Source organism: Pseudomonas asiatica (genome assembly GCF_040214835.1).
Lineage (GTDB): Bacteria > Pseudomonadota > Gammaproteobacteria > Pseudomonadales > Pseudomonadaceae > Aquipseudomonas > Aquipseudomonas putida_Z.
The window spans coordinates 4,892,986-5,004,693 of the sequence record NZ_CP157874.1; the positions used below are offsets into that span (position 1 = coordinate 4,892,986).

General features: G+C 64.3%; 105 protein-coding genes and 1 pseudogene (2 of these 106 cut by a window edge). 54 read left to right on the forward strand and 52 right to left on the reverse strand.

What is annotated here, in order from left to right; genetic code table 11:
* Window positions 1-928 carry the 3' portion of an ATP-dependent RNA helicase RhlB gene (gene rhlB, locus ABNP31_RS21830; RefSeq protein ID WP_025340574.1) on the forward strand. 536 nt of this gene lie to the left of the window's left edge, so the window shows 928 of its 1,464 coding nt (coding positions 537-1,464); its start codon lies off the left edge, out of view; it ends in the stop codon at window positions 926-928.
* Window positions 929-1,056: 128 nt separating this feature from the next.
* Here rhlB and moaE read toward each other — a convergent pair whose 3' ends face one another.
* From moaE to ABNP31_RS21855, 5 genes are all read right to left on the reverse strand, one after another.
* Window positions 1,057-1,503: a molybdopterin synthase catalytic subunit MoaE gene (gene moaE, locus ABNP31_RS21835; protein ID WP_025340575.1), complete on the reverse strand. Its 447-nt coding sequence runs from the start codon at window positions 1,501-1,503 to the stop codon at window positions 1,057-1,059.
* Window positions 1,504-1,505: 2 nt separating this feature from the next.
* Complete coding sequence (locus ABNP31_RS21840) at window positions 1,506-1,751, reverse strand: MoaD/ThiS family protein (protein WP_238067647.1); 246 nt, start codon at window positions 1,749-1,751, stop codon at window positions 1,506-1,508.
* Entirely contained in the window at window positions 1,751-2,221 is a 471-nt protein-coding gene (gene moaC / locus ABNP31_RS21845) for a cyclic pyranopterin monophosphate synthase MoaC (protein WP_003251775.1), read from the reverse strand. The genes ABNP31_RS21840 and moaC overlap by 1 nt, the downstream gene beginning before the upstream one ends.
* 116 nt (window positions 2,222-2,337) lie before the next feature.
* Entirely contained in the window at window positions 2,338-3,732 is a 1,395-nt protein-coding gene (locus ABNP31_RS21850; protein ID WP_013974146.1) for a PhoH family protein, read from the reverse strand.
* A gap of 391 nt (window positions 3,733-4,123) precedes the next feature.
* Window positions 4,124-5,251: a polysaccharide deacetylase family protein gene (locus tag ABNP31_RS21855; protein ID WP_085664417.1), complete on the reverse strand. Its 1,128-nt coding sequence runs from the start codon at window positions 5,249-5,251 to the stop codon at window positions 4,124-4,126.
* 137 nt (window positions 5,252-5,388) lie between these two features.
* Between ABNP31_RS21855 and yaaA the strand changes: the two genes are divergently transcribed.
* From yaaA to ABNP31_RS21930, 15 genes are all read left to right on the forward strand, one after another.
* Complete coding sequence (yaaA, locus tag ABNP31_RS21860; protein WP_350012751.1) at window positions 5,389-6,168, forward strand: peroxide stress protein YaaA; 780 nt, start codon at window positions 5,389-5,391, stop codon at window positions 6,166-6,168.
* Window positions 6,169-7,072: 904 nt separating this feature from the next.
* Window positions 7,073-8,389, forward strand: coding sequence for a nucleotide sugar dehydrogenase (locus ABNP31_RS21865; RefSeq protein ID WP_085592165.1), 1,317 nt, complete (start codon window positions 7,073-7,075; stop codon window positions 8,387-8,389).
* 73 nt (window positions 8,390-8,462) lie between these two features.
* Entirely contained in the window at window positions 8,463-9,944 is a 1,482-nt protein-coding gene (locus ABNP31_RS21870) for a glycosyltransferase family 2 protein (RefSeq protein ID WP_003257137.1), read from the forward strand.
* A gap of 36 nt (window positions 9,945-9,980) precedes the next feature.
* Window positions 9,981-11,147, forward strand: a complete 1,167-nt coding sequence (locus tag ABNP31_RS21875; RefSeq protein WP_025340581.1) for an alginate biosynthesis protein Alg44 — start codon at window positions 9,981-9,983, stop codon at window positions 11,145-11,147.
* Window positions 11,148-11,312: 165 nt separating this feature from the next.
* On the forward strand, window positions 11,313-12,692 hold the full coding sequence (algK, locus tag ABNP31_RS21880; protein ID WP_085664419.1) for an alginate biosynthesis TPR repeat lipoprotein AlgK: 1,380 nt from the start codon (window positions 11,313-11,315) through the stop codon (window positions 12,690-12,692).
* A complete protein-coding gene (locus ABNP31_RS21885) occupies window positions 12,689-14,167 on the forward strand; it encodes an alginate export family protein (protein ID WP_013974153.1) in 1,479 nt (492 codons plus the stop codon). Before algK ends, ABNP31_RS21885 begins: the two co-directional genes overlap by 4 nt.
* A 22-nt stretch (window positions 14,168-14,189) precedes the next feature.
* Entirely contained in the window at window positions 14,190-15,749 is a 1,560-nt protein-coding gene (gene algG / locus ABNP31_RS21890; RefSeq protein WP_350012752.1) for a mannuronan 5-epimerase AlgG, read from the forward strand.
* A gap of 13 nt (window positions 15,750-15,762) precedes the next feature.
* Window positions 15,763-17,205, forward strand: coding sequence for an alginate O-acetyltransferase (locus tag ABNP31_RS21895; RefSeq protein WP_025340584.1), 1,443 nt, complete (start codon window positions 15,763-15,765; stop codon window positions 17,203-17,205).
* A gap of 7 nt (window positions 17,206-17,212) precedes the next feature.
* On the forward strand, window positions 17,213-18,316 hold the full coding sequence (locus tag ABNP31_RS21900; RefSeq protein ID WP_075046288.1) for a mannuronate-specific alginate lyase: 1,104 nt from the start codon (window positions 17,213-17,215) through the stop codon (window positions 18,314-18,316).
* Window positions 18,317-18,511: 195 nt separating this feature from the next.
* The gene (locus ABNP31_RS21905; RefSeq protein ID WP_013974157.1) at window positions 18,512-19,969 is read left to right on the forward strand and encodes an MBOAT family O-acyltransferase; all 1,458 of its coding nucleotides are present in this window, start codon (window positions 18,512-18,514) and stop codon (window positions 19,967-19,969) included.
* A gap of 10 nt (window positions 19,970-19,979) precedes the next feature.
* Complete coding sequence (locus ABNP31_RS21910) at window positions 19,980-21,137, forward strand: alginate O-acetyltransferase (protein WP_025340586.1); 1,158 nt, start codon at window positions 19,980-19,982, stop codon at window positions 21,135-21,137.
* Between the two features lie 16 nt (window positions 21,138-21,153).
* Entirely contained in the window at window positions 21,154-21,801 is a 648-nt protein-coding gene (locus tag ABNP31_RS21915; protein ID WP_075046290.1) for an alginate O-acetyltransferase AlgF, read from the forward strand.
* Between the two features lie 35 nt (window positions 21,802-21,836).
* Window positions 21,837-23,291: a mannose-1-phosphate guanylyltransferase/mannose-6-phosphate isomerase gene (locus tag ABNP31_RS21920; RefSeq protein ID WP_025340588.1), complete on the forward strand. Its 1,455-nt coding sequence runs from the start codon at window positions 21,837-21,839 to the stop codon at window positions 23,289-23,291.
* A 98-nt stretch (window positions 23,292-23,389) separates the two neighbouring features.
* Window positions 23,390-23,854, forward strand: a complete 465-nt coding sequence (locus tag ABNP31_RS21925; protein WP_085664421.1) for a multidrug transporter — start codon at window positions 23,390-23,392, stop codon at window positions 23,852-23,854.
* Between the two features lie 151 nt (window positions 23,855-24,005).
* Entirely contained in the window at window positions 24,006-24,818 is an 813-nt protein-coding gene (locus ABNP31_RS21930; RefSeq protein ID WP_061552458.1) for an SDR family oxidoreductase, read from the forward strand.
* A gap of 131 nt (window positions 24,819-24,949) precedes the next feature.
* On the opposite strand, the gene ABNP31_RS21935 is transcribed toward ABNP31_RS21930, so the two are convergent.
* The 5 genes from ABNP31_RS21935 to ABNP31_RS21955 all read right to left on the reverse strand — a co-directional run bounded on the left by ABNP31_RS21935 (window position 24,950) and on the right by ABNP31_RS21955 (window position 31,099).
* Window positions 24,950-25,744, reverse strand: a complete 795-nt coding sequence (locus tag ABNP31_RS21935) for an SDR family NAD(P)-dependent oxidoreductase (protein ID WP_350012753.1) — start codon at window positions 25,742-25,744, stop codon at window positions 24,950-24,952.
* Window positions 25,745-25,884: 140 nt separating this feature from the next.
* Window positions 25,885-27,336: an efflux transporter outer membrane subunit gene (locus tag ABNP31_RS21940; protein ID WP_085664422.1), complete on the reverse strand. Its 1,452-nt coding sequence runs from the start codon at window positions 27,334-27,336 to the stop codon at window positions 25,885-25,887.
* The gene (locus tag ABNP31_RS21945) at window positions 27,333-28,394 is read right to left on the reverse strand and encodes an HlyD family secretion protein (RefSeq protein ID WP_075046296.1); all 1,062 of its coding nucleotides are present in this window, start codon (window positions 28,392-28,394) and stop codon (window positions 27,333-27,335) included. Before ABNP31_RS21945 ends, ABNP31_RS21940 begins: the two co-directional genes overlap by 4 nt.
* 28 nt (window positions 28,395-28,422) lie before the next feature.
* Complete coding sequence (locus tag ABNP31_RS21950; RefSeq protein ID WP_085664423.1) at window positions 28,423-29,964, reverse strand: MFS transporter; 1,542 nt, start codon at window positions 29,962-29,964, stop codon at window positions 28,423-28,425.
* A 226-nt stretch (window positions 29,965-30,190) separates the two neighbouring features.
* Window positions 30,191-31,099 carry a LysR family transcriptional regulator gene (locus ABNP31_RS21955; protein WP_015271755.1) on the reverse strand — a complete coding sequence of 303 codons (909 nt, stop codon included), beginning with the start codon at window positions 31,097-31,099 and terminating at the stop codon, window positions 30,191-30,193.
* A 271-nt stretch (window positions 31,100-31,370) separates the two neighbouring features.
* On the opposite strand from ABNP31_RS21955, the gene ABNP31_RS21960 reads away from it, so the two are divergent.
* The gene (locus ABNP31_RS21960) at window positions 31,371-31,820 is read left to right on the forward strand and encodes a universal stress protein (protein WP_085664424.1); all 450 of its coding nucleotides are present in this window, start codon (window positions 31,371-31,373) and stop codon (window positions 31,818-31,820) included.
* Window positions 31,821-31,925: 105 nt separating this feature from the next.
* Here the strand turns inward: ABNP31_RS21960 and ABNP31_RS21965 are convergent, their stop codons facing one another.
* Genes ABNP31_RS21965 through ABNP31_RS21980 form a run of 4 tightly spaced genes read right to left on the reverse strand, consistent with a single transcriptional unit; the run spans window position 31,926 to window position 36,705 of the window.
* Window positions 31,926-32,786, reverse strand: coding sequence for an efflux RND transporter periplasmic adaptor subunit (locus ABNP31_RS21965; RefSeq protein WP_025340596.1), 861 nt, complete (start codon window positions 32,784-32,786; stop codon window positions 31,926-31,928).
* Window positions 32,787-32,796: 10 nt separating this feature from the next.
* Entirely contained in the window at window positions 32,797-32,997 is a 201-nt protein-coding gene (locus ABNP31_RS21970) for a DUF1656 domain-containing protein (RefSeq protein ID WP_008097766.1), read from the reverse strand.
* Window positions 32,998-33,001: 4 nt separating this feature from the next.
* The gene (locus ABNP31_RS21975) at window positions 33,002-35,179 is read right to left on the reverse strand and encodes an FUSC family protein (RefSeq protein WP_025340597.1); all 2,178 of its coding nucleotides are present in this window, start codon (window positions 35,177-35,179) and stop codon (window positions 33,002-33,004) included.
* The gene (locus ABNP31_RS21980) at window positions 35,176-36,705 is read right to left on the reverse strand and encodes an efflux transporter outer membrane subunit (RefSeq protein ID WP_085664425.1); all 1,530 of its coding nucleotides are present in this window, start codon (window positions 36,703-36,705) and stop codon (window positions 35,176-35,178) included. The genes ABNP31_RS21975 and ABNP31_RS21980 overlap by 4 nt, the downstream gene beginning before the upstream one ends.
* Before the next feature lie 191 nt (window positions 36,706-36,896).
* On the opposite strand from ABNP31_RS21980, the gene ABNP31_RS21985 reads away from it, so the two are divergent.
* Window positions 36,897-37,844, forward strand: a complete 948-nt coding sequence (locus tag ABNP31_RS21985) for a LysR family transcriptional regulator (RefSeq protein ID WP_013974172.1) — start codon at window positions 36,897-36,899, stop codon at window positions 37,842-37,844.
* A 179-nt stretch (window positions 37,845-38,023) separates the two neighbouring features.
* Window positions 38,024-38,998, forward strand: coding sequence for a 2-hydroxyacid dehydrogenase (locus ABNP31_RS21990; protein ID WP_085664426.1), 975 nt, complete (start codon window positions 38,024-38,026; stop codon window positions 38,996-38,998).
* 134 nt (window positions 38,999-39,132) lie between these two features.
* Here ABNP31_RS21990 and ABNP31_RS21995 read toward each other — a convergent pair whose 3' ends face one another.
* Entirely contained in the window at window positions 39,133-40,035 is a 903-nt protein-coding gene (locus ABNP31_RS21995) for a DMT family transporter (RefSeq protein WP_350012754.1), read from the reverse strand.
* 264 nt (window positions 40,036-40,299) lie between these two features.
* Between ABNP31_RS21995 and ABNP31_RS22000 the strand changes: the two genes are divergently transcribed.
* Window positions 40,300-41,175, forward strand: coding sequence for a helix-turn-helix domain-containing protein (locus ABNP31_RS22000; protein WP_075046302.1), 876 nt, complete (start codon window positions 40,300-40,302; stop codon window positions 41,173-41,175).
* 90 nt (window positions 41,176-41,265) lie between these two features.
* Here the strand turns inward: ABNP31_RS22000 and ABNP31_RS22005 are convergent, their stop codons facing one another.
* The 6 genes from ABNP31_RS22005 to ABNP31_RS22030 form a co-directional block, all read right to left on the reverse strand.
* Window positions 41,266-43,656 (reverse strand): TonB-dependent siderophore receptor, encoded by a 2,391-nt coding sequence (locus ABNP31_RS22005; protein ID WP_350012755.1) that lies wholly within the window; start codon window positions 43,654-43,656, stop codon window positions 41,266-41,268.
* 218 nt (window positions 43,657-43,874) lie between these two features.
* Entirely contained in the window at window positions 43,875-44,858 is a 984-nt protein-coding gene (locus ABNP31_RS22010; protein WP_238066914.1) for a FecR family protein, read from the reverse strand.
* Complete coding sequence (locus ABNP31_RS22015) at window positions 44,855-45,412, reverse strand: RNA polymerase sigma factor (RefSeq protein WP_176240884.1); 558 nt, start codon at window positions 45,410-45,412, stop codon at window positions 44,855-44,857. Before ABNP31_RS22015 ends, ABNP31_RS22010 begins: the two co-directional genes overlap by 4 nt.
* A 22-nt stretch (window positions 45,413-45,434) precedes the next feature.
* Entirely contained in the window at window positions 45,435-45,761 is a 327-nt protein-coding gene (locus ABNP31_RS22020; protein ID WP_350012756.1) for a DUF3325 domain-containing protein, read from the reverse strand.
* Entirely contained in the window at window positions 45,761-47,338 is a 1,578-nt protein-coding gene (locus ABNP31_RS22025) for a PepSY-associated TM helix domain-containing protein (protein WP_085664430.1), read from the reverse strand. Before ABNP31_RS22025 ends, ABNP31_RS22020 begins: the two co-directional genes overlap by 1 nt.
* Entirely contained in the window at window positions 47,335-47,640 is a 306-nt protein-coding gene (locus ABNP31_RS22030) for a DUF3649 domain-containing protein (protein WP_085664431.1), read from the reverse strand. Before ABNP31_RS22030 ends, ABNP31_RS22025 begins: the two co-directional genes overlap by 4 nt.
* A 232-nt stretch (window positions 47,641-47,872) precedes the next feature.
* On the opposite strand from ABNP31_RS22030, the gene ABNP31_RS22035 reads away from it, so the two are divergent.
* A complete protein-coding gene (locus ABNP31_RS22035; protein ID WP_003260689.1) occupies window positions 47,873-48,220 on the forward strand; it encodes an HPF/RaiA family ribosome-associated protein in 348 nt (115 codons plus the stop codon).
* 120 nt (window positions 48,221-48,340) lie between these two features.
* Window positions 48,341-48,631 carry a DUF3509 domain-containing protein gene (locus tag ABNP31_RS22040; protein ID WP_025340607.1) on the forward strand — a complete coding sequence of 97 codons (291 nt, stop codon included), beginning with the start codon at window positions 48,341-48,343 and terminating at the stop codon, window positions 48,629-48,631.
* A gap of 3 nt (window positions 48,632-48,634) precedes the next feature.
* Here the strand turns inward: ABNP31_RS22040 and ABNP31_RS22045 are convergent, their stop codons facing one another.
* Window positions 48,635-49,105: a phosphate-starvation-inducible protein PsiE gene (locus tag ABNP31_RS22045; protein WP_085614327.1), complete on the reverse strand. Its 471-nt coding sequence runs from the start codon at window positions 49,103-49,105 to the stop codon at window positions 48,635-48,637.
* 585 nt (window positions 49,106-49,690) lie between these two features.
* Between ABNP31_RS22045 and ABNP31_RS22050 the strand changes: the two genes are divergently transcribed.
* Window positions 49,691-49,954 carry a YebG family protein gene (locus ABNP31_RS22050; RefSeq protein WP_085664434.1) on the forward strand — a complete coding sequence of 88 codons (264 nt, stop codon included), beginning with the start codon at window positions 49,691-49,693 and terminating at the stop codon, window positions 49,952-49,954.
* A 273-nt stretch (window positions 49,955-50,227) separates the two neighbouring features.
* Here the strand turns inward: ABNP31_RS22050 and ABNP31_RS22055 are convergent, their stop codons facing one another.
* On the reverse strand, window positions 50,228-51,247 hold the full coding sequence (locus ABNP31_RS22055) for a Leu/Phe/Val dehydrogenase (RefSeq protein ID WP_085593042.1): 1,020 nt from the start codon (window positions 51,245-51,247) through the stop codon (window positions 50,228-50,230).
* Between the two features lie 124 nt (window positions 51,248-51,371).
* Between ABNP31_RS22055 and ABNP31_RS22060 the strand changes: the two genes are divergently transcribed.
* Window positions 51,372-52,178, forward strand: a complete 807-nt coding sequence (locus ABNP31_RS22060; protein ID WP_085593040.1) for a SirB1 family protein — start codon at window positions 51,372-51,374, stop codon at window positions 52,176-52,178.
* On the opposite strand, the gene maiA is transcribed toward ABNP31_RS22060, so the two are convergent.
* The 3 genes from maiA to hmgA are packed head-to-tail and all read right to left on the reverse strand — an operon-like array spanning window position 52,172 to window position 55,414.
* Window positions 52,172-52,804, reverse strand: a complete 633-nt coding sequence (gene maiA / locus ABNP31_RS22065) for a maleylacetoacetate isomerase (protein WP_085664435.1) — start codon at window positions 52,802-52,804, stop codon at window positions 52,172-52,174. The genes ABNP31_RS22060 and maiA overlap by 7 nt on opposite strands.
* A 12-nt stretch (window positions 52,805-52,816) precedes the next feature.
* Window positions 52,817-54,109, reverse strand: coding sequence for a fumarylacetoacetase (fahA, locus tag ABNP31_RS22070; RefSeq protein WP_350012757.1), 1,293 nt, complete (start codon window positions 54,107-54,109; stop codon window positions 52,817-52,819).
* 3 nt (window positions 54,110-54,112) lie between these two features.
* The gene (gene hmgA / locus ABNP31_RS22075; RefSeq protein ID WP_238066919.1) at window positions 54,113-55,414 is read right to left on the reverse strand and encodes a homogentisate 1,2-dioxygenase; all 1,302 of its coding nucleotides are present in this window, start codon (window positions 55,412-55,414) and stop codon (window positions 54,113-54,115) included.
* Window positions 55,415-55,588: 174 nt separating this feature from the next.
* Here hmgA and ABNP31_RS22080 point away from each other — a divergent pair, with 174 nt between their 5' ends.
* Complete coding sequence (locus tag ABNP31_RS22080; protein ID WP_063913376.1) at window positions 55,589-56,371, forward strand: IclR family transcriptional regulator; 783 nt, start codon at window positions 55,589-55,591, stop codon at window positions 56,369-56,371.
* 350 nt (window positions 56,372-56,721) lie between these two features.
* On the opposite strand, the gene ABNP31_RS22085 is transcribed toward ABNP31_RS22080, so the two are convergent.
* The 4 genes from ABNP31_RS22085 to ABNP31_RS22100 form a co-directional block, all read right to left on the reverse strand.
* Window positions 56,722-57,636, reverse strand: a complete 915-nt coding sequence (locus ABNP31_RS22085) for an SDR family oxidoreductase (RefSeq protein ID WP_085664438.1) — start codon at window positions 57,634-57,636, stop codon at window positions 56,722-56,724.
* Window positions 57,637-57,856: 220 nt separating this feature from the next.
* Window positions 57,857-58,762, reverse strand: a complete 906-nt coding sequence (locus tag ABNP31_RS22090; protein WP_350012758.1) for an alpha/beta fold hydrolase — start codon at window positions 58,760-58,762, stop codon at window positions 57,857-57,859.
* Window positions 58,763-58,938: 176 nt separating this feature from the next.
* On the reverse strand, window positions 58,939-59,625 hold the full coding sequence (locus ABNP31_RS22095; protein WP_024087732.1) for an LrgB family protein: 687 nt from the start codon (window positions 59,623-59,625) through the stop codon (window positions 58,939-58,941).
* A complete protein-coding gene (locus ABNP31_RS22100; RefSeq protein ID WP_075046354.1) occupies window positions 59,615-60,001 on the reverse strand; it encodes a CidA/LrgA family protein in 387 nt (128 codons plus the stop codon). The genes ABNP31_RS22095 and ABNP31_RS22100 overlap by 11 nt, the downstream gene beginning before the upstream one ends.
* A gap of 96 nt (window positions 60,002-60,097) precedes the next feature.
* On the opposite strand from ABNP31_RS22100, the gene ABNP31_RS22105 reads away from it, so the two are divergent.
* Window positions 60,098-60,979: a LysR family transcriptional regulator gene (locus ABNP31_RS22105; protein WP_350012759.1), complete on the forward strand. Its 882-nt coding sequence runs from the start codon at window positions 60,098-60,100 to the stop codon at window positions 60,977-60,979.
* Window positions 60,980-61,126: 147 nt separating this feature from the next.
* Here ABNP31_RS22105 and ABNP31_RS22110 read toward each other — a convergent pair whose 3' ends face one another.
* On the reverse strand, window positions 61,127-61,582 hold the full coding sequence (locus tag ABNP31_RS22110) for a flavodoxin (RefSeq protein ID WP_350012760.1): 456 nt from the start codon (window positions 61,580-61,582) through the stop codon (window positions 61,127-61,129).
* Window positions 61,583-61,710: 128 nt separating this feature from the next.
* On the opposite strand from ABNP31_RS22110, the gene ABNP31_RS22115 reads away from it, so the two are divergent.
* A complete protein-coding gene (locus tag ABNP31_RS22115) occupies window positions 61,711-62,139 on the forward strand; it encodes a PAS domain S-box protein (protein ID WP_085664444.1) in 429 nt (142 codons plus the stop codon).
* Between the two features lie 56 nt (window positions 62,140-62,195).
* On the forward strand, window positions 62,196-62,813 hold the full coding sequence (locus ABNP31_RS22120; RefSeq protein ID WP_085664445.1) for a hypothetical protein: 618 nt from the start codon (window positions 62,196-62,198) through the stop codon (window positions 62,811-62,813).
* Here ABNP31_RS22120 and ABNP31_RS22125 read toward each other — a convergent pair.
* On the reverse strand, window positions 62,798-63,733 hold the full coding sequence (locus ABNP31_RS22125; RefSeq protein ID WP_085614339.1) for a MerR family transcriptional regulator: 936 nt from the start codon (window positions 63,731-63,733) through the stop codon (window positions 62,798-62,800). The genes ABNP31_RS22120 and ABNP31_RS22125 overlap by 16 nt on opposite strands.
* A gap of 198 nt (window positions 63,734-63,931) precedes the next feature.
* Between ABNP31_RS22125 and ABNP31_RS22130 the strand changes: the two genes are divergently transcribed.
* Genes ABNP31_RS22130 through ABNP31_RS22145 form a run of 4 tightly spaced genes read left to right on the forward strand, consistent with a single transcriptional unit; the run spans window position 63,932 to window position 65,903 of the window.
* Window positions 63,932-64,492, forward strand: coding sequence for a hypothetical protein (locus ABNP31_RS22130; RefSeq protein WP_015271784.1), 561 nt, complete (start codon window positions 63,932-63,934; stop codon window positions 64,490-64,492).
* A gap of 33 nt (window positions 64,493-64,525) precedes the next feature.
* A complete protein-coding gene (gene folM, locus ABNP31_RS22135; RefSeq protein ID WP_075046361.1) occupies window positions 64,526-65,263 on the forward strand; it encodes a dihydromonapterin reductase in 738 nt (245 codons plus the stop codon).
* Window positions 65,264-65,272: 9 nt separating this feature from the next.
* Entirely contained in the window at window positions 65,273-65,569 is a 297-nt protein-coding gene (locus tag ABNP31_RS22140) for a DUF1244 domain-containing protein (RefSeq protein WP_238066921.1), read from the forward strand.
* Window positions 65,562-65,903: a HopJ type III effector protein gene (locus ABNP31_RS22145; protein ID WP_238066922.1), complete on the forward strand. Its 342-nt coding sequence runs from the start codon at window positions 65,562-65,564 to the stop codon at window positions 65,901-65,903. The genes ABNP31_RS22140 and ABNP31_RS22145 overlap by 8 nt, the downstream gene beginning before the upstream one ends.
* Before the next feature lie 128 nt (window positions 65,904-66,031).
* Here the strand turns inward: ABNP31_RS22145 and ABNP31_RS22150 are convergent, their stop codons facing one another.
* The 3 genes from ABNP31_RS22150 to ABNP31_RS22160 form a co-directional block, all read right to left on the reverse strand.
* Window positions 66,032-66,940, reverse strand: coding sequence for an alpha/beta hydrolase family protein (locus tag ABNP31_RS22150; protein WP_085614340.1), 909 nt, complete (start codon window positions 66,938-66,940; stop codon window positions 66,032-66,034).
* A 167-nt stretch (window positions 66,941-67,107) separates the two neighbouring features.
* Entirely contained in the window at window positions 67,108-68,319 is a 1,212-nt protein-coding gene (gene fabV, locus ABNP31_RS22155) for an enoyl-ACP reductase FabV (RefSeq protein WP_075046363.1), read from the reverse strand.
* A 251-nt stretch (window positions 68,320-68,570) separates the two neighbouring features.
* Complete coding sequence (locus ABNP31_RS22160) at window positions 68,571-69,431, reverse strand: LysR substrate-binding domain-containing protein (protein WP_025340627.1); 861 nt, start codon at window positions 69,429-69,431, stop codon at window positions 68,571-68,573.
* A gap of 135 nt (window positions 69,432-69,566) precedes the next feature.
* Here ABNP31_RS22160 and ABNP31_RS22165 point away from each other — a divergent pair, with 135 nt between their 5' ends.
* The 4 genes from ABNP31_RS22165 to ABNP31_RS22180 are packed head-to-tail and all read left to right on the forward strand — an operon-like array spanning window position 69,567 to window position 73,701.
* On the forward strand, window positions 69,567-70,607 hold the full coding sequence (locus tag ABNP31_RS22165; RefSeq protein WP_350012761.1) for an agmatine deiminase family protein: 1,041 nt from the start codon (window positions 69,567-69,569) through the stop codon (window positions 70,605-70,607).
* Window positions 70,604-71,500 (forward strand): N-carbamoylputrescine amidase, encoded by an 897-nt coding sequence (aguB, locus tag ABNP31_RS22170; protein WP_025340629.1) that lies wholly within the window; start codon window positions 70,604-70,606, stop codon window positions 71,498-71,500. Before ABNP31_RS22165 ends, aguB begins: the two co-directional genes overlap by 4 nt.
* A 2-nt stretch (window positions 71,501-71,502) precedes the next feature.
* Entirely contained in the window at window positions 71,503-72,588 is a 1,086-nt protein-coding gene (locus tag ABNP31_RS22175; RefSeq protein ID WP_085664449.1) for an extracellular solute-binding protein, read from the forward strand.
* 3 nt (window positions 72,589-72,591) lie between these two features.
* The gene (locus ABNP31_RS22180) at window positions 72,592-73,701 is read left to right on the forward strand and encodes an agmatine deiminase family protein (RefSeq protein WP_085664450.1); all 1,110 of its coding nucleotides are present in this window, start codon (window positions 72,592-72,594) and stop codon (window positions 73,699-73,701) included.
* A gap of 117 nt (window positions 73,702-73,818) precedes the next feature.
* On the opposite strand, the gene ABNP31_RS22185 is transcribed toward ABNP31_RS22180, so the two are convergent.
* Window positions 73,819-74,352, reverse strand: coding sequence for a cytochrome b/b6 domain-containing protein (locus tag ABNP31_RS22185; RefSeq protein WP_025340632.1), 534 nt, complete (start codon window positions 74,350-74,352; stop codon window positions 73,819-73,821).
* Window positions 74,349-74,615, reverse strand: a complete 267-nt coding sequence (locus ABNP31_RS22190) for a PepSY domain-containing protein (RefSeq protein ID WP_085664497.1) — start codon at window positions 74,613-74,615, stop codon at window positions 74,349-74,351. Before ABNP31_RS22190 ends, ABNP31_RS22185 begins: the two co-directional genes overlap by 4 nt.
* Window positions 74,616-74,791: 176 nt before the next feature.
* Here ABNP31_RS22190 and ABNP31_RS22195 point away from each other — a divergent pair, with 176 nt between their 5' ends.
* Window positions 74,792-75,970: an acetyl-CoA C-acetyltransferase gene (locus ABNP31_RS22195; RefSeq protein WP_350012762.1), complete on the forward strand. Its 1,179-nt coding sequence runs from the start codon at window positions 74,792-74,794 to the stop codon at window positions 75,968-75,970.
* A gap of 136 nt (window positions 75,971-76,106) precedes the next feature.
* Here ABNP31_RS22195 and metE read toward each other — a convergent pair whose 3' ends face one another.
* Complete coding sequence (metE, locus tag ABNP31_RS22200; protein WP_350012763.1) at window positions 76,107-78,398, reverse strand: 5-methyltetrahydropteroyltriglutamate--homocysteine S-methyltransferase; 2,292 nt, start codon at window positions 78,396-78,398, stop codon at window positions 76,107-76,109.
* 334 nt (window positions 78,399-78,732) lie between these two features.
* On the opposite strand from metE, the gene ABNP31_RS22205 reads away from it, so the two are divergent.
* Entirely contained in the window at window positions 78,733-80,220 is a 1,488-nt protein-coding gene (locus ABNP31_RS22205) for a methylenetetrahydrofolate reductase C-terminal domain-containing protein (protein ID WP_350012764.1), read from the forward strand.
* Here the strand turns inward: ABNP31_RS22205 and yjiA are convergent.
* The 3 genes from yjiA to ABNP31_RS22220 all read right to left on the reverse strand — a co-directional run bounded on the left by yjiA (window position 80,180) and on the right by ABNP31_RS22220 (window position 83,620).
* Window positions 80,180-81,157 carry a GTPase gene (gene yjiA / locus ABNP31_RS22210; RefSeq protein ID WP_015271793.1) on the reverse strand — a complete coding sequence of 326 codons (978 nt, stop codon included), beginning with the start codon at window positions 81,155-81,157 and terminating at the stop codon, window positions 80,180-80,182. The two genes, ABNP31_RS22205 and yjiA, sit on opposite strands and share 41 nt — an antisense overlap.
* A 185-nt stretch (window positions 81,158-81,342) precedes the next feature.
* Window positions 81,343-81,540, reverse strand: coding sequence for a YbdD/YjiX family protein (locus ABNP31_RS22215; protein ID WP_013974210.1), 198 nt, complete (start codon window positions 81,538-81,540; stop codon window positions 81,343-81,345).
* 13 nt (window positions 81,541-81,553) lie between these two features.
* The gene (locus ABNP31_RS22220; protein WP_024087740.1) at window positions 81,554-83,620 is read right to left on the reverse strand and encodes a carbon starvation CstA family protein; all 2,067 of its coding nucleotides are present in this window, start codon (window positions 83,618-83,620) and stop codon (window positions 81,554-81,556) included.
* A gap of 178 nt (window positions 83,621-83,798) precedes the next feature.
* Between ABNP31_RS22220 and ABNP31_RS22225 the strand changes: the two genes are divergently transcribed.
* Window positions 83,799-84,164, forward strand: a complete 366-nt coding sequence (locus ABNP31_RS22225; RefSeq protein WP_238066928.1) for a PilZ domain-containing protein — start codon at window positions 83,799-83,801, stop codon at window positions 84,162-84,164.
* Between the two features lie 263 nt (window positions 84,165-84,427).
* A complete protein-coding gene (locus ABNP31_RS22230; RefSeq protein ID WP_085614349.1) occupies window positions 84,428-85,945 on the forward strand; it encodes a nucleobase:cation symporter-2 family protein in 1,518 nt (505 codons plus the stop codon).
* Between the two features lie 176 nt (window positions 85,946-86,121).
* On the opposite strand, the gene radA is transcribed toward ABNP31_RS22230, so the two are convergent.
* Window positions 86,122-87,492, reverse strand: a complete 1,371-nt coding sequence (radA, locus tag ABNP31_RS22235) for a DNA repair protein RadA (protein WP_003251626.1) — start codon at window positions 87,490-87,492, stop codon at window positions 86,122-86,124.
* Window positions 87,493-87,669: 177 nt separating this feature from the next.
* On the opposite strand from radA, the gene mscL reads away from it, so the two are divergent.
* Entirely contained in the window at window positions 87,670-88,089 is a 420-nt protein-coding gene (gene mscL, locus ABNP31_RS22240) for a large-conductance mechanosensitive channel protein MscL (protein WP_063913403.1), read from the forward strand.
* A gap of 135 nt (window positions 88,090-88,224) precedes the next feature.
* Here mscL and ABNP31_RS22245 read toward each other — a convergent pair whose 3' ends face one another.
* Complete coding sequence (locus ABNP31_RS22245; RefSeq protein WP_025340641.1) at window positions 88,225-89,001, reverse strand: ferredoxin--NADP reductase; 777 nt, start codon at window positions 88,999-89,001, stop codon at window positions 88,225-88,227.
* Between the two features lie 212 nt (window positions 89,002-89,213).
* Between ABNP31_RS22245 and ABNP31_RS22250 the strand changes: the two genes are divergently transcribed.
* The gene (locus ABNP31_RS22250; RefSeq protein WP_350012765.1) at window positions 89,214-89,921 is read left to right on the forward strand and encodes an autoinducer binding domain-containing protein; all 708 of its coding nucleotides are present in this window, start codon (window positions 89,214-89,216) and stop codon (window positions 89,919-89,921) included.
* A gap of 96 nt (window positions 89,922-90,017) precedes the next feature.
* On the forward strand, window positions 90,018-91,142 hold the full coding sequence (locus ABNP31_RS22255; RefSeq protein WP_350012766.1) for a methyltransferase: 1,125 nt from the start codon (window positions 90,018-90,020) through the stop codon (window positions 91,140-91,142).
* Window positions 91,143-91,274: 132 nt separating this feature from the next.
* Here the strand turns inward: ABNP31_RS22255 and ABNP31_RS22260 are convergent, their stop codons facing one another.
* Genes ABNP31_RS22260 through ABNP31_RS22270 form a run of 3 tightly spaced genes read right to left on the reverse strand, consistent with a single transcriptional unit; the run spans window position 91,275 to window position 93,887 of the window.
* Complete coding sequence (locus ABNP31_RS22260; protein ID WP_008094148.1) at window positions 91,275-91,430, reverse strand: DUF2474 domain-containing protein; 156 nt, start codon at window positions 91,428-91,430, stop codon at window positions 91,275-91,277.
* Window positions 91,431-91,439: 9 nt separating this feature from the next.
* On the reverse strand, window positions 91,440-92,447 hold the full coding sequence (cydB, locus tag ABNP31_RS22265) for a cytochrome d ubiquinol oxidase subunit II (RefSeq protein ID WP_350012767.1): 1,008 nt from the start codon (window positions 92,445-92,447) through the stop codon (window positions 91,440-91,442).
* Between the two features lie 3 nt (window positions 92,448-92,450).
* Complete coding sequence (locus ABNP31_RS22270; RefSeq protein ID WP_075046379.1) at window positions 92,451-93,887, reverse strand: cytochrome ubiquinol oxidase subunit I; 1,437 nt, start codon at window positions 93,885-93,887, stop codon at window positions 92,451-92,453.
* Between the two features lie 344 nt (window positions 93,888-94,231).
* On the opposite strand from ABNP31_RS22270, the gene ABNP31_RS22275 reads away from it, so the two are divergent.
* From ABNP31_RS22275 to trmA, 3 genes are all read left to right on the forward strand, one after another.
* Window positions 94,232-95,452: an MFS transporter gene (locus ABNP31_RS22275; protein WP_025340646.1), complete on the forward strand. Its 1,221-nt coding sequence runs from the start codon at window positions 94,232-94,234 to the stop codon at window positions 95,450-95,452.
* 280 nt (window positions 95,453-95,732) lie between these two features.
* Window positions 95,733-97,028, forward strand: a complete 1,296-nt coding sequence (locus ABNP31_RS22280) for an NCS2 family permease (protein WP_015271803.1) — start codon at window positions 95,733-95,735, stop codon at window positions 97,026-97,028.
* The gene (gene trmA / locus ABNP31_RS22285) at window positions 97,025-98,110 is read left to right on the forward strand and encodes a tRNA (uridine(54)-C5)-methyltransferase TrmA (RefSeq protein WP_350012768.1); all 1,086 of its coding nucleotides are present in this window, start codon (window positions 97,025-97,027) and stop codon (window positions 98,108-98,110) included. The genes ABNP31_RS22280 and trmA overlap by 4 nt, the downstream gene beginning before the upstream one ends.
* Before the next feature lie 127 nt (window positions 98,111-98,237).
* Here the strand turns inward: trmA and pcaG are convergent, their stop codons facing one another.
* Window positions 98,238-98,843 (reverse strand): protocatechuate 3,4-dioxygenase subunit alpha, encoded by a 606-nt coding sequence (gene pcaG, locus ABNP31_RS22290; protein ID WP_350012769.1) that lies wholly within the window; start codon window positions 98,841-98,843, stop codon window positions 98,238-98,240.
* A 10-nt stretch (window positions 98,844-98,853) separates the two neighbouring features.
* Window positions 98,854-99,573 carry a protocatechuate 3,4-dioxygenase subunit beta gene (pcaH, locus tag ABNP31_RS22295; RefSeq protein WP_003251597.1) on the reverse strand — a complete coding sequence of 240 codons (720 nt, stop codon included), beginning with the start codon at window positions 99,571-99,573 and terminating at the stop codon, window positions 98,854-98,856.
* 226 nt (window positions 99,574-99,799) lie between these two features.
* Here pcaH and ypfJ point away from each other — a divergent pair, with 226 nt between their 5' ends.
* From ypfJ to ABNP31_RS26285, 3 genes and pseudogenes are all read left to right on the forward strand, one after another.
* On the forward strand, window positions 99,800-100,687 hold the full coding sequence (gene ypfJ / locus ABNP31_RS22300) for a KPN_02809 family neutral zinc metallopeptidase (RefSeq protein ID WP_025340648.1): 888 nt from the start codon (window positions 99,800-99,802) through the stop codon (window positions 100,685-100,687).
* 407 nt (window positions 100,688-101,094) lie between these two features.
* Window positions 101,095-101,976 (forward strand): annotated as a pseudogene (locus ABNP31_RS26280) (methyl-accepting chemotaxis protein); the annotation flags it as partial.
* A 198-nt stretch (window positions 101,977-102,174) separates the two neighbouring features.
* A complete protein-coding gene (locus tag ABNP31_RS26285; RefSeq protein ID WP_433916062.1) occupies window positions 102,175-102,879 on the forward strand; it encodes a methyl-accepting chemotaxis protein in 705 nt (234 codons plus the stop codon).
* Between the two features lie 139 nt (window positions 102,880-103,018).
* Here ABNP31_RS26285 and ggt read toward each other — a convergent pair whose 3' ends face one another.
* From ggt to ABNP31_RS22320, 3 genes are all read right to left on the reverse strand, one after another.
* The gene (gene ggt, locus ABNP31_RS22310; protein ID WP_085664469.1) at window positions 103,019-104,686 is read right to left on the reverse strand and encodes a gamma-glutamyltransferase; all 1,668 of its coding nucleotides are present in this window, start codon (window positions 104,684-104,686) and stop codon (window positions 103,019-103,021) included.
* A 117-nt stretch (window positions 104,687-104,803) separates the two neighbouring features.
* Window positions 104,804-105,700 (reverse strand): LysR family transcriptional regulator, encoded by an 897-nt coding sequence (locus tag ABNP31_RS22315; RefSeq protein ID WP_025340651.1) that lies wholly within the window; start codon window positions 105,698-105,700, stop codon window positions 104,804-104,806.
* A gap of 183 nt (window positions 105,701-105,883) precedes the next feature.
* On the reverse strand, window positions 105,884-106,474 hold the full coding sequence (locus ABNP31_RS22320) for an NAD(P)H-dependent oxidoreductase (RefSeq protein ID WP_025340652.1): 591 nt from the start codon (window positions 106,472-106,474) through the stop codon (window positions 105,884-105,886).
* Between the two features lie 154 nt (window positions 106,475-106,628).
* Here ABNP31_RS22320 and ABNP31_RS22325 point away from each other — a divergent pair, with 154 nt between their 5' ends.
* Window positions 106,629-106,943: a putative quinol monooxygenase gene (locus tag ABNP31_RS22325; protein WP_003258316.1), complete on the forward strand. Its 315-nt coding sequence runs from the start codon at window positions 106,629-106,631 to the stop codon at window positions 106,941-106,943.
* Here the strand turns inward: ABNP31_RS22325 and ABNP31_RS22330 are convergent.
* Window positions 106,933-107,697 carry a sulfite exporter TauE/SafE family protein gene (locus tag ABNP31_RS22330; RefSeq protein ID WP_085664473.1) on the reverse strand — a complete coding sequence of 255 codons (765 nt, stop codon included), beginning with the start codon at window positions 107,695-107,697 and terminating at the stop codon, window positions 106,933-106,935. The genes ABNP31_RS22325 and ABNP31_RS22330 overlap by 11 nt on opposite strands.
* Window positions 107,698-107,774: 77 nt before the next feature.
* Here ABNP31_RS22330 and ABNP31_RS22335 point away from each other — a divergent pair, with 77 nt between their 5' ends.
* The 4 genes from ABNP31_RS22335 to ABNP31_RS22350 all read left to right on the forward strand — a co-directional run.
* Complete coding sequence (locus tag ABNP31_RS22335; protein ID WP_085664474.1) at window positions 107,775-108,656, forward strand: LysR substrate-binding domain-containing protein; 882 nt, start codon at window positions 107,775-107,777, stop codon at window positions 108,654-108,656.
* 279 nt (window positions 108,657-108,935) lie between these two features.
* The gene (locus ABNP31_RS22340) at window positions 108,936-109,541 is read left to right on the forward strand and encodes a CDP-alcohol phosphatidyltransferase family protein (RefSeq protein ID WP_085664475.1); all 606 of its coding nucleotides are present in this window, start codon (window positions 108,936-108,938) and stop codon (window positions 109,539-109,541) included.
* Window positions 109,542-109,571: 30 nt separating this feature from the next.
* A complete protein-coding gene (locus ABNP31_RS22345; RefSeq protein WP_085664477.1) occupies window positions 109,572-111,326 on the forward strand; it encodes a bifunctional alpha/beta hydrolase/class I SAM-dependent methyltransferase in 1,755 nt (584 codons plus the stop codon).
* Window positions 111,327-111,708: the start of a serine/threonine protein phosphatase gene (locus ABNP31_RS22350; RefSeq protein ID WP_350012770.1), read on the forward strand. It continues 1,067 nt past the right edge of the window; only the first 382 of its 1,449 coding nucleotides appear in the window; the start codon lies at window positions 111,327-111,329; its stop codon lies beyond the right edge, outside the window. It begins immediately after the preceding gene.

Genomic DNA, 111,708 nt, shown 5'->3' on the forward strand with positions numbered 1-111,708 from the left:
CGCGCCCACCCGCGAGCTGGTGGTGCAGATCGCCAAGGATGCCATCGCCCTGACCAAGTACACCGGCCTGAACGTGATGAGCTTCGTCGGCGGCATGGACTTCGACAAGCAGCTCAAGGCCCTGGAAGCGCGCCATTGCGACATCCTGGTGGCCACTCCGGGCCGCCTGCTGGACTTCAACCAGCGCGGTGAGGTGCACCTGGACATGGTCGAGGTGATGGTGCTGGACGAAGCCGACCGCATGCTCGACATGGGTTTCATCCCCCAGGTGCGCCAGATCATTCGCCAGACGCCGCCGAAAAGCGAGCGCCAGACCCTGCTGTTCTCCGCCACCTTCACCGACGACGTGATGAACCTGGCCAAGCAATGGACCACCAACCCGGCCATCGTCGAGATCGAGCCGGAGAACGTTGCCAGCGAAACGGTGGAGCAGCACGTCTATGCGGTGGCCGGCAGCGACAAGTACAAGCTGCTGTACAACCTGGTGACCCAGAACAAGTGGGAACGGGTGATGGTGTTCGCCAACCGCAAGGACGAAGTGCGGCGCATCGAGGAAAAACTCGTGCGCGACGGCATCAATGCCGCGCAGTTGTCGGGCGACGTGCCGCAGCACAAGCGTATCCGTACCCTGGAGAATTTCCGCGAAGGGCGCATCACCGTGCTGGTGGCCACCGACGTGGCGGGGCGTGGCATTCACATCGATGGCATCAGCCACGTGATCAACTTCACCCTGCCGGAAGACCCGGACGACTACGTGCACCGCATTGGCCGGACAGGCCGTGCGGGCACCAGTGGTGTGTCGATCAGCTTTGCCGGTGAGGATGACTCGTACCAGCTGCCGGCGATCGAAGAGCTGCTGGGGCGCAAGATCAAGTGTGAAATGCCGCCGGATGAGCTGCTGAAGCCGGTGCCGCGCAAGCACCATTGACCTATGCCGGCCTCTTCGCGGGTAAACCCGCTCCCACAGGTACTGCACAACTTCCGAAACCTGTGCAGTACCTGTGGGAGCGGGTTCACCCGTGAACCGGGGCTCCGCCCCGGCCATCAAACAAGGATCTACCAGCGCCCAGCGGCATCCTGGTCACTCTGCTTCCCTTCCACCCACCGTGCCCCTTCCTGGGTATTTTCCTTCTTCCAGAACGGCGCCCGGGTCTTCAGGTAGTCCATGATGAAGTTGCAGGCATCGAACGCCGCCTGCCGATGGGCACTGGCCACACCGACGAACACGATCGGCTCGCCCGGTTCCAGCGCACCGATGCGGTGCAGCACCTCCACCTTGAGCAACGGCCAGCGCTGCTCGGCCTCGACCACGATCTTGGCCAGGGCCTTTTCGGTCATGCCCGGATAGTGCTCGAGAAACATCCCCGCCACTTCGCGGCCATCGTTGAAATCCCGCACGTAGCCGACAAAACCGACCACCGCGCCCACGCCGACATTCGCCGCGTGCATGGCATTGGTCTCGGCCCCCGGGTCGAACGCGCCCTCCTGTACTCGCACAGCCATGTTCAGCCTCCGGTCACCGGCGGGAAGAACGCCACTTCATCGTCCTCTTCCAGCGGCTCATCAAGCTTGCACAGTTCTTCGTTGCGCGCACACATCAGGTTCTGCTCGGCCAGCACTTCGTACTGCCCGCCCTTGGCCACCAAGGCTTGGCGCACATCGTCGAGCACCGTGAACGCGCCCTCCACCCGCTCGGCATCCACGCCCAGCAGTTCGCGGTAACGGGCGAAGTACATCACCTTGACCTTCATCACGCCTCCACCTTGTAGTGGCCGCTCTTGCCGCCGAGTTTTTCCAGCAGGCGCACCTGCTCGATGACCATACCTTTATCCACAGCCTTGCACATGTCATAGATCGTCAGCGCGGCAACGCTGGCGGCGGTCAGCGCCTCCATCTCCACGCCGGTCTGCCCGGCCAGCTTGCAGCGGGCGACGATACGCACGGCGTCCTGCCCCTCGGCGCTGAGCTCGACCTTGACGCTGGTCAGCATCAACGGGTGGCACAGCGGGATCAGGTCGCTGGTCTTCTTCGCCGCCTGGATCCCGGCAATGCGCGCCACGGCGAACACGTCGCCCTTGGGGTGTTCACCGTCGACGATCATCTGCAAGGTCTGCGGCAACATGCGCACCCGCGCCTCGGCGGTGGCCTCGCGCTCGGTCACGGCCTTTTCAGTGACGTCGACCATGTTGGCCCGCCCCTGGGAATCAAGATGTGTCAGCACTGCTCTGCTCCTGTGAAGGGAACTTGCAGTGTAAACCTGTGAGTCAGGTTTGAGCAGAGGGGTGCGTCAACCGTGCCCGCGAAAAGGCCGGGCGGCGAACCGCCCGGCGAAGAGGGTTACAGATGCGACTCGGCGTACTCGGCCAGCACCGAGCGTGGCACGCCCTGCAGGGTGATGTGCACGCCATGGGGGAAGTCCTTGAAGCGCTCGGTCAGGTAGGTCAGGCCCGAGCTGGTCGCGGACAGGTAGGGAGTATCGATCTGCGCCAGGTTGCCCAGGCAGACCACCTTGGACCCCGAGCCGGCACGGGTGATGATGGTTTTCATCTGGTGCGGCGTCAGGTTCTGGCACTCGTCGATCAGGATCAGGCTCTGCTGGAAGCTACGGCCACGGATGTAGTTCAGCGACTTGAACTGCAACGGCACGCGCTCGAGGATGTACTCGACGCTGCCATGGGTGCTCTCGTCATCCATGTGCAAGGCTTCGAGGTTGTCGGTGATGGCGCCCAGCCAGGGTTCCATCTTCTCGGCCTCGGTACCCGGCAGGAAGCCGATCTCCTGGTCCAGCCCCTGCACGCTGCGGGTGGCGATGATGCGCCGGTAGCGCTTGCTGACCATGGTCTGTTCGATGGCCGCGGCCAGGGCCAGGATGGTCTTGCCGGAACCGGCGGCGCCGGTCAGGTTGACCAGGTGGATATCCGGGTCGAGCAGGGCGAACAGCGCCAGGCTCTGGTGGATGTCACGCGGCTTCAGGCCCCAGGCTTCCTGGTGCAGCAGCGGTTCCTGGTGCAGGTCGAGCAACAGCAGCTCATCGTTGCGGATACCCTTGATCCAGCCGACGAAGCCCTGTTCATCGATGATGAACTCGTTGACGTGAACCGCCGGCAGATTGTCGATCAATTGCACGCGGTGCCAGGTGCGGCCACGCTCCTGGCGGGTATCGACCTTGCTCACCCGGTCCCAGAACGAGCCGGTGACCGAATGGTAGCCCTTGGACAGCAAGGACACGTCATCGACCAGCTGGTCGGTGCTGTAGTCCTCGGCCGCGATGCCACAGGCACGCGCCTTCAGGCGCATGTTGATGTCTTTGGTGACCAGCACAACGTCCAGGTCGGTGCGCCGGGCCCGTACTTCGAGCAACTGGTTGATGATGATGTTGTCGTTGAGGTTTTCCGGCAGCAGCTTGTTCGGCTCGTTGCGCGGAGTCATCAGGATGGACAGGAAGCCCTTGGGCCCGCTCTTGCCACGCTGGATCGGCACGCCCTGCTCGACATCGCTGGGCGAGGCGTCACCAAGGGTCTGGTCGATCAGCCGAATGGCCTGGCGGCATTCGGCGGCGATGGTCTGTTTGCCGGTCTTGAGCTTGTCGAGTTCCTCCAGCACCGTCATCGGGATGGCGACATGGTGCTCCTCGAAGTTCAGTAACGCGTTGGGGTCGTGAATCAGGACGTTGGTATCGAGCACATACAGGATAGGCTTGCTGGAGGAAGGGTTGCGTCCTTGGTCATCCATACTCGGTCACCTTATGTCGAAGCCACACGGCGTGGTCTGTTACGCCGCAGAGTGACTGCCGCTGTCCCCGTATCCGCGTTGTTACGGGCGGGAAGCGAACCTGGCTAGGTGGGCCTGGATGACGCCACCTGTGCTGCAGGTATCGGCTGTCTGGTTTCTTCATACCGCAAAAATGATGACTAAAAAAAGTCTTTTTACGTGCAGGTGAAGTTTATTTTTCCAAATGACGAACAGGGGTTGGCGAGGGGGCGCGTGAGGACTACAGTCAAAAATCAGGCTGGCATTGCTGAGAGGCGCTTCGCACCCCGATCGCGACACAAGGCCGCTCCTACAGGCATCGCGTGACCTTGTAGGAGCGGCCTTGCGTCGCGATGGGCCGCAAAGCGGCCCCCTACCCCCTCAAGCCATAAGCTTGGCAATCTTCCCAACCAATCCCGCTCTGCGCCGTATTGCGCAACAACCACTCCACCGCCGGCTGCGCCTTGGGCAGGCTGTCATGGAACTGGATCACCCCCTTGCGCCATAGCAGCATCAAGGTCAGCACCCGCTGGGCAGAGGCCTCGGCGCTCAGTGCGCCATCATCCTGGGCATCGATGTCCCACAACGATACCTGCAACTGCTGGCTGGCCATGAACGCCTCGCCATCGGCCCGACGCTGCCCGTAAGGCGGCCGGAACAACGGCACATACTGCTCCGGCAGGTCGGCCTGCACCCGCGCCTGGCTACGCCGCAGCGAGTCCTGCCAGCCTGTCCACTGCGCATGGGAGCGGTACTCCCACCCCTGGATCCCCACGCACTGCCCGCCATAGAGCTGGCGCAAGGCATCTGCCGCCCCGGCGTCGCGCCGTTGCTGCAGGCGGTTGCCGAGCACGAAGAACGTGCCTTCAAGCTTTTGCCGGCGCAGGTAATCAGCCAGCAGGTCGGTACTGCCGCCATCCGGCCCGGGCCCGCCGACGAAGGTCAGCAGGAACATGCGGTCGTTCAGTTCATCCCCATTGCGCTCGCGTGAGGACAGCCGCTCCACCTCGCTGCTGGTCTGCGGCAGCAACGCCGCCTTGCGCAGTTGTTCGTCCAGGTAACGCACATGGAACTGGTGGCTCGGCTCGATCCAATCGGTGTAGAAAGTGCCGACATCGGTAGCGAACGTCGCCGCTTGCGTACGCAACTCCGCCATCGACGTCACCGGGTAGCAGAACGACGCATCCTGCTCGCAACTGCGCTGTGCCTGTTGATAACCTTCCCACAACCGCTGCCACATGCGCGCCCGCACCAGGCGCACCTTCTGCAGGTTGACCTGCCGTAGCCCCAAGCGTGCCGCCAGCGCCGCGTCGTCTAGCAGTTCGCTTTCGTGCAGCACCTGGGCGAACGAGAGGATCTCGGCCCGCGAGGCCACATCGAACAACGCCGGGCTGTCCAGCTTTTCGGGCCACAGGCTGCGGTCCAGGCTCACCTGGGGTGAAGGGGCGGCTTGCACGGCCAGGCTCAGCAGAGCGGCCAGCAAGGCAGAGGCAATACGCACGGTTGATGGCTCCGCAACGGCGAAACGCGCACTATAGCCTCTGCACCGGCCATGGTCTGTGACTATCGTCGCCATAGTTTGGACTTGCACCGTCCAGCCCGTAGAATTCCCGGCCAACGATGCCAGGAGCCGACCCGATGCTGACGGTGATTTCCCCCGCCAAGACCCTCGACTACGACACCCCGCCGGTGACCGAGCGTTTCACCCTGCCCCAGTACCTGGACGACTCCCAGGAGCTGATCCGGCAGCTGCGCGACCTGTCGCCGGCGCAGATCAGCGAACTGATGCACCTGTCCGACAAGCTCGCCGGCCTGAATGCAGCGCGCTTCGGCAGCTGGACCCCGGACTTCACCCCGGCCAATGCCAAGCAGGCGCTGCTGGCGTTCAAGGGTGACGTGTATACCGGCCTCGATGCCGAAAGCCTGGGCGATGACGACTTCAGCTATGCCCAGCAGCACTTGCGCATGCTTTCGGGCCTGTATGGCCTGCTGCGCCCGCTCGACCTGATGCAACCCTACCGCCTGGAAATGGGCACCAAGCTGGCCAACGCCCGCGGCAAGGACCTGTACGCCTTCTGGGGTACGCGCATCAGCGAATGGCTGAACCAGGCCCTGGCCGAACAGGGCGATGACGTGCTGCTGAACCTGGCCAGCAACGAGTATTTCAGTGCAGTGAAACGCAGCGCGCTGAAGGCCCGGGTGATCAACGTCGACTTCAAGGACCTGAAGAACGGCCAGTACAAGATCATCAGCTTCTACGCCAAGAAAGCCCGCGGCATGATGAGCCGCTTCGTCATCCAGCAGCGCATCAGCGACCCGGAGCAGCTCAAGCAGTTCGATGTGCAGGGGTACTACTACAGTGCCGAACAGTCGAAGCCGGACCACCTGGTGTTCCTGCGGGATCATCCTTCCGAATAGTCAGGCAATACACAATCCCCTGTAGGAGCGGCCTTGTGTCGCGAAAGGGCCGCATAGCGGCCCCGGCAATTTCTGCTTTGATGCTGAAATCCTGGGGCCGCTGCGCGGCCCTTTCGCGACACAAGGCCGCTCCTACAAAAAGCGCCCCCTACTTACCCCCTCCGCCCCGCAACAGGGCACGACGCAAAGCGCCATCACGCCACAAATCCGACGCCAAAAAATCGACACAGCGCAACTTATAGCCAAACGCCATAAGACCGTTCGTAGCTTTTTTGACGAATTTTTCAAAATATTTTTCGATGCTGGCATAAAAATATCTCGCAACAGTTTCGCCCTTTATATATAGGGACAAAACACCCGTGTGCTATCAGATTGAAATTGTCTGCCACTGAAAAAATATTTAGAAATCTTTCATCCACGCCGAACCCACCCCGGAACTTCTGCTACGACGAATCGCTCATAGTGCCGTAACGATTTTCCTGCCCCCGGGCTGTGAGAGATGACTTACAGATGACAACGGCAGGTATCCACTACCAGCCCCAACAACTTCGACAGGTATGACGGGCAACCCCCGAAGACCCTGTCCATGCAGGAGAGACGCGTCCCTTTCAATTCGTCCTAGTGGTTGATTTCAAAGGATTTTTCCACTTGAAAAAACAAGCACAGCAAAGCGCCATGTAGCGCCTTGCAGTAAAGACGGCTGCATTCCAGGGCACGTTTTTTAATTAATGGCTTTTTACTGCCACATTTGAGTGCATAACTTTTTGCGCTCCGGATTTATTTTGCCTGCGCTCGGCGAAGTGTGCATTTCGCCATGGATCCGTGCGCCCGAAAACTGTTGTTAATCAACCCAGTCCGGCTCTCTCCGGAGGCGCCGGCGTGATAAACACATGAGGTGATAGCGATGCGTATCAGCATCTTTGGTTTGGGTTATGTGGGTGCAGTCTGTGCAGGCTGCCTGACGGCGCGAGGCCATGAAGTGATCGGTGTGGACGTGTCCAGCACCAAGATCGACCTGATCAATCAGGGCAAGTCGCCCATCGTCGAACCTGGCCTGGAAGCACTGCTGCAACAGGGCATCGCCAACGGCCGCCTGCGCGGTACTACCGATTTCGCCGAAGCCATCCGTGCCAGCGACGTATCGATGATCTGCGTGGGTACCCCAAGCAAGAAGAACGGCGACCTGGGCCTCGAGTACATCGAGTCGGTGTGCCGCGAAATCGGCTACGTGCTGCGTGACAGCGAGCGCCGCCACACCATCGTGGTACGCAGCACCGTGCTGCCGGGTACCGTGAAGAACGTGGTGATCCCGATCCTCGAAGACTGCTCGGGCAAGAAAGCCGGCGTCGACTTCGGCGTTGCGGTCAACCCGGAATTCCTGCGTGAAAGCACCGCGATCAAGGACTACGACCAGCCACCGATGACCGTCATCGGCGAACTGGACACCGCCAGCGGCGACATCCTGCAGGCCCTGTACGAAGAGCTCGACGCACCGATCATCCGCAAGCCGATCGAAGTGGCCGAGATGATCAAGTACACCTGCAACGTGTGGCACGCCACCAAGGTCACCTTCGCCAACGAGATCGGCAACATTGCCAAGGCCGTAGGCGTGGATGGCCGTGACGTGATGGACGTGGTCTGCCAGGACAAAGTGCTGAACCTGTCCCAGTACTACATGCGCCCTGGCTTCGCCTTCGGCGGCTCGTGCCTGCCCAAGGACGTACGCGCCCTCACCTATCGCGCCGCCAGCCTCGATGTACGCGCACCGCTGCTCGACTCGCTGATGCGCAGCAACGAATCGCAGGTGCAGAACGCCTTCGAACTGATCGAAGCCCACGACAAGCGCAAGGTCGCCCTGCTCGGCCTGAGCTTCAAGGCCGGCACCGACGACCTGCGTGAAAGCCCGCTGGTGGAACTGGCCGAACGCCTGATCGGCAAGGGCTACCAGCTGGACATCTACGACGAGAACGTCCAGTACGCCCGCGTCCACGGCGCCAACAAGGACTACATCGAGTCGAAGATCCCGCACGTGTCGTCGCTGCTCAACGCCGACTTCCAGAAGGTGATCGACAACGCCGACATCATCGTCCTGGGCAACCGTGACGAGCAGTTCCGTGCACTGGCCCAGCAAGCGCCGGCCGGCAAGCACGTGATCGACCTGGTCGGCTTCATGAGCAAACCGACCTGCGCCACCAGCCGTACCGAAGGCATCTGCTGGTAAGTGCTGGCCGGGCAGCGGGGGCCTCCCCACCCCCGCTGCCCACCTTTTCCCGAATTCTCGACGGATGCTGAACATGCAAAGGATCCAGACAGTGCTGTTGCAGTGCGCCGGTTGGCTGCTCTACATGAGTCTGCTCATGCTGATCGCCCTGGCCCTGCCAGCCGATATCTTCGACTCGCAATCGAAGCACTTCATCTTCCTGGTCGGCGCAGTCGGCATCTGGCGCTATTCCATGGGCGCCACCCATTTCATCCGCGGCATGATCTTCCTCTACGGCGTGTACCCGTACCTGCGCCGCAAGGTGCAGAAGATGGGCAAGGACGCCGACCCGTCCCACGTGTACCTGATGGTGACCAGCTTCCGCATCGAAGCACTCACCACCGCCCAGGTGTACAGCTCGGTGATCCGCGAGGCGATCAACTGTGGCTTCCCCACCACCGTGGTCTGCTCGCTGGTGGAGATGTCGGACGAACTGCTGGTGAAAAGCCTGTGGGCCAAATACAACCCGCCAGCCCACGTGAAGCTGGACATCGTGCGCATCGCCGGTACCGGCAAGCGTGACGGCCTGGCCTACGGTTTCCGTGCGATCTCGCGCATGCTGCCGGACGAGAACGCCGTGGTGGCGGTGATCGACGGCGACACCGTGCTGGGCGATGGCGTGGTACGCAAGACCGTGCCGTGGTTCAAGCTGTTCCCCAACGTCGGCGGCCTGACCACCAACGAGTTCTGCGAAGTGCGTGGCGGCTACATCATGAGCGAGTGGCACAAGCTGCGCTTTGCCCAGCGCCACATCAACATGTGCTCGATGGCCCTGTCCAAGCGCGTGCTGACCATGACCGGGCGCATGTCGATGTTCCGCGCCAGCGTGGTGACCAACCCCGAGTTCATCGCCGACGTCGAAAGCGACTCGCTGATGCACTGGCGCCTGGGCCGCTTCAAGTTCCTCACCGGTGACGACAAGTCCAGCTGGTTCAGCCTGATGCGCCTGGGCTACGACACCTTCTACGTGCCGGACGCCGCCATCAACACGGTCGAGCACCCGCCGGAGAAGAGCTTCCTCAAGGCCAGCCGCAAGCTGATGTACCGCTGGTACGGCAACAACCTGCGGCAGAACTCCCGCGCACTTGGCCTGGGCCTGCGCCGCCTGGGGCTGTTCACCAGCATCGTGCTGTTCGACCAGCGCGTGTCGATGTGGACCAGCCTGCTGGGCCTGACCGTGGCGGTGATCGCCAGCCTCAAGTTCGGCCTGGGCTTCCTGCTGGTGTACCTGCTGTGGATCGGCATCACCCGCCTGATCCTCACCATCATGCTGCTGTGCTCCGGCCACAACGTAGGCCCGGCCTACCCGCTGATTCTCTATTACAACCAGATCATCGGCGCGCTGATGAAGATCTACGTGTTCTTCCGCCTCGACAAGCAGTCCTGGACGCGTCAGCCCACTGCTCTCAAGCGTGACCTCGCCAGCTTTCAACAATGGTTCAACACCTGGTCCTCGCGGACCATGACCTTCTCGGCTGCCAGCATCTTCGTTGCTGTGCTGTTCATGGTCGTGTGAGCCCAACCCGGATCGGAACTAACAGGAACAAACCACATGAATACCGCCGTGAACGTCAACGTCGTGCATGAGTCCGAAGCCCAGCGCCAGCATGCCCGGGTACGCATCCCCGCCAAGCTGCGGTTCCTCGACCCTCAGCGCCAGGCCCACGATGTGAAGGTCGACGACCTCTCCGCCGGTGGCCTGAGCTTCCACACCAAGCAACCACTGTCGGTTGGCGACGTGCTCCGCGGGCGGCTGCAGTTCACGGTCGACAACCTCGGCCTGTCGATGGACATCGAGTTCCAGGTGCGCTCCTACAACCCGGGCAGTGGCCGTACCGGCGCCCAGTTCCAGAACCTCGAGCCCCGCGATATCGCCACGCTGCGCCACATCATCACCTCGCACCTGTCGGGTGAGCTGATCACTGCCGGCGATGTGCTCAGCACCTTGCAGCGCGACAACTTCACCAAGGCGCGCAAGCAGAAGGACGGCGGTGCCGGCCTGAGCGCCTTCGGCCGCCTCAAGGCGGTTACCGTCACCCTCGGCGTGTTCGTGGTCGGTGTCGCCGCCTTCGGTTTCATCGCCAAGTCGCTGTACGGCATGTACTTCGTCAGCCATGCCGAAGCCGGCGTGGTCGCGGTACCCACCACCAACGTCACCATGCCGCGCGACGGCACCGTGAACAGCCTGGTCGAAAGCGGTGGGCAGATCGCCAAGGGCGCACCACTGGCCAGCTTCACCACCAGCATGCTGGACATGCTCAAGGGCAACCTGGAAGACGCGCAGCTGGAGCCGGCGAAGATCGAGGAACTGTTCGGCAAGCAACTGTCCGGCACCCTCACCAGCCCGTGTGATTGCGTGGTTGCCCGCCAGCTCGTGGACAACGGCCAGTACGCCGCCAAGGGCCAGCCGATCTTCCAGCTGATCCCGCGCACCACCAACCCGATGATCGAGGCGCGCTTCACCTACCGCCAGTTCGACGAGGTCAAGCCAGGTACCCGGGTCAACTTCCAGGTAGCCGGCGAAGACGAAGTACGCACCGGCCAGATCGTCAGCAGCGCCAGCCTCAACAGCGAAGACCTGGCCGCCGACATCCGCGTGCAGATCAAGCCCGACAGCGCCCTGCCCGCCGAACTCGCCGGTCGCCCGGCTTCGGTCAACAGCGACCGTGGCCCATCGCTGAACTGGCTGATCGACAAAGCCATGGCCCGTGGGCTGTAAGAGGACAAGCCTATGACTAGCAGACAACCCGATACCTGTGGGAGCTGGCTTGCCGGCGATCGAGTGCGCAGCACTCGCCCAGCAGATGTATCGCCTGCACTGGCCAATCGCCGGCAAGCCAGCTCCCACAGGGTGCGTGTGAACCTTGGTCTGTGTGGCCTGGCCATGGCCATCGCCCTGGCCGGCTGTGCGGGCCTGCCCGACCAGCGCCTGGCCAACGAAGCCATGAAGCGCGGTGACACGGCACTGGCCGAGCGCAACTACAAGGCGCTGGCCGACCTGGGCTACAGCGAAGCGCAAGTGGGCCTGGCCGACATCAAGGTCGCCACCCGCGATCCGGCGAAAATCAAGGAAGCCGAGGCCACCTACCGTGCCGCGGCCGCCATCTCGCCGCGTGCCCAGGCACGCCTTGGTCGCCTGCTGGTGGCCAAGCCCGACAGCACCCAGGCCGAGCGCGAAGAAGCCGAAACCCTGCTCAAGCAAGCCGCCAAGCAGGGCGAAAGCAACACCCTGATCCCGCTGGCGATGCTCTACCTGAGCTACCCGCAGAGCTTCCCCAAGGTCAACGCCCAGCAGCAGATCGACCAGTGGCGCGCCGCCGGCAACCCGGAAGCGGGCCTGGCCCAGGTGCTGCTGTACCGCACCCAGGGCACCTACGACCAGCACCTGGGCGAAGTGGAGAAAATCTGCAAGGCCGCGCTGAACACCACCGACATCTGCTACGTCGAACTGGCCACCGTGTACCAGAAGCGCGGCCAGGCGGACCAGCAGGCTGCCCTGCTCGGCCAGCTCAAGGCTGCCTACGCCCGCGGCGCAGTACCGGCCACCCGGCTCGACAGCGTTGCCCGGGTCCTGGCTGACCGCAGCCTCGGCCAGACCGACGAGAAAACCGCCAAGGACCTGCTCGAGCAGGTAGCCCCGGCCAACCCGGCGTCCTGGGTCAGCCTGGCGCAACTGATGTACGACTTCCCCGAGCTGGGCGATACCGACCAGCTGATGGCCTACATCGACAAGGGCCGCGAAGCCGAACAGCCACGCGCCGAACTGTTGCTGGGCCGCCTGTACTACGAAGGCAAGACCGTGCCTGCGGACGCGGCCAAAGCCGAACAACACCTGCAGGCTGCCGCCGACGCCGGCGAAGTCAGCGCCCATTACTACCTGGGCCAGCTGTACCGCCGCGGCTACCTGGGCAACGTCGAGCCACAAAAGGCCGTCGACCACCTGCTGGCCGCCGCCCGTGGTGGGCAGAACAGCGCCGACTATGCCCTGGCCCAGCTGTTCAGCGAAGGCCACGGCATTCGCCCGCAACCGGGCAACGCCTGGGTATTCGCCCAGCTGGCCCAGGCCAACCCGTCGCCGCAGTCCGCTGAATTGCTGCAGCAACTCGACCAGCAACTTACGCCTGACCAGCGCAGCCAGGCCCAGCAACTGCTGGCACAAGAAAAGCAGGCGCGCGGCAGCATGGCGCAAGGTGCCAACAGCACCCTGGCCATCGAAGCCCTGCAAGACGACGAAAAAGAAGTAACCGGTGAGGACTCGCTATGACGCTCAATCCCTTCGTGAAAGCTGGCATCGGCCTGAGCTTCGCCCTGCTGTGGTCCTGCCCGACCCTGGCGGAAATGACCGCTGAAAAGAACTTCGGCCTGGATGTGAAAATCACCGGCCAGTCGGAAGACGACCGTGACCTGGGCACCCGCTCCGGCGGCGACGTCAACGGCCTCGGTCTTGATCTGCGCCCTTGGGTATATGGAGAGCGTGGCAACTGGAGCGCCTATGCCATGGGCCAGGCCGTCACCGCGACCGACACCATCGAAACCGACACCCTGCGCCAGAACGACGACGGCACCAGCACCGACACCGCTGCCGACGGCCGTGAACAGGACAAGAGCTACCTGGCCATGCGCGAATTCTGGGTCGGCTACAGCGGCCTCACCGCCTACCCTGGCGAACAGCTGCGTTTCGGTCGCCAGCGCCTGCGCAGCGACGATGGCATGTGGCGTGACACCAACATCGAAGCGCTGAACTGGACCTTCGACACCACCCTGCTCAAGGCCGACCTGGGCGTGGCCCAGCGCTTCAGCGAATACCGCACCGACCTCACCGAGCTGGCCCCGGAAGACAAGGACCGCACGCACCTCTACGGCAACGTCGCCACGCAGTGGACCCCTGGCCACTGGGTCGGCGTACGCGCCCACCACACCCACGACGGCGGCAGCCTGAAGAACCCGGGCGAAACCGTCGATGCGCTGGACAAGACCCGCACCGGCGACCTCACCTGGCTGGGCCTGGAAGCCAACAGCGACGCCTACAACTGGCGCAACGACCACACCGTCAACTACTGGGGCAGCGTCACCTGGCTGACCGGTGATCGCGACACCCTCAGTAGCCAGGTGGTCGGTGACGAAACCGTGGCCACCGGCAAGCAGAGCGGTGATGTCAACGCCTGGGCCACCGACCTCGGCATCCGCCTGCGCCTCGACCCGCAATGGCAGGTCGGTGCGGCCTACGCCCGTGGCAGCGGCGGTGGTGGCGACGACGGTTCGAGCAACTACGAGCAGACCGGCCTCGAGAGCAACCGCTCCAACTACACCGGTACCCGTTCGCGCGTGCACCGCTTCGGTGAAGCCTTCCGCGGCGAGCTGGGCAACCTGCAGGCGGCCACCCTGTTCGCCTCCTGGCAGCTGCGCGACGACTACGACGCCAGCTTCATCTACCACAAGTTCTGGCGTGTCGATGGCAACCAGAACATCGGTTCCAGCGGCATCAACGCGGTGGTCAACGACAACGGTGTGAACCGCCCGCTGGTCGATGGCGAAAAAGACCTTGGCCAGGAAATGGACGTGGTCGTGACCAAGTACTTCAAGCAAGGCCTGCTGCCGGCTTCGATGAGCCAGGCCATCGACGAGCCATCTGCCCTGGTGCGCCTGCGCGCCGGCGTGTTCAAGCCGGGCGATGCCTACGGCAAGGAAGCGGACTCGTACATGCACCGCGCCTTCGTCGATGTGATCTGGCGCTTCTGAGGCCGGTAGAGGACTTACCGTTATGAACCTTCACCCGCACTTACGTCACAGCCTGTTGGCCAGCGCCTTGCTGCTGGCCAGCGGCCTGGTGGCTGCCGCAGAGCCCCAGGTGATCGCCAAGGAACTGCAGCAGGCCAAGACCTACACGGTCTCCAGCGCGCCGATCGAGCCGCTGCACATGGACCCGCCGAAGCTGCCCGACCTGACCGGCTACACCGCCGAAGCGGTGCAGAAGAAAATCGACCGCCGCCACAAGGGCAAGGTCAGCCTGCGCCGCATGTTCCAGGAGGATACCCTCAAGGAATTCGTCGGCGGCGACAACAAGGCGGCCGAGTGGGTCCAGCGCCAGCATGGCATTCCGCAGGCGATCTTCGTCGATGACGGCCATGTCGACCTGGTCGAGCTGAGCAAGAAGGTACCCAAGCAGTACCTCAGCGAAGTCGAGCCGGGTGTGTACCTGGCGCGCCTGCCGATCGTGGTCGGGCAGAAGGGCATCCTCGAGATCGACGGCAAGGTCAAGCAGCTGCGCCTGTCCCAGGAAGGCGGTTCGTTCCTGGTCAACGACGGCAAGCTGTTCGTCACCGACACCCAGGTGACCGGCTGGCGGGAAAAGGAAAACGGCCCGGCGATCTTCCGCTCGCCCAAGGAATTCCGCCCGTTCCTGCTGTCGTGGGGCGGCACCGAGACCTACATCGTCAATACGAAAATGGCCAGCTTCGGCTACGCCAAGTCCAAGTCGTACGGAGTGAGCATCTCGCAGTACACGCCGAACATGGCCAAGCGCATGGGCCGCCCGGAACCCACCGGCTGGATCATCGGCTCCGAGTTCAGCGACATGTGGTACGGCTTCTACTGCTACGAGACCCAGGACTTCGTGGTCAAGGACAGCACCTACCGCGACAACATCGTCTACGGCATCGACCCGCACGACCGCTCGCACCGGCTGATCATCGCCGGCAACACGGTGTACGGCACCAAGAAGAAGCACGGCATCATCGTTTCGCGTGAGGTCAACGACAGCTGGATCATCAACAACAAGAGCTTCGACAACAAGCTCTCGGGCGTGGTGATCGACCGTAACAGCGTCAACAACCTGATTGCCTACAACGAGATCTACCGCAACCACACCGACGGCATCACCCTGTACGAAAGTGGCGACAACCTGATCTGGGGCAACAAGCTGATCAACAACCGCCGCCACGGCATCCGCGTGCGTAACAGCGTGAACATCCGCCTGTACGAAAACGTCGCCATGGCCAACGGCCTGGTTGGCGTATACGGCCACATCAAGGACCTGTCCAACACCGACCGCGACATCGCCCTCGACCCGTTCGACACCAAGGTGTCGCTGATCCTGGTCGGTGGCGAACTGGCGGCCAACGGCTCCGGGCCACTGTCGATCGACTCGCCGCTGTCGGTCGAGCTGTACAAGGTGTCCATGCTCGCCCCGCGCAAGGCCAGCGGCATCAGCCTCAACGGCGTACTGGGCGAACGCCAGGACGAAATCCTCGACCTGCTGGTACGCCAGCAAAAGGCTGTGCTGATCGACCCGGTCGAACGCCAGACCGAAATGATCGATTAAGGAAGCCCAGACCATGACTCCACATCTGATGAAACTGCTGGGCCTGTCCGCTGCCCTCCTGGCGATCAGCCAGGGCGTGCGCGCCGAAGACGTCAAGGCCCCTACCTTCAGCGCCGAGCCTTGCTGCCAGCTGTGCCCTGAAGCGCATGACGCCAGCCGCTACACCACCCGTTACCAGCAGAACTTCACCACGCTGGTGCAGGCCCAGGGCGACTGGCTGTTCCGTACCCGCGAAGACCTGCGCACCGAGTTCAATACCACCCCGGCCGGCTACAAGCGCCTGCAGCAAGTGCACGACGCGTTCAAGAAGCGCGGCGTGGAACTGGTGGTGGTGTACCAACCGACCCGTGGCCTGGTGAACCGCAACATGCTCAACCCGGCGGAAAAGGCTGCCTTCGACTACCAGAAGGCCCTGGGCAACTACCAGGCCATGCTCAAGCGCTTTGCCAGCATGGGCTACAACGTGCCTGACCTGTCGCCGCTGACCAACGAACAGCTGGCCGCTGCCGACCAGGGCAAGGACTTCTACTTCCGTGGCGACCAGCACTGGACGCCTTACGGCGCCGAGCGCGCGGCCAAGATCGTGGCCGATACCGTGCACAAGATGCCGGCTTTCGAAGGCATCCCGCGCAAGGAATTCGAAACGAAAAAGTCCGGGCGCATGGGCAAGACCGGCACCCTGCATAACGTGGCCGGCCAGCTGTGCGGCACCAGCTACGCCGTCCAGTACATGGACCAGTTCGCCACCGAGCCGAAAGGCTCCACCGGCGGCGGCGACGACCTGTTCGGTGACGGCGGCAACGCGCAGATCACCCTGGTCGGCACCAGCCACAGTGGCAAGAACTACAACTTCTCCGGCTTCCTCGAGCAGTACATCGGCGCCGACGTGCTCAACGTGGCCTTCCCTGGCGGTGGCCTGGAAGGTTCGATGATCCAGTACCTGGGTAGCGAGGAATTCCAGAAGAACCCGCCGAAGATCCTGATCTGGGAATTCTCCCCGCTGTATCGCCTGGACCAGGAAACCATCTGGCGGCAAATCCTTGGCCTGCTCGACGACGGCTGCGATGACCGCCCAGCCCTGATGAGCGCCAGCGCCACCCTCAAGCCCGGCAAGAACGAGCTGATGGTCAACGGCAAGGGCGGCGTGATCAAAGACCTGATCAACCGCAACATGCAGATGGACGTCAAGTTCGAAGACCCGTCGGTGAAGGTGCTGCAGGCCACCCTCTGGTACCTCAACGGCCGCCACGAGGACATCAAGCTGGAAAAACCGGAAACCTCCGACACCGACGGCCGCTTCGTCTTCCAGATGCGCGAAGACGAGGACTGGGCCAGCCAGAGCCTGCTGGCGTTCGAGGTGCAGGGGCCGGAAAGCGGTACCCAGAAGGTCGAAGCCAAGCTCTGCAAACGCAACAACTTCGCCGTGCCCGCGCAGACCGCGCAGGCCGGCCAGTGAGGCGACCATGATCCCGTTCAAGCGAATTTCCCGCCCCGCCCTGCTTGCCCTGGCGTTGTGTGGCGGTGCCGCGCACGCCGCGCTGGTACCGCCCCAGGGTTACTACGAGGGGATCGAAAAGCTCAAGACCGGCGACGGCAACTTCCGCTGCGAGGCTGCCCCCAAGCCATACACCGGTGCCCTGCAGTTCCGCAGCAAGTACGAAGGCTCGGACAAGGCGCGGGCAACGCTCAATGCCGACTCGGAAAAGGCCTTTCGCAAGTCCACCGAAGACATCACCACCCTTGAGAAAGGCGTGAGCAAGATGATCGGCCAGTACATGCGTGACGGCCGCCCGGCGCAGCTCGACTGCACCTTGGCCTGGCTGGGCGAATGGGCCCGCGCCGATGCGCTGATGTCCACCGACTACAACCACACCGGCAAGTCGATGCGCAAATGGGCGCTGGGCAGCATGAGTGGTTCGTGGCTGCGCCTGAAGTTCTCCAATTCGCAGCCGCTGGCCGCGCACCAGGCCGAGGCCGAGCTGATCGAAAAATGGTTCGCCCGCCTGGCCGAGCAGACCGTGCGCGACTGGAGCGACCTGCCACTGGAGAAGATCAACAACCACAGCTACTGGGCAGCCTGGGCGGTAATGGCCAGCGCCGTGGCCACCGACCGTCGCGACCTGTTCGACTGGGCCGTGAAGGAATACCGGGTTGGCGCCAACCAGGTCGACGAGCAGGGCTTCCTGCCCAACGAACTGAAGCGCAAGCAACGCGCCCTGGCTTACCACAACTACGCCCTGCCGCCGCTGGCGATGATCGCCAGCTTCGCCCAGGTCAATGGCGTGGATGTGCGCGGCGAGAACAACAACGCCCTGCAGCGCCTGGCGCAGCGGGTGCTGAACGGGTCGAAGGACCCCAGCGAGTTCAAGGCCCGCAATGGCGAGAAACAGGACATGAAAGACCTGAAGATCGACAGCAAGTACTCATGGATGGAGCCCTACTGCAGCCTGTATGCGTGCAGTGGCGACACCCTGCAACGCAAGCGCGGTATGCAGCCGTTCAACAGCTTCCGGCTGGGCGGCGACCTGACCCGGGTCTACGACCCGAGCGCAGAGAGCAAGAAATGAGTTGAACCCCTTCTGGGGTCGGAACCTGTGGGAGCGGGCATGCCCGCGAAGAAGGCACCGCGGTGCATGGCAAGGGCTTCGCCCTTGTTCGCGGGCATGCCCGCTCCCACAGGTACCAAGGCTTCCCCCACTTTTTGAGTGGGGGGTTTGGGGGGCGCTTTGCCCCGGATGCTGTGAACAAAAAGGAGAACCGGGATGGTCTTCTCGTCCAACGTGTTCCTGTTCCTGTTCTTGCCGATCTTCCTCGGCCTGTACTACTTGAGCGGGCAACGTTATCGCAACCTGCTGCTGCTGGTCGCCAGCTACATCTTCTACGCCTGGTGGCGGGTGGACTTCCTGGCCCTGTTCGCCGGGGTCACCCTGTGGAACTACTGGATCGGCCTGAAAGTCGGCGCCGCCGGTGTGCGCACCAAGCCCGCGCAGCGCTGGCTGCTGCTCGGCGTCGGTGTCGACCTGGCGATCCTCGGCTACTTCAAGTACGCCAACTTCGGCGTCGACAGCCTCAACGCGATCATCTCCTCGTTCGGCCTGGAGCCGTTCATCCTCACCCACGTGCTGCTGCCGATCGGTATCTCGTTCTACATCTTCGAGTCGATCAGCTACATCATCGACGTGTACCGCGGCGACACCCCGGCCACCCGCAACCTGATCGACTTCGCGGCGTTCGTGGCGATCTTCCCGCACCTGATCGCCGGCCCCGTGCTGCGCTTCAAGGACCTGGTCGACCAGTTCAACAACCGCACCCACACCCTGGACAAGTTCTCCGAAGGCTGCACCCGCTTCATGCAGGGCTTCATCAAGAAAGTGTTCATCGCCGATACCCTGGCGGTAGTGGCCGACCACTGCTTCGCCCTGCAGAACCCGACCACCGGCGATGCCTGGCTCGGCGCCCTGGCCTACACCGCGCAGCTGTACTTCGACTTCAGCGGCTACAGCGACATGGCCATCGGCCTGGGCCTGATGATGGGCTTCCGCTTCATGGAGAACTTCAAGCAGCCGTACATCAGCCAGTCGATCACCGAGTTCTGGCGGCGCTGGCACATCAGCCTGTCGACCTGGCTGCGCGACTACCTGTACATCACCCTGGGCGGTAACCGCAAAGGCACCTTCAACACCTACCGCAACCTGTTCCTGACCATGCTGCTGGGCGGCCTGTGGCATGGCGCCAACTTCACCTACATCATCTGGGGTGCCTGGCACGGCATGTGGCTGGCCATCGAGCGCGCGCTGGGCATCGACACCAACCCGCAGCGTTTCAACCCGGTGAAGTGGGCATTCACCTTCCTGCTGGTGGTGGTCGGCTGGGTGATCTTCCGTGCCGAGAACCTGGAGGTGGCCGGTCGCATGTACGGCGCCATGTTCAGCTTCGGCGACTGGCAGCTGTCGGAACTCAACCGTGCCCAGCTCACCGGCCTGCAGGTAGCCACCCTGGTGGTCGCCTACATCACCCTGGCGTTCTTCGGCCTGCGCGACTTCTACCGCAACGCCAGGCCAACGCCCAAGGCCACCCCGGTGGAGGTCAACAGCGACGGTTCGATCGGCCTGGACTGGACCCGGGTGATGACCCGCGCCCTGGTGCTGCTGCTGTTCGTGGCCTCGATCCTCAAGCTTTCGGCGCAGAGCTACTCGCCGTTCCTTTACTTCCAGTTCTGAGGTTGATGACATGACCCGGACATTACGCATTACCTATTCGCTGTCGTTCCTCGGCCTGCTGGTGGGCATGGGCGTCTGGTCCACCGGCGGCCTGCAAAGCTTCCAGCGTACCGAGCAGATGACCCTGCTCAACGGCAAGCTGGCCAAGGCCGCCGAGACCCACTACGACGAGCAGTTCCCGATCAAGCGCCTGGGTACCAACCTATGGGCGGCAATGGACTTCAAGCTGTTCAACGAAGGCCGCCCCGGCGTGGTGCTGGGCCGCGACCAGTGGCTGTTCAGTGACGAAGAGTTCAAGCCCACCGCCGGTGCCGAGCAGCTGATGCAGGAAAACCTGGCGCTGATCCGTGGCGTGCGCGACACCCTGCAGCAGCACGGCAGCCAGCTGGTGCTGGCGATCGTGCCGGCCAAGGCGCGGGTGTATGCCGAGTACCTGGGCAAGGAACTGCCGACCAGCCTGCATGACGACCTGTACAACCAGTTCCATGCCCAGGCACGCCAGGCCAACGTGTTCGCCCCGGACCTGATGGCACCCATGGAGCAGGCCAAGGCCCGCGGCCAGGTGTTCCTGCGCACCGACACCCACTGGACGCCGATGGGCGCCGAAGTGGCGGCGCAGGCACTGGCCGAAGCGGTAAACCGCCAGAGCCTGCTCAACGGCGACCCGCAGGCGTTCATCACCGAAGCCGGCAGCACCGCGCCATACAAGGGCGACCTGACCAACTTCCTGCCACTGGACCCGCTGTTCAGCAACCTGCTGCCGGCCCCGGACAACCTGCAGCAACGCACCACTCGCCCGGTCGAGGCCGAAGGTGAAGCCGGTGACGCACTGTTCGCCGACACGCAGATCCCGGTTGCGCTGGTGGGTACCAGCTACAGCGCCAACCCGCACTGGAACTTCCTCGGTGCGCTGCAGCAGGCCCTGCGCAGCGACGTGGCCAACTACGCCGAAGACGGCCATGGCCCGCTACTGCCGATGCTCAAGTACCTGCAAAGCGATGCCTTCAAGAACGCCGCACCCCAGGTGGTGGTGTGGGAATTCCCAGAACGTTATCTGCCAATGAAGAACGACCTCAGCAGCTTCGATCCACAGTGGATCGCCCAGCTGAAGAACACCCGTAAATCCGAAGAAAACCTGGCTTTGTCGTCCACCCGGACTAACCACTAATCAGAGGAACATACATATGACTACCAAGACTTCCATTGCCAAAGCCCTCACCCTCGCAGCCGGCCTGTCCCTGGCCTCCATGCAGGCCTTCGCCGGTGCCGACGCCGCGCTGTATGGCCCGAGCGCACCGAAAGGCTCGACCTTCGTACGCCTGTACAACGCCTCCGGCGCACCGGCTGCAGCCTCGGTCGGCAACACCCAGATCAAGCAGGTTGGCGCCCAGGCCAGCAGCGACTTCAGCTTCCTGCCAGGGGGTGACTACACCGCCCAGGTCGGCGGCAAGAGCGTGCCGGTCAAGCTGGCTGCGGACAAGTACTACACCCTGGTCAACAGCGCCAGCGGCAACCCGCAGCTGATCGAAGAGCCGCCGTTCAAGAACAAGCAGAAAGCCCTGGTTCGCGTGCAGAACCTGAGTGACCAGCAACTGACCCTGAAGACCGCCGACGGCAAGACCGAAGTGGTCAAGCCGGTGGCCGCCAACGGCCGTGGCGAACGCGAAATCAACCCGGTCAAGGTCAACCTGGCGCTGTACCAAGGAGACAAGAAAGTGGGTGACGTCAAACCCGTCGCCCTGGAGCGCGGCGAAGCCGCAGTGCTGTACGTAACGGGTTCCGGCAACGCCTTGTCGCCGGTGTGGGTAACTCGCCCCGTGGCTAGCAACTGATTCCCCTGCCTCTCAACGACTATTGGAGAAACATGATGATCCCGGTAATTCTTTCTGGTGGTAGCGGTTCCCGTCTGTGGCCTCTGTCGCGCAAGCAGTTCCCCAAGCAGTTCCTGGCCCTGACCAGTGAACACACCCTGTTCCAGCAAACCCTCGAGCGCCTGGTGTTCGAAGGCATGGACACACCGATCGTGGTCTGCAACAAGGACCACAAGTTCATCGTCCAGGAGCAACTGGCCGCGCTGAAGCTGGAAACCCAAGGCATCCTGATGGAACCGTTCGGCCGCAACACCGCGCCGGCCGTGGCCATGGCTGCCATGAAACTGGTCAACGAAGGCCGCGACGAGCTGATGCTGGTGCTGCCCGCCGACCACGTGATCGAGGACCAGAAGGCCCTGCAACGCGCCCTGGCCCTGGCCACCGTGGCTGCCGAGCGTGGCGAGATGGTGCTGTTCGGCGTGCCGGCGACCAAGCCGGAAACCGGCTACGGCTATATCCGCTCCAGCCAGGACGCCCTGCTGCCTGAAGGCGTGGCGCGCGTGGCGCAGTTCGTCGAGAAGCCCGACGAAAAACGCGCCGCCGAGTTCGTCCAGGCCGGCGGTTACTTCTGGAACAGCGGCATGTTCCTGTTCCGTGCCAGCCGCTTCCTCGAAGAACTGAAAAAGCACGACGGCGACATCTACGACACCTGCGTGCTGGCCCTGGAGCGCAGCCAGGAAGACGGTGATGTGCTGAGCATCGACGAAGCCACCTTCGCCTGCTGCCCGGACAACTCCATTGACTACGCGGTGATGGAAAAGACCCAGCGCGCCTGCGTGGTGCCGATGTCGGCCGGCTGGAGCGACGTGGGCTGCTGGTCGTCGCTGTGGGAAGTGCACGAGAAGGACGACAACGGCAACGTCACCAAGGGCGACGTGGTGGTGCAGGACAGCCACAACTGCATGATCCACGGCAACGGCAAGCTGGTGTCGGTGATCGGCCTGGAGAACATCGTGGTGGTCGAGACCAAGGACGCCATGATGATTGCCCACAAGGACAAGGTCCAGGGCGTCAAGCAGATGGTCAAGACCCTCGACGAGCAGGGCCGCAGCGAAACCCAGAACCACCTGGAAGTGTATCGCCCGTGGGGCTCGTACGACTCGGTGGACATGGGTGGCCGCTTCCAGGTCAAGCACATCACCGTCAAGCCGGGCGCCAGCCTGTCGCTGCAGATGCACCACCACCGTGCCGAGCACTGGATCGTGGTGTCCGGCACCGCCGAGGTGACCTGTGACGAGAACGTGTTCCTGCTGACCGAGAACCAGTCCACCTACATCCCGATCGCCTCGGTGCACCGCCTGCGCAACCCGGGCAAGATCCCGCTGGAGATCATCGAAGTGCAGTCCGGCAGCTACCTGGGCGAGGATGACATCGAGCGCTTCGAGGATGTGTATGGGCGTACCTCTACACCGATCGAGCGTGGTGTTTCGGTGAAGACCATCGCGCAGTAATGCAACCCCTGGGGCCGCTTTGCGGCCCCGCTTTTTGAGCCACTCCCCATTTCGGGCTACGATGGTCAGACCCCGCGCAACCAAGGTCTGCCCGCCCCATGATCATCGGTGCCTTCCTCATCCTCACCTGGCTGGTGCTGCTGTTGCGCTACCCGGCCAAGGCCCTGCCGATCTCGCTGGCTGCCGTTTGTGGCCTGGGCCTGGTGGCCCTGTTCGTCGTGTGGCAGGACACCCGCGAAACCTCGCAACTGGCCCGCCTGGACCTGCGCCTGACCTACGCCCCCGAACACTGCCCCGCCGACCGCGCCCTGCAGGTGCGCATGAAGAACGGCAACGACGTGCCGCTGACCGAGCTGCGCTGGCGAGTGGCTGCTTACGCTCCGGGCGATACCGTGAACCTGGCGGAGAACACCTACAACGCCCCGCGCTACCGTGGGCCGGGTGAACTGCAGCCAGGGGTCGAGTGGAAAGACTGCCTGCCACTGCCGCCACTGCGTTCCGGGTACAGGCCGCAGACCCTGGAGTTTCGGGCAGAGCATCTGCAAGGTACGTTTGCCAACTAATGTATCGCCTGTGCCGGCCTCTTCGCGGGTAAACCCGCTCCCACAGGGACTACACAGGTCTCAAATTCTGTGAGGTACCTGTGGGAGCGGGTTTACCCGCGAAGAGGCCGGCACAGGAAAAACCAATCCTCCCTGACAACAGGCCCCAACCATGCCCACCGTCCTGATCACCGGTTGTTCCAGCGGCATCGGCCGCGCCCTGGCCGACGCCTTCCGCGATGCCGGCCACCACGTCTGGGCCACCGCCCGCAAACCTGAGGATGTCGAGCAACTGAACGCCGCCGGCTTCACCGCCCGGCAACTTGATGTGAACGACAGCGAGGCGCTGGCCCGCCTGGCCGAGGAACTGGTAAACCTCGATATCCTGATCAACAACGCCGGCTACGGCGCCATGGGCCCGCTGCTCGATGGCGGTGTGGATGCCCTGCGCCAGCAGTTCGAAACCAACGTATTCGCCGTGGTCGGCGTTACCCGCGCATTGTTCCCACAGCTACGCCGCTCACGGGGCCTGGTGGTGAACATCGGCAGCGTATCAGGCGTGCTGGTCACGCCGTTCGCCGGCGCCTACTGCGCCTCGAAAGCAGCCGTGCATGCCCTGAGCGATGCCTTGCGCCTGGAACTGGCGCCGTTTGGTGTGCAGGTGATGGAAGTGCAGCCAGGAGCGATTGCCTCGCAGTTCGCCAGCAATGCCCAGCGCCAGGCCGAGCAGGTGCTGGCGACGGATTCGGCGTGGTGGCCGTTGCGCGAGCATGTGCAGGCACGGGCGCGAGCTTCGCAGGACAAGCCGACCTCGGCGGCGGTGTTTGCCCAGGGCGTGTTGGCAGCGGTCGGGAAGTCGCCGGTGCCAGCGGTGGTGCGGTTGGGGAACGGCAGTACGGCGTTGCCGTTGATGGCCCGGTTACTGCCGCGGCGGGTGCTGGATTGGGCGTTGCGCAAGCGGTTTGGCCTGCTGCGCCCGCTCTGATTGATTGGTTGTCTGTGCTGGCCTCTTCGCGGGTAAACCCGCTCCCACAGGTACCCCACAGAATTTGAGTCCTGTGCGATCCCTGTGGGAGCGGGTTTACCCGCGAAGAGGCCGGTACAGGCAGTAACGAATCAGGCAATGGAACGCAGCACCCCGCCATCCACTCGCAAGGCAGCCCCAGTAGTGGCACTGGCCTGCATCGATGCCAGGTACACCACCATGTTCGCCACCTCCTCCACCGTCGCCAGCCGCTTGATCAGCGAGGTCGGCCGGTGCTCAGCCAGGAAGTTGGCTTCCAGCTCTTCAGTCGATACCCCCTGCTCCTCGGCCAGCTTGGCAAAGAAGTCGCCCACACCTTCCGAACGCGTAGGCCCAGGCAGCACCGAATTCACCGTCACCCCGGTGCCGGCCAGGGTCTCGGCCAGCCCGCGCGACACCGCCAGCAACGCAGTCTTGGTCATGCCGTAATGAATCATCTCGGTCGGGATCTGCAGCGCCGACTCACTGGACAGAAACACCACCCGCCCCCATTTGCGCTCGGCCATGCCTTGGGCATAGTGGCGCGACAGGCGAACGGCGCTGAGCACATTGACGTCGAAGAAACGCTGCCAGTCCTCATCCGCGATCTCGAAGAACGGCTTGGGCTCGAAGATGCCCAGGTTGTTGACCAGGATGTCGGTGTGCGGCACCTGGTTGAACAACTTCTGCGCACCGGCCTGGGTGCCCAGGTCGGCAGCGATGCCGATGATGCGCGCCTGCGGCAGGCGTTCGCGCACAACTTTGAGGGCTTCGTCGACCCGAGCCTGGGTGCGACCGTTGAGGACCACTTCGGCCCCCGCCTCGGCCAGGCCAATGGCGATGGACAGGCCGATGCCCGCGGTGGAGCCGCTGACGATGGCGCGCTTGCCGTTCAGGGAAATGTGCATCTGTGCCTCCTCGGTAATCAGGACAATTGCCGGGGCTGCTTTGCAGCCCATCGCGACACAAGGCCGCTCCTACATGCGGACGCGATCTCCTGTAGGAGCGGCCTTGTGTCGCGATGGGCCGCAAAGCGGCCCCAAAAAAATCACACTTTCTTCACAGGCTGCTCATCAAACGCCTGCCAGCCACCACCCAGGGCCTTGTACAGCCCCACCAACGCCTGCGACACCGCCGCCGAACTGTCGATCCACTGCTCCTCGCTGGCCAGCAAGGCACCCTGCACAGTCAGCACATTGAGAAAGTCCACCGCCCCTTCCACATACTGGCGCTGGGCAGTTTCCAGGGCGATGCGGTTCTGCCGCACCGCCTCGGCCAGGTGGTCGCGGCGCAGCTGGCTGGCGTTGTACAGGCGTAGCACATCGTCGATTTCATGCCAGGCACCCAGCACCACCTTGCGGTAGTTCAGCGCCGCTTCCTGCTGCTGCGCCTCGCGCAGTTCCAGGGTGCCCTTGAGCCGGCCACCCTCGAAGATCGGCAGCGACAGCTGCGGCCCGAAGGCGAACCGGCGTGAATCCCAGGCGCCGAAATCGGACAGCTGCATGGCCTGGAACCCGACACTGCCCGACAGCCGGATGCTGGGGTAGAAGTCGGCCTTGGCCACGCCAATGCTGGCAGTGGCGGCATGCAGGCGGGCCTCGGCCTGGCGAATGTCCGGGCGGCGCTCGGCCAGTTCGGACGGCAGGCCAATGGCGAACTTCTGCTGCGGCGCAGGCAGTTCGCCGCCCTGCAGCAACTCGGCCTGCAGGCTGCGCGGCGGTTCGGCGGCGAGCAGGCTGAGAGCGTTGATCAGGTCATCGCGCCGCGCTTCCAGGCTTGGCAGGCGCGACTCGATCGAGGCGACCTGTGCACTGGCCTGGGCCACATCCAGGCGCGTGGCGACACCTTCGGCCTGGCGGTTTTCGGACAACTTCAGACTGTGCTGGGCGACCTTGAGGTTGTCGCGGGTCACATCGATGGTGTGCTGCACGGCGCGCAGCTGGATGTAGTTGCCGGCGGTTTCCGAAAGCAATGCCAGCAGCACGCCGCGGCGGTCGTTCTCGGCCACTTCGACCGTGGCATCGGCAGCCTCGACCTGGCGCCGCACACGGCCCCACAGGTCCAGCTCCCAACCGGCCACCAGGTCGCCCTGCCAGAGGTTGAAGGCTTCCTTGCCCGCCTTGCCGGACGGGTCACTCAGGCCTTCGGCACTGTTGCGCGAGCGGCTGTAGCCAGCGTTCACGTCCACCGACGGTACTTCGTCGGCAGCCACGGTGCTGCGCAGGGCGCGGCTTTGCAGCAGGCGGGCACTGGCCATCTGCAGGTCGAGGTTGCGCTCGGCAACACGCTGGATCAAGGCACTCAGGCGGGCATCGTGGAAGCTCTCCCACCAGCGCAGTTCCAGCGGTTCGGCCTGCGGCTGGCTGGCCGCCGCCTCACCTTGCAGCGGCGCCCACTGTTGCGGTGCCTGGCTGTCAGGGCGCTGGAAGTCCGGCCCCAGGGTGCAGCCAGCCATCAATACGGCCAGCAGCAACGGGCTCAAGCGTAATGCCGGTTTCATCGTGCGCTTACCTCTTTGCCGTCCAGCTTGTCGCCACGGGTGTCGATGGTCGCTTCCACCGACATGCCCACGCGCAGGCGGGCAAGCAGCGGCTGGCCGTCATCGAAAACGATCTTCACCGGGATGCGCTGCACCACCTTGGTGAAGTTGCCGGTAGCGTTGTCCGGCTTGACCGCGGCGAAGGTCACGCCGGTGGCCGGGGCGATGCTTTCCACATGGCCTTGCAGCTTCTCACCGGCAAAGGTGTCGACGCTGATGCTCACGGCCTGGCCAGGCTGTACGTGGGTCAGCTGGGTTTCCTGGAAGTTGCCGACCACGTAGGCCTGCTGCAACGGCACCACCGACAGCAGGCGGGCTCCCGGGTTGACGTAGGCACCGACACGCAAGGCGCGCTCGCCGACCATGCCGTCCACCGGCGCGGTGATGCGGGTGTAGGACAGATCGAGCTGGGCCTTTTCCAGCCCTGCCTCGGCCCGCTTCAGTTGGCCGTCGGCACTGGCTACCTGAGCGGTAAGGATATCCACCTGCTTGCGCGCCGCTACCAGCGCCGCCTGGGCATTGGCCAGGCGTGCGCGGGCCTGGTCGACCCCGCTGCGCGCCTGCTGGGCGTTCTGCACGGTGCCGGCACCCTGCTCGGCCAGGCGGCTGTAGCGGTTGACCTCATGGTCGGCGAACGCAGCTTCGGCCTGGGCCGCTTTCACTGCGGCCTCAGCCTGGGCAATCAGCGACGCCTGGCGCTCGAGGGTGGCACGGGCATCGGCGCTTTGCGCCTGGGCCACCAGCAACTGCGCCTGCGCGGCATCCAGCGCGGCCTGGTAGTCACGGGCATCGATGGTCGCCAGCAACTGGCCGGCCTTGACCTGCTGGTTGTCCTCCACCAGCACCTCCTTGATGAAGCCGGCGATCTTCGGCGCGACCACGGTGTAGTCGGCGATCACATAGGCATCATTGGTGCTCTGGCGGTGGTCACTGCCGAACATCCAGGGGCCAGCGATGCCGGCCAGGACGGCCACGGCAAGCACCGAGCCGATGAACAGGGTTTTGCGGTTGTTGGTCATTTCAGTGGTTCTCGAATTCATCCAGGGTTCAGGCCACCGCGCGCGGCGGATAGACCCGGGTAGGCACGAAAGGAATCAGGCAGATCAGGGCCACGGCAATGCAGGCCATGACCAGGTAGAGGTCGGCCGAGGTCAGCACCAGCGCCTGGTCGTGGATGCGCCTGGCCAAGCCGGCTGCGTTACCGTCGACCAGCGGGGCGTTGCCCAGGCTGTCCACCAGGTGGTTGGAATGGAAGTGCCGGCGCAGGGTGCCAAGGGCGTCCAGCAGGCCACCGGCGATAACCGCGGCCAGGCCCTTGACGGTATTGAACCAGCTGGAGGCGAACGGGCCTTCCTGCGGGGTCATGCCGTTGGTGGACAGCATCAGCAGCGGCAGCACTGCCATTGGCTGGCCGAACACCTGCAGCAGGTAGAACGGGTAGAAGTCGCCACGGATCCACTCGCTGGTCAGCAGGCTGCTGCCGACACAGGACACCGCCAGCATCGCCAGGCCGATGCCCAGCACCCAACGGCAGTCCACCGCGCGGATGTTGCACAGCGCCGCCGTCAGTGGCAGGGCGATCAGCTGCGGCATGGCCACCAGCATCATCAGCGGGCTGGTCTGCGCCGGGCGGTAGCCCTGGATCTGCGCCAGGTAGGCCGACGGAATGCTACCAACACCCGAGAGCACGATCAGCACACCGGCCAGGGTCACCAGGGCGAAACTCAGGTTGCGCCGTGACAGCATGCGCAACTGGAAGAACGGCAGCGGCTCGGACCATTCGTTGTACATGAACAGCACCAGCAACAGCAGGCCACCGCCGAGCAGCCAGCAGATCAGCGGCGAATCGAACCAGCCCCAGCGGTCACCCAGCGACAGGCCCAGCACGATGCAGCTGATGGCGGGCAGGCCGAGCAGCACGCCGCGCCAGTCGAACTGCTTGAAGCGCTCCAGGCGCAGTGGGTCCTGCGGCAGGCCCCAACCGACGCAGAACATGGCCAGCAGCGAGGGCAGGATGATCTGCCAGAACGCCCACTGCCAACCGACATATTCGGTCCACAGCCCTGCCAGCGGCGTGCCGAGGTTGGGGCCGAAGGTGGCGGTGAGGGCATAGCAGGCCAGGCCATAGACCTTGATGCCCGGTGGCAGGAAGCGCAGGGCCACGCTCATCAACATCGGCGGCAAGGCGCCAGAGGCGAAGCCCTGGAGCACACGCAGCAGCATCAGGCTGTGCAGGTTGGGGGCGAACGGTTGCAGCAGGCCGAGCACGGCGAACAGGCCGATGGCGCTCATCGTGAAGCGCCGCAGCGAGAACGTGGTGGCCAGCCATGGCGCGAAGGCCATGGCCGAGACCGAGGCGGCGCTGTAGACCGCCAGCAGCCAGGCGCCTTCGTCGGCACCGATGCCCATGGCCCCACGGATATCGGCCAGGGAGATCTTGGTCACCGACTCGTTGAGGCCCGCGCACAACACGGCCAGCAGCACACCGAACAGACCGACCACTACCTGCAGGCCGAACGCAGTCTGCGCAGGCGCGGCCGGCGCGGGGGCGGCGGCAATCGCGGCAGACGGGGCGGACAGGGAACTCATGGGCAGACATCTCCAGCAACAAATTTGCGACTGGAGCAAGTCTAAGAAGGTCGAATGCTGACGAAAACTGACTTATCGGTAGGTTTATGTTGCGTCAGGCGCAATCCACTTCGAAACCGAGTCGCCTGCTTCGCGGGCGCGCCCGCTCCCACAGAAAAATCACAGGGCCTGAGGGCTGTGGTGTACCTGTGGGAGCGGGCATGCCCGCGAAGAAGCCAACCCGGAATCAAGGGTCGACACTGCAGCAAGCCTTCAGGGTCTGCCGCAACCACCGATGTGCCGGGTCATTGTGAAACCGTGGGTGCCATGCCTGCAGCACGGTCACTCGCTCCAGCGGCACCGGAATCTCGAACGAGCGCAGCGGCAGCCCGAGCTTGTGCACGCTGTTGAGGATGTTGGCCGGCATCGGCAGGATCAGGTCGGAATCCGGCAGCGAGAACAGCGCCGAGTGAAAACTCGGGGTAATCAGCGCCACCCGCCGCTGCACCTTGAAGTTGGCCAGTTCCACATCGATCGGCCCATTGGCTCGCCCACGGCGGGACACGCTGATCTGTGGATAACTGGCAAAACTGTGCGCCGTGATCGGCTGCTCGAAAATCGGGTGGTCGCGCCGTGCCAGGCCCACGTAGTAGGTCTGGAACAGGCTCTGCACCTTGATCTCCGGCCCCAGGTCCACGGTCGAGCTGATGATCAGGTCGGTACGCCCGTCGCGCAGCACGCTGTCATCATCGCCGCCGGGGCTTTCCGGCACGAAGCGCAGCACCGTGCGCGGTGCCTGTTCGTGCATGCGCCGCAGCAACTGGGCACCGTACAGGGCGATGAACAGGTCGTTGGTGCGGATGTTGAAGGCCCGGTCAAGCTTGGGCAGGTCGACCTCGTCGCCACTGCGGAACACCTCGCCGGCCTGCTCCACCAACGCCGCCACCTGCTCGCGCAGGGCCAGCGCCCGCGGCGTCGGCACCAGGCCGCGACCGGCGCGCACCAGGATCGGGTCACCCAACGCATCGCGGATACGCCCCAGGGTCCGGCTCATCGCCGCCGGGCTGAGGTTCATGCGCTGCGCCGCGCCGACCACGCTGCCCTCGTCGAGCAGGGCATCGAGGGCGACGAGCAGGTTCATGTCCGGGAGTTGCATGGCCGTTTTCCGTTACAGCTGTGGGGGATGGCGATGGTAGCAGGTTGCTGGATTGCACCAGACGCAATGCGCTCGTGCGTGGTGGGGCATTTATCCTGAGGGTGGATTGAGCCAAGAATGAGGAATGGCAGGTTCGGCCTCTTCGCGGGTAAACCCGCTCCCACAGTGACTGCACAGGCTTTGAATACTGTGGCGCACCTGTGGGAGCGGGTTTACCCGCGAAGAGGCCAGAACAGACAACCCCTTAGCCAGCCTGAAACAAGGATTCCACATGCCCAGCCCCGTCCTGATCGCCATCGACGCCTCCCCTGCATCCACCGCCCTGCTCACCCTCGCCCGCCGCTACTGCCGCCCCGGCGACCACGAACTGCATGTGCTGCTGGCCATCGACTCTACCTTCGCCGTCCACGACCAACCCGCGCCTTACACCGCAGAAGAACTGGAAGAATACCCTGCCGCCTGCGAAGAGCAGCACCAGGCCGACCAGGCCGTGGCCGAGGCGGTGCGCGAGTTGCAGCAAGCCGGCTTCGCCAGCCGGGGCTGCATGGTGGCCGGGCAGCCGGTCGAGGCGATCGTGGCCAAGGCGCAGGAACTGAATTGTGAACTGATCATCATGGGCCACCGCCACCTGTCGCGGCTGGGGCGGATGCTGGACCCGTCGATCAGCGCGAAGGTGATTGATCGAGTGAAGGTGCCAGTGTTGGTAGGGGCAGCGAGCTAACTGCACCGCTCCCACAGGATTTGCGCCAGCCCCAAGAGCAGCGCATCACTTGTGGGAGCGGGCAAGCCCGCGAAGAGGCCAGTAGCTGCACTACCTCACCCCGGATCATCCCTCGCTCGGCTTCACCACCACCGTACAAGTCGTCCCCGCCGCCAGCAAAAACCCGTCCGGCACTTCATCGATATGAATGCGCACCGGCACCCGCTGCGCCAGCCGCACCCAGTTGAAAGTCGGGTTCACATCGGCGATCAACTCGCGGCTCTGTGGGTTGTCGCGGTCGTAGATGCCGCGGGCGATGCTCTCCACATGGCCCTTGATGCGCTCGCCGCTCATCATCTGCAGCTCGGCCTGGTCACCCACCTTCACGTGCGGCAGCTTGGTCTCCTCGAAGAACCCGTATACCCAGAACGAGTTCTCGTCGACCACCGCCATCACCGCTTCACCGGTACGTGCATAGTCACCCTTGTGGATATTCAGGTTGGTCACGTAGCCGTCCACCGTGGCCACGATATGCGTGCGCTTGAGGTTCAGTTCGGCGGCGGCCAGTTCGGCAAGGGCCTGCTGGTAGTCCGCCTGGGCGGAGTTGGCGATGTTGCTGGCGTCGTCGCGGTTTTCCTTGGAGATCACCAGGTTGTCCATGTCGGCACGGCGCTTGGCGTTGACCTTGCGCATCTCCCAGGTGGCCTTGCGCGAAGCGACCAGCGCCTTGGCCTGGTCGACCGCCAGTTGGTAGTGCTCGGGGTCGATCTGGATCAGCAGGTCGCCCTTCTTCACCCGCTGGTTGTCCTTGACCGGCACGTCCACCACATAGCCAGGCACGTCGGCAGCGACGTTGATGATGTCGGCACGCACACGGCCGTCGCGGGTCCATGGCGTGGTCATGTAGTGCAGCCACAACTGGCGACCGATCACCACGGCAGCGGCAAGCACCAACAGGGTGGCGATCAGGCTGAAGAACTTTTTCATCGAAGGATTCTCACCAGTAGAGCGACAGCGCCAAAGCGCCGAACAGGCAGACGAACAGGCTCAGGCGCAGCAGCGCCGGGTGCCAGAAGAAGCGGTAGCCATCATGGCTGGCAATGAACCGGTCCAGGCCCCAGGCCAGGCCCAGGGCGAACAGGAACATCAAGGTCATGGTGGGCATGTACACGCCATGGAAAGCGATTTCACGGGGCATGGTTTCACGGAGCATCGTGCAGTCCTTTCGCCGGTGCCAACGGCGACTGTGGGTCGAGCAGGGAAGAACGGATGAAGTGCAGGTAGCTTTGCGCGCGGCGCAGCACCGAGGTGTCGAAGTGGCGGGCGAAGGGCTCGTCGGTGGCCTGCACGCGGGCGATGGCATGGTCCACCGCCACCAGCGCGCGTTCGTGGTTGCTGGCGCTGGGCTGCAGGAACAGCCGGGCCAGGGCACGGCCCATCACGCGGATCGCCTGGCGCCAGGGCTGCGACTCGGCGTAGGCCGGGTGCACCGGCGCACGGGCCTGTTCCTTGCGCAGCTCGATGATGGCGTGGCCGATTTCCAGCACGGTGAACATCCAGCCCATCAACTGGCTCTGTACCTGCGGCTTGCCGGCTGCCAGGCCATAGGCCTGGTGCAGCAGGTCACGGGTGCGGCTCTCGAAGGCGGTGCCGATGCCGCGCAGGCGGCCGCTGATGGCGAACAGCACCTGCTCGCGCAGTTCCTGCTCCAGGCGGCTCCACAGCCAGCGGCTGTTGGGCGGCAGGATGATCGCCCCGGCAGCGGCACAGACGAACATGCCGATGACCATGCCGATGTAGTCGTTGATGAAGGTGTATGGGTCATACACGGTGAGGTTGTTCGGCACCGAGCCGATGGCGAAGAACACCAGCAGGCCGATGCCGTAGCCGGCATAGGCCGGCCGTGACGAAAGGAACGCGCCCAGCACGAACACTGGTGCCAGGACCATGCACAGCAGCGGGAAACCGTCGATCCAGGGGAACACGAAGAAGGTTTCGAAGAAGCCGACGAAGGCACCAATCGCCGTGCCGCAGGCCATCTGGAACGACATGCGCTTGGGGTTCGGCGAGGCTGCCGACAGGCCCACGGTGACGGTGGCGATCAGGGTCATCATGGCGCCGCTGGGCCAGTCGCTGAACAGCCAGTAGCTGCCCAGCAGCAACAGCACCGCCGAGGCGCGCACACCGGCGGCCAACGATACCAGCCAGCTGGTCTGCGCCACGTAGGGCTCGTCCCACTGCTCGCGTTCGTGCCGGTGCGCGGCCAGCGAGGCGTGGGTTTCGGCGTAGCCGTACATCTCGTCGACGAAGCGGTAGAGCAGCTCGAAGGCGGTGTGGAAGTCGAGCAGGTCGGACTCGCTCGGCTCGGTTGCCAGGTACTCGGCGCGCAGGCCGCGCACCTGTGCCTGCAAGCCTTCCTTGTAGGCGGCCAGCTCCAGGGTCAGGCGCAGCGCATCGGCGTCGGTCAGCGCCCGGCCCACGTAGGGCTGCAACAGCTCCACCAGGGTGTTCAGGCCCGGCTCGATGGCGCCGACGATCTGCAGCGGGCCGCGGGCGCGCAGGCGCTCCAGCAACCGGTGCAGGGCATTGAAGCGTGTGGTGATGGCCATGAACTCGCTGTTCATGCGCACCAGGCGACCAGAGCGCCGGCGCATGTGCGGGTCTTCGAAGGCGGTGACGTTGCGCAGGCTCTCGAGGCCCACTGCTTCAGCGACGAAGCGCACGTTGCTGCTCTCGAAGCGGTCCCGCTGGCTTTCGCCGCGCAGGGCCTCGACCACCACCCCGGCGAACACGCCAAAGCGCTGGTACAGGGCGTTGCGCATGGCGGCACTGGCCGACTGCGGCAGGATCGCGGCGCTGACGAAGGTCGACACCAGAATGCCCAGGGCGATTTCCAGCACCCGCCATACCGCCGCCATGAACGCCTGGTCAGGGTGCTCCAGCACCGGCAGGCCGATCATCGCCGCGGTGTAGCCGGCCAGCACGAAGCCATAGGCGCGGAAGGTGCGGTAGCGCATGGCACCGGCCGAGCACAGGCCTACCCACAGGGCCAGGCTGGGCAGGAACAGCTCGGTGTTCTGCGGGAATATGGCGATCAGCGCCACCATCATCGCCGAGCCGGCCAGGGTGCCGAGCACCCGGTAGAAGCTCTTGGCGAACACATGCCCGCTTTGCGGCTGCATGACGATGAACACGGTGATCATCGCCGTGCGCGGTTGCGGCAACTCCAGGCGCATGGCCAGCCACAGGGTGATGAACGCAGCGGCCAGCACCTTGAAGATATACACCCAGGTCACCCCGTCGGTGCGCGCCCAGGCAAAGAAGCCCCGGCGCCATTCCAGGCTCTGCAGCCAGCGCACGGGCAAACTGGAAGTGCTCATTCGGCGTTATCCGGCTTCTTGTCGAAAATGGCCAGGGTGGCCGGGGTTTTCGGTGCGGCCTGGCGCTCCTCTTTCGGCACGTCCTGGCCAGCCTGCAAGCCGCCGCCCAGGGCAGTGACCAGCTCGGCATGGGCAATCAGGCGGGCAGCCTGCACCTGCTGTTGCACCTGCTGCTGGCGGAACAGCAAGGTCTGGGCGTTGAGCACGTTGAGGTAGTCGGTAAGGCCACGCTGGAAAGCGACCATGGCGATGTCGTAGGTTTTCTGCGCGGCCGCGACCGACTCGGCGGCGAAGTGCGACTGCTCCTTCATCGACTCACGGCGAATCAGCTGGTCGGAGATGTTCTTCAGCGCACCGACCACAGTCTGGTTGTAGCGCGCCACGGCCACGTCATAGCCCGCCGAGGCCACGCCCAGCTGCGAGCGCAGCCGGCCACCGTCGAAGATCGGCAGGCTGATGGCCGGGCCGACGTTGTAGTTGAACTTGCGCCCGGTAAGGAATTCCAGCGGGCCACCGCCGGTTGCCATGAAGCCAAGGCTGCCGACCAGGTCGACGTTGGGGAAGAAGCCGGCGTGAGCGACATCGATGCCCCGCGCCTGGGCGGCCACCTGCCAACGGCTGGCGACCACGTCGGGGCGCTGGCCGACCAGTTCGGCCGGCAGGTTCGACGGCAGCTTCAGCGGCGCGGCCAGGGCCAGGCTCGGGCGCTGCAACTGCGCGCCCTCCCCCGGGCCCTTGCCGGCCAGGGCGGCCAGCTGGTTGCGGGCCAGGGCAATTTCTTCGTCCAGGCTGTCGAGCTGGCGGTGGGTTTCCGGCAACGGCGCTTCGGCCTGGCTGACTTCGAAGTGAGTGCCGATGCCGGCATCCAGGCGGCGCTTGGCCAGGGCCAGGATCTGCTCCTGCTGTTCCAGCTCGGCCTTGACGATATCGCGCTGGGCGAAGTGCAGGCTCAGCTGGATGTAGGCGCGCACCACGTTGTTCTGCAGCTCCAGTTGCGCCTGGCGGGCTTCGGCCACGCTCATGTGCGCCTGGTCCACGGCCTGCTCGCTGGCGTTGCGTTCGCGGCCCCACAGGTCGAGTGCATAGCTGAAGCCAATGGCGGCGTTGTTGTCCCAGGTATTGGCGCCGGACAGCGCGCCCGGGCCGTAGAACTGGTCTTCAGGCCAGTTGTGGCGCTTGAGCGTGGCCTGGCCGTTGGCCTGGAGTTTTTCCGCCGACTCGACCACGCCAGCCATGGCCTTGGCTTCGCGTACCCGCGCCGCAGCCATGGCCAGGCTCGGGCTGCCGGCCACGGCCAGGGCAACCCAGCGGTCCAGCTGTGGGTCGCCATAGGCGTGCCACCACTGCTGGTCGGGCCAGTGGGCGTCGGTCGCGGCTTCGCGTATGGCCGCGTCGGTGGTCAGGGTGTTGGCTTGCAGCGTCTTGCTTTGCGGGGCAATGCCCCAGGTTCCGATACAGCCGCTCAAGGTGAGGGCAAGGGCACAGGCACTGAACGCACAGAGCGTTCTGATGATGCGACGCGGCACAGCTGCGATTTCCCGAGGAAGAGGTGAAGGGGCCGGGCAATTCTAGGGGGCGGCAGCACTGGCGATAAGCGTGGATTCCTGCGAATCTTTGTTACCAAAACAGCGATAATCCGCCTTTGGTCGAAGGCAACTTTTCATCTCTTTTACGTTACTTCGTGACACAATTTTGTCCTCTACATCGAGAGTGACCCATGGACACCCTGCAAAACATGCGTGCTTTCAGTTGCGTAGCCCAACTCGGCAGCTTTACCGCTGCCGCCGGGCAACTGGATACGACCACCGCGAACGTGTCGCGGGCGGTCTCCAACCTGGAAGCCCATCTGCAAACAAGGCTGCTCAATCGCACCACCCGCCGCATTGCGCTGACCGAAGCCGGCAAGCGCTACCTGATGCGTTGCGAACAGATTCTTACCTATGTCGAAGAAGCCGAGGCCGAGGCCAGCGACGCCCATGCCCGCCCGGCCGGGCAATTGAAGGTGCACTCGATGACCGGGGTCGGTCAGCACTTCGTGGTCGACGCCATCGCCCGCTACCGCGAATCGCACCCGGACGTGACCTTCGACCTGACCATGGCCAACCGCGTGCCAGACCTGCTCGACGAGGGCTATGACGTGTCCATCGTGCTGGCCACCGAACTGCCCGACTCGGGGTTCGTGTCCCAGCGCCTGGGCATCACCTACAGCATCGTCTGCGCCTCGCCCGCCTACATCGCCCGCCACGGCGTTGCGCACAAGCCTGCCGACCTGCTCAAGCACGCCTGCCTGCGCATGGTCAGCCCGGTGATCCCGTTGGAGAAATGGCTGTTCGACGGGCCGGAAGGCCAGGAGATGGTCAACATCACCAGCTCGCCGTTCATGGTCAATACTGCCGATGCCATGAAGACCGCCATCCGCAGCGGCATGGGCGTGGGCGTGCTGCCGATCTATTCGGCCATCGACGGCCTGCGCGATGGCAGCCTGGTACGGGTGCTGCCCGAGTACCGGCTGCAGGAGCTGAACCTGTACGCCATCTACCCGTCGCGGCAGTACCTGGATGCCAAGATCAAGACCTGGGTGGAGTACCTGCGCAACTCGCTGCCGGAGATTCTGGCAGCCCATGAGGCGGACCTGAAAACCCATCAGGTGATGATCGCCAACTAAAAAGCTGCTGCATTGCGAGGTCGGACAATGGTAGGTTGCTAACCATCGCCGGCCTCTTCGCGGGTAAACCCGCTCCCACAGGCACACCACTGCCTTCCAGGCCTGTGCAATACCTGTGGGAGCGGGTTCACCCGCGAAGAAACCACCACCGCCCCACCGCCTTGCAGAGAAGTTGTCCGATGAAAAAGACCGTCCTGGCCTTCAGCCGTATCACCCCGGCCATGGCCGAACGCCTGCAGCAAGACTTCAACGTGATCGTGCCGAACCCCAAGCTCGGCGACATCAATGCCCAGTTCAATGAAGCCCTGCCCGAGGCCCATGGCCTGATCGGCGTTGGCCGCAAGCTCGGCCGGGCGCAGCTTGAAGGGGCAGCCAGGCTGGAGGTGGTATCCAGCGTGTCGGTCGGCTACGACAACTACGACCTGGACTACTTCAACGAACGCGGCATCGCCCTGACCAACACCCCCGACGTGCTGACCGAAAGCACCGCCGACCTGGGTTTCTCGCTGATCATGGGCTGCGCCCGCCGCACCGCCGAGCTGGATGCCTGGACCAAGGCCGGCAACTGGCAGGCCACCGTAGGCCCGGCCCACTTCGGTAGCGATGTGCACGGCAAGACCCTGGGTATCGTCGGCATGGGCAACATCGGTGCCGCCATTGCCCGTCGCGGCCGGTTCGGTTTCAACATGCCGGTCATCTATTCCGGCAACAGCCGCAAGAGCGCGCTGGAGCAAGAGCTGGGCGCGCAGTTCCGCAGCCTGGAACAACTGCTGGCCGAAGCCGACTTTGTCTGCATCGTGGTGCCGTTGTCCGATGCCACCCGCAAGCTGATCGGTGCGCGTGAGTTGCAACTGATGAAGCCGAGCGCGTTCCTGATCAACATCGCCCGCGGGCCGGTGGTGGACGAGGCGGCGCTGATCGAGGCACTGCAGAACGGCACCATTCGCGGTGCGGGCCTGGACGTGTACGAGAAAGAGCCGCTGAGCGATTCGCCGCTGTTCAAGCTGCCCAATGCCCTGACCTTGCCGCACGTTGGCTCGGCCACTGCCGAAACCCGCGAGGCCATGGCCAACCGGGCAATCGACAACCTGCGCGCGGCGCTGCTGGGTGAGCGGCCGCGAGACTTGGTGAACCCGCAGGTGTGGAAGGGCTGATAGCCCTCTACTGCCTGCACCGGCCCTTTCGCGGGTAAACCCGCTCCCACAGGTATTGCAAAGGCTCTGAGGGCTGTGGGGTACCTGTGGGAGCGGGTTTACCCGCGAAGAGGCCGGCGCAGGCAACCCATTACCTATTTGGCCACCACAACACCCTCAGCCACCCTGGCCTTGGGCTTGCGAAACACCAGCACATTCCCCGCCATCACCGCCACCAGCCCCAACAAGGCCGGCGCTGTCCACTGATACCCCTCGGCCACCGCCGACACGTTCAACGCCACCAACGGGAACAGCACCGTGCAGTACGCTGCCCGCTCCGGCCCCATGCGCCCGACCAGGGTCAGGTAGGCGGTAAAGGCGATCACCGAGCCCGGCACCACCAGGTACAGCAACGAGCCGATGTACCGCAGGTTCCACTCCATGCTGAATGGCACGCCGCTGACCACGCAGAACACTGCCAGCATCACCGCCCCGTAGACCATGCCCCAGGCATTGGTGGTCATGGGTTTGAGCCCGGCCTTCTGCTGCATGCTCGACAGCATGTTGCCGGCCGAGAAGCACAGCGTGCCGAGCAGGGCCAGGCCAAGGCCGTACAGGGTTTCGCGGCTGGCCGAGTGGTGGGACAGCTCGGGCCAGAACAGCAGCCCCAGGCCAAGTAGCCCCAAGGCGCCGCCGCCGAGCACGTTGCTGGCGATCTTCTGGCCGAAGAAGATCCGCGCGTTGAGTGCGTTCCACAGGGTGGCGGTGGAGAACACCACGGCGATCAGGCCGCTGGCAATCCACTGGCTGGCGCTGAGGAAGCAGATGAAGTTGACGCAGAACAGGCACAGGCCCTGGGCCAGACAGATCTGGTGGCCACGCCGGTTCATTGGCTGCAGGCGGCGGGTGAGCAGCAGGAAGGCGAACAGGATCAGCCCGGCCAGGGCGAAGCGGTAGACGATCGAGACCGGAATGGCGACCACGCCCAGCTGGAGTTTCAGGGCGATCCAGGTGGTGCCCCAGATCAGGACGGTTAGCAGGTAGAGTGACAGGTTCATGGCGGCGGTTCCTTGGGCCTTTCAGGATCGGTGCCCGGCGCTTCGCGGCTAAAGCCGCTCCCACAGGGACCGCGCTGCTCTCGAGGCTGGCGCGGTCCCTGTGGGAGCGGGTTCACCCGCGAATCGAGGGCGCAGCCCTCGCCGAGGCATTTCAGTGTTCTCCTGTCGAACACCCACGCGCTTGCACAAACTTGCGCATTTGTCCCGCTGGTAGCTGTAAGCCAGCCCAAGGCGCAGTAGGATGGCTGGCAAGAGGAACCGCCCATGACGCCACTCACCCAGCTGCAAGTGTTCAACGCCATGCACGCCTCGCCCCACGCCCGGCTGGAGCTGAGCGCGCACCTGGGCGACGGGCTGGCGGCGGCGTTGTGGAGCAACCGCGACGATGCCCGCGATTACCAGGCACCGAGCCATCACACCCTGTCGTGCTACATCGCCGACGGCACCGGCACCTTTCGCCGCCAGCGCCCCGGCGACAAAGGGGCGCCCGACAAGCTGTGCGTGATGCCCGCCGGGCAGGAATCGAACTGGGTGGTCAATGGCGCGATCCGCCTGGCGCACCTGTATGTCAGCGAGGCGCAATTCGCCCTGGGCTGCGTGCGCCTGCTTGACCGTGAACCGCGTGAGCTGCAACTGCAGGAAGCGACCTTTCTCGATGACCCGCAGCAGGCCAAGCGCTTTCGCCAGCTGATAACCCTGGACTGGGATGAACCTGGCGAACGCTTGCTGGCCAGCAGCCTGGCGCACGAGATCGTCGACCATGCGCTGCTCAACCAGGTCGGGCTGCGCCAGGGCCTGCGCCTGAAAGGCGGGCTGGCACCGAGCCTGCGCCGGCAAATGGTCGACTACATCGAAGCGCATCTCGACCAGCCCATCACCCTGGGTGAACTGGCCTTGCGCTGCAACCTGTCCGAATACCACTTTGCGCGCATGTTCCGCGCCAGTTTCGGGCTGCCGCCGCACCAGTACCTGCTGGCCCGGCGGCTGCACCGGGCCTGCCAGCTGTTGCGGCTGGGGTTGATGCCTTTGGGGGAGATTGCCCTGTTGTGCGGGTTTGCCAGTGCCAGCCATTTCAGCAACCGGTTCCGCCAGGCGGTCGGTGCAACGCCTGGCGAATACCGTTCGGCCATTCGCGGCTAAAGCCGCTCCCACAGGGACCGCGCCACCCTCAAGGGCAGTGCACTACCTGTGGGAGCGGCTTTAGCCGCGAAGAGGCCGGTACAGGCTGGCCTAGAACTCGAAGGTACTGGACAAGCTCACCTGCCGCGCATCGCCAATGGCCACAAAGTACTGGTTCACCGCCGAGCTGTAGTAAACCTTGTCGAACAGGTTCTTCACGTTCAGTTGCAACAGCACCTTGTGCTCGTCGAGCCTGGTCTCGTAGCTGGCAAAGGCATCGGCCACGGTATAGGACGGCAGGTCGAAGGTGTTGGTCGGGTTGCCAGCGCGCTCGCCCACGTATCGCGCCCCCGCGCCAATGCGCAGGCGATCGCCGCCGAACAGGCTGCCATAGTCATACACCGCCGACAGCGAACCACTGTGGCGGGCCACGTTCTGCAGGCGGTTGCCCTTGAGGTCCGGGTCCTTGGTCACTTGCGCATCGGTGAAGGCGTAGCTGCCGATCAGGCTCCAGCGCTCACTCAACTGGCCGGTCAGGTCCAGCTCGACACCCCGTGAGCTGACCTCTCCAGCATTGCTGTACACCGTTTCGCGCGTACTGGTATCAAAGTTGGAAACCAGCACGTTGCGCTTGGTGATGTCGAACAACGCCAGGGTTCCGGTAAGGCGGCCTGGCATGTCGAGCTTGGCGCCCAGCTCCCACGATTTGCCCTCCTCCGGCGCCACCGACGAGTCAAGCACCACATTGCCGACCAGCGGCGCGATGGTGGAGTTGGGCTTGAACGACTCGCTATAGCTGCCATAAAACGACAGCTGCTCGTCCACCTTGTAGACGATACCTGCATGCGGCACCCACGCCTGGCCATTGATGTCGGTGTTGGCCTTGAACGGGCGGCCGCGGCCAGCGTATTGGTCGAACTGCTGGAAGCGCGCACCGGCCACCAGGATCCAGTGATCATCCAGGTGCAGCGCGTCCTGCACGAACAACGCGTCGGTGCGTAGCTTGTCGGTCTGGTCGCTGTCACTGGCTTTGACGGTGGTGCCCTCCACTTCCTGCCCGTAGATCGGGTTCATGTAGTTGAAGGTAGATTGGGCGCTCTGCCGGATCAGGTCGCCACGAAAGACCTTGCGGTCTTCATGATCGACACCGAACAGCAGGTCGTTCTGCATCCCGGCCAGGTGCACATTGCCGGCCAGGCTCAGGGTGGCGAACTGGTCACGGCTCATGGCGTTGTGGGTGCCGTCGATGCTGCGCGACAGCGTGCCGCTTTTTTCATTCACGCCGGTCACCCGCACCTGGCTGGCATCATAGGTTTCGCGGTTGAAGCTGTAGCCGAAGTGCAGCTTCCAGTCATCGGCCAGTTGGTGGTCGACTTCCAGTCGGTACAGGTCGGAACGCCCCTCCATGTCGTTGAAGGGCTCGTCCAGGCGCCGCGTGGCTGGGATATCCAGCGGGTGGCCGTTGTTGCCGAACGCCGTGCCACGGTCGAAGGGGTAGAGAAATTCGCGGTGCTCGTAGGCCAGTACCACCTGGGTGTCTTCGCCCAGCCAGGCCAGCGACGGCGCTACCAGCGATTCGCGGTGCACGCCGTAGTTGCGCCAGTAGTCTTCATCTTCGTGGTCGACGATCAGGCGATAGGCGAAGTTGCTGTCGCCGAGCGCGCCGGTGCTGTCGAACCCGCCACCGCTGCCGTTCTTGCCGCTGCCGTAGGTCGACCCGCGCACGGTCAGGGCGTTGTACTGCTCGAGTTGCGGGCGCTTGCTGACCACGTTGATGACCCCGCCCGGGTCCTGGATGCCGTACAGCAGCGAGGCCGGGCCCTTGAGCACTTCGACCCGCTCGGTGCTGGCGTTGAGGCTGCGGCCCTGCACGATGGGCATGCCATCGCGCATGATCGAGCCGTCGCGGTTGTCGCCGAAGCCGCGCTTCATCACCGTGTCGGAGGTGCCACCGAAATTGTTGCCCTGGGTGATGCCGCTGACATTGGCCAGGGCGTCATCGAGGTTGCGCGGGGCCTGGTCACGGATGACCTGGGCCGGCACCACGTTGATGGCTTGGGGGATGTCCTGGCTAGGGCCCTGCCCGCGCATGATCGAGGCGGTAGCCGGGGGCTGGTAACTGTAGTCGTCCAGTTGCGAGGTCACGGTGATGGCCTGCAGGTTGAGGGCGCCGGAGGTGTCCACTGCTTCGAGGGTGAGCGTGCGTGCATCGACGCGGCGCCAGGCCAGCCCGGTAGTGCCCAGCAGCTGTTGCAGGGCCTGTTCGGCGCTGAACCTGCCGTTCAGCGCCGGCGCCTGCACGCCAGGCAGTTCCAGGGTGTAGATCACACTCTGGCCGGTGGTGCGGCTGAAGGCGCCAAGTGCCTGGGCAAGGGGTTGCGCTGGCTGGGCGAAGGCATACGCCTGCTGCTGCTCGGCGGCACAGGCCAGGGGGGCGACAGCGAATGCCGGGAGCGCGGAAAGGCCGAGCCAGAGAGGGACGCAACGCGGGGTGAACTTCATGGACGCTGACCTGTGAGAGGGATATGACTGCGAATGAATCGCACTTCCACTCATTACACGGATGCCACGTCCTGTTACCTCACCCGCTATCTGAAAATATTTTTGCCTGTGCGGGCCTCTTCGCGGGTGAACCCGCTCCCACAGGTACTGCACAGGATTTGAAACTTGCGCCCTTCCTGTGGGAGCGGGTTCACCCGCGAAGAGGCCCGCACAGGCGACTACCGGATCAGGGTCAACCGCCCCAGCACTGTCTGCCGCGAAAAGCCCATCACCTTGCCCAGCGAATCCAGCGCCAGCAACGGCTCGGCCACGGGAAAACTGCCACTGACCTTGCGCTGCCCCAACTCATCATCGAGCAACAGGATGCGCCCCGGGTAATAACGCCCCAGGTCCTCGACCACCTGCGCCAGCGGCACCTGGTAGTAATTCAGCCAGCCCTGGCGCCAGGCCAGGCGGTTGTCGCTGTCCACCGTCAGGGTGTCGCCGACTCGGCCGGCAGCGTAGGCCGCCTGCTGGTTGGCCGTCAGTTCACGCGCTGCGGTGCCCGGTGCCGGGCTCACCGCCACGCGCCCGCTGCGTACCGTGACCTGGGCGCCCTCGCCCTGCTCGCGCACTTCGAACTGAGTGCCAAGCACGCGCACCTCGCCGCCGGCAGCTTCCACCACGAACGGCGTGCCGGTATGCGTGACCTGGAAGAACGCCGCACCATGCAACAACCGCACGCGGCGCTCGCCCTGCACAAAATCGACTGCAATCGCGCTCCCCGCATCCAGCGTCACCTGCGACTGGTCGGCCAAGGTCACCTGGCGAACTTGACCAGCACTGCTGTAGTCGGCCTGCAGGTCCTGCAGCCACAGGGCAGGGTGCCAACCACCGGCAACGCCCACGGCCAGTACCAGGCACGCAGCCACCGCCAGCGCCGCGACCCGCTGCCGCCAGGGGTGCCTGGCCGGTGGCCTGGCCATCGCATCCAGGTAACGTTGCAGGCTTGCCTGTTCTTCAGCGGCCAGGCGCGCCGCCGGGGCGGCGCTGTTCTGCCACAGCGCCTGGGCCTGGGCGTAGGCCTCGCGGTGCCCAGGGTCGGCCAACAGCCAGCGCTTGAACGCCGTGCCCTCGGCTTGCGCAGGCTGCTCGTTGATGCGGCTGAGCCATTGCAGTGCAGCCCGGGACTGCGCCTCGGTGATCGGCGGTAAACGGCTCATCGACGGGCACTCCCTGGCCGGCGTGGGGTGGACGCGGGCTCGGCAACACTCGCCTTGCACGCTTCGAGGGCGCGCATCATATGCTTTTCCACAGCACTCTGGGACAGTTGCATGGCCTTGGCGATCTCGCCGTACTTGCAGCCGTGGATACGGTTGAGCAGGAAGATCTGCCGGGTGCGCTCGGGCAAGGCGCGCAAGGCAGCGTCGATGCGCTGCAAGTCGTGATCGACCTCGACGGCCTGCTCCGGGGCCTGGGCCATGGCCGCTTCATCCAGCGGCAGCACAGCTTCGGCCACGCGCTCGCGGCTGCCTTCGCTGCGCAGGTGGTCGATGGCCAGGTTGCCGGCGCAACGCAGCAGATAGGTGTCCAGCGCCTCGACCTCGACCTCGGGGCGACGCCAGAAGCGCAGGAACAGTTCCTGGACCAGATCCGATGCGGTGGCCCGGCAGCCGACCCGGCGGCTCACCAGGGCCTCCATGCGTGCCCGCTGGGCCTGGAACACCTGGACGAAGCGCGCACGCCCACCGCCGCTTTCGGCATCCGCCTCGATCATGTCGCCCGGCTCGCTCACCTGATCACTCGGCGAACACGGCCAGCAACGGCCCCAGCACCACGCTGGCGGCGGCCAGGCCCAGCAACAGGCGGGGCTGGTATGGCAGGCCGAACACCCACAGGGTCACCCCGGCCATCATCACTGCGGTCCACTCCACCAGGCCATGGGCCCAGCCACGCAGGTGCACGCTGAGCACCAGCGACAGCACCAGCAACAGCCAGCCGGTGCTGCGCAACAGGCGCAACTGCCCGGGGCGCGGCTTGCGCCCGAGCAGGTCGACGAAGTGCTTCTCCATGGCCAGGCACAGGGCAACGAAGCCGGCGTAAGCGATCAGTGCATTACCCAGCATCAGCTCGCCTCCGCCGTTTCAGTGCTCGGCTTCTTTGCTGCACGCGGGGCACGCTTGGCCACAGGTTTCGGGCTGTGCAACATCTTGCCGGCCAACCAGGCCAGGAACAGGCCGGTGCCCAGCGCTGTCAGGTCGAAGCCGGCCATGGCCCAATCACCCGCCGACAGCGAATGGTTCAGGCCCTGGCCGGTGGTCAGGCCGTTGAGCAGCGGCAGCAAGGCGAAGGCCAGCGCGCCCAGCGCCAGTTGCTCGCCCCATGCCCGGCGCCCGCTGCGCAGCACAGCGTGCACCAGCGACAGGCCCCAGGCGCTGAAGAAGGCGTTGACCTCCCAATCGGCCCGGCCGTCGACACCCATCGGGATCAGGCGGTTGGCCCAGAAGAAGCCCGCCACGGCCAGCAACAGGCCGCTCATGCTGGCGATATTGAGCACCTCGACCAGGCGCAGTTCGCCCGGCAGGCGTTCGCTCCTGGCATGCTTGAGCTGGCGCTTGCCCAGCCACATCACCAGCCCGGTGCCGATTACCGCGGTACCGGCCACGCCAAAGAAGAAGTACAGCCAGCGCAGCCAGGGCCCGGCGAAATTGCCCATGTGCAGGCCGGCAAAGCTGAAGGCGGTCATCATTGCCCCGCTCTCCGGCTTACCCTGGCTCAACAGCACACCGCTGGCGCCATCGAAGGTCCAATTGGCGCTGCGCCGATAGGCCACATGGTCGGCCGCGGACTGGGTGAAGGTAACGCGGGCATTGCTGTCGCCGGCATTTTCCACCTGGATACGGCCGATACGCGCGCCCGGTTGCAGGTCCTGCACCTTGGCGTACAGGCTCGGCAACGGTAACAGCGGCGCGGCCACATGGGCCGCCTTGGGCGCATCGTTACGGCCGAACAGGTCGTTGAAGTACTTGCCGGTGTCATTGCCGTAGCTGGCCATGATGCCTGCCGGCATCACCATGTACATGAACAGCACCAGGCTGCTGTAGCTGATCATCAGGTGGAACGGCAGCACCAGCACGCCAATGGCGTTGTGCCCGTCCAGCCAGGAACGCTGGCCCTTGCCAGGGCGGAAGGTGAAGAACTCCTTGAAGATCTTCTTGTGGGTGATGATGCCGGTGACCAGCCCCAACAGCATGATGAAGGCGCAGAACGTCGACAGCCAGCGGCCGAAGGGGTATGGCATCTGCAGCTGGAAGTGAAAGCGGTAGAAGAACTCGCCACCGCGACTGTCGCGTGCCTCCACCGGCTGGCCGGTCTGGGTATCGAGGGTCTTGGTGACGAAGCCGCGTGGCCCGCCATTGGGGTCGCGATAACCCACGCTCAAGGCGGCCTCGCGTGCGTTGGGCATGCGGATCAGCCAGGTGCCCGAATGCCCGGCGTTGTCCTGCAGGTACCGCTGGGCCACCTCCAGGCTATGGGTCGGGTCCAGTGCATGGCTGCGCACTTCCGGCTGCGACCAGTGGGTGATTTCTTCCTTGAAATACGACAGCGTGCCGGTAAGGAAGATGGCGAACAACAGCCAGCCGAAGATCAGGCCGGTCCAGGTGTGCAGCCAGGCCATGGCTTGGCGGAAGCCTTCTTTCATGGGGTTTTCATCCAGTAGGCCAACCCGCTGATCACCCCCAGCAGCACGCTTGGCGCCAGCACGCCCAGCCAGGCGCGCAAAGCGCTGCGGCAGGCGAAGCACCAGATGAACGCCAGCAGGTAGAAGACGAATGACAGCAGCAGGCCGGTGAGCGTGGCATCGACCTGTGACAGCGGCGCTAGCAGGGTGATGCAGACGCTGGCCACGGACGCCAGCAGGTAGCCGCCCAGCAGCGCGGCCAGGCTGCGTGAAGTCACGGCCAGGCGATAGCTGAGCGAGAGACCGGCGGTTTTGCGCGTCATGGCGAAGGTCCGGGCGTTTTCGGGCCTGCAATAATAATGATTTCAATTCTCATAAGCAAAGGCCGAGCGATGAGCCGCCTGCCGCCCTGAATGCAACAAGAAATTTATTTTCGAAAAGGGCTTGAATTCGTTTCGCCGTTGCCTGACCTTAGAGTCAAGAGGCGCAGAAATTCCAAGGGTCTCAAAGGCCTAGGCGCGTCTCCATGCGAGCAAGCTGAATAAGGATTGAATCATGCAAATCCAGGTCAACAGCAGCAACCATTTCGAAGGCAACGCCCGGCTCGACCAGTGGGTCCGCAGCACACTGCAGAACTCGCTGGAACGTTACGAAGACGACCTCACCCGCATCGAGGTTCACCTGCGCGACGAGAACGGCGCCAAGCCCGGACCGCATGACAAACGCTGCCAGATGGAGGCTCGCCCCAAAGGCCACCAACCGATTTCCGTGACCCACACCGCCACTTCGCTGGACCAGGCGGTCGATGGTGCCGCCACCAAGCTCAACCACGCGCTGGAACACTTCTACGGCAAGCTGCGCAGCAAGCGCGGAGCCCTGGAACTGAGTGATCCGGACGCCTGATCGGCAATGCAAACGCCCGGCCTGATGCCGGGCGTTTTCGTTTGTATCGATCGATGGCGCTGAACCAACAGGTAATTTCCCCGGTCAACTTCTGCACTCATTCACCGCAGAAGCATGACCATGAACAACCCATTCGAACGAATCAGTGCTGCATTCGCCCCCGAATACCGGGTCAACCTGAGCATTGCAAACCTCGACGGCAGCATCATGCTGACCCTGTCCGACGACGCTGGCGTGGTCGCCAAGCGCCTCATCACCCAGGCCCAGCGCAATGACCCGGTACGCCTGCAGCGGGTGATCGACAGCATCCGCCTGGGCCTGGCCATCGAACACAGCCAGAACCCTCTGCAGGTGCTGGCCGCGCTGACCCGTGACGCCCGCCACGAGCCGCGCCATTTCATCGCCAACTGAGAGCTACTTGCCCTCCTCCACTTCCTTGCCGTTGGCATCCAGCGCCTTGGTCGAGGGGTAGCGGTACGAAGCGTAACGCACCACCAGGATCGCGAACGCCAGCAACAGGATGCCACCGCACACGTACAACAGCCCGACGTCCGGCGCCTTGTGGTGCGAGACGTCGCCGATCAGCAGGCGGGTCAGCGCGGTGATTGCCACGTACAGCAGGAAGCGGATCGGCATGTGGTTGGTCTTGAAGTAGATACCGACCATCGCCCCCAGCTCCAGGTAGATGAACAGCAGCAGGATGTCATCGACACTGACCCCGCCCTTGCCGAGCATGTCCAGGAACGTCATCACTGCCGCATAGGCGGTGATCGCGCCAATGCCGAACAGCGCCAGGTAATGGAATGCCTCGACGCACAGGTTGCCCAGCGAGTCGGCCGAGCCGTGCAGGCCCTTGCGCAGCTTTTCTGCCCATTTGATGTTCACGATGTTCCATTCCCCGATACGTCTTGAAGGATGATGCGTCACCGGCGTGACGCTTGTGCCATGCAGTTAAAAGGCCAGGCCCCTGCCTTGGAAGGCGACCGATTGCCGCAAGACACCTTGAGGCGTGGCAAGTTGCCAGAAGCGAGCAGCCACCGTGGTGCATCAGCCCTTGCTACTGCAGCCCAAATCGCCGGCTTCGATCCTGATGATGACCTCAATGCATGAGCTGGAGACGTTGCGGGCTTTGCTTGAGTCGGCACTGGTTCAGGTGCAGATGCCCGCTGAAACTCGGACTTTGCACTGAGGTTTGGGTGTTGCGTTGTCTGGGCTGGCCTCTTCGCGGGTAAACCCGCTCCCACAGGATCTCCACAGGCCTTGAGGTAGATGCCGTACCTGTGGGAGCGGGTTCACCCGCGAAAGGGCCCGGATGGCCAAGGCGCTGATGGATGATGCTGAGTTGGGCATGAAGCAGTATGCCCTCTGCACCACGCTACAATTTCTGCTTGCGAAGCAATCAACATTGCCATTACTGTATATAGATACAGTAAATCGAAACGCAACCAGCAAAAGGCATAGAGGTGATGAATGGCCGTCGAAGTGGTGTACCGCAGCAGCCGCGACCCGGAGCGCTTGTTCATGGATAAGGCCGAAGCAGACCGTCACGACAAGATGCTCGAACTGGCCGAGCGCCTGGCCGAAGTACTGCACAAGGCAGTGCCCTCGCTGAGCGAGAAACAGGTCGAGGAAGCCGGTATCTACATGGCCAAGAACCGCGATGTGTTCGCCCGGGCGTTCAAGAGCCAGCCGGATGCGCTGGCCGAGTTGCTCGAAGGGCCAGCGGCCGAGTAATTGCCTGCACTGGCGGCTTCTGCAGGTACGGCACAAGCGCTGGGCTCGGGCGCTATCCCTGTGGGAGCGGGTTTACCCGCGAAACAGGCGACGCGGTGGATGGCACGGGCTACGCCCGTGTTCGCGGGTGAACCCGCTCCCACAGGGACCGCGCAGGTTTCAAGGTTTGGACGGGGCAGTTGCTGCTTCAGGTACGGCACAAGCGCTGGGCCGGAGGTATTCCTGTGGGAGCGGGCGTGCCCGCGAAGAGGCCAGCAAAGCCGGTATCAACCCTCAGCCGTAGAGCAACCGCTCCGCCAGCATCTGCGCCACCCGCGCCGGCGAGCGCTTCTCTGCCTGTGCATGGCCAAACACTTCGGTCAGCCGTGAAGGTATCCGCGCCAGGTGCGCAGTGATGGTGCCCAGGTCTTCGCCACGATGGGTAAGTGCCACGTAGATCAACCCACCGGCATTGATCACGTAATCGGGCGCATACAGTATCCCGCGCGACTCCAGCTGGTCGGCTACCTGCAAGGTGGTCAGCTGGTTGTTCGCCGCCCCCGCCACTGCCGCGCAACGCAACTGCATCACGCTCTGCCCGTTCAACACAGGGCCCACGCCGCAAGGGGCAAAGATGTCGCAAGGGGTGCTGATCAACGCATCGTTGGTCACCGGATGGGCATTGAACTGCTCCACCGCCAGCCGCACCCGCCCAGGGTCCAGATCGCTCACCAGCAGGTCAGCACCCGCCGCATGCAGTTGCTCCGCCAGCGCATAACCGACATTGCCCAACCCTTGCACCGCAACCCGCAGCCCTTGCAGGTCATCACTGCCAAGGCGGAACGAAGTGGTGGCACGAATGCCGGCAAAAACCCCCATCGCCGCATGCGGTGAGGGGTCACCCGAGGCCGTGGTGCTGGTCACATGGGGTGTGCTCTGGGCAATGCAGTCCATGTCCAGGGTCGAGGTGCCGCTGTCCACGGCGATGATGAAGCGCCCTTGCAAGGTGTCGATGAAGTGGCCAAAGGCCTCGAACAGCGCGGCACGGTTTTCCACATGCGGGTTGCGCATGATCACCGCCTTGCCGCCCCCCAGTGGCAGGCCGGCCAGCGCCGCCTTGTAGCTCATGCCCTGGGCCAGGCGGATGGCGTCGGCCATGGCGCTTTCATCATCGGCATAAGGCAGGTAGCGGCAACCGCCCATGGCCGGGCCCAACTGCTCGCTGTGGATAGCCACCACGGCCTTCAGGCCGGTGGGCGGGTGGGTGAACAAGTGCAGCGACTGGGTACGGGTGCTTTGCATCAGCGCGAACATCGACAGGCTCCCCTACGAGGTGCTCTCTCCAGTATAGGCATGGCCCTTGGGCTGGCACCGCCGCCGGACCACTGGACGAAACCGCGCGCCGCAGCTAATACTCAAGCGTGTGTGGAGAAGCCCCATGAAGCCACGTCAAGCCTGCCTGGCCTGCCTGGAACGCGAGCCCGTCGCCCTGCTGGAAGCCGCATTATGGATTGCCGCCGAGCACGACCGCAGCGTCGAGCCCGCGGCCAGCCTTGCCAAGCTGCATGACCTGCAGCGCGAGATCAGCGCCAACCTGCCGATGCTGCCGCTGTGCGAACTGGCCCAGCCACTGCTGCGCCAACTCAATGCCCTGGGCTTCCAGCAGGATGAATACCACCCGCTGCGCCCGCATGCCGCGATGATGGACAAGGTGCTGCAGCGCCGCCGTGGCCAACCGCTGGCCCTGGCCATCCTTGCCCTGGAACTGGCCCGGCGCCTGTCCATCCCTCTTGAGGGCGTAGGCTTCCCTGGCCATTTCCTGCTGCGCGTGCCAGGTGCGGATCACCTGCTCGACCCCTGTGGTGGCCGCCGCCTGTACCCCAACGATTGCCGTGAGCTGCTGGCTCGCCAGTTTGGCCCGCATGTAGCGCTGACCGCCGAGCACATGCGCAGTGCCAGCCCGCTGCAGATGCTGCAACGCCTGTCACGCAACCTGCGCCAGTTGCACATCAGCAACGACGACCACCTGGCGGCGCTGATCGATGCCGAGCGGGTCATGCAACTGGGCCCGGTGCAGGTCAGCGACTATGTGACCCGCGCCTCGCTCTACCAGCACCTGGATTGCCCGCAGGCCGAGCGCTTCGACTTGGAGCATGCGTTACTGCTGACGGAGGACCCGGTCCAGCGCCTGAAACTGTCCGAGCGTATCGGCAAGCTTCCGGCGGCGAACCGTTCCATTCACTGAGCCGGGCTGTCCGGCTGCTGTGCTGGGTGGGCCTGGGCGAACGCCGGGTGCCCCGCCGCCAAGGCGGCAACCCGCAGGATGCGCGGGAAGCTGTCGAGGTCGATGTTGAAGCGTTCGGCCGCGTACAACTGCGGGATCAGGTAGACATCCGCCAGGCCCGGCTCATCACCGAAGCAGAAGCCGCGATCGCCTATCAGCTGCTCCACTGCCGCCAGCCCCTGGCTGATCCAGTGGCCGATCCACTGGTTGACCTGGCTCTCGTCCTGGCCAGCCTGGCGCAGCCGGTTGAGCACGCTGACGTTGTGCAGCGGGTGGATGTCGCAGCCGATGATCGCCGCCACACCCCGTACCTTGGCGCGCGCCTCGGCCGCAGCAGGCAGCAGCGCGGGCTGTGGATAAACCTCTTCCAGGTACTCGATGATCGCCGGCGATTGCACCAGCAGCTCACCGCCATCGGTGCGCAAGGCCGGCACACGGCCCTGCGGGTTGACCGCGACATAGTCCGCACCGCGCTGCTCACCCTGTAACAGGTTGACCGGCAGGGACTGGTAGGCCAGCCCCTTCAGTGCCAGGGCAATGCGCACCCGGTAGGACGAGGTGGAACGGTAATAGGTGTACAGCTCCATGCCCGTGCCTCCTCAGTTGGCCGCGATGACCGTGCCGCGGCATTCGCCGAAACCGATGCTGGCCACGCCATCACGCACGCAGCGGGCACGCAGGATGATCTCGTCGCCGTCTTCGAGGAACTTGCGCACCTCGCCACTGGCCAGTTCCACCGGGTGCTTGCCGCCTTCGGTGATCTCCAGCAGGCTGCCGAACGAACCTGGCGCGGTGCCCGACAGCGTGCCCGAACCGAACAGGTCGCCCGGTTGCAGCTGGCAGCCGTTGACGCTGTGGTGCGCGACCAGCTGTGCCACGGTCCAGTACATGCTGCGGGTGTTGCTCAGGGTCAGGCGGTGCGGGGCAAGACCCTGCTCGCGCATGCCCTCGGTCAGCAGCAGCACCTCGAGCTCGATATCGAATGCTCCAGCGGCCTGGTCGCGCTTGTCCAGAAGGTACGACAGTGGCTGTGGGTCACCTTCCGGGCGTGCCGGCTGGGCACAGCGGAACGGTTCCAGCGCTTCGGCGGTAACTACCCAGGGCGAGATGGTGGTGATGAAGCTCTTGGACAGGAACGGCCCCAGCGGCTGGTATTCCCAGGCCTGGATATCGCGCGCTGACCAGTCGTTGAGCAAGCACAGACCGGCCACGTGCTCGGCGGCATCGCCTACCGGGATCGCCTGGCCCATGTCGTTGCCCTGGCCGATCCAGATACCCAGCTCCAGCTCGTAGTCCAGGCGCGCGCAGGGGCCGAAGCATGGCTCGGTGTGCCCGGCCGGCAGCGTCTGGCCCTTGGGCCGGCGCACATCAGTGCCGGACGGGCGGATGGTCGAGGCGCGGCCGTGATAACCGATCGGCACGTACTTGTAGTTGGGCAGCAGCGGGTTGTCGGGGCGGAACAGCTTGCCGACGTTCTTGGCGTGCTCGATACCCACGTAGAAGTCGGTGTAGTCACCGATCTGCGCCGGTACATGCAGTTGGCAGGCGCTGGCCGGGTACAGTGCGGCCTGCAGCGCCGCCTGGTGTTCGCTGTGCTCGCCCAGCAGCACCAGCAGGCGCTCGCGCAGGGCAACGCGGGCATTGCGGCCGAGGGCGAAGAATGCGTTCAAGGCCCCACCACGGGTGGCCTCGACAGCGGCCTTGGCGGCACCGTCGAACAGGCCGGCGGCCAGCACCGCCTCCAGGTCGAGGATGGCGTCGCCGATGGCCACGCCACAGCGCTTGGCTTCACCCGGCCGGCTGAAGATGCCCAACGGCAGGTTCTGCAGCGGGAAGTCGCTGTGCCCGTTAGCGTGCTCGACCCAGCTACGGGCAATGGCGGTCTGGTTCATGGGTTATCTCCGGTTCGGGTTGAAGGTGCTCGGCAAGGTGGCCCAGCAACTATCGTAGTCGGCCTGCAACTGCGGGCATTCAAGGGCTTGCAGGCTCGGGCGCAGCACCTGGCTGGTCTCGAACATGAAGGCCATGGTGTTGTCGATCTTGTGCGGCACCAGGTCGGCGGCAATAGCCTTTTCACAGGTTTCGGCGTCGGGGCCATGGGCGCTCATCACTCCGTGCAGCGAGGCACCGCCCGGCAGGAAGCCCTCGGCCTTGGCGTCGTAGGCACCGTTGATCAGGCCCATGAACTCGTTCATCAGGTTGCGGTGGAACCATGGTGGACGGAAGGTGTTCTCGGCCACCATCCAGCGTGGCGGGAAGATCACGAAGTCCATGTTGGCCAGGCCATGCACGCTGGTCGGCGAGGTCAGCACGGTGAAAATCGACGGGTCCGGGTGGTCGAAGCTGACCGTACCGATGGTGTTGAAGCGGCGCAGGTCGTACTTGTACGGCACGTTGCTGCCGTGCCAGGCGACCACGTCCAGTGGCGAGTGCTGCAGTTCGCAGGCCCAATGTTCGCCCAGGAACTTCTGCACCAGCTGCACCGGGCCATCGGCCTCTTCGTAGTGCGCCACCGGGGTGAGGAAGTCGCGCGGGTTGGCCAGGCCGTTGCTGCCGATCGGGCCCAGGTCCGGGATGCGCAGCGGCGCGCCGTGGTTTTCGGCGATGTAGCCGCGGGCCTCGCCGTCGAGCAGCTCGACGCGAAACTTCATGCCACGCGGGATTACCGCGATTTCCAACGGCTCGACTTCCATCACCCCCAGTTCGGTGGCAATGCGCAGGCGGCCCTGTTGCGGCACCAGCAGCAGTTCACCGTCGGCGTTGAAGAACACCCGCTCCATCGACCGGTTGGCGCGGTAGATGTAGATGCTCACGCCGGCCGGTTTTTCCGCAGCGGCGTTGGCCACCATGGGCAGCCAGCCCTCGATGAAATCGGTCGGTTCGACGGGGATCGGCTGGGGGTTCCAGCGCAGGCGGTTGGGGGTGATGGCCCCCAGCGGGCCGGTCAGCGGCTGACGCGCCAGGCGTTCGAAACGCGGGTGCAAGGCAGACGGACGAATACGATACAGCCAGGTGCGGCGCAGCTCGCTGCGGGTCATGGTGAACGCCGTGCCCGAGAGCAGCTCGGCATACAGCCCATAGGGCGCCTTCTGCGGCGAGTTCTGCCCGACCGGCAAGGCCCCTGGCAGCGCTTCGCTGGCAAACTCGTTGCCGAAGCCGCTGAGGTAGTGAAGGTCGGGTGACGTATCGCGATTCATCGATGCCTCCGGGCTCTGGCCGAGCCGTTGCTGGCAGCTGGCTGCTGGCCCGGGGCGGGGTGGCAGCGCGTCTGCATTGTTTTTATCGTAATCAGATTACGAATAACGTAATTTGCTACGGGCAATGCGTCAAGCTATAAAGGCGCGACTCGAAGAATCCGGAAGAAGATGTCCATGGCCAAAGCCAGCTCCCCCGCCGACAACGGCAAGCAGAAAGTCCGCTCGGCGGAGGTCGGCACCGACATCCTCAAGGCCCTTGCCGAGCTCTCCCCGTCCACCTCCCTGTCGCGCCTCGCGGAACATGTGCAGATGCCGGCGAGCAAGGTGCACCGTTACCTGCAGGCATTGATCGCCAGCGGTTTTGCCGAGCAGGATGCGGCCACCAACCATTACGGCCTGGGGCGCGAGGCACTGCGGGTGGGGCTGGCGGCGCTGGGCAGTATCGATGTGCTGAAGATTGCCGCGCTACCGTTGTCGCAGCTGCGCGATGAACTGAACGAGAGCTGCTTCGTTGCCGTATGGGGCAACCAGGGCGCGACAGTGGTCAGCATCGAGCCGGCGGTACGTGCGGTCACCGTGGTAACGCAGATCGGCTCGGTACTGCCGCTGCTCACGTCGTCCACCGGGCTGGTGTTCGCCGCCTACCTGCCCGAGCGCGAGACCGTGGAGTTGCGTGACCGGGAACTGGCCGCCCTGCAGCACAGCGCCGCCGACTACCAGGCGGTACTGGCGGGCATTCGTGAACGTGGCCTGCACCATGTGCACGGGCTGTTGATGCCGGGCGTGGATGCGCTGTCGGCCCCGGTGTTCAATGCCATGGGGCAGATCGCCGCGGTGATGACCGTGGTCGGGCCGACGTCGATCTTCCATGCCGACGAGCATGGCCCGGCGGCGCAACGGCTGCTGGCGGCAGCGCGGGAAACCAGCTGGCGCATGGGCTATTCGCCCGCCGGCTGAGCGCTTGCGGCACTATTGCCCGATACGTAAAGGTGAATGTCATAAGCGGCTATTTTTCCTACAGGATCAGGCGCTTATTCTTAACTCACTGGCCGGCATGAAGGGCTCTCCCCCCGCCTTTCAGGCCTGCGAGGTTCACCGACGTAGATTTTGAAGCTCCTTGATCTGACGTCTCGATTGGCCGCTGCGGCTTGCAGCGGCCTTTTTTATCTGCCCTGAAAAACTCTTCGCCCGTGCTGGCCTCTTCGCGGGTAAACCCGCTCCCACAGAGATATCACTACCCCAAAGGCTTGTGGTGTACCTGTGGGAGCGGGTTTACCCGCGAAGAGGCCGGCACAGGCATACAAGTTTCAGCCCAGCGGATACTTCTGCAAGTTCGCCATCATCTGCTGCAACGCCTGCAAGCTGTCCTGTGGGTGCACTGCCCCGTCGAAGTCGCCAATCCGTGCCCAGTTCTCCGCCACCTGCTCCGGGGTAAAGCCTTCACGCGGATCGAAGCCTACCCCCAGGCTACGCTCCCACCGCACCTTGCCCACCCAGCCGCCGCCCACTTCGAACAGCTCACCGCTGCCCTGGCACTGCTCGCTGCCCAGGTACACCACCAGCGGGCTGACCAGCTCTGGCTTGAGCCGCTCGAACACCTGGGGCGGGATCAACCCTTCGGTCATGCGGGTACCACCGGTGGGGGCGATGGCGTTGACCAGGATGCCGTGCTTGCGCCCTTCGATCGCCAGGGTACGAGTCAGCCCATACAGGCCCAGCTTGGCCATGCCGTAGTTGGCCTGGCCGAAGTTGCCGTAGATACCGGACGTGGAAGCGGTGAAGATCACCCGCCCCCAGTTCTGCTCGCGCAGGTGCGGCCAGGCGGCGCGGGTGACCTTGTAAGCCCCCTCGACATGCACCTGATACACCTGCTCCCAATCGCTGTCTTCCATCTTGTGGAAGGTCTTGTCACGCAGGATGCCGGCATTGTTCACCAGCACATCGACCCGGCCGAAGCTGTCCAGGGCCTGCTCGACAATACGCGCGCCGTGGCTGACCGAGTCATGGTTGGCAATGGCACTGCCACCAGCGGCGCGGATCTCCGCTACCACCTGGTCGGCGGCGGAGGCGCTGGCACCTTCACCGTGGGTGGAGCCGCCGAGGTCGTTGACCACCACCCGCGCACCACGCGCAGCGAACAGCAGCGCATGGGCGCGGCCCAGGCCGCCCCCGGCTCCGGTGACGATCACCACGCGATCTTGCAGACGGACAGGCTCGCTCATGCTCATGGCTCCAGGCAGGTTCAGGTCAGCCGAGTGTCCGCCGCCAGCGGCAGGTGGACAATCAAGCTCACGCAGGCTGAATGCCTGGCAATAACGCAGCACGATGGTTATGGGGCCGCTGTGCAGCACATCGCCAGCAAGCCAGCTCTCACACCAACCGCGCCGGCCTCCAGGCCTGCGCTGTACTTGTGGGAGCCGGCTTGCCGGCGATGAGGCCCTGTCAGTACCAGGCCACTTTCTGCTGGAAACAGCTCAGCGGTTGTTCACGAAAGGCCAGGTAATGGCGCAGCACCTGCACCGGCGCTTCGGTATGCGGGTAATGGCCGATGCCCTGCAACTGCACGGTGTCCGGCTCCGGCACCAGTTGCCGGTAGCGCTCCACCATGTGCGCGCCGGACAGCGGGTCGACCACGCCACTGATCAAGCGCAGCGGCACGCCTTCGTGCTGCATCGCGCCAACCCAGCGCTCGCGGTGCAACCTGCGCTCCGGCATGTACCCCACCAGTTTGTGCAGGATGCGCGTGCCACGGTTGGCGGCGATCAAACTCCAGAAGTCATCCAGCACGCTTTCACTGGGTTGGGTGCAAGAGCCGTAGACCTGGATCACGCTGCGCACCAGGTCGTCACGCCCGAACGAACGCCCTACCAGCCAGCCCAGACGGCTGAGCAGCAACTTCTGGATCAGCAGCATGCGGCAGCTTTCGGGGAACAGCCCGCTGTTGAGGAACACGCAGCTGGCGATGTTGGCGCGCTGTTCATGATGCCGCGCCAGCAGTTCCTGCGCCACGCTGCCGCCGTAGTCATGGGCCAGCAGATGCACCGGCTGGTCGACCTTCAGCTCGGCGAGCAAGGCCTGCTGCAGGTCGGCCTGCTCCATCAGGCTGTACAGGTGATCGACCGGTTTGGCCGAATCACCAAATCCGAGCATGTCGCAGGCGATCAACCGGAAGCGCTGGGCCAATGGCCCCCACAGGTAGCGCCAATCCCAGCTGGCAGTAGGGAAGCCGTGCAACAGAAGCAGGGGCTCTCCTTGCCCTGCGGTCCAGTAGCGGATGCTCTGGCCCCGGAAGCTGTAACTCTGTCCCCGGGTACGCCAGACGCACAATGGAATTTCGGCCATGGGCATCAGAACGGTCCCGGTGAGGTGGTGTTGGTGGAATAGAGCAAGGCTGCGGTCATTGCATGTCACCTCGGCACTTACATGTGCTCTCTATGTCGAGGCAGAGTCTAGCCAGCAGCCCATGGGCTGGAACTTGCGTTGCCAGCCAGCTTGATGACTTGGCGAGTCAGTGGCACGAACGGTCAGAGCAGCATGGCCAGCAGCGGTGCCGCGAACAGGTTCAACAGCCCGGTCAGGACCATGACCAGGCCGGCCACCGAGCCTTCCTCGCGGCCCACCTCCTGTGCCCGGCTGACACCGGCACCATGGGCACCGACGCCGAACAGCGCGCCTCGCGCCAGTGGTGTGCGCAATGGCAACCAGCGCAGCAGCACACCGCCGAACATGGCGCCCAGCACGCCGGTGAACATCACGAACACCGCCGTCAGTTCCGGTACGCCGCCCAGGTCATGGGCCAATGGCATGGCAAAGGGCGTGGTGATCGAACGCGGCACCAGCGACAGGCTGGTCGCGCTGTCCAGCGCCAACATATGAGCCAACCCCCAGGAACTGGCGATCGAAGCGCTGCTGCCGGCGACCATGCCCACCATCAGTGCCGGCCAGTGGCGCGCCAGCATGGCCCGTTGCTGCCAGATCGGCACCGCGAAGGCCACGGTCACCGGGCCAAGCACGCTCATCAGCCAGTGGGTGTTGCGGGCGTACTCGGCATAGGCGGTGTGCAGCGGCACGGCCACCGCCAGCAACAGAACCGGCACCAGGATCAGCGGCGACAGCAGGTAGCGCCCGCTGCGCCGGTACAACCAGCGGCTGCCCAGATACGCCAGCAAGGTCAGGGCCAGCCAGAACAGTGGCATAGGTTCAAGGCTCATGGCGCAAGCTCCAGCGGCACACCAGTTCCACGGTCAACGCGGTCACCACCATTACCATCAAGGTGCTCACGGCGATCACCAGCAGGATGCGCCAGCCCTCGTCACGGATCAGGGCGCCGTAATCGAGCAGGCTCATCAGCGCCGGGATGAAGAACAGCAGCATCTCAGCCATCAACCAGCCGGCGCCCAGTTGCAGCATGGCCGGCTTGAGCACACCCGAGGCGAACAGCAACAGCAGCAATGCCAGGCCCATCACACCGCCAGGAATCGGCCAGCCCAGCCAGGTGGCAAGCTGGCCACCGAACAGGAACAAGGCACAGAGGATCGCCAGCTCGACGAGCAAGCGCAGGGCTTTTTTCAATAACGCGGGTTTCATGGGGGGGTCCTCGACAGGCCCTCATTTTAAGATTTGGCTGCCTAGGCCAGAAGCGAATTGTTAGACTGAACGCCATTCCAGAATGGAATTGCGATCATGGAATTCAAACAGCTGCGCAGCTTTATCGAAGTGGTCCACCGCGGCGGTTTTACCCAGGCGGCGCAAACCCTGCACATCAGCCAGTCGGCGGTGAGCAAACAGGTGGCCCAGCTGGAGCAAGATGTGGGCCAGCCGCTGCTGGAGCGCCAGGCCTCGCAGCTGCACCTGACCGCTGCCGGGCGCATCGTGCTGGAGCGTGGCGAAGCCTTGCTGCGCCAACGTCAGGCGCTGCTCAGCGAACTGGACGACCTCAGCCAGATGGGCCGCGGTGAACTGCGCCTGGGCTTGCCGATGCTGGGCAGCGACGCGCTGTTCGCCGGCTTGTTCGCCGAGTATCGGCGGCGTCACCCGAACATCGCGGTCCAGTTGCTCGAAGGCGGCAGCCGCAGCATCGAACAGGCAGTCAAGAGTGGCGAACTGGAACTGGGTGGCAGCCTGACGCCCAGTGACGAGGCGTTCGACTACCAGCCGTTCTGCAACGAACCACTGGATGCCCTGTTGCCTGCCGGCCACGAGCTGGCGGGCCAGGACGGGGTGGACCTGCAGCAGCTGGCAGATACGCCGTTCCTGCTTTACCAGCGCAGCTTCGTGCTCAATGACCGGTTGCTGAAGGCATGCCAGCAGCAGGGTTTTACCCCCAAGGAAGGCGGGCGCAGTGGCCAGGCGGACTTCCTCGCGGCGCTGGCGGCGGCGGGCCAGGGCGTGGTGCTGCTGCCCCGTGTGGTGGCGAAAGCGCTGGAGCGCCCCGGTGTGGTGCGCTTGCCGCTGCGCTCGCCGGAGGATTTGCGTTGGGATATCGCGTTCATCTGGCGGCGCGGGGCGTATCTGTCACGGGCGGCGCAGGCGTGGTTGTCTTTACTACGCGAACACCACGGCTGACGCGATCCCTGTAGGAGCGGCCTTGTGTCGCGAAAGGGCTGCAAAGCAGCCCCTGGATTCGGCAGCGCAGCAGATATTGCTGGGGCTGCTTTGCAGCCCTTTCGCGACACAAGGCCGCTCCTACAAGGGCTCGCGTGAAGCCTCGAGTCAGGCCTTCAGTGCTTGAACAAGCTCAGCCAACCAAGGCTCTGCATCCGCCTCCGGAGTCACCGTCTCGCTGGCATCCAGGCGCAGCATCGGCTGCACTTCGCGCACGCCCAGTTCGGCAAACAGCTCGCGCATCTGCTCGCCACCACCGCAATAGGTATCGCCATAACTGCTGTCACCCAGCGCAAGCACCGCACCCGGCAGGCCACGCCAGGCCGCAGGCAGGGTATCGCGAATGCTGCTGTACAACGGCATGAGGTTGTCCGGCAGTTCGCCCATGCCAGTGGTCGAGGTCACGGCCAGCAAGGCGTCGGGGGCGAAACCTTCAAGGTCCTGCAAGGTGGCGCGCGCCGCATGCCAGGCCTCCAGGCCCGCAGCCTTGAGCAGCGATTCAGCGTGACGGGCGACTTCTTCGGCGGTGCCGTAGACCGATCCGGAAATAATGGCGACTTTCATCGGGTAGAGGATTCCGAAACTGAGTGAAAACGTAGGATACTAGCATCCGGCGCTGGCAAAAGGCCGCCTCTACCAAAATCACCCTCCTCAGCCCTGCTTCGCACCCTTGTTTATTCAATGGCCCGAACATGATCAACGCGCAACTACTGCAATCCATGGTCGATGCGTCCAATGACGGCATCGTGGTCGCCGAACAGGAAGGCGACGACACCATCCTCATCTACGTGAACGCGGCCTTCGAACGCCTGACCGGCTACAGCCGTGACGAAATCCTCTACCAGGATTGCCGCTTCCTGCAGGCCGACGACCGCGACCAGCTTGGCCGCGCCCGCATCCGCAAGGCCCTGGCCGAAGGCCGACCGTGCCGCGAAGTGCTGCGCAACTACCGCAAGGATGGCAGCGCTTTCTGGAACGAACTGTCGATCACCCCGGTAAGGCGCGACGACGAACAGCGCACCTACTTCATCGGTATCCAGAAAGACGTTACTCGCCAGGTCGAACTGGAACGGGAACTGGCGCAACTGCGCGTTCGTCCGAAACCCGACGAACGCACCTGAACCAAGTACGCCGCGCACGGTCAATCCCGTTGAAGAAATCGCCATCGAGTTCGATCATGCAAGCAGAAGCGCTCCTGACCCAGGACGAGCTGGATTTCATACAGAACATGCAGCATTCGCCGCAGTTGAACCTGGCCGACCCCATGTCGAGCCTGCTGGTCAATGGCGACCGCCGCATCCAGAGCTTGCTTACCCGCTTGGTGGCCAACGAGCAGGTAACCCTGCAGGCCCAGTTCAACAACCAGCAGATCAGCTTCCCGCTGCAACTGGTGGAAGACGAGTTCCATGCCCTGCACCTGCAACTGGGCTCACCGGAAATCTACGAAGACGGGCCCATGCTGCGCCCCTGGCGCCTGTCGATGGAGCAGCCGAGCGCGCTGCTCGATGCCCATGGGCAGGAAAGCGGCCTGTGGGTCCGCGATATTTCGTTCAAGGGTACATTGCTGGAAGTCCGCGGCCTGCCAGCGGCACCAGCCCACTTCGAACTGCGCTTCGCCCCTGGCGGCATCCCCCCCATCGAACTGCATGGCGTGCTGGGCCGGCGCATCGGCCCGGACCTGGCCGCCTACGACCTCAGCCAGAGCCCGGCCGAAGAGATCGAACGCCTGCGCGACTACATTCTCCAGGCCCATCGCCGGGCCCACCCCGAGCTACACACTCAGGTATCGAACTGACCGGCCAGAAACTGCCGCAAACGCTGGCGCATCACGCTACCCTGCGCGCCCAGGCAGGCGATCGGGCTGCCAGCCAGACTGTCCTGTGCCAGTTCCGCCGCTTCACCCGCCAGTAACAACGGGCATTCCAGCCCTGCCACCAGGCGTGTCAGGCGCCGGGTGAGTTCCGCCGTGGGCGGCTGGTGGGAGAACAGCACCAGGGCATCCGGCTTCAGGCGCTCGCAGACCAGTGCCAGTTCTGCCAGCGGCTGCCCGCTCGCCAGTGGCGTCACGCCAAATTCATCACTGCTCAGGATCAGGCTGGTCACCAGCAACTCCAGTTCGTGGCACTGCCCCGGCAACGGTGCCAGCAGCACCATGCGGCTGCGCGGTACACGGGCAAGTTGCAAGCGGGCCAACACCCGGCCACGCAGGAACTGATCGAGGAACAGCCACTCGCTGGCCTGCCCGTAGCCGCCCTGCCCGACCGCCAGGTCATGCCACACCGGCATGAACACTTCGCTGAATACCTGGTCCAGGGTGCAGGCGGCAAACACTTCGTCGAACAGGCGGTCCAGGCTGGCCAGGTCAAAACGTTGCAGCGCCTGGCGAATCTGCTGCTGCCAGCGCACCCAGGCGCCCGTCGCGCCACCCGCCTGCCCGGCAAGGGCATGGTCGCGGGCGAGGATGCTGGCGACCTTGCTTACCGCCACGCCGCGCTCCAGCCAGCCAAGGATGCGGCGGATGTCATCGATGTCGGCCTGGGAGTACAGGCGGTGACCACTGTCGGTGCGGGTTGGCTGGATCAGGCCATGGCGGCGCTCCCAGGCGCGCAAGGTCACGGCATTGACGCCGGTCAGGCGGGAAACCTCACGGATCGGAAACAGGTCCTGCTGCGCGAGGCTCGCATCGATTACCGGGTTCAGTCCCTGTTCGTTCATCTGCAAGGGGTACCCTGTGTGCCCAAGTTGAACACCTAGTCTACTACGGCAACCGTTTGCCGGCTGACAGTTGCCGAAGATCGCACATGGGCGATAATCCGCGCCCGATTCTTGCATGCACGCCTGCGTCGCCCACCACCCCGGGCCACACAGCCAAAGGGGCCGGCTACCCGCCAGCCCGTTGCCAGGAGATACACGATGTCTACCCCACCCGTCACCCTGATGGTGTCGCGCCGCGCCGCCCATGGCCGCTACCAGGACCTGCTGGCCTGGCTGCATGAAGGCGAACAGCTGGCCACCGACTTCCCCGGCTACCTTGGCTCGGGCATCCTCGCGCCACCCCGCGACAGCGACGAATTCCAGATCATTTTCCGTTTCAGCGACGAGCCGACCCTGCACGCCTGGGAGCATTCCGCCTCGCGCCGGGCCTGGTTGCAGCGCGGCAACGGCTTGTTCGAGCGCCCCAAAGAGGCGCGCGTAAGCGGCATCGACGACTGGTTTGGCACCAATATGGTGCAAAAACCGCCACGTTGGAAGCAGGCCGTGGCCATCTGGCTGGCCTTCTTCCCGGTCTCGCTGGTGTTCAACCTAGTGTTCGGCCACTGGCTGGCAGCACTGGACCTGGTGCCCCGGGTACTGCTCAGCACCCTGGGCCTGACGCCGGTGATGGTCTACCTGTTCATCCCCCTTTCCACCCGCCTGCTGGCCGGCTGGCTGCATGCATCCCCGGCCCCTGCTGGCGCCCTGCGCAGCCGCTGAGGCCAGGCCGTACACGCGGTAGACAGTTCGGGTATGCTGGGCGGCAACCAAAGGACAGACAAGTTGACCGCCCCGAACATGAACAGCCCCATTCTCGTTACCGGAGCCAGCCAGCGCGTCGGGCTGGCCCTGGCCCTTGAACTGGCACAGGCCGGCCATACGGTGGTCAGTGCCAGCCGCAGCGTCCAGCCACAGGCGGCCCACCCGAATATCGTGCAGTTCCAGGCCGACCTGTGCCAGGCGGCCGACCGCCAGGCCCTGATCGAGTATCTGCACAACCATTACGACGGCCTGCGCGCGATCATCCACAACGCCTCGCTGTGGCTCGACGATGGCCTCGACAACCTCGAGACCATGTTCCGCCTGCACGTCGAAGCGCCCTACCACCTCAACCTGGCCCTGGGCGACCTGCTGGCCAAGGTGGAAAAGGCCGACATCATCCACATTTGCGACGAAACCTCTTCACGCGGCAGCAAAAGCCATATCGGCTACGCCGCGACCAAGGCCGCGTTGCAGAACATGGTGCTGTCTTTCGCCGAAAAATATGCGCCCAAGGTGCATGTGAACGGTATCCTGCCGGGGCTGCTGATCCTCAAGGAAGGGGGTGACGAAACCTACCGCCAGCAGACCCTGAAAAAGGCCCTGCTGGAGTTCGAACCCGGCGCCGGCCCGCTGATCGAGACGGTCAAGTACCTGCTCGCCAGCCAGTACAGCACCGGCAGCCAGGTGGTCATCAACGGTGGCCGCCACCTGAAGAACCGCATGACCTGAGAGAAGCCCATGACCCCACAGCAACAGCTCGAACTCGAGGCCGCCGCGTTCCGGCGCCTGGTCGAACACCTGCAGAAGCGCACCGATGTGCAGAACATCGACCTGATGAACCTGTCCGGCTTCTGCCGCAACTGCCTGTCCAAGTGGTACAAGGCCGCGGCTGACGAGCGCCAGCTCGACCTGAGCATGGATGACGCCCGCGAAGCGGTGTACGGCATGCCTTACGCCGAGTGGAAAGCCCAATACCAGAAAGAAGCCAGCGCCGACCAACAAGCGGCGTTCGAAAAAGGAAAACCCCGTGACTGACCTGAACACCCTGCGCGCCAGCCTGGCCAGCGGCCAACACGTGTTTGCCGACACCCTGGCGTTCATTGCCGACAACTACAGCTACCAGCCACAGGCCTTCGACAATGGCGGCGTGGCGAATGCGGCCGGGCAGAACGAAGGTTCGTGCAAGACCCTGGGCCTGGCGGTGCTGGAAGGGCTGAGCGACCAGGAAGCACTGCTGGCCTTTGGCGAGCACTACCGTGACGTGGTAGCCACGCCCGAGGGCAGCGACCATGGCAATATCCGTGCGCTGATCAAGCATGGGCTGGCGGGCGTCAAGTTTGCCGAGCTGCCGCTTGCGCGCAAGGCTTGAGATAGCCGGGGCTGCTTTGCAGCCCATCGCGACACAAGGCCGCTCCTACAGAAGACCGCGTTCCCTTGTAGGAGCGGCCTTGTGTCGCGATAGGGCCGCAGAGCGGCCCCAAGATCTCGAAACCAACCTCAGCTGATGATGGTTCCCGGCACCTCACCCGCCAATCCCCCCTGCCGCAACCACTGCAAGGCCACCGGCCACAAACTTTCGCGAAAGCGGTCATGGAAGAACGCGAAATGGCCAATTTCATCGACCGAGATATCCACAGGCGCAATGCGCAGGTGCTGGCGCTCGGCGCCCTGCAGATAACCCAGCAAACGTTCGGTCGCCGCCACGGTACCAAAGGGGTCATCGGTCAGGCTGATGGCCAGCGTCGCCGCCCGCACCTGGGCGAACGGTAGTGCCTCCAGTGCACGCCCGCTGGGTCGGTGCTCATAGCGTGGGGTACGGGTGGTCCAGTCGTGCACCACGCCGGATGGCGTGTCCTCCAGCCAACCCAGGCGCTTGCCGGGAAAGTAACCGAACACCCGGGTGAGCAGCGGCATTACCACATGCCACTTGCCGAACAGTTGCCAACGCTGGTCAGCCGCGTAATCGCGCCAATAGGCAAATTGCGCACCAACCATCACCACCCGGCGAACCTTGCTCGCCGACGGTGCCAGCCCCACTGCGCAGCCGCCAAAACTGTGCCCCACCACGTCCACCGGCTGGCCGGGGAAATGTTCTGCGGCATGCACCAGCATGGCTTCGAAATCCAGCCGGCCCCAGTCGCTCCAGGATGCCTGGAAGCCGCGCAGCGAGGCCGGGCGGGATTCGCCGATGCCACGGTAGTCGTAGGTCAGCACATCGCAACCTTGGGCGAACAGGTAGTCGGCGAAACGCGAGTAGTAGCGGCAGCGTACCGAGGTGGCAGCGTTGATGATCACCAGCGGGCGCTGGGGGTCAGGTCGGGCGTGGCGCCAGCGGAAGCCGCCGAGGCTGTAGCCGTCGGCTGCGGTGTGGCGAAAGGCAGTGGCGGGTTGGGTGAGGCTGCTCATGGCACATTCCCTGTTGTTGTGCGCCAAAGCTAGCAAAGATTTTATAGCCTGTACCGGCCTCTTCGCGGGTAAACCCGCTCCTACAGGTACTCCATTTCCCTCAAGTTAAAAGGGATCCCTGTGGGAGCGGGTTTACCCGCGAAAGGGCCGGTACAGGCCGACAGCGATTACAGCTCGACGCAGTCGAACTTCACATCGGTAGCCACGTCTTCGTCGTAGTTGACGTCAGCGCGCTCGAAGCCGAACAGGTTGAGGAACTGCTTCTTGTAGCCGGCATAGTCGGTCAGCTCGAACAGGTTCTCGGTGGTCACCTGTGGCCACAGCGCCTTGCAGGCGTCCTGTACGTCATCACGCAGTTCCCAGTCGTCCAGGCGCAGGCGGCCCTTCTCGTCGACCTCGGCCGGCGCGCCGTCGGCACGGTACATGCGGTCGCGGTACATGCGGTCCAGCTGGTCCTGGGTGCCTTCGTGAACACCCTTCTCCTGCATGATCTTGAACACCATGGACAGGTACAGCGGCATCACCGGGATGGCCGAGCTGGCCTGGGTAACCACCGACTTCAGCACCGCCACGTTGGCGCCGCCCTTGACTTCACCGGCCAGTTTCTTGTCCAGGCGCAGGGCGGTTTCGTCCAGGTCCTGCTTGGCCTGGCCCAGCGCACCGTGCCAGTAGATCGGCCAGGTGATGTCGCTGCCGATGTAGCTGAAGGCCACGGTGCGGGCGCCTTCGGCCAGCACGTTGGCGCCAGCCAGGGCGTCGATCCACAGCTGCCAGTCCTGGCCACCCATGACGGTGACGGTGTCGGCGATTTCCTGCTCGGTAGCCGGCTCGATGCTGGCCTCGATGATGGTGTCCTTGTTGGTGTCGATGGCGGTCGACTTGTACGGCTGGCCGATCGGCTTCAGGGCCGAACGCACCAGTTCACCGGTCTGCGGCAGCTTGCGCACTGGCGAGGCCAGCGAGTAGATGACCAGGTCGACCTTGCCGCCCATTTCGTTCTTGATCAGCTCGATGACCTTGGCACGGGCTTCGTCGGAGAAAGCGTCACCATTGATCGACTTGCTGTACAGGCCTTCGGCCTTGGCGAACTTGTCGAAGGCTGCAGCGTTGTACCAGCCAGCGGTGCCGGCCTTGGTCTCGGTGCCTGGCTTTTCGAAGAACACGCCCAGGGTGTCGGCCTTGAAGCCGAACGCCGCGGTGATGCGGGCTGCCAGGCCGTAGCCGCTGGAAGCACCGATGACCAGGACCTTCTTCGGGCCATCCTCGCGCACGCCCAGCTTGCGGGTGGCTTCGATCTGGTCACGGACGTTGAGCTCGCAGCCCTTCGGGTGAGTCGTGGTGCAGATGAAACCGCGGACCTTAGGATGAATGATGGCCAATGTCTGTACCTCGTCAGGTTTATGCCGGGGGAAGCGCCGCCATGGGCGATTCCGGTTGATCAGAGGGTGAGACTACCCCCGCAGGTTATCCGACACATATTACGGGGTGATCTTGGGGATGCAAAACGGTGGATTACCTGTACCGGCCCTATCGCCGGCAAGCCAGCTCCCACAAAGACGGCGCAAAACTTGAGCCCTGTGAGGGACCTGTGGGAGCTGGCTTGCCGGCGATAGGGCCAGTGCAGGCAACATCAATCTGACAAGAGAGCCCCTTTCAGCCATTCCAGGAACTGCCGGGCCAGCGGATCATCCTGGCTATCCCGATGCACCAGGCACGCCCACGCCGGCCCACGCACGCGCTGCGCCGACAAAGCCTGCAAACGCCCCTCCTCCACCGCCCGCCGCGCCAGCAACTGGCTGACCAGGGCCACCCCCAACCCCTCGCTCGCCGCATCCAGCAGCAGCCCGGGGTCGGAAAAGTTCAGCCCCTTGCCCTGCTGCCCCACATCCTCGCCACCCTCCAGCTGCCAGTGGCTCCAGTCCATCTCGCGCTCGCCATGCAAGGTGGTGCGCCGCGACATCGGCGTTTGCAGCAACGCCGGGTGGCAGGCCGGGTACAGCTGGTCCTGGTGCAGCACGTTGAAGCTGCACTCGGCCTGGGCACTGAGGTCGTCGCGGATGGCCAGGTCGATGGTCTCGGTCGCCATGTCCGGCACCTCGAAACTGGTGAACAACCACAAGTCGACATCCGGGCAGCGCTGGTGAAAGTCGGCCAGCCGCGGCAGCAGCCAGTGCCTGGCAAAGGCCGGGCTGGTGTTGACCACCAGTTGGTTGGGCTTGCGGTACTGGTCGAGCCGGCGAATGCCCACCGCCAGGTGCTGCAGCAGCGACTGCGTGGTGCTGAGCAGGTCGTGCCCGGCGTCGGTCAGGCTCACGCTGCGGCCACTGCGGTGGAACAGCGGCTGCTCCAGGTAGGTTTCCAGGCTGCGAATCTGCTGGCTGATGGCCGACTGGGTCAGGTTCAGCGCTTCGGCGGCCTTGTGGAAGCTGCCCAGCCGCGCAGCGGCTTCGAAGCCGCGCAGGGCATTCAGGGGTGGCCAGTGTTTGAGCATGATTGATAAGCCCTGCTGATCAGATGTGCGCTAAATCTATCGTTTGTCGCAGGCCAAGCCTAGCCATAGCATGGAGATCAACACCCGCGACGGCGGGCTTCGTTGATAAAAATCCTTAATTGATCGGAGTTCACTATGCACCTGTCCCTCGACAGCGGCTGGCGCATGCCCGCCGAATGGGCCCGCCACGCTGCCACCTGGATGGTCTGGCCACACAACCAGGCCCTGTGGGAAAGCGGCTGGCACGTGCGCCTGGCCGACGTACAGCAGGACTACGCCCGGGTCGCGGCGGCCATCGCCCGATTCGAGCCGGTGAAGATGGTGGTCGACCCTTCGGCCTTGCAGAGCGCACGTGCCCTCTGCGGCGCCAATATCGAACTGGTCGAAATGGCCGTGGACGACAGCTGGTGCCGGGACAGCGGCCCTAGCTTCGTCTGCCACCCACAGCATGGCCTGGCCGGCCTGAGCTGGCGCTTCAACGCCTGGGGTGGCAAGTCGCAGCACGGCCAGGACCGCAGCCTCGGCCGGCGCATCCTCGACCAACTGGGCCTGGACGGTTTCAGCACGGCGCTGTGCAACGAAGGCGGGGCGATTCATGTGGACGGCGAAGGCACCCTGATCACCACCGAGTCGGTGCTGCTCAACCCCAACCGCAACCCTGCCGTGAGCAAGGCCGAGTTCGAGGCCTGCTTCGCTCGCTACCTGGGCATCCGCAAGACCATCTGGCTACCGGGTGACCCACAATACATCACCGGCGACATGACCGACGGCCACGTCGACGGTGTATGCGCCTTCGCCCGCCCTGGCGTGCTGCTGGTCGACGCCACCCATGACCAGCATTCGGTGTACGCCGAAGTCGTGCGGGAAAACCGCCGCGCCCTGGAACTGGCCACCGACGCGCAAGGCCGGCACTTCGAGCTGCTCGACCTGTATGAAGCCAGCGCCGCCGTCGACCAGGACGCCGAGGTATTCTGCGCCTCGTACACCAACTTCTACATCGCCAACGGCGCGATCATCATGCCGGCCTATGGCATCGCCGCCGACCAGGAAGCCGCCGCGCAACTGGCCCACGCCTTCCCGGGCCGGGAGATCGTACCGGTGCGCATCGACCACATCGCCCATGGCGGTGGCGGCATCCATTGCATCACCCAGCAACAACCCGAGGTGCAGCCATGAGCCTGCTGCGCATCGCCACCACCCAGATGCCGTGCAGCTGGGACCTGCCTGGCAACCTCGACCGCGCCGAACAACTGGTTCGCCAGGCTGCCGCCAAGGGGGCCCAGGTGATCCTGCTGCAGGAGCTGTTCGCCACCCCATACTTCTGCATCGAACAGGACCACCAGCACCAGGCACTCGCCCAACCCTACCCTGCCAGCCCTATCCTGCAGCGCTTCGCCGCACTGGCCGGCGAGCTAGGCGTGGTGCTGCCGCTGAGCTGGTACGAGCGCGCCGGCAATGCCTTCTTCAACTCGCTGACCGTGGCCGATGCCGATGGCCGCCTGCTTGGCGTCTACCGCAAGACCCACATCCCCAATGCCATCGGCTACCAGGAGAAGGAATACTTCAGCCCCGGCGATACCGGCTTCAAGGTCTGGGACACCGCCTTCGGCCGCCTGGGCATCGGCATCTGCTGGGACCAGTGGTTCCCCGAGACCGCCCGCTGCCTGGCACTGATGGGCGCCGAAGTGCTGCTGTTCCCCACCGCCATCGGCTCCGAGCCCGGCTGTGCCGAACTGGACTCGCGCGACCACTGGCAGGTGGCCATGCGCGGCCACGCCGCCGCCAACCTGTTGCCGGTGGTGGCGGCCAATCGGGTGGGCGAAGAAGTCGCAGCCAGCGACGCATCGTTGGCCATGCGCTTCTATGGCTCGTCGTTCATCTGCGACCACAAGGGCGCCATGCTCGCCGAAGCCGACCGCGACAGCAGTGGCATCTGGCTGCACGACCTGGATCTGGCCGGCATGCGGGAAGACCGCCTGAGCTGGGGCATCTACCGCGATCGCCGCCCGGAGATGTACGCACCGCTGCTGACCCTGGACGGCACCCACCCACACACCCTGAGGGCATGAGCATGAAACGCCACGTTCTGGCCGCCTTGGCGCTGGCCGTCTGCGCCTGCCAGGCTCAGGCCGAGCAGCCCGTGCTGCGCCTGTACAACTGGGCCGACTATTTTGCCGAGGACACCCTCAAGCAGTTCACGGCCGAAACCGGCATCCAGGTGATCTACGACGTGATGGATGGCAGCGAAGTGCTCGAGGCCAAGCTGATGTCCGGGCGCAGTGGCTACGACCTGGTCTTCCCCGGTGATACCGTCGCCGAGCGCCTGATGCGCGCCGGCAGCCTGCAGCCACTGGACCACAGCCGCCTGGAGGCCCTGGACGACATCGAGCCCGGGCTGCGTCAGCTGCACGCCCGGTACCCCAAGGCCAGCCAGGCGACCGTGCCCTACACCTGGGGCACCATCGGCCTGACGGTGAATGCCGACAAAGTCCGCCAACGCATGCCCGATGCACCGCTGGACAACCTCGACCTGCTGTTCAAGCCGGAGCTGGCAGCCAAATTCGCCGACTGCGGTATTTCAGTCATCGATTCACCCGACGAAGTGCTGGCAGTGGTCCTCAACTACCTGGGCCGCGAGCCACGCAGTGCCAAGCGCGAAGACCTGGCCGCAGCCAGCGAACTGCTCAAGGCGATTCGCCCGTACGTGCGCAAGTTCCAGTCGCAACCGGTGACCGAACTGGTCAACGAGAACCTGTGCCTGTCACTGGGCTACAGTGGCGACGTGATCCAGGCGCAGCGTACCGCCGACGCCGCGGGCAAGCATCTCGACTTCCAGTACCGCGTGCCGCGCCAAGGCACCACGGTGTGGATGGATACCATGGCCATCCCGGCCGATGCCAAGCACCCGGAATACGCCTATCGTTTCATCAATTTCGTCATGCGCCCGGCGAACATGGCGGCCATCAGCAACTTCACCGGTTACCCTACCGCCAGCGCCAAGGCACGCCAGGCAGTGGACCCGCGCATGCGCGACAACCCCGATATCTACCTCGACCAAGCCACCTATGCCCGGCTGATCCCGGGCCGCGATATCCCACAGGCCGACATGCGTGCACGCATGCGCGTGTGGACCCGCTTCAAGACTGCACAGGACTGAGCCATGCCAAGCCGTAGAACCTTCCTGCAACTTTCGCTGGCCGCCGGCCTTGGTGCCAGCCTCGGCCTACCGCTGGGCCTGGCCCGCGCCGAAGAACCGGGGCGCTGGTTCATGCCGGACGAAGGCGAGCCGCAGCAGCGCGCATTCATCGCCTTCGGCGCCCAGAATGCGATCTGGGAGGACTTCACCGCCGATGTGCAGGCCGCCCTCGGTCGCATCGCCCAGGCCATCGCGCGCTATCAGCCAGTGACGGTGTTCTGCCGGGCCAGCGAGCGCGAGCTGGCCGAGCAACACTGTGCCAGCCAGCGCACAAGTTTCGTCGAGTGCGAGCTGGACGACATCTGGATGCGCGACATCGGCGCCAACTTCGTCGTCGATGATGACGGAGCCCTGGCGGCGGTGGACTTCAACTTCAATGGCTGGGGCAACAAGCAACGTCACCGCAACGATGCCCAACTGGCCAGGCGCGTAACCACGCTGGCCGGTGCCCGCTACCAGCGCAGCGACCTGGTGGGTGAAGGCGGCGCCATAGAGGTGGACGGCCACGGCACCGGCATCATGACCGAGAGCAGCTGGGTCAACGCCAACCGCAACAAAGGCTGGAGCAAGGCCGAGATCGAGGCGGAGCTCAAGGAGCGCCTGGGGCTGAGCAAGATCATCTGGCTACCGGGCATCGCCGGCCAGGACATCACCGACGGGCACGTGGACTTCTATGCCCGCTTCGTCAGGCCGGGGGTGGTGATTGCCAACCTGGATAACGACCCGGACTCGTATGACTACGCCGTGACGCGCAAGCACCTGGATATCCTCAAGCGGGCCACCGATGCCGAGGGCCGCAGGTTGCAGGTGCATGTCGTGTCGCCGCCGCTGCACGGGCGGCGCAACAGGTTCAGCAAAGGCAATGACGACTTTGCCGCTGGGTACATCAACTACTTCGTGATCAATGGCGCGATCATTGCGCCACAGTTTGGCGATGGGGCGGCGGACGAGAAAGCGCGGGGGCTGCTGGCGGCGTTGTATCCGGGGCGGGATATCGTGCAGCTGGATATCGATGCCATTGCTGCGGGGGGCGGGGGGATTCACTGTGTGACCCATCAGTGCCCGGCTGTGTAGCAGAGTTGCCTGTGCTGGCCTCTTCGCGGGTAAACCCGCTCCCACAGGTACTGCGCAAACCTTGAGTTTTGCACAGTCCTTGTGGGAGCGGGCTTGCCCGCGAAGAGGCCGCCACAGTCAATCGCGGTGCCGACGGCGCCCCGTGATCATCGACCACGGCAGGTTTTCCCGCATGCGCACGCTCTCGTAGATGGCCGCCAGCACATGCACGCAAACCAGCACCAGCAGCGCGTTGGCCAGCCAGCTGTGCAGGTCCATCGGCCAGTCGACACCAAACAGCGCGTCCACCTCCTGCGACGCCCACCCGGTAAGGCCCAGGCCGGCAATGCAGGTCAGCATCAGCATCATCACCAGGGCGCCAATCGGCGAATGCCCCATGTGATGGTCAAGCTCCCCATGCAGCAGCGCCCGAGCATGCCCGACCAGGCTTGCCGGGGTTGGCCAGAAGTCGGCCCAACGCGCGCTGCGTGGCCCGACAAAGCCCCAGATCACACGCACCACCACAACGGCCAGTGCGTAGTAGCCCAGCCACTGGTGCCAGTCTTCACCCTCTTCGTTGAAGAAGTAGTTGGCGAAGAACACCACGGCGATCGACCAGTGGCACAGCCGCAGTAGGGGGTCCCACAGCTGTACCGTGCCGTCGCTGTTCAATCGTGGTACTCGGTCTTGACTGCCTTGCCCGTCACTGGGTCATGGTAGATCTCGACCTTCTTGCCATCCTTGTCGAAACCGTAGATCTCGTAGCAGTTGCCCTTGGTGACCTTGAACTTGTTGATCTTGTAGCCTTGCTCCTTGAGCTGCGCCTGGAATTTTTCCTGATCCTGCCAGGTGCTTTTGTCAGCGGTGGTGCATTCGGTGGCGGCTAATACAGTGCTGCTGCCAATCAAAAGGGTCAGCGCGATCAATGTACGCATGGGCATGTGCTCCCATCCAGATGAGTGTAGTAGCGCATCCCTCAGCATAGTTCTGCAGGCCGCTTTACGCTCATTCATTTGCTTTACGCATCAATCGCAAAGAAAAACAAACTTAACAAATGAGCCAAAGCCACCGATGCTTGAGGCATTACGCCCATCGCACGGAGAACAACAACATGAACGACGTGGTCATCGTCGCCGCAACCCGTACCGCCATCGGCAGCTTCCAGGGCGCCTTGGCCACTGTGCCTGCAGTAGACCTGGGTGCCGCCGTGATCAAGCGCCTGCTGGAACAGACCGGGCTGGCCCCGGCGCAGGTCGACGAAGTCATCCTCGGCCAGGTGCTTACCGCCGGTGCCGGGCAGAACCCGGCACGCCAGGCCGCGATCAAGGCCGGCCTGCCCTTCAGCGTGCCGGCAATGACCCTGAACAAGGTCTGCGGTTCGGGCCTGAAGGCACTGCACCTGGCCGCTCAGGCCATCCGCTGTGGTGACGCCGAGGTAGTCATCGCCGGCGGCCAGGAGAACATGAGCCTTGCCCCCTACGTGATGCCGTCGGCCCGCACCGGCCAGCGCATGGGCCATGGCCAGCTGATCGACAGCATGATCACCGACGGCCTGTGGGATGCCTTCAACGACTACCACATGGGTATTACTGCCGAAAACCTGGTGGACCAGTACGGCCTCAGCCGTGAGCAGCAGGATGCCTTTGCCGCCGAGTCGCAGCGCAAGGCGGTAGCGGCGATGGAGGCCGGCCGCTTCGATGATGAAATCACCCCGATCGTGCTGCCGCAGAAAAAGGGAGAACCCAAGGTGTTCGCGCGGGACGAGCAGCCACGCCCGGATACCATCGCCGAATCCCTGGGCAAACTGCGCCCGGCGTTCAAGAAGGACGGCAGCGTCACCGCCGGCAACGCCTCGAGCCTGAATGACGGCGCCGCCGCCGTGCTGCTGATGAGCGCCGCCAAGGCCAAGGCCCTGGGCCTGCCGGTGCTGGCCAGGATCGCGGCTTATGCCAGTGCCGGTGTAGACCCGGCGATCATGGGCATCGGCCCGGTTTCGGCCACCCAGCGCTGCCTGGACAAGGCCGGCTGGCAATTGGCCGAGCTGGACCTGATCGAAGCCAACGAAGCCTTTGCCGCGCAGGCGCTGGCCGTGGGCAAGGCGCTGGAATGGGATGCCGCGCGGGTCAACGTGAATGGCGGGGCGATTGCCCTTGGCCACCCGATTGGTGCGTCCGGGTGCCGGGTGCTGGTGACCCTGCTGCACGAGATGATCAAGCGGGACGCCAGGAAAGGCCTGGCAACCCTGTGCATTGGTGGCGGGCAAGGCGTGGCCTTGGCAATCGAGCGTTGATCTCGGGCTGAGTCAAGCAGGCCCGGCCTCTTCGCGGGTAAACCCGCTCCCACAGGGCCCCCACTGAAGCTGAATCCAGTGGGGGCCCTGTGGGAGCGGGTTTACCCGCGAAAGGGCCGGTACAGGCAGCGAAAAATCAGGCAGTGGCACGCAGCTCGCGGGCAGCTGCGACCATGTTCACCAGCGCTGCCTCGGTCTCCGGCCAGCCACGGGTCTTCAGCCCGCAATCCGGGTTGACCCACAGGCGCTCGGTCGGGATACGCCGGGCAGCCTTGCGCAGCAGCTTGACCATTTCCTCACGGGTCGGCACCCGTGGCGAATGAATGTCATACACACCCGGGCCGATCTCGTTGGGGTAGGCGAACCGCTCGAACGCCGCCAGCAGCTCCATGTCCGACCGCGAGGTCTCGATGGTGATCACGTCGGCATCCATCGCCGCGATCGACTCGATCACGTCGTTGAACTCGCTGTAGCACATGTGGGTGTGGATCTGGGTTTCGTCACGCACCCCCGAGGCACAAAGGCGGAAGGCCTCGGTGGCCCACTCCAGGTAATGGGCCCAGGCGCCGTGGCGCAGCGGCAAGCCTTCACGGAAGGCCGCTTCGTCGATCTGCACGATCCTGATACCCGCCGCTTCCAGGTCGACCACTTCGTCGCGGATCGCCAGCGCCAGCTGGCGCGCCTGCACTTCGCGGCTCACGTCTTCACGCGGGAACGACCACATCAGCATGGTCACCGGGCCGGTCAGCATGCCCTTCATCACCTTGCTGGTCAGGCCCTGGGCGTACTTTATCCATTCCACGGTCATGGCCTTCGGCCGGCTCAGGTCGCCAACGATCACCGCAGGCTTCACGCAGCGCGAACCATAGCTCTGCACCCAGCCGAAGCGGGTGAACACATAGCCATCGATCTGCTCGGCGAAGTACTCGACCATGTCGTTGCGCTCGGCCTCGCCGTGCACCAGCACATCCAGGCCCAGGTCCTCCTGGATTTTCACCGCATGGCGGATCTCGCTGTGCATGGCCTCGACGTAATCGGCCTCGGTCAGCTTGCCCTGTCTGTAGGCCTGGCGTGCCAGGCGAATCGCCGAGGTCTGCGGGAACGAACCGATGGTGGTGGTCGGGAACGCCGGCAGGTCGAGCCCCGCACGTTGCTTGGCGATACGTTGGGCAAACGCCGACTGACGCTGGCTGTCAGCGGGCTTGATGGCCGCCAGGCGGGCCTGCACGGCCGGCTTGTGAATACGCGGCGAAGCGGCGCGGCTGGCCTGCACGGCCTGGCTCTGGGCCAATGCGGCGGCCACGTCGTCGGCTTGTGGGGCATTGATGGCCTTGGCCAGCAGCGCCACTTCCTGGCACTTCTGCACGGCGAAAGCCAGCCAGCTGTGCAGTTCGGCATCGAGCTGGTCTTCACGGTCCAGGTCCACCGGGCTGTGCAGCAGCGAGCAGGACGGCGCCACCCACAGCCGCTCACCCAGGCGCTCATGGGCATGGCGCAGTACCTCCAGCGCCTTTTCCAGGTCGCAGCGCCAGACGTTGCGGCCGTTGACCAGGCCCAGCGACAGCACCTTGTAGGCCGGCAGGCGGTCGAGGATGGTCGGGTACTGCTCGGGCGCACGTACCAGGTCGATGTGCAGGCCATCGACCGGCAGGTTGGCGGCCAGGCCCAGGTTGTCTTCCAGGCCGCCGAAGTAGGTGGCGATCAGCTTCTTCAGTGGCGCCCGCTGAAGGATGTTGTAGACCCGCTCGTAGGCATTCTTCCAGTCCTGAGGCAGGTCCAGGGCCAGGATCGGCTCATCGATCTGCACCCATTCCACGCCCTGGGCAGCCAGGCGGTTGAGGATCTGGTCATACAGCGGCAGCAGGCGGTCGAGCAGCTCCAGCTTGTCGAAATCGCCACCCTTGGCCTTGCCCAGCCACAGGTAGGTCAGCGGGCCGATTACCACCGGCTTGACCGCGTGGCCCAGGGCCTGGGCTTCTGCCACTTCTTCGAACAGTTGCTCCCAGCTCAGGGCGAACTGCTGGTCGGCGGTGAATTCGGGGACCAGGTAGTGGTAGTTGGTGTCGAACCACTTGGTCATTTCCTGGGCGTGCGCGCCGCCGCAGCAGCTGTCACCCACAGCGCCACGGGCCATGGCGAACAGGGTCTGCAGGGTAGGCCCGGCAGCGTCGTGGCTGCGAAAGCGCTGCGGGATCACGCCGAAGGTCAGCGAGTGGGTCAGCACCTGGTCGTACCAGGCGAAGTCGCCGACCGGCAGCAGTTCGATGCCGGCGTCTTTCTGCACCTGCCAGTGGCGGGCACGCAGCTCGCGGCCGACGGCACGCAGGCCGGCTTCGTCGAGTTCACCCTTCCAGAAGGCTTCCTGGGCCTTTTTCAGCTCGCGGTCGTGGCCGATACGTGGAAAGCCCAGGTTGTGTGCCAGTGCCATGTCTTGTCCCTCAGCATGCATAAATGAATGAGGGGGATTTTCCGGGCACCGGCATCTTGAGACAAACTCATTAAATTTGAGATGAACTCAAGGTTTTCTCATGTTCGTGAATTTGTACTGCCTGTAAGGGCCCTTTCGCGGCTAAAGCCGCTCCTACAGGTACCGCGCCAGCCTGAAGAGTATGCGATCCCTGTGGGAGCGGCTTTAGCCGCGAAAGTGCCGGCACAGGCAAACCCGGATGTCTCATTCAGAGCACCACCCTGCGCATCCGGACATGACCCCACCCGCCTTCTGCCGCAAAATGCAACCCTGACCAAACCAGGTACCCGGCCCCATGAGCCTGCTGAAAACCGCGCTGCGCGAAAACACCTTCGTCTGCGTCATGGAGTTCGTCCCCAAGCCCTCCGCAGAACGCTTCGCCGCCATGGACGCGATCCTGGCACGTGCGCACCTGTGTGGCTGGCCGATGACCGTGGCCATCGGCGACCGCGTCAGCAGCCCGCTGGACATGTCGCCACTGGACGCCCTCGCCTCGTTCAGCACCCCGGTACCCGCCCTGCCGCACTTCTCCGGCAAGGACCGCGAACGCCACCACCTGCTCGCCCAACTGCAACGCATGGATGCCGCCGGCCTCGACCAGCTGTTGCTGCTCACCGGCGACCGCCTGCCGGGCCACCAGCCCGGCCAGCGCCCGGTGCGCTACCTGGAATCGGTCGCAGCCCTGCAGATCGCCCGCCAGGCCTGCCCGCACTGGCTGCTTGGCGCGGCGCTCAACCCGTTCAAGTACTGCGAGGAAGAAGGCGGCGCCCAATACTTCAAGGCCGAGAAAAAACTGGCGGCGGGCGCCGACTTCCTCACCCTGCAACTGGGTTTCGATGCCGGCAAACACCAGGAAGCCATGCATTGGATGAACCGCCAGGCCGCGCCCAAGCCGATGCTGGCCTGCCTGATGAGCCTCACCCACGGGCGTGCGACGATGCTCGAACACGTGGCCGGCGTGACCGTCACGCCGTCCATGCGCGACATGCTGGAAGCGGAAGCGGCGCAGTCCAAGGCATTTGCCCAGGCGCGCAGCGTCGACCGCCTGGCCTTGCAGATCATCGGCGTGAAGCTGATGGGCTACGCCGGCGTGCATCTGTCGGGGGTTCACGAACTCAAGCAACTGCTGGCCCTGGAGGCACGCATCGAGCACTGGCAGGCGCAAATCCACACACTGGAACAATGGGCGCCGGCCTGGCAGGCCAGCTGGCAGATGCCCGGCCTGCCGGCAGTCAGCTTCCATCCGCCGCAGGCAAGCTGGCGCCAGGGCGAGTCGCGGGTCGATGCCTCGTTCAAGGAGAAAGCGCGCTACCACCTGATGCACGGCATGCATTCGCTGCTGTTCAGCCGCCGCAATGGCCTGAGCAAGGCATTTGGCTGGGCCGTGCGCCAGCCGATGTGGGCTACCCGCCTTGGCGCGCAGGTGCTGCACAAGGTGGAGCACGCGGTGAAGCACCCGCTGGTAGGCTGCAACACCTGCGGCCGCTGCCGCCTGGAAGACACCCTGTACATCTGCCCGGAAACCTGCCCCAAGGGCCTGGCCAACGGCCCCTGCGGCGGCACCGCGCTGAACCGCTGCGAGTTCGGCGACCGCGAGTGCATCCACAGCGTCAAGTACCGCACCGCCAAGGCGGCGCGGCAGACGGCGCTGCTGACCGAGCGCCTGATCCCGTGCATCGAGCTCGAGACACGCCACCGCAGCTCATGGCCGCAGTGGTTCCAGGCCCAGACGCCGCGTCAGCTCAGCCCGCAGCCAGCGCCTCGAACCCAGCCCGAATCGTAGCTTCGGGCAGTTCGTCGGCGATGAACACCATCACGCTCTCGCGGGTTTCACCCTCGGCCCATTCGGCGTCCCAGTCGAAGCCATAGAGCTTGAGCACACCCTGGAACACCAGCTTGCGCGCTTCACCGGCAATGTTCAGCACGCCCTTGTAGCGCAGCAGCTGCTTGCCGTGGGTTTCCAGCAGTTCGTTCATGAAGTCGCTGAGGCGGTCGATGTCCAGCGCGCTTTCCGTGCGCAGCACCAAGGTGGAGATCCGGTCCGGGGTAGCGGGCTTGAGCAGCGGGCGTAGCGCTGGCTTCAGGTTCGCGCCCAGATCGGGGTTGAGGTTGAAACCACGCACATCCAGCAGCTCGGCCAGGTCGATGCGACCATGCTCGACCACGCGAATCGCAGCCCGGCCATTGATGCGGGCCAGGCGCTCGCGCAGGGCCTCGACCGCAGCGGGCTCGACCAGGTCGGTCTTGCTCAGCAGCAGGCGATCGGCAAAGCCGACCTGGGCCTGGGCAATGGTCTGGGTCAGGTGCAGCTCGGCGTGGGCGGCATCGACCAGGGTGATGATGCCATCGAGGATGTAGCGCTCACGCAGCTCTTCGTCGATGAAGAAGGTTTGGGCCACCGGCGCCGGGTCGGCCAGGCCGGTGCATTCGATTACCAGGCGGTCGAAGGCGATCTCGCCGGCATCCAGGCGTTCGAGCAGCAGGTACAAGGCGCGGGTCAGGTCGCCATGGATGCTGCAGCACACGCAGCCATTGGCCAGGGTCATCACCTGCACCGGCTCGTCGCCCAGCAGTTGGCTGTCGATGCCGGCCTCGCTGAATTCGTTTTCGATCACGGCGATCTTCAGGCCGTGCTCGGCCTTGAGCATGTGCTTGAGCAAGGTGGTCTTGCCGGCACCGAGGAAGCCAGTGAGTACGGTTACGGGAATAGGCGTCTGCACGCAGAACATCTCCTGTGCAGTGAAATGGACGGGGGGAGCGCGATCCCTGTAGGAGCGGCCTTGTGTCGCGATCGGGCCGCAAAGCGGCCCCGGATTTTCAGCTTCGCAGCCAAAATTGCCGGGGCCGCGTTGCGGCCCGATCGCGACACAAGGCCGCTCCTACACAGTACCGCGCTAGCCTGGACTTAGCAGCACTTGGGCCCGGACTTGCCGCCATAACGCGCTTCCTGGCGTTCGCGGAAGAACTCCTCGTACGTCATGACCGGCTTGTCCGGGTGCTTGGTCTGCATGTGCTCGACGTAGTTGTCGTAGTCGGGCATGCCGACCATCAGGCGGGCTGCCTGCCCCAGGTACTTACCCAGTCGACCCAGGTCGTTGAACATCGCAGCAGTCCTCTCAAGCGTCAGGCAGGGCCTGGAACGGGGTTTCCTTGTCGGTGCGCTCCTTGCGGCCGAGGGCGGCGAAGCCGACCTTGACAGCGAAGAACAGCACGCTGAACACCACCACCAGGAACAGCACAGTCAGGCCGGCGTTGGTGTAGGCGTTGAAGATCACGTGCTGCATCTGCCCGATGTCCTTGGCCGGGGCCAGTACCTGGCCGGCGTCCAGCGCGGTGCTGTACTTCTTGGCCAGGGCCAGGAAGCCGACTGCCGGGTTCGGGTCGAACAGCTTGATCAGGCCTGCGGTGGTGGTGCAGATCAGCAGCCACACGGCCGGCAGCAGGGTGACCCAGACGTAGCGCTGGCGCTTCATCTTGATCAGCACCACGGTGCCGAGCATCAGGGCGATACCGGCCAGCATCTGGTTGGAGATACCGAACAGCGGCCACAGGGTGTTGATGCCACCCAGCGGGTCGATCACGCCCTGGTACAGCAGGTAGCCCCACAGGGCCACGCAGCCGGCAGTACCGATCAGGTTGGCAGTCCACGACTCGGTGCGTTTGAGCGCCGGCACGAAGCTGCCCAGCAGGTCCTGCAGCATGAAGCGCCCGGCACGGGTGCCGGCGTCTACCGCGGTGAGGATGAACAGCGCCTCGAACAGGATCGCGAAGTGGTACCAGAAGGCCATGGTGTTTTCACCCGGCAGCACCTGGTGCAGGATCTGCGCGATACCCACGGCCAGGGTCGGCGCACCACCGGCACGGGCCAGCACGGTGTGCTCGCCAATGTCGCGGGCGGTGGCCTCGAGCTGCTCAGGGGTGATCAGGAAGCCCCAGCTGCTCACCGTTTGCGCAACCGACGCCACGTCGGCACCGACCACTGCGGCCGGGCTGTTCATGGCGAAGTACACGCCTGGCTCGATCACAGAGGCGGCGACCATGGCCATGATGGCAACGAACGATTCCATCAGCATGCCGCCGTAGCCGATGTAGCGGGCGTTGGTTTCGTTGTCCAGCAGCTTCGGCGTGGTCCCCGAGGAGATCAGCGCATGGAAGCCGGACACCGCGCCACAGGCAATGGTGATGAACAGGAACGGGAACAGGGTGCCCTTCCACACCGGGCCGGTGCCGTCGGTGAACTGGGTCAGCGCCGGCATCTTCAGCTCGGGCGCGATGATCAGGATACCGATGGCCAGGCCGACGATGGTGCCGATCTTGAGGAAGGTCGACAGGTAGTCACGTGGCGCCAGTACCAGCCATACCGGCAGTACCGCAGCGACGAAGCCATAGCCCACCAGCATCCAGGTGATCTGCACGCCGGTGAAGGTGAACGCCGGGCCCCAGGTCGGGTCTGCGGCAATCTGGCCCCCCAGCCAGATCGAAGCCAGCAGCAGCACCACGCCGATGACCGAGATCTCACCGATATGGCCCGGGCGGATGTAGCGCATGTAGATGCCCATGAACATCGCGATCGGGATGGTCGCCATCACCGTGAACATGCCCCACGGGCTTTCGGCCAGGGCCTTGACCACGATCAGCGCCAGTACCGCGAGGATGATGATCATGATCAGGAAGCAGCCGAACAGGGCGATGGTGCCCGGGATGCGGCCCATCTCCTCGCGCACCATGTCGCCCAGCGAACGGCCGTTGCGGCGGGTGGACAGGAACAGGACCATGAAGTCCTGCACCGCACCAGCCAGCACCACGCCGGCGATCAGCCACAGCGTACCGGGCAGGTAGCCCATCTGCGCGGCGAGTACCGGCCCGACCAAGGGCCCTGCACCAGCGATGGCGGCGAAGTGGTGACCGAAGAGGATGTGTTTGTTGGTCGGGACGTAGTCCAGGCCGTCGTTGTTGAGCACCGCCGGGGTGGCACGGCGTGGGTCGAGTTGCATCACCTTGGTGGCGATGAACAGGCTGTAGTAGCGATAGGCGACCAGGTAGATGGCCACTGCCGCGACCACGATCCACAAGGCATTGATCGCCTCGCCGCGACGCAGGGCAACCACACCCAGCGCACAGGCTCCTATGACTGCCAGCGCCAGCCACGGAATGTGGCGTAGCAGGCTATTATTGTTGTTCATGGTTTGCTTCCAGCTGGTGGATTGGAAAAGACCGCCCATCGAGTCTAGGGCGAGTCATCGCGCATTGCCACACTTGCTTTGGTCTAGAGCCTCTGCGGCCAGATTGCGGTACCTGATGTACATACCATTCTAACTATAGTCAGGATGTCACCTGAGGACCTATGCGAGGATCTACCCCATGAGCGATCACGACGAACGCCGCCGTTTCCAGCGCATCCAGTTCGACGCCCCGACCAAGCTGTGCCAGGGCGAACGTTGCTGGGAGGTGAAACTGCTCGATCTGTCCCTCAAAGGCCTGCTGGTCGAATGCCCCAAACCCTGGGATGCCGACCTGACCCAGGATTTCGAAGCGTACATCCTGCTCAACGACGAAGTGACCGAGGTGCAGATGCAGGTTGAACTGCGCCATGAGGAACCAGACCGCCTGGGCTTCATCTGCCTGTACATCGACGTCGAGTCGATGAGCCATTTGCACCGTCTTGTGGAATTGAACGTGGCCGACAGCACCGAAATGATGCGTGAGCTGCGCGAACTCATCGAATAATGAAATCTCTTAGCTAGCTAATGGCTTCCCCACCTTGTGTTTCCTGTCTACCCAGACAGCTTTAAGCCTGGGTAGCAGCGTTTTGTACACACCCCTCTAGCACAGCCTCTGACGAGTTGGTACGCCTTCTGCATTGGGTTCTCGCACACCTTGCGGGCGCTCTTGTGCGCGCTCCGATCAAAATATTGTATACAATTCTTGTGGCAATCATTTGTAGGAAGTGTCTACAGTAGCACCACAACAATAAACAGAGAGCCTGCTCCATGACTACGTCCCCTAGCACGTCTCCCGCCAAGCGCCCCGAGGATGAAAACCTCGGCCTTGGTGCCAACCTGGCCTATGGTCTGCAGCATGTGCTGACCATGTACGGGGGGATCGTCGCGGTACCCCTGATCCTGGGGCAGGCCGCGGGCCTGAACGGTGCCGAAATCGGCATGCTGATCGCCGCTTCGTTGTTTGCCGGTGGCCTGGCCACCCTGCTGCAAACCCTCGGCCTGCCGTTCTTCGGCTGCCAGTTGCCGCTGGTGCAGGGCGTTTCGTTCGCCGGTGTGGCAACCATGGGTGCAATCCTCAGCAGCGAGGGCGGCGGAGGCCTGCCGGGCGTGCTCGGCGCGGTCATGGCAGCGTCGCTGATCGGCTTTCTGATCACCCCGGTGTTCTCGCGCATCACCAAGTTCTTCCCGCCGCTGGTAACCGGCATCGTCATCACCACCATCGGCCTGACCCTGATGCCCGTGGCCGCTCGCTGGGTGATGGGTGGCAACAGCGCCTCGCCGGAATTCGGCAGCGTGGCCAACATCGGCCTGGCAGCCCTGACCTTCGCCATCGTGCTGCTGCTGAGCAAGCTGGGCAGCGCGGCGATCTCGCGCCTGTCGATCCTGCTGGCCATGGTATTCGGTACCCTGATCGCCTGGGCGCTGGGCATGGCCGACTTCAGCAAGGTCACCGAAGGCCCGATGCTCGCCTTCCCCACGCCGTTCCATTTCGGCATGCCGGAATTCCACATCGCCGCGATCCTGTCGATGTGCATCGTGATCATGGTGACCCTGGTGGAAACCTCGGCCGACATCCTCGCCGTGGGTGAGATCATCGACACCAAGGTCGACTCCAAGCGCCTGGGCAACGGCCTGCGCGCCGACATGGCCTCGAGCATCCTGGCGCCGATCTTCGGCTCGTTCACCCAGAGCGCGTTCGCCCAGAACGTCGGCCTGGTAGCCGTGACCGGGGTCAAGAGCCGCTACGTGGTGGCCACCGGTGGCGTGATCCTGGTGGTGCTCGGCCTGCTGCCGATCATGGGCCGGGTGATTGCCGCAGTCCCTACTCCGGTACTGGGTGGCGCGGGCATCGTGCTGTTCGGCACCGTGGCGGCCAGCGGTATCCGCACCCTGTCCAAGGTCAGCTACAAGAACAACGTCAACCTGATCATCGTCGCTGCCTCGCTGGGCTTCGGCATGATCCCGATTGCCGCACCGACCTTCTACCACCACTTCCCGAACTGGTTCGAGACCATCTTCCACTCGGGCATCAGCTCGGCGGCGATCATGGCCATCCTGCTGAACCTGATCTTCAACCACTTCACCGCCGGCAACTCGGACCAGCAGTCGGTGTTTGCCGCCGCGTACGAGCGCACCATCCAGTACTCGGACATTTCAGCGCTGCGTGATGGCGACTACTTCAAGGATGGCAAGCTGTTCGATGCCGAGGGTAATGAAGTGCCGATGCTGGAACTGGACGAGCATGGCAATGAAACGGTCAGGCGCAGTGCGGTTGCCGAGCATTGACTGCTGACTGAGCGGTGAGGTGGGGGGCCGACGCGCATCGTCGGCCCCTTTTTCGTTTTGCCTGTGCCGGCCCTTTCGCGGGTAAACCCGCTCCCACAGGGTTTGCGCAATCCTGAAGCTGATGCGGTACCTGTGGGAGCGGGTTTACCCGCGAAGAGGCCGGTACAGGCCACGAATTATTCGAACAGCGCATCCAGGGCCTGCTCCAGCCGGGTAACGGCAATCACCTGCAACCCTGCCGGAGCCTCTTTCGGCGCATTGCCCTTGGGCACGATGGCCCGCTTGAAACCATGCTTGGCGGCTTCCTTCAAACGCTCCTGACCACTGGGCACCGGCCGCACCTCGCCCGACAGGCCGATCTCGCCAAACACCAGCAGGCCATGGGCCAGGGGCCGGTTGCGCAGGCTGGACATCACCGCCGCCAGCAGCGCCAGGTCCGAGGCGGTTTCCAGCACCTTCACCCCGCCCACCACGTTGAGGAACACATCCTGGTCATGGGTGGGAATACCGCCGTGGCGGTGCAGCACTGCCAGCAACATGGCCAGGCGGTTCTGGTCCAGGCCCAGGGTCACCCGGCGCGGGTTGGCCAGGTGGCTGTCGTCGACCAGCGCCTGCACCTCCACCAACATCGGCCGGGTGCCCTCCCAGGTCGCCATCACCACGCTGCCCGGTACTTCCTCCTGGGTGCGGTTGAGGAAGATCGCCGAGGGGTTGGACACCTCCTTCAGGCCACGGTCTGTCATGCCGAACACTCCCAGCTCGTTGACCGCGCCAAAGCGGTTCTTCACCGCCCGCAGCAGGCGCAGGCGGCCATCGGACTCGCCCTCGAAATACAGCACGGTGTCCACCATGTGCTCGAGTACCCGCGGGCCGGCCAGCGAGCCTTCCTTGGTCACGTGGCCGACCAGGAAGATCGCCGTGCCGCTCTGCTTGGCGTAGCGCACCAGCAACGCCGTGCTTTCGCGCACCTGGGCCACGCCGCCGGGTGCCGATTGCAGCTGCTCGGTGAAAATGGTCTGGATCGAGTCGATCACCATGACCCGCGGTTTCTCGACGCGGGCCGTGGCGATGATGGTCTCGATGCAGGTTTCGGTCATCACCTTGAGCTGGTCCTGGGGCAGGCCCAGGCGCCGGGAGCGCATGGCCACCTGCTGCTGCGACTCCTCGCCGGTGACATACAGCGCCGGCATGCCCACGGCAATGTTGCACAACGTCTGCAGCAGGATGGTCGATTTGCCGATGCCGGGGTCACCACCGATCAACACCACCGAGCCATCCACCAGGCCACCGCCCAGCACGCGGTCCAGTTCGGTGCTGCTGGTGGTGAAGCGCGGGATTTCCTCGACGCTGACTTCAGCCAGGGTCTTGATCTGCGCCTGCTGCCCGGTCCAGCCGGCACGGCCGCTACTGGGTGCAGCTGCGCCGCCGCTTTCGATCATGGTCTCGACCAGCGTGTTCCAGGCGCCGCATTCGCCACACTGGCCGGCCCATTTGGGGAAGGTCGCACCGCACTCGGTGCAGCCATACAAGCGCTTGGCCTTGGCCATGGCTGGGGTCTCCTGGAAAAAAACCGCCATGATAGCCGAGCCGGACGTGCCTCGAACGCCTCGGGATGCGACAAAACTATTCGTTCTAACAGCAGTCTGTGGCCCTGAGCACAACGCATGAAGCGTTTGAGTGGCTTACACTGCGTAAACCTTACCTTTTGTTACAAGGAACCAAACATGGGCATGATCAGTGAATTCAAGGCCTTCGCGGTCAAAGGCAATGTCGTCGACATGGCGGTTGGTATCATCATCGGCGCGGCCTTCGGCAAGATCGTCTCGTCTTTCGTCGGTGACGTGGTCATGCCGCCATTGGGCCTGTTGATCGGTGGCATGGACTTCAGCGACCTGGCAGTTACCCTCAAGGCTGCCGAAGGTGACGTTCCGGCGGTGGTGCTGGCGTATGGCAAGTTCATCCAGACCGTGATCGACTTCGTGATCGTGGCCTTTGCCATCTTCATGGGGGTGAAGGCGATCAACCAGCTCAAGCGTGAAGAGGCCGTGGCGCCGACTGCACCGCCTGTGCCGACTGCAGAAGAGACCTTGCTGACCGAGATCCGCGACTTGCTCAAGGCGCAGAATCAGAACCGCTTGCCTTGAGATTACCGGGGGCTGCCTTGCAGCCCTATCGCGACACAAGGCCGCTCCTACAAGGTTTTTGCATCTCCCAGGAAATCGCGGTTCCTGTAGGAGCGGCCTTGTGTCGCGATGGGCCGCAAAGCGGCCCCAACGGCCTTACCAGTAGTTCTCCACAGCCACCTGCCCCGGCCGCTTGCTCAGGCTCAATTGCAGGTCGCGCGCCTTCAGTACCTTGCGCGTTTCATCAATCATCTCTGGGTTGCCACACAGCATCACCCGCGAATGTTCCGGCGACAGTTCCAGCCCCGCCGCCTTCTCCAGCTCGCCATTCTCGATCAGCGTGGTAATACGCTGGTTCAACGCCCCCGGGTGCGGTTCACGGGTCACCACCGGAATGAACTGCAACTTGCCGGCGAATTCGGCCAGGTAATCGCGCTGCTCCAGCCCAGCGATCTCATCCACATAGGCCAGCTCTTTCGCTTCGCGCACCGAGTACACCAGCTTGATGTTGTCGAAACGCTCCCAGGCCTCGAAGTCCTGCAGGATCGACATGAACGGGGCAATGCCAGTACCGGTCGCCAGCAACCACAGGTCGCGGCCACCGACGAAGCGGTCGAGGGTGAGGAAGCCGAAGGCCTGGCGGTCGATCAACAGGGTATCGCCTGCCCCCAGTCGGCTCAGCTCGCTGGTGAATTCCCCACCGGGCACCACGATGGAGAAGAAGTCGAGGTGCTCGTCATGGGGCGCGCTGACCATGGAATAGGCGCGCCACACCACGCTGCCATCGGCCTTGGTCACGCCAAGGCGCGCAAACTGGCCGGAACGGAAGCGGAACCCCGCATCGCGCGTAACCCGCAGGCTGAAGAGGTTCGGCGTAAGTGGCTGAACATCGAGCAGGGTCTGGCGGGTGAACTTTTCGGCGCTAGCGGTCATATCGGGCTCCAAGTTTGGCGTGCGCACAGTGTCGCGCAAAGTGGCGCGGATAAAAACCACTGCTTTGTAGGGCCTCATCTGCGGCGATCCTGCCGAAGTCGCATCGGATCCTGACCGCTATAACAAAAAAATCTCAGCACATTGGTAGGTCTTTTCCTACAATCATCCGGGCATCCAAACGGACTGGACCTGAGGCACAAGGAGTATTTCAGATGCGCCACTGGAAACCCGAGTATCTTCGTGCGTTCGACGCCGAACGCTGCCCACAGAAGTTGTTCGGCATGGCCGTGGATATGGCGCAAGATCTGGGCATGGAGTATCTGGGGCTGAACATTCGCATCCAGATCGCTACGCAAACACCCCACCTGTTCCTGTACAGCAACTACCCCCAAGAATGGATCGAGCGCTACCAGCGCGATGACCTGCACAAGCAGGACCCGGCTGCCGATTTGAGCCACAAATCCACCATGCCTGTGCTATGGACCGATGACCTGTATCGCGGGGCTCCGCTATTTCGTGAAGCTGCCTGCCAGAGCGGTTTGCGCCATGGCTGGACGCAGTCATTGCACGACCAGCAGCACAACGAAAGCCAGATAAGCGTGGCCAGGTCCACCAGGCCCATCAGTATTGTCGAACTCTACAGAAAGGCCGGCAATGTGCAGTGGTTGAGTCACAAACTGCATGAGGTGATCAGCGCACATCACCTCACTGCACTATGCCCGCCGCAGCCGAAACTGAGCGAGCGGGAGCTGGAAGTGCTGAAATGGTCGGCCGCCGGCAAGACCGCCGCCGAGTGCGCCTGCATCCTGTCACTGTCGCAAAGCACGGTGAACTTCCATATTCGTAGCGTTATCACCAAGACCAACGCCGCCAACAAGGCCGGCGCCATCGCCATCGCCGCCCTGCGTGGCTGGCTCTGAGCTTCAAACCTGCGACCTTGGGCAAAGCCCTGTAGAATCGCCCGGCAAAGCCCGGGGCGAACCGCAACGGGCAGTTTCGTACCCGAGCCAGACGCCATGCCCCTGTTGACCACCCCCTACGCCGAACTCGACCTGATCCGCCAGCCGGAACAGGCCAACGACCCGCTGCAGGCTTTCGATGCCGCCGACGAGTACCTGCTTGCGCAGCTGCACGAACAGGCCCCAGGGGCCGACTGCCGGGTGCTGGTGCTCAATGACAGCTTCGGCGCCCTGGCCGCCAGCCTGGCGAGCAAGCTGCAGGTGGTCAGCAGTGGCGATTCGCACCTGGCGCACCTGGCCCTGGAAAAGAACCTGGCACGCAATGGCCTGCCGTTCGACAGCATGCCATTCGTGCCGGCCAGCGAAAACTGGCAAGGCCCGTTCGACCGGGTGCTGGTGCGCGTGCCCAAGACCCTGGCCCTGCTCGAAGAACAGCTGATCCGCCTGCAAGGCCACCTGGCGCCCGGTGCGCAGGTGATTGCAGGGGCGATGATCAAGCACCTGCCACGGGCGGCCGGTGACCTGATGGAGAAGTACATCGGCCCGGTGCAGGCCTCGCTGGCGCAGAAAAAGGCCCGCTTGCTGACCGCGACGGTGGCCGAACGGCCGGTCGCCCGCTCGCCCTACCCTAGCCGCTACCGCCTCGACGCGCCGGCGCTGGAGCTGCTCAACCACGCCAACGTGTTCTGCCGAGAGGGGCTGGATATCGGCACGCGGGCGTTCCTGCCGCACCTGCCCCGCGAACTGGGCCGCGCACGGGTGGCGGACCTGGGCTGTGGCAACGGCGTGCTGGCGATCGCCAGCGCCCTGACCAACCCGGATGCCCAGTACACCCTGGTCGACGAGTCGTACATGGCGGTGCAATCGGCGCGGGAGAACTGGCAGGCCGCGCTGGGCGAGCGCCCGGCGGTGTTCGAGGCAGCCGATGGGTTGGCGGGGGTAGAGAAGCAGTCGCTGGATGTGGTGCTGTGCAATCCGCCGTTCCACCAGCAGCAGGTGGTGGGCGATTTCCTCGCCTGGCGCATGTTCCAGCAGGCGCGTGAAGCGTTGGTGGTGGGTGGGGCGCTGTATATCGTGGGTAACCGGCACCTGGGCTATCACAGCAAGCTGGCGCGGTTGTTCCGGGGGGTGGAGCAGGTGGCGGCAACGCCCAAGTTCGTCATCCTTAAAGCTCGTAAATAGGCTTTGGGGGCTGCTTTGCAGCCCATCGCGACACAAGGCCGCTCCTACCGGGAGACGCGACAATCTGAATGATCGCGATCCCTGTAGGAGCGGCCTTGTGTCGCGAAAGGGGCGCAAAGCGCCCCCATTGGTTCAATGGGTGGTCAGCCCCGCAGCCCCCATGAACAGGCGCATCACGTAGGCCGCCACGCCCAGGGCCGCCACGCTCATCGCCCAGATCAGCAGCAGCCAGCCCAGCCGCTGCCACAGGGGTTTCTTCTCGTCCAAGCCATGCTTGCCGGTCATCATGCAGCCCTCCTAGTGATAGCCGTCTTCATGGGTCACCTTGCCGCGGAACACGTAGTAGCTCCAGAAGGTATACATGAGGATGAACGGCAGGATGAACAGTGTGCCCACCAGCATGAAGCCCTGGCTCTGCGGTGGTGCCGCGGCATCCCAGATCGAGATCGACGGCGGGATGATGTTCGGCCACAGGCTGATGCCCAGGCCGCTGTAACCGAGGAAGATCAGCACCAACGTCAGCAGGAACGGCGTGTAGTGCGCATTGCGCGCCACCGCCTTGAGCAACCCGTAGAAGGTCACCAGCACCAGGATCGGCACCGGCATGAACCAGACCAAGTTAGGCATGCTGAACCAGCGGTCGGCGATCTGCGGGTAGGCGATCGGTGTCCACAGGCTGACGATGCCGATCACTACCAGCAGCACCAGCGCCAGCGGCCGGGCGATGTCGTGCATCTTCTGCTGCAGCGACCCTTCGGTCTTCATGATCAGCCAGGTGCAGCCCAGCAGGGTGTAGGCAACGATCAGCCCCAGGCCGCAGAACAGGCTGAACGGGGTCAGCCAGTCAAGGGTGCCACCGGCGAAATGCCGGTCGACCACCTTGAAGCCTTCGAGGAAGGCACCCAGCGCCACCCCCTGGAAGAAGGTGGCGATCAACGAGCCCCAGATGAACGCCTTGTCCCAGATATGGCGCTTGTCGGCCTTGGCCTTGAAGCGGAACTCGAAGGCCACGCCGCGGAAGATCAGGCCGATCAGCATCAGGATCAATGGCAGGTACAGGGCCTCCAGCACTACCGAGTAAGCCATCGGGAACGCCCCGAACAGCCCGGCACCGCCCAGCACCAGCCAGGTCTCGTTACCGTCCCACACGGGGGCGACGGTGTTCATCATCACATCTCGGTCCTGCTCGCCCTTGACGAACGGGAAGAGCATGCCGATCCCCAGGTCGAAACCATCCATCACCACGTACATCATGACGCCGAAGATGATGATCACGGCCCAGATCAGCGGAAGGTCGATACCCATGGCTCAGTTCCCCTTGCTCAGGCTGGCGGAGTTGGCCTCTCGGCCATCATCGGCGGCGGACAGCGGCCGCGCCGGCGTGCGTTTGGTGCCAGGGCCACCTGGGTTGTGCTCGTCACCCTCACCGGTCTGCGGCCCTTTGCGCACCAGGCGCATCATGTAGCCAAGGCCGGTGCCGAACAGGGCGAAGTACACCACCACGAAGGCCACCAGGGTGAAGCCGAGCTGGGCGTAACTGTGGTTGGACACACCGTCTGCCGTGCGCATCAGGCCATACACCACCCAGGGCTGGCGGCCGATTTCGGTGGTGAACCAGCCGGCCAGCAGCGCGATCAGCCCGGAAGGGCCCATCCACAGGGCCAGGTACAGGAACGGCCGCGAGGTATAGAGCGTGCCGCGCTTGCGCAGCCAGAGGCTCCACAGGCCGACGAAGATCATCAGGAAGCCCAGCCCGACCATGATCCGGAACGACCAGAAGACGATGGTCGAGTTGGGCCGGTCTTCGGGCGGGAACTCCTTCATCGCCGGCACCTGCTTGTCCAGGCTGTGGGTCAGGATCAGGCTGCCGAGCGCCGGGATCTCGAGCTTGAAGCGGGTGGTTTCGGCCTGCATGTCGGGAATGCCGAACAAGATCAGCGGGGTCGGCTCGCCGGGCACGTTCTCCCAGTGGCCTTCGATCGCGGCGATTTTCACCGGCTGGTGCTTGAGCGTGTTGAGGCCATGGAAGTCACCGATCACCGCCTGGATCGGGGCGACGATCAGCGCCATCCACATGGCCATCGACAGCATCTTGCGCACCGCCGGGTTGTCACGCCCGCGCAGCAGGTGCCAGGCCGCCGAGGCACCGACGAAGAACGCGGTGGCAACGAACGCGGCCGTGGCCATGTGCATCAGGCGGTAAGGGAACGAGGGGTTGAATACCACCGCCAGCCAGTCCACCGGCACCACCCGGCCATCGATGATCTCGTGGCCTTGCGGGGTCTGCATCCAACTGTTGGAGGCGAGGATCCAGAAGGTCGAGACCAGGGTGCCGAGCGCCACCATCACCGTGGAAAAGAAGTGCAGGCCACGGCCGACGCGGTTCCAGCCAAACAGCATGACCCCCAGGAAACCAGCCTCGAGGAAGAACGCGGTCAGCACCTCATAGGTGAGCAGCGGACCGGTAATGGCGCCGGCGAAGTCGGAGAAGCGGCTCCAGTTGGTACCGAACTGGTAGGCCATGACCAGGCCGGAAACCACCCCCATGCCGAAGTTGACGGCGAAGATTTTCGACCAGAAGTGATAAAGGTCACGGTAGACCTGGTTGTTGGTCCGCAGCCAGAGGCCTTCGAGGACTGCCAGGTAGCTCGCCAGGCCAATGGTGATGGCCGGGAACAGGATATGGAACGACACGGTAAAGGCGAACTGCATTCGGGCGAGCTCTAAGGCCTCTATTCCGAACATGGTGCTTCCTCTTCAGATAATCCGGCGTCCGGGCCGCTGGCCCCGTCGCCCACTGCCCCCACGGTAGTCGAGTGCGGCGCGTTGGAATTGTTCTGTTCGATCGCAGGGATTTCGGCCCAAGGGCCCGATCGTTACATCTGGAACGATTGACCCAGATCAACGATTGCTAGGAAGCATAGTCCTGAATGGCCCGCCGGGCCGTGTGGTTGATTGCCGCGTGACCGGTTGCCCCACCCCCTTTCATGACGCGTGAAAAAGTGCCGACCCCGGCAAACAGTAACCGTTTGTTACAAACAGATGATACGCTGCGCACCCCTCTACTGCGCCGAGGCCCCTGGTTTCCGATGTCCGATTCCGCACCGCAGTTGTTGCGTCACCACCGCCCTTTCCTGGCCTTCTGGCTGGCCCGCGTGTTCACCGCCAGCGGCTTCCAGATGCTCACCGTGGCCATTGGCTGGCACCTCTACCAATTGACCGGCAATGTGCTGGACCTGGGCCTGGTCGGCCTGGTCGAGTTCGCCCCACGGGTGCTGTTCATGCTGCACACCGGGCATGTCGCCGACCGCTATGACCGGCGCAAGGTCGCTGCGCTGTGCCAGAGCCTGCAGGGGCTGATAGCCCTGGCACTGGCGCTGGGCAGTGCCACCGACAACGTCACCCGCGAGCTGATCTTCGCCCTCGCCTTCCTGCTCGGTGCCACGCGTTCGTTCGAAATGCCGGCGACCCAGGCGCTGCTGCCCAATGTGGTACCGGCCGGGCTGTTCCCACGCGCGGTGGCGGCTTCGGCCTCGGCCACCCAGTCGGCAACCATTGTGGCGCCGGCGGTTGGCGGCTTCCTGTATGCCTTCGGCAGCATCTGGGTATACGGCCCCACCGTGGCCCTGTACGCCATCGCCTGCGTGCTGACCCTGAGCCTGCAGGCACGCGGCCAGGTGGCCCAGCGCGGACGCGCCAGCATCGAATCGCTGCTGGCCGGCATCCGCTTCATTCGCAGCCGGCCGGACATCCTCGGCGCCATCTCGCTGGACCTGTTCGCCGTACTGCTGGGCGGTGCCACCGCGCTGTTGCCGGTGTTCGCCAAGGACATCCTGCTGACCGGCCCGCTGGGCCTCGGCCTGCTGCGCTCGGCGCCAGCGGTGGGGGCATTGCTGATGTCGCTGTGGCTGGCGCGCTTCCCGTTCGAGCGCAACGTGGGGCGGACCATGTTCACGGCAGTGGGCGTGTTCGGCGTGGCGACCATCGCCTTCGGCCTGTCGACCTCGTTCTGGTTCTCGCTGGCAGTGCTGGTGGTGCTGGGTGCGGCAGACATGATCAGCATGGTTATCCGCGGTGCCTTCGTGCAGTTGGAGACGCCGGATGAAATGCGCGGACGGGTGAGTGCGGTGAACGGCTTGTTCATTGGTGCCTCGAACCAGCTCGGCGAGTTCGAATCGGGGGTGACCGCGCACTGGTTCGGCACAGTGCCGGCGGTGGTGCTGGGTGGGGTGGGCACTTTGGTGGTGACTGGGGTGTGGATAAAGCTGTTCCCGACACTGGCCAAGCGGGACCGGTTGCATAACGGTTGATCTGTAGCCTGTACCGGCCCTTTCGCGGGTAAACCCGCTCCCACAAGGACCGCGCTGCCTTCAGATCTGGTGGAGTACCTGTGGGAGCGGGTTCACCCGCGAAGAGGCCGGCACAGGGAAAAAATTACCATTCCCCAACGGCCATAGGCCCCCGCAAAGCATGCTGGTATGATGCGCGGCTTTTTTCCGCCCCACACAAAACCACGGCAACCGGTACGGTCTGTGCTTTGCTGATGGGGTCGATACATTCATGGCGCCGGGGGCGCCTCGGGGAGCGGGCATGCTGGAAAGGCTGTTTCAACTAAAAGCACACAACACCAATGTGCGCACCGAGATTCTCGCGGGCGTCACCACCTTCCTGGCCATGGCCTACATCCTGTTCGTCAACCCGAGCATCCTCGGCGAGACCGGCATGGACAAGGGCGCGATCTTCGTCGCCACCTGCCTGGCCGCGGCCATCGGCTCGGTGACCATGGGCCTGATCGCCAACTACCCGATCGCCCTGGCGCCGGGCATGGGCCTGAACGCGTTCTTCACCTACACCGTGGTCCTGCACATGGGCCACACCTGGCAGGTGGCACTGGGTGCGGTGTTCCTGTCGGCGGTGATGTTCTTCCTGCTGTCGATCTTCCGCATCCGCGAATGGATCGTGAACAGCATCCCGCTGCCGCTGCGTTCGGCCATTGCCGCGGGTATCGGCCTGTTCCTGGCACTGATCGCCCTGCATAACGCTGGCATCGTCGTCGATAACCCAGCTACCCTGGTGGGCCTGGGCGACCTCAAGCAGCCGGCACCAATCCTCGCCACCCTGGGCTTCTTCCTGATCGTCGGCCTCGAGTCGCTGAAAGTGCGCGGCGCCGTGCTGATCGGCATTCTCGCCGTAACCATCGCCTCGATCCTGATGGGCGTGACGCCCTTCGGCGGCGTGGTCTCGATGCCGCCATCGCTGGCCCCGACCTTCCTGCAGCTGGACATCGCCGGCGCGCTGGACGTGGGCCTGGTCAGCGTGATCTTCGCCTTCCTGTTCGTCGACCTGTTCGACAACTCCGGCACCCTGATCGGCGTGGCCAAGCGCGCCGGGCTGATGGGCAAGGACGGCCACATGCCGAAGATGGGCCGTGCCCTGATCGCCGACAGTACCGCAGCCATGGCCGGCTCCCTGCTGGGCACCTCGACCACCACCAGCTACATCGAATCCGCCGCCGGCGTGAGCGCCGGTGGCCGCACCGGCCTGACCGCCATCGTGGTCGCCGTGCTGTTCCTGCTGGCGCTGTTCTTCGCCCCGCTGGCCGGTAGCGTGCCGGCCTTCGCCACCGCCCCGGCGCTGCTGTTCGTCGCGGTGCTGATGGCCTCGGGCCTGGCAGAAATAAACTGGGACGACGTCACCGAAGCCGCACCGGTGGTAGTGACCGCCCTGGCCATGCCGCTGACCTACTCGATCGCCAACGGCATCGCCTTCGGCTTCATTTCCTGGACCGCCGTCAAGCTGATCTCCGGCCGCCACCGCGACCTGAACCCGGCCCTGGTGATCCTTTCCATCCTGTTCGTCATCAAGCTGGGCTGGTTCAACGCATGAGTGCTGCTTTCGACCCCTCCTCCTACACCACCCAGCTGGACGCCAAGGTGGCCCGGCTGCGCGAGCTGCTGGCACCGTTCGGCGCGCCGGAGCCGGCCGTTTTCGACTCGCCGCGCGAGCATTACCGCCTGCGCGCCGAATTCCGCCTGTGGCGCGAGGACGGCCAGCGCCACTACGCCATGTTCGCCCCGGGCGAGAAGCACAAGGCGATCCTGATCGACGACTTCCCCATCGCCAGCCAGCGCATCAATGCACTGATGCCGCGCCTGAAGGCGGCCTGGCAGGCCAGCGAGGAACTGGGCAACCGCCTGTTCCAGGTGGAGTTCCTCACCACCCTGGCTGGCGATGCCATGGTCACCCTGTGCTACCACCGCCCGCTGGACGATGCCTGGGAAACGGCCGCACGGCAGCTGGCCGAGGACCTGGGCGTGAGCATCATCGGCCGCTCCAAGGGCAAGCGCCTGGTCATCGGCCGTGACTATGCGGTGGAAAAACTCGACGTCGCTGGCCGTGTGTTCAGCTACCGCCAGCCGGAAGGCGCGTTCACCCAGCCCAACGGCGCGGTGAACCAGAAGATGCTGAGCTGGGCCTTCGAGGCCATCGGCGAGCGCGACGACGACCTGCTGGAGCTGTACTGCGGCAACGGCAACTTCACCCTGCCACTGGCCACTCGCGTGCGTCAGGTGCTGGCTACCGAGATCAGCAAGACCTCGGTCAATGCCGCGCTGAGCAACCTCGACGAGAACGCTGTGGATAACGTGCGGCTGGTGCGCCTGTCGGCAGAAGAGCTGACCCAAGCGCTGAATGAGGTGCGGCCGTTCCGCCGGCTGGAAGGCATCGACCTGAAGAGCTACGAGTTCGGTACGGTGTTCGTCGACCCGCCACGGGCGGGGATGGACCCGGATACCTGCGAGCTGACCCGGCGTTTCGAGCGGATCCTGTACATCTCGTGCAACCCGGAGACGCTGGCGGCGAACATTGCCCAGTTGCAGGACACTCACCGCATCGAACGGTGTGCGTTGTTTGACCAGTTCCCGTATACCCACCATATGGAGAGTGGGGTTTTGCTGGTTCGGCGCTGACCTTCAGATCGCCGGGGCTGCTTTGCAGCCCATCGCGACACAAGGCCGCTCCTACAGGAAGAACGCGATTCCCTGTAGGAGCGGCCTTGTGTCGCGATGGGCCGCAAAGCGGCCCCCGAGGTCCGACTCAGAAGTCGAAGAAGACTGTCTCCCCTTCCCCCTGAATACGGATATCGAAGCGATACGCCGTCTTCCCGTCCACTTCACAACGCTTGGCAATCAAGGTTTCACGCCGCTGCGGCTGCTCGATCAGGTTGAGCACCGGGCACTTGGCATTGGCCTCGGCCTCGTCATCGAAATACAGCCGCGTGTGCAGGTGGATGTTGATGCCCCGGGCAAACAGGCTGATGTTGATGTGCGGCGCCATTGGCACGCCCGCAGCGTTGTTCACCACACCCGGCTTGACCGTGTGCAGGGTCCACTCACCGGCATCGAAGGTGGTGGCGGTGCGGCCGAAGCTGTTGAAAGCGTTTTCCAGATTGTAGGCATCCTGGTACTCGCCGTTGGCATCGGCTTGCCACACTTCCAGGAACGAATCGCGCACCAGGTGGCCGTTACCGTCATACACCTGGCCGATCAGCAGGATGTGCTCGCCCGGCGCGTCCGGCTTGGCCAGGCGGTTCCAGATTTCCTGGTCGCGGGTCGGGTTGCCGGCCGCTTCCAGGGCCAGGCCGATGTGCACGTAGGGGCCGGCGGTCTGCGAAGGGGTTTCCGGCAGCAGTTCGATTGGCATGGCGGGGTCCTCAGCAGTTTTCGAAGTGGGTCTTGCGCTGGCCGCGCAGCACGATGTCGAAGCGGTAGGCCAGGCAGTCCATCGGGTTGGCGTTGCTCATGTCGAGCTTGGCGATCAACTGCTGCACGGCTTGCGGGTTGGCGATCGACTTGACGATCGGGCACATCGGGATCAGCGGGTCACCCTCGAAGTACAGCTGGGTGATCAGCTTGGTGGCGATCGACGGGCCGCTGATGGCGAAGTGGATGTGCGCCGGGCGCCAGTCGTTCGGGCCGTTGCGCCATGGGTACGGGCCCGGCTTGATGGTGCGGAAGCTGTAGTAGCCATCACGGTCGGTCAGGCAACGGCCGACGCCACCGAAGTTCGGGTCCAGCGGCGCCAGGTAGCGGTCGTTCTTGTGACGGTAGCGGCCGCCGGCATTGGCCTGCCACATTTCCACCAGGGTATTCGGCACAGGCTTGCCGTACTGGTCGACGACACGGCCGGCGACGATGATGCGCTCGCCGATCGGCAAGCCGCCGTTGTTGAAGTTCAGCAGCAGGTCATGGTCATGGGCGCCGAAGCCCAGGTGGGAAAAGTCCGGGCCGGTGGTTTCGCTGATCGACTGCGGGATGCTGACCAGTGCCTGGCGCGGCGAGCGGGCAATGGACGTCTTGTAGTCAGGCGTAAGGGCTTTCGGGTGCCAGTTGCGATCACGGATCACGAAGCGGCTGTTGTCCTGGGCGGGCATGCCGGTTTCCTCTCTTGGAATTATGGAAATGCGCGGGGGGTTCTTTGAAACCCAGTCGCGGGCAAGCCCGCTCCCACATGCAGTTTCAGGCAGGTAGCGTGCAATGAATATTGAAATCAGCCACATCAAACATAACCATTTGGTTATGCATAAGCACCTTGGCCTGACACTCGCCGCTGTCGTGGACTAATCTTTGTCTTCTTGTTTCACGCTCCGGAGAGCATTCATGGATTGGCGAAAAGGCCGACGCAGCGACAATGTGGTCGATGCCCGAGGCGAAGGTGGTGGCGGCGGCATGCGTTTCGGCGGCGGCAAGGGGCTGGGGCTTGGAGCGGTGCTGCTGATTGTCGGCATCGGCTGGCTCACCGGCCAGGACCCGTTGCAGATTCTTGGCCAGCTCGCCGGCCAGATGGAGCAGCAACAACAGCAGGCACCCAGCAGCGCGGGCGGCAAGGCCCCGCCGGCCAACGACCAGCAGGCCGAGTTCGTCGCCTCGATCCTGGGCGACACCGAAGACACCTGGAAAGCCCTGTTCGCCGAGGGCGGCAAGCAGTACCGCGACCCCAAGCTGGTGCTGTTCAGCGGCCAGGTCAATTCGGCCTGTGGCTTTGCCTCGGCGGCGGTGGGGCCGTTCTACTGCCCGGCAGACCAACGGGTCTACCTGGACATGTCGTTCTTCCGCGAAATGGAAACCCGCTTTGCCGCAGCCGGCGACTTTGCCCAGGCCTACGTGATCGCCCACGAAATCGGCCATCACGTACAGACCCTGCTGGGCGTGTCGGCCAAGGTCGATGCCGCGCGCCGCAGTGGCCAACGCATGGAAGGCGACAATGGCCTGCTGGTGCGCCAGGAGCTGCAGGCCGACTGCCTGGCCGGGGTATGGGCCTACCAGGCGCAGAAGCGCCTGAACTGGCTGGAACCGGGCGACGTCGAAGAGGCGCTGAACGCGGCCAATGCCATTGGCGATGACCGCCTGCAGCAGCAAGGCCGCGGGCGCGTGGTACCAGACTCGTTCACCCACGGCACCTCGGCGCAGCGGGTGCGCTGGTTCAAGGCTGGGTTTGCCGAGGGCGAAGTGAACCGCTGCGATACCTTCAGTGCGCGCAACCTTTGAATAGCTTCCAAAACCGACGCGATCCCTGTAGGAGCGGCTTTAGCCGCGAACACCGGCAAAGCCGGTGCCATCCACCGCGTCGCCTGCTTCGCGGGCATGCCCGCGAAGGGCTGCAGAGCAGCCCCAATCAAGCCAGTTACAAATCTGCTGAAAAAGCGTTTCAGCTTCCTCCATCACTGCCGATAACCCCTGCACGAATCAGCGGGCATCCAGAACAACAACGCCTGGCGATCGAAGATCAAGCGAGCGAAAACAACTTCTGGAGAGCGTGCATGAACAGCTGGTTCGCCAACATCAGCGTCAACCTCAAACTCGGCCTGGGCTTCGGCCTGGTACTGATCCTCACCGGCCTGCTGGCCCTGACCGGCTGGACCAGCCTGGGCAGCCTGATCGACCGCAGCAACTGGATGGGTGATATCGGCCAGCTCAACAAGGACCTGACCGACCTGCGCATTGCCCGCCTGCAGTACATGATCGCCAACGGCGACGATGCCGCCGCCGCCAACACCCAGACCAAGCTGGACGCCTTCAGCAAACAGCAGGCCTACCTGGCCAGCACCTTCAAGAGCCCGGAAAACATCAAGCTGCTGGGTGAACTGGGCGAGACCATCAGCGCCTACAAGGTGTCGCTGAACAAGATGCGCCAGGGCTACGACGCCACCCGCACCGCGCGCACGGCCATGGACGGTTCGGCCAGCCGCGCCGACCAAGCCATGGACGCCCTCAGCCAGGAAGTCATGGCGCGCCCAGAAGCCGACAGCGTGCGCCTGGCCCAGTACCAGCTGATCAGCAAGGCCCGCCAGCAACTGCTGCAGGTGCGCATCGACGTACGCGGCTACATTGCCGAAAACAGCGCCGCCAACGAGCAGGCCGCCCTGCGCCAGCTGGACGCCGCCCTGGCCGAAATCGACAACCTCAAGCGCCAGCTGCCGGCCGAAGACACGCGCCTGCAACAGTTCGAAGGCTCGGTGCTGGCCTACCGTGACGCCGTGCGCCAGTTCCGCGATGCGGTCGCCAACATCACCACTGCGCGCGCCGAAATGACCGTGCAGGGTGCCGACATCGTCAAGCGCAGCGACGCGCTGTACCAGATCCAGCTGCAGCGCCGCGACATCGAGAGCACCCAGGCTCGCAGCCTGCAGGCCATCGCCACGCTGCTGGCGCTGCTGGTCGGCGTGCTGGCGGCAGTGCTGATCACCCGGCAGATCACCCGCCCGCTGCGCGACACCATGGCGGCAGTGGAAAAGATCGCCAGCGGCGACCTCACCCAGCATCTGCGCGTCACCCGCCGCGACGAACTGGGCGCGCTGCAACAAGGCATCGCCCGCATGGGCACCACCTTGCGCGAGCTGATCAGCGGCATCCGCGACGGCGTCACCCAGATCGCCAGCGCTGCCGAGGAACTGTCGGCAGTGACCGAGCAGACCAGCGCCGGCGCCAACAGCCAGAAGGTAGAGACCGACCAGGTGGCCACCGCCATGCACGAAATGGCCGCTACCGTTCAGGAAGTGGCGCGCAATGCCGAACAGGCCTCGCATGCCGCGACCGGTGCCGATGACGAAGCCCGTGCCGGCGACCGCGTGGTGGGCGAAGCAATTGGCCAGATCGAGCGCCTGGCCGAGGACATGCACCGCTCCACCGAAGCCATGAACCTGCTGCAGCAGGAAAGCCAGAAGATCGGCAGCGTGATGGACGTGATCAAGTCGGTGGCCGAACAGACCAACCTGCTGGCGCTGAACGCAGCGATCGAGGCGGCGCGTGCCGGCGAGGCCGGCCGTGGTTTTGCCGTGGTCGCCGATGAAGTGCGCGGCCTGGCCCAGCGCACGCAGAAATCCACCGAAGAGATCGAAGAACTGATCGCCAGCCTGCAGCATGGGACCCAGCAAGTGGCTACGGCCATGCAAGGCAGCCGTACCCTGACCGACAGCAGCGTCGAGCTGGCGCGCAAGGCCGGGGCTTCGCTGGAGAGCATCACCAGCACGGTGTCGAGCATCCAGTCGATGAACCAGCAGATTGCCGCGGCGGCGGAGCAGCAGAGTGCGGTGGCGGAGGAGATCAGCCGCAGCATCCTGAATGTGCGCGATGTGTCGGAGCAGACGGCGGCTGCCAGTGACGAGACGGCGGCGTCCAGCGTGGAGTTGGCGCGGTTGGGTGGGCAGTTGCAGACGTTGGTCAGCCAGTTCCGCGTCTGATCCTGGAATTTTGGGGGCCGCTTTGCGGCCCTATCGCGACACAAGGCCGCTCCCACATTGATCGGCGTACGCAGGTCTTTGTGGGAGCGGCCTTGTGTCGCGATAGGAGGGCAAAGCCCTCCCAGCGATGGAACAGGTATTACTTGACGATCATCCCTACCCCACGCCCACGCGGATCCGAAGCGGTCTCCAGCTTCGTCCCATCAACCCGGATCGCCTGGATATCCCCCATCTCCCAGCCCTGGTCCTCCAGCACATAGCCCATCTTCTTCAGTTCATCAGCCACCGGCCCGGTCAGCGGCGCATAGCTGTCGAAGTAGATGGTGTCCTTGGGCAGCAACTGATGGTGCACGCGCTGCGCCGCCACCGCCTTGTCCAGCGGCATGTCGTAGTCGTACAGGTTGTTCATCACCTGGAAGATCGAGGTGAAGATCCGCGACCCACCCGGGGTACCGATGACCAGCTCGACCTTGCCATCACGGGTCATCAGGCTGGGGCTCATGGACGACAGCATGCGCTTGCCCGGGGCGATGGCATTGGCATCGCCACCAACCACACCAAAGGCGTTCGCCGCCCCCGGCTTGGCGCTGAAATCGTCCATCTCGTCGTTGAGCAGGAAGCCGGCGCCTTTCACCACCACACCACTGCCGTAATCGAGGTTGAGGGTGTAGGTGTTGCTGACCGCATTGCCCTGCTTGTCGACGATCGAGAAGTGCGTGGTCTGGTGCGGTTCCAGGCCCGGCTTGACCTTGTCGGTGTCGGAAATGGCCTTCGGGTTGACCTGCGCGGCGCGCTTGGCCAGGTAGTCCTTGGCCACCAGCTGATCCACCGGCACTTTGGTGAAGGCCGGGTCGCCAAGGTAGTCGGCGCGGTCGGCGAACACGCGCTTCTCGATCTCGGCCAACAGGTGTATGTACTGCGCCGAGTTGTGCGCCACACCCTTGAAGTCCGCCGCGCGGTTTTCCTTGATGCCCAGCAGCTGGGCCAGGGCGACGCCACCGGAGCTTGGCGGTGGCGCGGTATACACCACGTTGCCACGCCAGCTCACGGCCATCGGCTCACGCCAAACGGCCTTGTAGTCCTTGAGGTCCTGTTTGGTGATCAGGCCCTTGTCGGCCTGCATCTGCGCCACCAGCAGGTCGGCGGTCTTGCCCTGGTAGAACTCGCTCACGCCCTTGTCGGCGATGCGTTCCAGGGTCTGGGCCATTTCCGGTTGCTTGAACAGCTCGCCGACCTTCATGTTGCCGAAGTAGTCGTTGAAATTGGTCGCGGTCTTGAACATGCCCTGGGCATCGTTGCGGTACTGGTACTGCTTTGCGGCCACCTTGAAGCCGTTTTTCGCATAGCCGATGGCCGGGGTCAGAAGCTCGCTCCAGGGCAGCTTGCCGAACTTCTGGTGCGCCTCCCACAACCCCATCACCGTGCCCGGTACGCCAGCAGCGCGTGCCCCGACAAGGCTGAGGTTCTCGATGACCTCACCCTTTTCGTCCAGGTACATGTTGCGCGTGGCGGCCCGGGGCGCGACTTCGCGGTAGTCGAGGAAGTAGGGTTTGCCGTCGACGAACAGGGTCATGAACCCGCCACCGCCGATGTTGCCGGCCTCGGGATAAGTCACCGCCAGGGTGAAAGCCGTGGCCACTGCCGCATCCACCGCGTTGCCGCCTTTCTTGAGGATGTCGGCGGCCACCTGTGCACCATATTGATCGGGCGCGGCCACCGCGCCGCCCTCAAGGTTGGCGGCATGAACCGAGGAACAGCTCAGGATCGCGGCTGCGAGAGCCAGGTACTGGAACGGAGCAATACGCATGACACTTCCTTGGTGTTGTTTTTGTTGAGCAGTCAGTAAGGCCGAAGCGCTTCGACTGTGCAATCAACCGCAGGAAGTTTCGCCGCCTGTGGACAGGATCTGTCGCGTTCAGGCAACTCAGCTGGCGTACATTGCCAACTTGCGCTGGATGAAATCGAGGAAGCACTGGATACGCAGCGCCAGCTGGGTGTTGCGGTAGTACACCGCATGGATCGGCTGGCGGTAGCCGTTGTTGGCTTCGCTCAGCAGCACTTGCAGGCGCCCGGTGCGGATGTCCTCGTGGGTCATGAAGTGCGACAGGCTGACGATGCCCTCGCCGGCCAGCGCCAGTTGGCGCAAGGTCTCGCCGCTGGAGGCGATCAGCGCCGGGCGGATGCTCCAGCGGTCACCCTGGGCATGGCGCAGTGGCCAGTGGTTGAGCGATTCGGGCTGGCTGAAGCCAAGCAGGCAGTGGTTGGCCAGGTCCTCGACCCGCTGCGGCGTGCCGTGCTGCTCGAGGTAGGCCGGGCTGGCCAGCACCTGTACCGGGCTGCAACCCAGGCTGCGCGCGTGCAGGCTGGAGTCAGCCAGTTCACCGATGCGGATCGCCACATCGGTGCTCTGCTCCAGCAGGTCGATAATCAGGTCGTCGGTATTGAGTTCCAGTTCGATCCCAGGGTATTGGCGGCGGAACTCGCCGATCCACGGCAGGATGGCATGCAGCATGAACGGCGCGGCGGCGTTGATGCGCAGGCGCCCGGTGGGGGTCTGGCGGTTCATCGACAGGCGCTCTTCCATCTCGTCCATCTGCTCCAGGATCAGCCGCGCGCGTTCGAGGAAGAAGCGGCCCTCCTCGGTCAGGTCCATGCGCCGAGTGGTGCGGTTGACCAGCGTGGTACCCAGCTTGCCCTCAAGGCGCGACAGGGTACGGCTGACGGCGGACGGGGTCTGGCCCATCTGCTCGGCAGCAGCGGAAATCGAGCCGCAGTCGATGACGGCGACGAATACCTGGAGTTCTTCGGATCGGGTTTTCACATCTGCGCCTGTGGTTGGTCTCTGCAGGGATTAGATAGCCGCTTGTCGAGGCCAAGTCCAGCGGTGCCTGTACGGGCCTCTTCGCGGGTGAACCCGCTCCCACAGGTACACCACAGTCCTTGAAAGCCGTGCAGCACCTGTGGGAGCGGGTTTACCCGCGAAGAGGCCAGCACAGGAAAAACCTTACTGTGCCTTGCCGAACACCTTGTCCAGATGCGCCTCATAGGCCGCCAAAGCAGCCGGCACATCCGGCCGCTTCATCACATCCACGGCCAGGAAAGTCGGCAGCCCGGTCATGCCGAGGAACTGGTTGGCCTTGTGGAACGGGAAGTACACTGCATCCACCCCTTTGCCCTCGAAGAAATCGCTCGGGTCGTCGAATGCCTGCTGCGGTGCATTCCAGGTCAGCGAAAGCATGTACTGCTTGCCGTGCACCAGGCCACCGCTGCCGTACTTCTGCGAGTAGTCCGCACGGGTACGGCCGTCGTTGGCATACAGGCTGCCGTGGCCTGCGGTGAACACCTCGTCGATGTACTTCTTCACGGTCCATGGCGCCCCCATCCACCAGCCAGGCATCTGGTAAATCACCACATCGGCCCAGAGGAACTTCTCCACCTCTTCCCGGGCGTCGTAGCCGCCGTCGATGAAGGTCTGGCGCACATCGAAACCGGCCCGGTCCAGGTGAGCGATGGCCGCTTCGTGCAAGGTCGCGTTGAGGCGACCGCCGGAGTGAGCGAACTGTTTACCACCGTTGAGCAAAAGGATCTTCTTCATGCGGGCCTCGCGGAAAATTCAGGCCGGCAGGTTAGGGGCTCGCGGGCGCGGGATACAGTAATGCATGGGCAAAATACAATTGACCTGAAGTCACGAATCAACAATACATTATTGCCTTAGAATCGCATCACCTCCCATCAACGAGTAGCGACCCATGAGTGAGCAGTACGCCTTCATCCTCAAAGCCAAGACCCGCCCGGAAATGGCTGAAGCGTTCGAAACCCTGTTCCGCGCCTACGTCGAGCCAAGCCGCCAGGAGCCGGGCTGCATCGAGTACCACATGCTGCGCGACAAGCAGGACCCGAGCCTGTTCGTGTTCTTCGAGGTCTGGGCCGACAAGGCCGCGCTGGATGTGCATTCGGCCCTGCCGCACATGACCGCGTTCTTCGAAAAACGCATGGACTACCTGGAACGCGATTTCGACATCCAGATGATCGACATGCTCAGCGCATCAAGCGCTAACCGCTGATCAGCAAATGGCCGCCGAGTGCGGCCAGGCCGATGAAGAAGCAGCGTTTGAACAGCAGCGCGCTGATGCGCTGACGCAGCCACTGGCCGGCCAGCATGCCGAGCAAGGCCGGCGCCAGCATCAGCAGCGAAGCACCCAGTGCCTGGCCACCCAGGGCATCCTGCCCGGCCAGGCCAACGGCCAAGGCCAGGGTCGAAACCGTGAACGACAGGCCCAGGGCCTGGACCATCTGATCCCGACTCAAACCCAGGCTCTGCAGGTAGGGCACAGCCGGTATCACGAACACCCCGGTCGCCGCCGTGACCACGCCCGTAACCAGCCCGCAAAGCGGCCCCGACCAACGCTCCCGCCCCGGTGCCAGGCGCAGGCCCGGGCCGACCAGCCCGTACAGCGCATACACCATCAAGGCCGCGCCCAGTGCATGTGCGGCCCAAGGGCCGCTGTTGATCCCCAGCCAGGCACTGCCCAGCAAGGTACCGACGAAGATCATCGCCAGCATCGGCCACAGGCGTGCCAGCAACCCCCGCAGGTGCCCACCGCTTGCCAGCTGCCACAGGTTGGTGAGGGTCGACGGCACGATCAGCAATGCCGCAGCCTGCGCCGGTGGCATAGCCAGGCCCAACAGGCCCATGGCGATGGTCGGCAGGCCGAGGCCGATCACGCCCTTCACCGCACCGGCCAGCAGGAAGGTCAGTACCACCAGCAGCGACAGCGCTGGGCCAATGTTCTGGTAGAAAGCGAGCAAGGTATTCATGGGCCGATGATGGCGTGCGCCGGCCGGGGTGAAAATCTGCCATATACTCAGCCAGACTCTTGCCAGGACAGAGCCACATGCATTTCGACCTGATCGACCTCAGGCTGTTCCAGCACACCCTGGAGTGCGGCAACATCACCGCCGGTGCCAGCCGCAGCCATCTGTCGCTGGCAGCAGCCAGTGCGCGCATCCGCGCCATGGAGGCATCGCTGGGCATCCCTTTGCTGGAACGCAACCGCCGTGGTGTACAAGCAACTCCGGCAGGCCAGGCACTGCTGCAGCATGCCCGGCTGATAACGCAGCAGGTCGAGCGCCTGCAGTTCGACCTGGGCCAGTACGCACAAGGGCAGCAGGGCCAGGTGCGCCTGCTGTGCAACACGGCTGCGCTCACGGAGTACCTGCCGGAACTGCTGGCCGGCTACCTGGCTGAAAACCCTGGAGTCAGCGTGGATGTGCAGGAGTTGCCGAGCCTGCGCATCGTGCAATCGATTACCCAAGGCATGGCAGACCTGGGCATCGTTTCGACCGCCGCACCCAGCGCGCACCTGCAGACCCGGCCGTTTCGCGAAGACCCGTTGGTGCTGGTGACGCCGCAGCGCCATCCGCTGGCCAACGAGGTCGCGCCGAGCTTCATCGATAGCCTGGCCCATGGCTATGTCGGCCTGGGGGCTGGCAGTGCACTGGCGTTGTACCTGGAAGAGCAGGCGCTGCGCGAGGGGCGGCGCATGCGGGTTCGGGTGCGTGCCGAAGGGTTCGATGGCGTGATCCGCATGGTCGCGGGCGGGGCCGGGGTGGGAGTGGTGCCGCTGGCTGCGGTGAAGCGTTGGCAAGGGGTGTTGCCGTTGCACTGGGTGGCGCTGACGGAACCATGGGCCAATCGCCGGTTGCTGGTGTGTGCACGCGATTTTGCGGCATTGCCGGGGTATGCCGCAGGGTTGGTAACCACCCTCACCCGCTGACGGAGTGGATGGCACGGGCTTCGCCCGTGTTCGCGGGTAAACCCGCTCCCACAGGATATGTGGTATCTCTCGGACGGACACTATACCTGTGGGAGCGGGCGAGCCCGCGAAGCAGGCACCGCGATTGATGGCGGGCTTCGCCCGTGTTCGCGGGTGAACCCGCTCCCACAGGATATGTGGTATCTCTCGGATGGACGCTATACCTGTGGGAGCGGGTTTACCCGCGAAGAAGGCTCACACACAATGGCGCCGTAACGACCCACCGAAAAGGACTTTCCAGTGGCATCGATCTACCAGCTCAAACCGCGCTTCCAGGCCATGCTCCGCCCTGCTGTCCAGCGCCTCAACGACCGCGGTGTCACCGCCAACCAGGTCACCGTAGCCGCCGCCCTGCTGTCAATCCTGCTGGGCCTGCTGCTGGCTGCCCTGCCCCATCTCACCTGGCTGTTCATCCTGATTCCTGTCTGGATGCTGCTGCGCATGGCACTGAACGCCGTCGACGGCATGCTCGCCCGGGAGTTCGGCCAGCAATCCACCCTCGGCGCCTACCTCAACGAACTGTGCGACGTGATCGCCGATGCCGCGCTGTACCTGCCCTTCGCCCTGCTGGCGGGTGTATCGCCAACCTTGGTCGTACTCGTGGTGCTTAGCGCCACCTTCAGCGAATACGCCGGTGTCATGGGCCCGCTGGCCGGCGCCTCACGACGCTACGACGGCCCCATGGGCAAGAGCGACCGGGCGTTCGCCTTCGGCGTGCTGGGTACCGGCGTCGCCTTCGGCGTGCTGCACGGCGCCTGGATCAACGGCTTGTTGCTGGTCATCCTCGCACTCTCGCTCTATACCCTCTACAACCGGGTTCGCCAGGGGCTGGCCGAAACCCGCTGAGCCCACTGCCGTCGTAAAAGGATGTCGACCATGCGCCAAGCGCAAGCGCTGCACTTCTCCACCCATGACGGCGTCGAGCTGCATTACCGTCACTGGCCTGCCACCCGTAACCAACACCAACCACGCCGGGCCGTGGTGATGTTCCACCGCGGCCACGAACACGGCGGGCGCATGGCCCACCTGGCCGATGAGCTGGATATGCCGGGCTACGATTTCTTCGCCTGGGATGCCCGTGGCCACGGCCAGTCGCCGGGCGCGCGCGGCGACAGCCCGGGGTTCGCCACCAGCGTGCGCGATGTGCAGACCTTCATCGAGCACATCCAGGCCCGCCATGGCATTGCCGAACAGGACCTGGTGGTGCTGGCGCAGAGCGTCGGGGCCGTGCTGGTCGCCACCTGGGCCCACGACTACGCGCCGAAGGTGCGCTGCCTGGTGCTGGCCTCGCCAGCGTTCAAGGTCAAACTGTACGTGCCGTTCGCCCGCCCCGGCCTGAAACTGCTGAAGGCCTTGCGCGGCAACTTCTTCGTCAACAGCTACGTCAAGCCTCGCCTGCTCACCCACGACCCCGAACGGGTCATGTCGTATGTGGCCGACCCGCTGATCAGCCGGCCGATTTCGGTAACCATGCTGCTCGGCCTGTACGAAGCCGCCGACCGGGTGGTGGCGGATGCCCAGGCCATCCAGCTGCCGACCCAGCTGCTGGTGTCCGGTGCCGACTTCGTGGTCGAACGCCAGCCACAGGAACGCTTCTTCGAACGCCTGGGCAGTGCGCGCAAGGAAATGCACATCCTGCCAGGCTTCTTCCACGACACCCTTGGCGAGCGTGATCGGGCCCATGCCCTGCGCCGTATCGAGCGGTTCGTCGAACATTGCTTCGCCAGCCCCGCCGCCCTGCCGTCACTGCTCGATGCCGACAAGACCGGCGCCAGCTGCGCCGAGGCCGAAAGCCTGGCCGCACCGCTGCCGCGCAACTCGCCCCGCGACCTTTACTGGCGTGCCACCCGTGCCGGGCTGCGCCTGGGCAAGGGGCTGTCCGAAGGTGTGAAGCTGGGTTTCGATACCGGTTTCGATTCGGGCAGTACCCTGGACTACGTGTACCGCAACCAGCCGACCGGCAAAGGCAAACTTGGCCGCCTGGTCGACCAGAACTACCTCGACGCCATCGGCTGGCGCGGCATCCGCCAGCGCAAGCTGCACGTAGAGGAACTGCTGCGCCTGGCCATCGCCCGCCTGCGCGAACAGCAGCGGCCGGTGCACATCGTCGATATCGCCGCCGGTCATGGCCGCTACATCCTCGAGGCCCTGCAGGAACTCGAACAACTGCCGGACTCGATCCTGCTGCGCGACTACAGCGAACTGAACGTGCAGCAAGGCAGCGCACTGATTGCCGAAAAGGGCCTGGCCGACATCGCCCGCTTCGTCCAGGGCGATGCCTTCGACCGCCAGAGCCTGGCCACCCTGGAACAACCACCGACCCTGGCCGTGGTCTCCGGCCTGTACGAACTGTTCGCCAGCAACCAGTTGGTAGGCAACTCGCTGGCCGGCCTGGCCGATGCGCTGGAAGATGGCGGTTACCTGGTCTACACCGGCCAGCCGTGGCACCCGCAACTGGAAATGATCGCCCGCGCCCTCACCAGCCATCGCGGCGGCGAGGCCTGGGTGATGCGCCGCCGCAGCCAGGCCGAAATGGACCAGCTGGTAGAGGCGGCGGGGTTCCGCAAGCTGGCCCAGCGCATCGATGAATGGGGCATTTTCAGCGTCAGCCTGGCACAACGGGTGCGCTGAATGAGCCCATCACGCGAGCCCGGGCTGATCCGCCGGGGCGTATTCTGGCTTCTGCTGCTGGGGCCGCTGTTTTTCCTCAGCTACGGGATGGCGAACAATCACACCGCCGGGCGCAGTGATGTCGGCAGCCTGGTGTTCGGCTGGGAAAGCCGCATGCCGTTGTGGCCGTGGACGATCATCCCGTACTGGTCGATCGACCTGCTCTACGGTTTGTCCTTCCTGCTGCCGCGCACGCGCCAGGAAATGGACCGGCACGCGCTGGCGCTGCTCACCGCGCAGCTGATCAGCGTCAGCTGCTTCCTGCTCTGGCCGCTGCGCTTCACCTTCGAGCGGCCGGAACTGGGCGGGGTGTTCGGCTGGATGTTCGATGTGCTGATGGGCT

Excerpts from the sequence above, each read along its gene's own strand:
- moaE (WP_025340575.1), bottom strand. The coding sequence starts at position 1,503 with ATGGCTGTGCGAGTACAGGAGGGCGCGTTCGACCCGGGGGCCGAGACC.
- ABNP31_RS21840 (WP_238067647.1), bottom strand. The coding sequence starts at position 1,751 with ATGAAGGTCAAGGTGATGTACTTCGCCCGTTACCGCGAACTGCTGGGC.
- ABNP31_RS21850 (WP_013974146.1), bottom strand. The coding sequence starts at position 3,732 with ATGGATGACCAAGGACGCAACCCTTCCTCCAGCAAGCCTATCCTGTAT.
- yaaA (WP_350012751.1), top strand. The coding sequence starts at position 5,389 with ATGCTGACGGTGATTTCCCCCGCCAAGACCCTCGACTACGACACCCCG.
- ABNP31_RS21865 (WP_085592165.1), top strand. The coding sequence starts at position 7,073 with ATGCGTATCAGCATCTTTGGTTTGGGTTATGTGGGTGCAGTCTGTGCA.
- ABNP31_RS21870 (WP_003257137.1), top strand. The coding sequence starts at position 8,463 with ATGCAAAGGATCCAGACAGTGCTGTTGCAGTGCGCCGGTTGGCTGCTC.
- ABNP31_RS21875 (WP_025340581.1), top strand. The coding sequence starts at position 9,981 with ATGAATACCGCCGTGAACGTCAACGTCGTGCATGAGTCCGAAGCCCAG.
- algK (WP_085664419.1), top strand. The coding sequence starts at position 11,313 with ATGGCCATCGCCCTGGCCGGCTGTGCGGGCCTGCCCGACCAGCGCCTG.
- ABNP31_RS21885 (WP_013974153.1), top strand. The coding sequence starts at position 12,689 with ATGACGCTCAATCCCTTCGTGAAAGCTGGCATCGGCCTGAGCTTCGCC.
- algG (WP_350012752.1), top strand. The coding sequence starts at position 14,190 with ATGAACCTTCACCCGCACTTACGTCACAGCCTGTTGGCCAGCGCCTTG.
- ABNP31_RS21895 (WP_025340584.1), top strand. The coding sequence starts at position 15,763 with ATGACTCCACATCTGATGAAACTGCTGGGCCTGTCCGCTGCCCTCCTG.
- ABNP31_RS21900 (WP_075046288.1), top strand. The coding sequence starts at position 17,213 with ATGATCCCGTTCAAGCGAATTTCCCGCCCCGCCCTGCTTGCCCTGGCG.
- ABNP31_RS21905 (WP_013974157.1), top strand. The coding sequence starts at position 18,512 with ATGGTCTTCTCGTCCAACGTGTTCCTGTTCCTGTTCTTGCCGATCTTC.
- ABNP31_RS21910 (WP_025340586.1), top strand. The coding sequence starts at position 19,980 with ATGACCCGGACATTACGCATTACCTATTCGCTGTCGTTCCTCGGCCTG.
- ABNP31_RS21915 (WP_075046290.1), top strand. The coding sequence starts at position 21,154 with ATGACTACCAAGACTTCCATTGCCAAAGCCCTCACCCTCGCAGCCGGC.
- ABNP31_RS21920 (WP_025340588.1), top strand. The coding sequence starts at position 21,837 with ATGATCCCGGTAATTCTTTCTGGTGGTAGCGGTTCCCGTCTGTGGCCT.
- ABNP31_RS21925 (WP_085664421.1), top strand. The coding sequence starts at position 23,390 with ATGATCATCGGTGCCTTCCTCATCCTCACCTGGCTGGTGCTGCTGTTG.
- ABNP31_RS21930 (WP_061552458.1), top strand. The coding sequence starts at position 24,006 with ATGCCCACCGTCCTGATCACCGGTTGTTCCAGCGGCATCGGCCGCGCC.
- ABNP31_RS21935 (WP_350012753.1), bottom strand. The coding sequence starts at position 25,744 with ATGCACATTTCCCTGAACGGCAAGCGCGCCATCGTCAGCGGCTCCACC.
- ABNP31_RS21940 (WP_085664422.1), bottom strand. The coding sequence starts at position 27,336 with ATGAAACCGGCATTACGCTTGAGCCCGTTGCTGCTGGCCGTATTGATG.
- ABNP31_RS21945 (WP_075046296.1), bottom strand. The coding sequence starts at position 28,394 with ATGACCAACAACCGCAAAACCCTGTTCATCGGCTCGGTGCTTGCCGTG.
- ABNP31_RS21950 (WP_085664423.1), bottom strand. The coding sequence starts at position 29,964 with ATGAGTTCCCTGTCCGCCCCGTCTGCCGCGATTGCCGCCGCCCCCGCG.
- ABNP31_RS21955 (WP_015271755.1), bottom strand. The coding sequence starts at position 31,099 with ATGCAACTCCCGGACATGAACCTGCTCGTCGCCCTCGATGCCCTGCTC.
- ABNP31_RS21960 (WP_085664424.1), top strand. The coding sequence starts at position 31,371 with ATGCCCAGCCCCGTCCTGATCGCCATCGACGCCTCCCCTGCATCCACC.
- ABNP31_RS21965 (WP_025340596.1), bottom strand. The coding sequence starts at position 32,786 with ATGAAAAAGTTCTTCAGCCTGATCGCCACCCTGTTGGTGCTTGCCGCT.
- ABNP31_RS21970 (WP_008097766.1), bottom strand. The coding sequence starts at position 32,997 with ATGCCCCGTGAAATCGCTTTCCATGGCGTGTACATGCCCACCATGACC.
- ABNP31_RS21975 (WP_025340597.1), bottom strand. The coding sequence starts at position 35,179 with ATGAGCACTTCCAGTTTGCCCGTGCGCTGGCTGCAGAGCCTGGAATGG.
- ABNP31_RS21985 (WP_013974172.1), top strand. The coding sequence starts at position 36,897 with ATGGACACCCTGCAAAACATGCGTGCTTTCAGTTGCGTAGCCCAACTC.
- ABNP31_RS21990 (WP_085664426.1), top strand. The coding sequence starts at position 38,024 with ATGAAAAAGACCGTCCTGGCCTTCAGCCGTATCACCCCGGCCATGGCC.
- ABNP31_RS21995 (WP_350012754.1), bottom strand. The coding sequence starts at position 40,035 with ATGAACCTGTCACTCTACCTGCTAACCGTCCTGATCTGGGGCACCACC.
- ABNP31_RS22000 (WP_075046302.1), top strand. The coding sequence starts at position 40,300 with ATGACGCCACTCACCCAGCTGCAAGTGTTCAACGCCATGCACGCCTCG.
- ABNP31_RS22005 (WP_350012755.1), bottom strand. The coding sequence starts at position 43,656 with ATGAAGTTCACCCCGCGTTGCGTCCCTCTCTGGCTCGGCCTTTCCGCG.
- ABNP31_RS22010 (WP_238066914.1), bottom strand. The coding sequence starts at position 44,858 with ATGAGCCGTTTACCGCCGATCACCGAGGCGCAGTCCCGGGCTGCACTG.
- ABNP31_RS22015 (WP_176240884.1), bottom strand. The coding sequence starts at position 45,412 with ATGATCGAGGCGGATGCCGAAAGCGGCGGTGGGCGTGCGCGCTTCGTC.
- ABNP31_RS22020 (WP_350012756.1), bottom strand. The coding sequence starts at position 45,761 with ATGCTGGGTAATGCACTGATCGCTTACGCCGGCTTCGTTGCCCTGTGC.
- ABNP31_RS22025 (WP_085664430.1), bottom strand. The coding sequence starts at position 47,338 with ATGAAAGAAGGCTTCCGCCAAGCCATGGCCTGGCTGCACACCTGGACC.
- ABNP31_RS22030 (WP_085664431.1), bottom strand. The coding sequence starts at position 47,640 with ATGACGCGCAAAACCGCCGGTCTCTCGCTCAGCTATCGCCTGGCCGTG.
- ABNP31_RS22035 (WP_003260689.1), top strand. The coding sequence starts at position 47,873 with ATGCAAATCCAGGTCAACAGCAGCAACCATTTCGAAGGCAACGCCCGG.
- ABNP31_RS22040 (WP_025340607.1), top strand. The coding sequence starts at position 48,341 with ATGAACAACCCATTCGAACGAATCAGTGCTGCATTCGCCCCCGAATAC.
- ABNP31_RS22050 (WP_085664434.1), top strand. The coding sequence starts at position 49,691 with ATGGCCGTCGAAGTGGTGTACCGCAGCAGCCGCGACCCGGAGCGCTTG.
- ABNP31_RS22055 (WP_085593042.1), bottom strand. The coding sequence starts at position 51,247 with ATGTTCGCGCTGATGCAAAGCACCCGTACCCAGTCGCTGCACTTGTTC.
- ABNP31_RS22060 (WP_085593040.1), top strand. The coding sequence starts at position 51,372 with ATGAAGCCACGTCAAGCCTGCCTGGCCTGCCTGGAACGCGAGCCCGTC.
- maiA (WP_085664435.1), bottom strand. The coding sequence starts at position 52,804 with ATGGAGCTGTACACCTATTACCGTTCCACCTCGTCCTACCGGGTGCGC.
- fahA (WP_350012757.1), bottom strand. The coding sequence starts at position 54,109 with ATGAACCAGACCGCCATTGCCCGTAGCTGGGTCGAGCACGCTAACGGG.
- hmgA (WP_238066919.1), bottom strand. The coding sequence starts at position 55,414 with ATGAATCGCGATACGTCACCCGACCTTCACTACCTCAGCGGCTTCGGC.
- ABNP31_RS22080 (WP_063913376.1), top strand. The coding sequence starts at position 55,589 with ATGGCCAAAGCCAGCTCCCCCGCCGACAACGGCAAGCAGAAAGTCCGC.
- ABNP31_RS22085 (WP_085664438.1), bottom strand. The coding sequence starts at position 57,636 with ATGAGCGAGCCTGTCCGTCTGCAAGATCGCGTGGTGATCGTCACCGGA.
- ABNP31_RS22090 (WP_350012758.1), bottom strand. The coding sequence starts at position 58,762 with ATGCCCATGGCCGAAATTCCATTGTGCGTCTGGCGTACCCGGGGACAG.
- ABNP31_RS22095 (WP_024087732.1), bottom strand. The coding sequence starts at position 59,625 with ATGAGCCTTGAACCTATGCCACTGTTCTGGCTGGCCCTGACCTTGCTG.
- ABNP31_RS22100 (WP_075046354.1), bottom strand. The coding sequence starts at position 60,001 with ATGAAACCCGCGTTATTGAAAAAAGCCCTGCGCTTGCTCGTCGAGCTG.
- ABNP31_RS22105 (WP_350012759.1), top strand. The coding sequence starts at position 60,098 with ATGGAATTCAAACAGCTGCGCAGCTTTATCGAAGTGGTCCACCGCGGC.
- ABNP31_RS22110 (WP_350012760.1), bottom strand. The coding sequence starts at position 61,582 with ATGAAAGTCGCCATTATTTCCGGATCGGTCTACGGCACCGCCGAAGAA.
- ABNP31_RS22115 (WP_085664444.1), top strand. The coding sequence starts at position 61,711 with ATGATCAACGCGCAACTACTGCAATCCATGGTCGATGCGTCCAATGAC.
- ABNP31_RS22120 (WP_085664445.1), top strand. The coding sequence starts at position 62,196 with ATGCAAGCAGAAGCGCTCCTGACCCAGGACGAGCTGGATTTCATACAG.
- ABNP31_RS22125 (WP_085614339.1), bottom strand. The coding sequence starts at position 63,733 with ATGAACGAACAGGGACTGAACCCGGTAATCGATGCGAGCCTCGCGCAG.
- ABNP31_RS22130 (WP_015271784.1), top strand. The coding sequence starts at position 63,932 with ATGTCTACCCCACCCGTCACCCTGATGGTGTCGCGCCGCGCCGCCCAT.
- folM (WP_075046361.1), top strand. The coding sequence starts at position 64,526 with ATGCTGGGCGGCAACCAAAGGACAGACAAGTTGACCGCCCCGAACATG.
- ABNP31_RS22140 (WP_238066921.1), top strand. The coding sequence starts at position 65,273 with ATGACCCCACAGCAACAGCTCGAACTCGAGGCCGCCGCGTTCCGGCGC.
- ABNP31_RS22150 (WP_085614340.1), bottom strand. The coding sequence starts at position 66,940 with ATGAGCAGCCTCACCCAACCCGCCACTGCCTTTCGCCACACCGCAGCC.
- ABNP31_RS22160 (WP_025340627.1), bottom strand. The coding sequence starts at position 69,431 with ATGCTCAAACACTGGCCACCCCTGAATGCCCTGCGCGGCTTCGAAGCC.
- ABNP31_RS22165 (WP_350012761.1), top strand. The coding sequence starts at position 69,567 with ATGCACCTGTCCCTCGACAGCGGCTGGCGCATGCCCGCCGAATGGGCC.
- aguB (WP_025340629.1), top strand. The coding sequence starts at position 70,604 with ATGAGCCTGCTGCGCATCGCCACCACCCAGATGCCGTGCAGCTGGGAC.
- ABNP31_RS22175 (WP_085664449.1), top strand. The coding sequence starts at position 71,503 with ATGAAACGCCACGTTCTGGCCGCCTTGGCGCTGGCCGTCTGCGCCTGC.
- ABNP31_RS22180 (WP_085664450.1), top strand. The coding sequence starts at position 72,592 with ATGCCAAGCCGTAGAACCTTCCTGCAACTTTCGCTGGCCGCCGGCCTT.
- ABNP31_RS22190 (WP_085664497.1), bottom strand. The coding sequence starts at position 74,615 with ATGCGTACATTGATCGCGCTGACCCTTTTGATTGGCAGCAGCACTGTA.
- ABNP31_RS22195 (WP_350012762.1), top strand. The coding sequence starts at position 74,792 with ATGAACGACGTGGTCATCGTCGCCGCAACCCGTACCGCCATCGGCAGC.
- metE (WP_350012763.1), bottom strand. The coding sequence starts at position 78,398 with ATGGCACTGGCACACAACCTGGGCTTTCCACGTATCGGCCACGACCGC.
- ABNP31_RS22205 (WP_350012764.1), top strand. The coding sequence starts at position 78,733 with ATGAGCCTGCTGAAAACCGCGCTGCGCGAAAACACCTTCGTCTGCGTC.
- ABNP31_RS22215 (WP_013974210.1), bottom strand. The coding sequence starts at position 81,540 with ATGTTCAACGACCTGGGTCGACTGGGTAAGTACCTGGGGCAGGCAGCC.
- ABNP31_RS22220 (WP_024087740.1), bottom strand. The coding sequence starts at position 83,620 with ATGAACAACAATAATAGCCTGCTACGCCACATTCCGTGGCTGGCGCTG.
- ABNP31_RS22225 (WP_238066928.1), top strand. The coding sequence starts at position 83,799 with ATGAGCGATCACGACGAACGCCGCCGTTTCCAGCGCATCCAGTTCGAC.
- ABNP31_RS22230 (WP_085614349.1), top strand. The coding sequence starts at position 84,428 with ATGACTACGTCCCCTAGCACGTCTCCCGCCAAGCGCCCCGAGGATGAA.
- radA (WP_003251626.1), bottom strand. The coding sequence starts at position 87,492 with ATGGCCAAGGCCAAGCGCTTGTATGGCTGCACCGAGTGCGGTGCGACC.
- mscL (WP_063913403.1), top strand. The coding sequence starts at position 87,670 with ATGGGCATGATCAGTGAATTCAAGGCCTTCGCGGTCAAAGGCAATGTC.
- ABNP31_RS22245 (WP_025340641.1), bottom strand. The coding sequence starts at position 89,001 with ATGACCGCTAGCGCCGAAAAGTTCACCCGCCAGACCCTGCTCGATGTT.
- ABNP31_RS22250 (WP_350012765.1), top strand. The coding sequence starts at position 89,214 with ATGCGCCACTGGAAACCCGAGTATCTTCGTGCGTTCGACGCCGAACGC.
- ABNP31_RS22255 (WP_350012766.1), top strand. The coding sequence starts at position 90,018 with ATGCCCCTGTTGACCACCCCCTACGCCGAACTCGACCTGATCCGCCAG.
- ABNP31_RS22260 (WP_008094148.1), bottom strand. The coding sequence starts at position 91,430 with ATGATGACCGGCAAGCATGGCTTGGACGAGAAGAAACCCCTGTGGCAG.
- cydB (WP_350012767.1), bottom strand. The coding sequence starts at position 92,447 with ATGGGTATCGACCTTCCGCTGATCTGGGCCGTGATCATCATCTTCGGC.
- ABNP31_RS22270 (WP_075046379.1), bottom strand. The coding sequence starts at position 93,887 with ATGTTCGGAATAGAGGCCTTAGAGCTCGCCCGAATGCAGTTCGCCTTT.
- ABNP31_RS22275 (WP_025340646.1), top strand. The coding sequence starts at position 94,232 with ATGTCCGATTCCGCACCGCAGTTGTTGCGTCACCACCGCCCTTTCCTG.
- ABNP31_RS22280 (WP_015271803.1), top strand. The coding sequence starts at position 95,733 with ATGCTGGAAAGGCTGTTTCAACTAAAAGCACACAACACCAATGTGCGC.
- trmA (WP_350012768.1), top strand. The coding sequence starts at position 97,025 with ATGAGTGCTGCTTTCGACCCCTCCTCCTACACCACCCAGCTGGACGCC.
- pcaG (WP_350012769.1), bottom strand. The coding sequence starts at position 98,843 with ATGCCAATCGAACTGCTGCCGGAAACCCCTTCGCAGACCGCCGGCCCC.
- pcaH (WP_003251597.1), bottom strand. The coding sequence starts at position 99,573 with ATGCCCGCCCAGGACAACAGCCGCTTCGTGATCCGTGATCGCAACTGG.
- ypfJ (WP_025340648.1), top strand. The coding sequence starts at position 99,800 with ATGGATTGGCGAAAAGGCCGACGCAGCGACAATGTGGTCGATGCCCGA.
- ABNP31_RS26285 (WP_433916062.1), top strand. The coding sequence starts at position 102,175 with ATGGCCGCTACCGTTCAGGAAGTGGCGCGCAATGCCGAACAGGCCTCG.
- ggt (WP_085664469.1), bottom strand. The coding sequence starts at position 104,686 with ATGCGTATTGCTCCGTTCCAGTACCTGGCTCTCGCAGCCGCGATCCTG.
- ABNP31_RS22320 (WP_025340652.1), bottom strand. The coding sequence starts at position 106,474 with ATGAAGAAGATCCTTTTGCTCAACGGTGGTAAACAGTTCGCTCACTCC.
- ABNP31_RS22325 (WP_003258316.1), top strand. The coding sequence starts at position 106,629 with ATGAGTGAGCAGTACGCCTTCATCCTCAAAGCCAAGACCCGCCCGGAA.
- ABNP31_RS22330 (WP_085664473.1), bottom strand. The coding sequence starts at position 107,697 with ATGAATACCTTGCTCGCTTTCTACCAGAACATTGGCCCAGCGCTGTCG.
- ABNP31_RS22335 (WP_085664474.1), top strand. The coding sequence starts at position 107,775 with ATGCATTTCGACCTGATCGACCTCAGGCTGTTCCAGCACACCCTGGAG.
- ABNP31_RS22345 (WP_085664477.1), top strand. The coding sequence starts at position 109,572 with ATGCGCCAAGCGCAAGCGCTGCACTTCTCCACCCATGACGGCGTCGAG.